This window comes from Luteibacter sp. SVR4-7G (assembly GCF_056755555.1).
Genome location: NZ_JBPGXO010000015.1, coordinates 1 through 87,137 on the forward strand (window position 1 = coordinate 1; position 87,137 = coordinate 87,137).

General features: G+C 67.5%; 75 protein-coding genes, 1 pseudogene and 2 riboswitches. Of the genes and pseudogenes, 38 read left to right on the forward strand and 38 right to left on the reverse strand.

The features are described 5' to 3' along the window. Window positions 1-56: 56 nt before the first annotated feature. The 7 genes from ACR9ZH_RS07665 to ACR9ZH_RS07695 form a co-directional block, all read right to left on the reverse strand. The gene (locus tag ACR9ZH_RS07665) at window positions 57-653 is read right to left on the reverse strand and encodes a hypothetical protein (protein WP_481290165.1); all 597 of its coding nucleotides are present in this window, start codon (window positions 651-653) and stop codon (window positions 57-59) included. A gap of 130 nt (window positions 654-783) precedes the next feature. Continuing rightward, entirely contained in the window at window positions 784-1,611 is an 828-nt protein-coding gene (gene queF / locus ACR9ZH_RS07670; RefSeq protein WP_481290166.1) for an NADPH-dependent 7-cyano-7-deazaguanine reductase QueF, read from the reverse strand. 55 nt (window positions 1,612-1,666) lie between these two features. After that, the gene (locus tag ACR9ZH_RS07675) at window positions 1,667-2,659 is read right to left on the reverse strand and encodes an aldo/keto reductase (protein ID WP_481290167.1); all 993 of its coding nucleotides are present in this window, start codon (window positions 2,657-2,659) and stop codon (window positions 1,667-1,669) included. Beyond that, window positions 2,656-3,105 carry a MerR family transcriptional regulator gene (locus tag ACR9ZH_RS07680; protein WP_481290168.1) on the reverse strand — a complete coding sequence of 150 codons (450 nt, stop codon included), beginning with the start codon at window positions 3,103-3,105 and terminating at the stop codon, window positions 2,656-2,658. Before ACR9ZH_RS07680 ends, ACR9ZH_RS07675 begins: the two co-directional genes overlap by 4 nt. A gap of 94 nt (window positions 3,106-3,199) precedes the next feature. After that, on the reverse strand, window positions 3,200-3,604 hold the full coding sequence (locus tag ACR9ZH_RS07685; RefSeq protein WP_481290169.1) for an acyl-CoA thioesterase: 405 nt from the start codon (window positions 3,602-3,604) through the stop codon (window positions 3,200-3,202). 19 nt (window positions 3,605-3,623) lie between these two features. Beyond that, complete coding sequence (locus ACR9ZH_RS07690) at window positions 3,624-4,652, reverse strand: ribonucleotide-diphosphate reductase subunit beta (protein ID WP_481290170.1); 1,029 nt, start codon at window positions 4,650-4,652, stop codon at window positions 3,624-3,626. A 109-nt stretch (window positions 4,653-4,761) separates the two neighbouring features. Then, window positions 4,762-7,269 carry a ribonucleoside-diphosphate reductase subunit alpha gene (locus tag ACR9ZH_RS07695; RefSeq protein ID WP_481290171.1) on the reverse strand — a complete coding sequence of 836 codons (2,508 nt, stop codon included), beginning with the start codon at window positions 7,267-7,269 and terminating at the stop codon, window positions 4,762-4,764. Between the two features lie 154 nt (window positions 7,270-7,423). Next, a riboswitch (cobalamin riboswitch) is annotated at window positions 7,424-7,634 on the reverse strand. A 124-nt stretch (window positions 7,635-7,758) separates the two neighbouring features. Between ACR9ZH_RS07695 and ACR9ZH_RS07700 the strand changes: the two genes are divergently transcribed. Next, entirely contained in the window at window positions 7,759-9,348 is a 1,590-nt protein-coding gene (locus ACR9ZH_RS07700) for a response regulator (RefSeq protein WP_481290172.1), read from the forward strand. Between the two features lie 11 nt (window positions 9,349-9,359). Here the strand turns inward: ACR9ZH_RS07700 and ACR9ZH_RS07705 are convergent, their stop codons facing one another. Both ACR9ZH_RS07705 and ACR9ZH_RS07710 read right to left on the reverse strand, forming a co-directional pair. Continuing rightward, window positions 9,360-10,268 (reverse strand): SDR family oxidoreductase, encoded by a 909-nt coding sequence (locus ACR9ZH_RS07705; protein WP_481290173.1) that lies wholly within the window; start codon window positions 10,266-10,268, stop codon window positions 9,360-9,362. Window positions 10,269-10,349: 81 nt separating this feature from the next. Then, window positions 10,350-10,787 (reverse strand): DUF2501 domain-containing protein, encoded by a 438-nt coding sequence (locus ACR9ZH_RS07710; RefSeq protein ID WP_481290174.1) that lies wholly within the window; start codon window positions 10,785-10,787, stop codon window positions 10,350-10,352. Between the two features lie 97 nt (window positions 10,788-10,884). On the opposite strand from ACR9ZH_RS07710, the gene ACR9ZH_RS07715 reads away from it, so the two are divergent. From ACR9ZH_RS07715 to ACR9ZH_RS07725, 3 genes are all read left to right on the forward strand, one after another. Then, window positions 10,885-13,455: a family 78 glycoside hydrolase catalytic domain gene (locus ACR9ZH_RS07715; RefSeq protein WP_481290175.1), complete on the forward strand. Its 2,571-nt coding sequence runs from the start codon at window positions 10,885-10,887 to the stop codon at window positions 13,453-13,455. 58 nt (window positions 13,456-13,513) lie between these two features. Further along, on the forward strand, window positions 13,514-15,187 hold the full coding sequence (locus ACR9ZH_RS07720; protein ID WP_481290176.1) for a methyl-accepting chemotaxis protein: 1,674 nt from the start codon (window positions 13,514-13,516) through the stop codon (window positions 15,185-15,187). A 120-nt stretch (window positions 15,188-15,307) separates the two neighbouring features. Further along, a complete protein-coding gene (locus ACR9ZH_RS07725) occupies window positions 15,308-17,671 on the forward strand; it encodes a glucose/quinate/shikimate family membrane-bound PQQ-dependent dehydrogenase (RefSeq protein WP_481290177.1) in 2,364 nt (787 codons plus the stop codon). Between the two features lie 3 nt (window positions 17,672-17,674). Here the strand turns inward: ACR9ZH_RS07725 and ACR9ZH_RS07730 are convergent, their stop codons facing one another. Both ACR9ZH_RS07730 and ACR9ZH_RS07735 read right to left on the reverse strand, forming a co-directional pair. Next, window positions 17,675-18,883 (reverse strand): MFS transporter, encoded by a 1,209-nt coding sequence (locus tag ACR9ZH_RS07730; protein WP_481290178.1) that lies wholly within the window; start codon window positions 18,881-18,883, stop codon window positions 17,675-17,677. Between the two features lie 66 nt (window positions 18,884-18,949). Then, window positions 18,950-19,444, reverse strand: a complete 495-nt coding sequence (locus tag ACR9ZH_RS07735; RefSeq protein WP_481290179.1) for a gluconokinase — start codon at window positions 19,442-19,444, stop codon at window positions 18,950-18,952. A 62-nt stretch (window positions 19,445-19,506) separates the two neighbouring features. Between ACR9ZH_RS07735 and ltaE the strand changes: the two genes are divergently transcribed. After that, window positions 19,507-20,520, forward strand: coding sequence for a low-specificity L-threonine aldolase (gene ltaE / locus ACR9ZH_RS07740; protein ID WP_481290180.1), 1,014 nt, complete (start codon window positions 19,507-19,509; stop codon window positions 20,518-20,520). Between the two features lie 104 nt (window positions 20,521-20,624). Here ltaE and ACR9ZH_RS07745 read toward each other — a convergent pair whose 3' ends face one another. The 4 genes from ACR9ZH_RS07745 to ACR9ZH_RS07760 all read right to left on the reverse strand — a co-directional run bounded on the left by ACR9ZH_RS07745 (window position 20,625) and on the right by ACR9ZH_RS07760 (window position 23,745). Further along, window positions 20,625-21,407 carry an N-acetylmuramoyl-L-alanine amidase gene (locus ACR9ZH_RS07745; RefSeq protein ID WP_481290181.1) on the reverse strand — a complete coding sequence of 261 codons (783 nt, stop codon included), beginning with the start codon at window positions 21,405-21,407 and terminating at the stop codon, window positions 20,625-20,627. Next, window positions 21,404-21,847 (reverse strand): hypothetical protein, encoded by a 444-nt coding sequence (locus ACR9ZH_RS07750; RefSeq protein WP_481290182.1) that lies wholly within the window; start codon window positions 21,845-21,847, stop codon window positions 21,404-21,406. Before ACR9ZH_RS07750 ends, ACR9ZH_RS07745 begins: the two co-directional genes overlap by 4 nt. 90 nt (window positions 21,848-21,937) lie before the next feature. Continuing rightward, entirely contained in the window at window positions 21,938-23,050 is a 1,113-nt protein-coding gene (gene zapE, locus ACR9ZH_RS07755; RefSeq protein WP_481290183.1) for a cell division protein ZapE, read from the reverse strand. Next, complete coding sequence (locus tag ACR9ZH_RS07760) at window positions 23,047-23,745, reverse strand: alpha/beta hydrolase (protein ID WP_481290184.1); 699 nt, start codon at window positions 23,743-23,745, stop codon at window positions 23,047-23,049. The genes zapE and ACR9ZH_RS07760 overlap by 4 nt, the downstream gene beginning before the upstream one ends. A gap of 48 nt (window positions 23,746-23,793) precedes the next feature. On the opposite strand from ACR9ZH_RS07760, the gene ACR9ZH_RS07765 reads away from it, so the two are divergent. After that, entirely contained in the window at window positions 23,794-24,378 is a 585-nt protein-coding gene (locus ACR9ZH_RS07765; protein ID WP_481290185.1) for an acyl carrier protein phosphodiesterase, read from the forward strand. 165 nt (window positions 24,379-24,543) lie between these two features. Here ACR9ZH_RS07765 and ACR9ZH_RS07770 read toward each other — a convergent pair whose 3' ends face one another. Further along, window positions 24,544-25,041 carry a c-type cytochrome gene (locus ACR9ZH_RS07770; RefSeq protein WP_481290234.1) on the reverse strand — a complete coding sequence of 166 codons (498 nt, stop codon included), beginning with the start codon at window positions 25,039-25,041 and terminating at the stop codon, window positions 24,544-24,546. A gap of 361 nt (window positions 25,042-25,402) precedes the next feature. Between ACR9ZH_RS07770 and ACR9ZH_RS07775 the strand changes: the two genes are divergently transcribed. The 4 genes from ACR9ZH_RS07775 to ACR9ZH_RS07790 all read left to right on the forward strand — a co-directional run bounded on the left by ACR9ZH_RS07775 (window position 25,403) and on the right by ACR9ZH_RS07790 (window position 35,688). Next, window positions 25,403-26,653 (forward strand): efflux RND transporter periplasmic adaptor subunit, encoded by a 1,251-nt coding sequence (locus tag ACR9ZH_RS07775; RefSeq protein ID WP_481290186.1) that lies wholly within the window; start codon window positions 25,403-25,405, stop codon window positions 26,651-26,653. Window positions 26,654-26,722: 69 nt separating this feature from the next. Then, window positions 26,723-29,965, forward strand: a complete 3,243-nt coding sequence (locus tag ACR9ZH_RS07780; RefSeq protein ID WP_481290187.1) for an efflux RND transporter permease subunit — start codon at window positions 26,723-26,725, stop codon at window positions 29,963-29,965. A gap of 134 nt (window positions 29,966-30,099) precedes the next feature. Next, on the forward strand, window positions 30,100-33,225 hold the full coding sequence (locus ACR9ZH_RS07785; protein WP_481290188.1) for an efflux RND transporter permease subunit: 3,126 nt from the start codon (window positions 30,100-30,102) through the stop codon (window positions 33,223-33,225). A gap of 225 nt (window positions 33,226-33,450) precedes the next feature. Continuing rightward, window positions 33,451-35,688, forward strand: coding sequence for an NADP-dependent isocitrate dehydrogenase (locus ACR9ZH_RS07790; protein WP_481290189.1), 2,238 nt, complete (start codon window positions 33,451-33,453; stop codon window positions 35,686-35,688). A gap of 96 nt (window positions 35,689-35,784) precedes the next feature. On the opposite strand, the gene ACR9ZH_RS07795 is transcribed toward ACR9ZH_RS07790, so the two are convergent. Together ACR9ZH_RS07795 and ACR9ZH_RS07800 are read right to left on the reverse strand one after the other, a co-directional pair. Beyond that, entirely contained in the window at window positions 35,785-36,732 is a 948-nt protein-coding gene (locus ACR9ZH_RS07795; RefSeq protein ID WP_481290190.1) for an aldo/keto reductase, read from the reverse strand. A gap of 63 nt (window positions 36,733-36,795) precedes the next feature. Beyond that, window positions 36,796-36,984, reverse strand: a complete 189-nt coding sequence (locus tag ACR9ZH_RS07800) for a hypothetical protein (protein WP_481290191.1) — start codon at window positions 36,982-36,984, stop codon at window positions 36,796-36,798. 117 nt (window positions 36,985-37,101) lie between these two features. On the opposite strand from ACR9ZH_RS07800, the gene ACR9ZH_RS07805 reads away from it, so the two are divergent. From ACR9ZH_RS07805 to ACR9ZH_RS07885, 17 genes and pseudogenes are all read left to right on the forward strand, one after another. After that, window positions 37,102-38,043, forward strand: a complete 942-nt coding sequence (locus tag ACR9ZH_RS07805) for a LysR substrate-binding domain-containing protein (protein ID WP_481290192.1) — start codon at window positions 37,102-37,104, stop codon at window positions 38,041-38,043. 256 nt (window positions 38,044-38,299) lie between these two features. Then, the gene (locus ACR9ZH_RS07810) at window positions 38,300-38,479 is read left to right on the forward strand and encodes a hypothetical protein (protein WP_481290193.1); all 180 of its coding nucleotides are present in this window, start codon (window positions 38,300-38,302) and stop codon (window positions 38,477-38,479) included. A gap of 151 nt (window positions 38,480-38,630) precedes the next feature. Next, complete coding sequence (gene mgtA / locus ACR9ZH_RS07815) at window positions 38,631-41,258, forward strand: magnesium-translocating P-type ATPase (protein ID WP_481290194.1); 2,628 nt, start codon at window positions 38,631-38,633, stop codon at window positions 41,256-41,258. A gap of 155 nt (window positions 41,259-41,413) precedes the next feature. Beyond that, window positions 41,414-41,908, forward strand: coding sequence for a hypothetical protein (locus ACR9ZH_RS07820; protein ID WP_481290195.1), 495 nt, complete (start codon window positions 41,414-41,416; stop codon window positions 41,906-41,908). 101 nt (window positions 41,909-42,009) lie between these two features. Beyond that, a complete protein-coding gene (locus ACR9ZH_RS07825; protein ID WP_481290196.1) occupies window positions 42,010-42,510 on the forward strand; it encodes a hypothetical protein in 501 nt (166 codons plus the stop codon). A gap of 228 nt (window positions 42,511-42,738) precedes the next feature. Beyond that, window positions 42,739-43,839, forward strand: a pseudogene (locus tag ACR9ZH_RS07830) (acyltransferase family protein); the annotation flags it as partial. Then, a riboswitch (cobalamin riboswitch) is annotated at window positions 43,839-44,066 on the forward strand. It overlaps the preceding pseudogene by 1 nt. A gap of 119 nt (window positions 44,067-44,185) precedes the next feature. Next, window positions 44,186-46,063, forward strand: a complete 1,878-nt coding sequence (gene btuB, locus ACR9ZH_RS07835; RefSeq protein WP_481290197.1) for a TonB-dependent vitamin B12 receptor — start codon at window positions 44,186-44,188, stop codon at window positions 46,061-46,063. Window positions 46,064-46,085: 22 nt separating this feature from the next. Next, window positions 46,086-46,667, forward strand: a complete 582-nt coding sequence (locus ACR9ZH_RS07840) for a hypothetical protein (protein WP_481290198.1) — start codon at window positions 46,086-46,088, stop codon at window positions 46,665-46,667. 23 nt (window positions 46,668-46,690) lie between these two features. After that, complete coding sequence (gene cobO / locus ACR9ZH_RS07845; RefSeq protein WP_481290235.1) at window positions 46,691-47,293, forward strand: cob(I)yrinic acid a,c-diamide adenosyltransferase; 603 nt, start codon at window positions 46,691-46,693, stop codon at window positions 47,291-47,293. Beyond that, a complete protein-coding gene (locus tag ACR9ZH_RS07850) occupies window positions 47,290-48,585 on the forward strand; it encodes a cobyrinic acid a,c-diamide synthase CobB (RefSeq protein WP_481290199.1) in 1,296 nt (431 codons plus the stop codon). The genes cobO and ACR9ZH_RS07850 overlap by 4 nt, the downstream gene beginning before the upstream one ends. Further along, window positions 48,582-49,490 carry an adenosylcobinamide-phosphate synthase CbiB gene (cbiB, locus tag ACR9ZH_RS07855; RefSeq protein ID WP_481290200.1) on the forward strand — a complete coding sequence of 303 codons (909 nt, stop codon included), beginning with the start codon at window positions 48,582-48,584 and terminating at the stop codon, window positions 49,488-49,490. Before ACR9ZH_RS07850 ends, cbiB begins: the two co-directional genes overlap by 4 nt. Beyond that, window positions 49,483-50,547: a threonine-phosphate decarboxylase gene (locus ACR9ZH_RS07860; protein WP_481290201.1), complete on the forward strand. Its 1,065-nt coding sequence runs from the start codon at window positions 49,483-49,485 to the stop codon at window positions 50,545-50,547. The genes cbiB and ACR9ZH_RS07860 overlap by 8 nt, the downstream gene beginning before the upstream one ends. Next, a complete protein-coding gene (locus tag ACR9ZH_RS07865; RefSeq protein WP_481290202.1) occupies window positions 50,544-52,010 on the forward strand; it encodes a cobyric acid synthase in 1,467 nt (488 codons plus the stop codon). Before ACR9ZH_RS07860 ends, ACR9ZH_RS07865 begins: the two co-directional genes overlap by 4 nt. Continuing rightward, window positions 52,004-52,525: a bifunctional adenosylcobinamide kinase/adenosylcobinamide-phosphate guanylyltransferase gene (gene cobU / locus ACR9ZH_RS07870; protein ID WP_481290203.1), complete on the forward strand. Its 522-nt coding sequence runs from the start codon at window positions 52,004-52,006 to the stop codon at window positions 52,523-52,525. The genes ACR9ZH_RS07865 and cobU overlap by 7 nt, the downstream gene beginning before the upstream one ends. Next, the gene (gene cobT / locus ACR9ZH_RS07875; RefSeq protein ID WP_481290204.1) at window positions 52,522-53,565 is read left to right on the forward strand and encodes a nicotinate-nucleotide--dimethylbenzimidazole phosphoribosyltransferase; all 1,044 of its coding nucleotides are present in this window, start codon (window positions 52,522-52,524) and stop codon (window positions 53,563-53,565) included. The genes cobU and cobT overlap by 4 nt, the downstream gene beginning before the upstream one ends. Then, window positions 53,562-54,140: a histidine phosphatase family protein gene (locus ACR9ZH_RS07880; RefSeq protein WP_481290205.1), complete on the forward strand. Its 579-nt coding sequence runs from the start codon at window positions 53,562-53,564 to the stop codon at window positions 54,138-54,140. The genes cobT and ACR9ZH_RS07880 overlap by 4 nt, the downstream gene beginning before the upstream one ends. Further along, on the forward strand, window positions 54,137-54,856 hold the full coding sequence (locus tag ACR9ZH_RS07885) for an adenosylcobinamide-GDP ribazoletransferase (RefSeq protein ID WP_481290236.1): 720 nt from the start codon (window positions 54,137-54,139) through the stop codon (window positions 54,854-54,856). Before ACR9ZH_RS07880 ends, ACR9ZH_RS07885 begins: the two co-directional genes overlap by 4 nt. A 40-nt stretch (window positions 54,857-54,896) precedes the next feature. Here ACR9ZH_RS07885 and ACR9ZH_RS07890 read toward each other — a convergent pair whose 3' ends face one another. The 6 genes from ACR9ZH_RS07890 to ACR9ZH_RS07915 form a co-directional block, all read right to left on the reverse strand. Then, entirely contained in the window at window positions 54,897-55,865 is a 969-nt protein-coding gene (locus ACR9ZH_RS07890; RefSeq protein ID WP_481290206.1) for a GlxA family transcriptional regulator, read from the reverse strand. A 30-nt stretch (window positions 55,866-55,895) separates the two neighbouring features. Further along, on the reverse strand, window positions 55,896-57,344 hold the full coding sequence (locus tag ACR9ZH_RS07895; protein WP_481290207.1) for an FAD-binding oxidoreductase: 1,449 nt from the start codon (window positions 57,342-57,344) through the stop codon (window positions 55,896-55,898). A 179-nt stretch (window positions 57,345-57,523) separates the two neighbouring features. Further along, window positions 57,524-58,432: a Grx4 family monothiol glutaredoxin gene (gene grxD / locus ACR9ZH_RS07900; protein ID WP_481290208.1), complete on the reverse strand. Its 909-nt coding sequence runs from the start codon at window positions 58,430-58,432 to the stop codon at window positions 57,524-57,526. A gap of 71 nt (window positions 58,433-58,503) precedes the next feature. After that, window positions 58,504-59,376, reverse strand: a complete 873-nt coding sequence (locus ACR9ZH_RS07905) for a UDP-2,3-diacylglucosamine diphosphatase (RefSeq protein ID WP_481290209.1) — start codon at window positions 59,374-59,376, stop codon at window positions 58,504-58,506. Window positions 59,377-59,576: 200 nt separating this feature from the next. Further along, window positions 59,577-60,194 (reverse strand): SGNH/GDSL hydrolase family protein, encoded by a 618-nt coding sequence (locus tag ACR9ZH_RS07910; RefSeq protein ID WP_481290210.1) that lies wholly within the window; start codon window positions 60,192-60,194, stop codon window positions 59,577-59,579. Between the two features lie 4 nt (window positions 60,195-60,198). Continuing rightward, on the reverse strand, window positions 60,199-61,485 hold the full coding sequence (locus tag ACR9ZH_RS07915) for an aminotransferase class I/II-fold pyridoxal phosphate-dependent enzyme (RefSeq protein WP_481290211.1): 1,287 nt from the start codon (window positions 61,483-61,485) through the stop codon (window positions 60,199-60,201). Window positions 61,486-61,537: 52 nt separating this feature from the next. Here ACR9ZH_RS07915 and rsgA point away from each other — a divergent pair, with 52 nt between their 5' ends. The 7 genes from rsgA (at window position 61,538) to ACR9ZH_RS07950 (ending at window position 69,160) form a co-directional block, all read left to right on the forward strand. Next, window positions 61,538-62,593, forward strand: coding sequence for a ribosome small subunit-dependent GTPase A (gene rsgA / locus ACR9ZH_RS07920; RefSeq protein WP_481290212.1), 1,056 nt, complete (start codon window positions 61,538-61,540; stop codon window positions 62,591-62,593). Window positions 62,594-62,689: 96 nt separating this feature from the next. Continuing rightward, window positions 62,690-65,002 carry an autotransporter outer membrane beta-barrel domain-containing protein gene (locus ACR9ZH_RS07925; RefSeq protein WP_481290213.1) on the forward strand — a complete coding sequence of 771 codons (2,313 nt, stop codon included), beginning with the start codon at window positions 62,690-62,692 and terminating at the stop codon, window positions 65,000-65,002. A 103-nt stretch (window positions 65,003-65,105) separates the two neighbouring features. Further along, the gene (locus tag ACR9ZH_RS07930; protein ID WP_481290214.1) at window positions 65,106-65,507 is read left to right on the forward strand and encodes a hypothetical protein; all 402 of its coding nucleotides are present in this window, start codon (window positions 65,106-65,108) and stop codon (window positions 65,505-65,507) included. Then, a complete protein-coding gene (locus tag ACR9ZH_RS07935) occupies window positions 65,504-65,704 on the forward strand; it encodes a helix-turn-helix transcriptional regulator (RefSeq protein ID WP_481290215.1) in 201 nt (66 codons plus the stop codon). The genes ACR9ZH_RS07930 and ACR9ZH_RS07935 overlap by 4 nt, the downstream gene beginning before the upstream one ends. Continuing rightward, a complete protein-coding gene (locus ACR9ZH_RS07940) occupies window positions 65,701-67,257 on the forward strand; it encodes an alpha/beta hydrolase (RefSeq protein ID WP_481290216.1) in 1,557 nt (518 codons plus the stop codon). Before ACR9ZH_RS07935 ends, ACR9ZH_RS07940 begins: the two co-directional genes overlap by 4 nt. Continuing rightward, complete coding sequence (locus ACR9ZH_RS07945) at window positions 67,254-67,988, forward strand: ABC transporter ATP-binding protein (RefSeq protein WP_481290217.1); 735 nt, start codon at window positions 67,254-67,256, stop codon at window positions 67,986-67,988. Before ACR9ZH_RS07940 ends, ACR9ZH_RS07945 begins: the two co-directional genes overlap by 4 nt. Next, entirely contained in the window at window positions 67,985-69,160 is a 1,176-nt protein-coding gene (locus ACR9ZH_RS07950) for an ABC transporter permease (protein WP_481290218.1), read from the forward strand. The genes ACR9ZH_RS07945 and ACR9ZH_RS07950 overlap by 4 nt, the downstream gene beginning before the upstream one ends. 111 nt (window positions 69,161-69,271) lie before the next feature. On the opposite strand, the gene ACR9ZH_RS07955 is transcribed toward ACR9ZH_RS07950, so the two are convergent. Further along, window positions 69,272-71,377 (reverse strand): TonB-dependent receptor family protein, encoded by a 2,106-nt coding sequence (locus ACR9ZH_RS07955; RefSeq protein ID WP_481290237.1) that lies wholly within the window; start codon window positions 71,375-71,377, stop codon window positions 69,272-69,274. Window positions 71,378-71,497: 120 nt separating this feature from the next. Here ACR9ZH_RS07955 and ACR9ZH_RS07960 point away from each other — a divergent pair, with 120 nt between their 5' ends. After that, a complete protein-coding gene (locus tag ACR9ZH_RS07960) occupies window positions 71,498-72,352 on the forward strand; it encodes a class I SAM-dependent methyltransferase (protein WP_481290219.1) in 855 nt (284 codons plus the stop codon). Between the two features lies 1 nt (window position 72,353). Then, window positions 72,354-72,893, forward strand: coding sequence for a pseudouridine synthase (locus tag ACR9ZH_RS07965; RefSeq protein ID WP_481290220.1), 540 nt, complete (start codon window positions 72,354-72,356; stop codon window positions 72,891-72,893). A 140-nt stretch (window positions 72,894-73,033) separates the two neighbouring features. Here ACR9ZH_RS07965 and dgoD read toward each other — a convergent pair whose 3' ends face one another. Genes dgoD through ACR9ZH_RS08005 form a run of 8 tightly spaced genes read right to left on the reverse strand, consistent with a single transcriptional unit; the run spans window position 73,034 to window position 81,041 of the window. Beyond that, complete coding sequence (gene dgoD / locus ACR9ZH_RS07970; RefSeq protein ID WP_481290221.1) at window positions 73,034-74,185, reverse strand: galactonate dehydratase; 1,152 nt, start codon at window positions 74,183-74,185, stop codon at window positions 73,034-73,036. Window positions 74,186-74,187: 2 nt separating this feature from the next. Further along, window positions 74,188-74,799, reverse strand: coding sequence for a 2-dehydro-3-deoxy-6-phosphogalactonate aldolase (locus ACR9ZH_RS07975; protein ID WP_481290222.1), 612 nt, complete (start codon window positions 74,797-74,799; stop codon window positions 74,188-74,190). A 5-nt stretch (window positions 74,800-74,804) separates the two neighbouring features. Then, complete coding sequence (locus ACR9ZH_RS07980) at window positions 74,805-75,608, reverse strand: SDR family oxidoreductase (protein ID WP_481290223.1); 804 nt, start codon at window positions 75,606-75,608, stop codon at window positions 74,805-74,807. Beyond that, on the reverse strand, window positions 75,605-76,498 hold the full coding sequence (locus ACR9ZH_RS07985; RefSeq protein WP_481290224.1) for an SMP-30/gluconolactonase/LRE family protein: 894 nt from the start codon (window positions 76,496-76,498) through the stop codon (window positions 75,605-75,607). Before ACR9ZH_RS07985 ends, ACR9ZH_RS07980 begins: the two co-directional genes overlap by 4 nt. After that, complete coding sequence (araH, locus tag ACR9ZH_RS07990; RefSeq protein ID WP_481290225.1) at window positions 76,498-77,499, reverse strand: L-arabinose ABC transporter permease AraH; 1,002 nt, start codon at window positions 77,497-77,499, stop codon at window positions 76,498-76,500. The genes ACR9ZH_RS07985 and araH overlap by 1 nt, the downstream gene beginning before the upstream one ends. 3 nt (window positions 77,500-77,502) lie before the next feature. Further along, window positions 77,503-79,029 (reverse strand): L-arabinose ABC transporter ATP-binding protein AraG, encoded by a 1,527-nt coding sequence (gene araG / locus ACR9ZH_RS07995; protein ID WP_481290226.1) that lies wholly within the window; start codon window positions 79,027-79,029, stop codon window positions 77,503-77,505. A 2-nt stretch (window positions 79,030-79,031) separates the two neighbouring features. Next, the gene (locus tag ACR9ZH_RS08000) at window positions 79,032-80,015 is read right to left on the reverse strand and encodes an arabinose ABC transporter substrate-binding protein (protein WP_481290227.1); all 984 of its coding nucleotides are present in this window, start codon (window positions 80,013-80,015) and stop codon (window positions 79,032-79,034) included. Between the two features lie 27 nt (window positions 80,016-80,042). Continuing rightward, window positions 80,043-81,041 carry a 2-dehydro-3-deoxygalactonokinase gene (locus ACR9ZH_RS08005; RefSeq protein ID WP_481290228.1) on the reverse strand — a complete coding sequence of 333 codons (999 nt, stop codon included), beginning with the start codon at window positions 81,039-81,041 and terminating at the stop codon, window positions 80,043-80,045. 104 nt (window positions 81,042-81,145) lie between these two features. Between ACR9ZH_RS08005 and ACR9ZH_RS08010 the strand changes: the two genes are divergently transcribed. Beyond that, window positions 81,146-82,021, forward strand: coding sequence for a LysR substrate-binding domain-containing protein (locus ACR9ZH_RS08010; protein WP_481290229.1), 876 nt, complete (start codon window positions 81,146-81,148; stop codon window positions 82,019-82,021). A 151-nt stretch (window positions 82,022-82,172) separates the two neighbouring features. Here ACR9ZH_RS08010 and ACR9ZH_RS08015 read toward each other — a convergent pair whose 3' ends face one another. From ACR9ZH_RS08015 to rpsU, 5 genes are all read right to left on the reverse strand, one after another. Then, window positions 82,173-82,787, reverse strand: coding sequence for a DedA family protein (locus ACR9ZH_RS08015; RefSeq protein ID WP_481290230.1), 615 nt, complete (start codon window positions 82,785-82,787; stop codon window positions 82,173-82,175). A gap of 91 nt (window positions 82,788-82,878) precedes the next feature. After that, window positions 82,879-84,621 (reverse strand): DNA primase, encoded by a 1,743-nt coding sequence (gene dnaG, locus ACR9ZH_RS08020; protein WP_481290231.1) that lies wholly within the window; start codon window positions 84,619-84,621, stop codon window positions 82,879-82,881. Window positions 84,622-84,672: 51 nt separating this feature from the next. Beyond that, window positions 84,673-84,846, reverse strand: coding sequence for a DUF1328 domain-containing protein (locus ACR9ZH_RS08025; RefSeq protein WP_481290232.1), 174 nt, complete (start codon window positions 84,844-84,846; stop codon window positions 84,673-84,675). A gap of 350 nt (window positions 84,847-85,196) precedes the next feature. Further along, window positions 85,197-85,640: a GatB/YqeY domain-containing protein gene (locus ACR9ZH_RS08030; RefSeq protein WP_481290233.1), complete on the reverse strand. Its 444-nt coding sequence runs from the start codon at window positions 85,638-85,640 to the stop codon at window positions 85,197-85,199. A gap of 132 nt (window positions 85,641-85,772) precedes the next feature. Beyond that, entirely contained in the window at window positions 85,773-85,988 is a 216-nt protein-coding gene (gene rpsU / locus ACR9ZH_RS08035) for a 30S ribosomal protein S21 (protein WP_029213735.1), read from the reverse strand. 83 nt (window positions 85,989-86,071) lie between these two features. On the opposite strand from rpsU, the gene tsaD reads away from it, so the two are divergent. Further along, the gene (gene tsaD / locus ACR9ZH_RS08040) at window positions 86,072-87,094 is read left to right on the forward strand and encodes a tRNA (adenosine(37)-N6)-threonylcarbamoyltransferase complex transferase subunit TsaD (protein WP_481290238.1); all 1,023 of its coding nucleotides are present in this window, start codon (window positions 86,072-86,074) and stop codon (window positions 87,092-87,094) included. Window positions 87,095-87,137: the final 43 nt, after the last annotated feature.

Consider the following 87,137-nt stretch of genomic DNA (forward strand, 5'->3'; position numbering starts at 1 on the left):
AGATGTGTATAAGAGACAGCTTTCGTCGCGCCCTTTTTCTCGACCGATGGAGGGTCTTACTTTTTCTTGACCTCGAACGCCTCGTTACCCACGGCCTGGCCGTTGAGCGAGACGGTGAGCTTGTACTTGCCTTCCGGCCACTCGTTGGGGTTCTGGATCTTGAACGTGGTGACGGCCGGACCGTCGGTGCTGATCGACTGGCTGATGTCGCTGACCGTCGTGGTCGTCTCGCCGTCCTGGTAGGTCCACTTCGCGTTCAGCGTGGCGCCGGCGGTGGTGCCTTCGGTGGCGACGGAGGCGTAGATGGTCTTGTCGGTCGGGGCGAAGGTCGTCTTTTCCTTCGCTACCTTCTTGTCGCTGCCGACGGCGTTGCCGAGCGTGACCGAACCGACCTTCAGCGTGTCGGCGGCGGGAGCGGCCGGGGCCGGTGCGGGGGCGGCAGCAGGCTGGGCGGCCGGCGCCGGAGTGCTGGCGGCGGTGGTCGCGGCGGCCGGGGCCGTTGCCGACGGTGCCGGAGCAGGCGTCGCCGGGGCCGTGGACGCGGCGGCAGGGGCGGTGTTCTGCTGCTCTTCCTTCTTGCCGCAGGCGGTGAGGACCAGCAGGCCGGCGAGAGTGGCCGTGCAGAGAGCGGACGAGCGGAAGGAAAGCTTCATGTTCTGGATTCCGGAATGGCTTGTCGGGTTCTAACGAGGCAAGTGAGGAGCGATCCCCTCGGCTGCCGCAGGGTACAGGCTACACAACTAAAGGCAAGACCAATGAAGAATGCATGAACGCACCAGGGCGTCATTGGCGGGCGCCACGGGGATTCCCCGGTACGGCGGCCGGGTCGGTGCTGCGGAACGGGTTGATGTCGAGGCCGCCCCGGCGCGTGTAACGCGCGTACACGGAAAACTCGTCCGGTACGCAGCGCACGCGGAGGTCCATGAAGATCCGCTCCACGCACTGTTCGTGGAATTCCGTGTGGTTACGGAAGGAGACCAGGTAGCGGAGCAGGCCCGCGCGGTCGATCGGCGCGCCGGTATAGGCGATCTGGACGCTGGCCCAGTCGGGCTGGCCTGTCACCGGGCAATTCGAGCGCAGCAGGTGGGATACCAGCACTTCGCGCACATGGCCGTCGTGGGTGCCGAGGAACTCCGGGCGCGGCGGACCGTAGCTGTCGAAGTCCAGGTCTTGCGCATCGAGGAGGATGCCCTCGGGCTCGCCCAGGGGCGTGCCGCCGAGCTCGTCGGGGGAACGGAGGGTGACCGTCACGGGACCGCCTGCGGCAGTGGACAGGTCCTGCACCAGCGTATCGCGTACGACCGTGGCGTCGGCGAGCCGCTCCTGGGCAAAGCCATTCAGGTACAGCTTGAACGACTTGGATTCCACGATGTTCGGCGTCGTGGCCGGGAAGCGGAATTCCGCCACCGCCACCACGGGCTTGCCGCGCGCGTCCAGCCAGGACAGCTCATAGCCGTTCCAGATGTCCACGCCATGGAACGGCAGATCGGTGTCGGAGACACCGATCTCGTCCCGCTTGCCCTGGCGCGGAATGGGAAAGAGCAGTCCGGGGTCGTAGCGGTCGGCGTAGACGGTGGACTTGCCCAGCGGCGAGTGTTCGGGGGACGACATGGCGGTTTGCTGCTGCGAACAAACCGCCATTATAAGCCCTTACGCCGTCAAGGACTTACGCGTTGATGGAACCCATCATGTTGGAGGCATAACGGTCGCCTGCCGCCGCATCCGGGGGGAACACGGCATCGATCTCGGCCACTTCGGAGGCGCTCAGCTTCACGTCGACCGCGCCCGCGTTCTCCTCGAGGTACCTGACCCGTTTCGTGCCTGGGATCGGGACGATGTCGTCGCCCTTAGCAATGACCCAGGCGAGGGCCAGCTGGCCGGGGGTGCAACCCTTGTCGGCGGCGAACTTCTTCACCTTCTCGACGATGGCCAGGTTCTTCGCGAAATTCTCGCCGGTGAAGCGCGGGTTGTGGCGGCGGTAGTCGTCTTCGGCGAAGTCTTCCGGTTTCGCGATCGCGCCGGTAAGGAAACCGCGGCCCAGCGGGCTGTAGGCGACCAGGCCGATACCGTTTTCACGGCAGGCGGCCAGCGTGCCCGTCGTCTCCGGGTCGCGCGTCCACAGCGAGTACTCGCTCTGCAGGGCGGTGATCTGATGGACCTTCGCCGCCTTGCGGATCGATTCGGCCGAGGCCTCGGACAGGCCGAGGTGACGCACCTTGCCTTCCTCCACCAGGCGCGACATCGCGCCGACGGTCTCCTCGATCGGCACCGTGCGGTCCACGCGGTGCTGGTAGTACAGGTCGATGTAGTCCGTCTTCAGGCGGCGCAGGCTGCCTTCCACCGACTGGCGCACGTATTCGGGACGGCCGTTGATGCCGCGCTTCATCGGATCGTTCGGGTCGCGGACGATACCGAACTTGGTCGCCAGGAACACCTTGTCGCGACGGCCCGCCAGGGTGCGGCCGAGGAGTTCCTCGTTGGTGTGCGGGCCGTAGGCGTCGGAGGTATCCCAGAAGGTGATGCCCAGCGCGAGGGCCCGTTCCAGCGTGGCGATCGATTCCTTCTCGTCGCTGGCGCCATAGAATTCGCTCATGCCCATGCAGCCGAGGCCGAGGATGGAAACCTCCGGGCCTTGCTTGCCGAGTTTACGGGTGATCATGCGTGTCTCCTTCGATGCGAGGGGGCTTTCGCCGGTGCCGCCTCGACGGGCGGCTCGGCGGGGGAGGGGATGGGTTCTTCCGGATAGATCGAGCGATAGAGGGCGATCTTCTCGTCCAGGCGCGCGATCGTCTCGGTCAGGTCGGTGAGCTGGTCGCGCAGCTTCGCCGCATGCCTGGCGAGCAGGTCGCCGCGCTGGCGGATGCTTTCCGGGGTCTCGCCGAGGCGGCGCAGGCGCACGTATTCCTGGATGTCGCGCATGGACATCCCGGTGCCGCGGAGCTTGAGGACGAAGTGGATGAAGCGCATCTCGGCTTCGCCGTAGGCGCGCTGGCCGCCCCGCCGCGGCACCGGCTCGATCAGGCCGATCTGCTCGTAGTAACGCAGTGTGTAGGGGGTGAGGCCGGTCGCCAGGGCGGCCTCGGCAATGGTCATGGACTCGGGCATACGAAAAGCGTACGCCTTCGAGTGCGCTCTAAGTCAAGGTGGGGAAGGGGTGGGCACGTTCATGCGCCCCACTTCCCGTCCCCCCACCTCTCTTTCAGGATGCTGCATCGACCGGGGTGGGTTTCAGGTCGTTGTCCAGCGCGATCATCGTGAAGGTGCCGCGCGTGCAGAGCTCGCGGGCGCCGGTCAGGAGTTCCTCGGTGAACATGGCGACGTCGACCTTCATCGAGGTGCGGCCCACCGAGACCACGGTGGCGACCAGTTCCACCATCTGGCCCTTGCGCACCGGGACGTGGAAATCGACCTGTTCCGAGCGCGCCGTGACCACCACCTTGCGCGAATAGCGCGAGGCGGCGAGGAAGGCGGCCTTGTCCATCCATGCCAGCGCCTGGCCGCCGAACAGCGTGCCCAGGTGGTTGGTGTGGTCCGGGAAGACGATCTCGAGGACACGGGCCTCGGTCGGGCGGGCGATGGGGAGCATGGCGGCGTCTTCGGTCATGATGCGCGGCATTCTATCGCTAGAACGCCTGGTCGAAGGCGACTTCGCCCTGAACGCCCACCTGGTAGGACGAGACGCGGCGCTCGAAGAAGTTGGTCAGTTCCTGCACGTCTTGCAGATCCATGAAGTCGAACGGGTTCTTCGCGCCGTACTTCTTCGGCATGTCGAGCTGGACCAGGCGCTGGTCGGCGCAGTATTCGAGGTACTGGCGCATGTCGGCTACCGAAAGCCCCGCGACGCCACCGGAAAGCACATCCTGGGCGAACTGCGTTTCGCAGGCGATGGCTTCCTCCAGCATCGCTTCCACCTGCATGCGCATGTCGTCGTCGAACAGGTCCGGCTCCTGCTCGCGTACCGTGCGGACCACCTCGAAGGCGAAGGCCATGTGGCCGGACTCGTCGCGGAACACCCAGTTGGTGCCGGAAGCCAGGCCGTGCAACAGGCCGCGCGAGCGCAGGTAGTACACGTAGGCGAATGCGGCGAAGAAGAACAGGCCTTCGATGCACGCGGCGAAGCAGATCAGGTTGAGCAGGAACTGGCGGCGGTGCTCGCGCGTTTCGAGGCGGTCGAGACCCTGGATCGAGTCGATCCACTTGAAGCAAAACTCGCCCTTCTGCCGGATCGACGGGATGCTCTCGATGGCGGCGAAAGCCTTGTTGCGCTCCGCCGGCTCGGGAATGTAGGTGTCGAGCAGGGTGAGGTAGAACTGCACGTGCAGCGCCTCCTCGTACAGCTGCCGCGACAGGAACATGCGCGCCTCGGGCGAGTTCACGTGCTGGTAAAGGTTCAGCACGAGGTTGTTCGACACGATCGTGTCGCCCGTGGCGAAGAACGCCACGAGCCGATGGATCAGGTGCCGGTCAGCATCCGACATCTTCGACTTCAGGTCGGTGACGTCGAGCGAGAAATCCACTTCCTCCACCGTCCAGGTGTTGCGGATGGCGGCGCGGTACATCTCGTAGAACTGCGGGTATTTCATCGGCCGCAGGGTCAGTTCGAAACCTGGGTCGAGGATGTGGGTGTCGCGGGTGATGGGGGAAGCGGACATCGTGGCCTCTCGGTTGGTCTGTAGGAGCCCGCCCTGCGCGCGACGCCTTTCGCGAAGCGCCGCAGGGTCTGTGGTACATCGCGAAGAGATGTCGCGCGCAGGCGCGCGCCTACTGGCAGGCTTCGCAGTACTCGGGATTTTCCAGCGAGCAGAACACGGCGGCTTCCGCCTGCTCCTGGGCAACGACAGGTGCCGGCGCGGCGGCCGACGAGCTCACCGTGGTCTTGGCGATGCGTGTGGCCGGGCGCGAGCGCAGGTAATACGTCGTCTTGATGCCCGACTTCCATGCGTACATGTACATGGAGGAGAGCTGACCGATGTTCGGGTTTTCCATGAACAGGTTGAGCGACTGGCTCTGGTCGATGTATGCGCCGCGCGCGGCGGCGAGGTCGATCAAGGCCTTCTGCGGCAGTTCCCAGGTGGTGCGGTACACCGAGCGCAGTTCGGCGGGAATGGCGGCAATGCCCTGCACCGAGCCCTCGGCCAGCTTGATCTGGTCGCGGATTTCCGCGGTCCACAGGCCCAGCGTTTTCAGTTCCTCGACGAGGTAGCGGTTCACCACGAGGAAGTCCCCCGAGAGCGTCTCGCGCTTGAACAGGTTCGACACCTGCGGCTCGATACACTCGTAGCAGCCGGCGATGGAGGCGATCGTCGCCGTGGGTGCGATGGCGATCAGCAGCGAGTTGCGCAGCCCCTTCGCCTTGATCTTGTCGCGCAGGTCGGCCCAGCGGGTGTCCTTTCCGTTAGGCGTGGCAGCGAGCCAGTAGTCGAACTGCAGTTCGCCGTTCGCGGCGCGGGTCTCCTCGAAGCCCGGATGCGCGCCGTCACGTTCGGCGATCTCGTTGGACATCGACAGCGCGTGGAAGTAGATCTCCTCGGCGATGCGCGTGGAGAGCACGCGGGCCTCGTCCGAATCGAACGGCAGGCGCAGCTTGAAGAAGACGTCCTGCAGGCCCATCACGCCCAGCCCGACAGGGCGCCACTTCATGTTCGCCGTCTTCGCCGTGGCGATGGGATAGAAATTGAGATCGATCACGCGGTTGAGCTGGCGCACCGCGGTGCGCACCGTCGAAGCCAGTTTGTCGTAGTCGAATTGCCCGTCCACCACATGGCGGGCGAGGTTGATCGAGCCGAGGTTGCATACCGCGGTCTCGTTCTCGCTGGTGACCTCGAGGATCTCGGTGCACAGGTTCGAGAGGTGGATGACGTTCTGCGGCAGCGCCGTCTGGTTGCTGGTGGCGTTGGAGCGGTCCTTGAAGGTCATCCAGCCGTTGCCGGTCTGTGCGAGCGAACGCAGCATGCGCGCATAGAGTTCGCGTGCCTTGATCGTCTTCGCGGCCAGGCCGTCGGCTTCGGCCTTCTCGTAGGCGGCGTCGAACGCGGCGCCCCAGGTGTCGACGAAATGCGGCACGATCTTCGGATCGAACAGCGACCAGTCGCCGTCGGACTCCACGCGGCGCATGAACAGGTCCGGCACCCAGTTGGCGAGATTGAGGTTGTGCGTGCGGCGCGCGTCGTCGCCGGTGTTCTCGCGCAGCTCGAGGAATTCCTCGATATCGGCGTGCCACGACTCCAGGTACACGCAGGCCGCGCCCTTGCGCTTGCCGCCCTGGTTCACCGCGGCGACCGACGCGTCGAGCGTCTTCAGCCAGGGCACCAGGCCGTTGGAGTGCCCGTTGGTGCCCTTGATGAGCGAGCCGCGCGAACGGATGCGCGAGTAGGCCAGGCCGATGCCGCCGGCGAACTTCGACAGCTGGGCCACGTCGCCGTACTTGGCGTAGATCGACTCCAGCGCGTCCTGCGGCGAGTCGAGCAGGAAGCAGGAGGACAACTGCTCGTGTGCCGTGCCGGCGTTGAACAGCGTCGGCGAGCTGGCCAGGTATTCCAGCGACGAGAGCATGCGGTACAGCTCCAGCGTCTCGGCCACGTCGTTGCCGCCGAGGGCGCAGGCGATGCGCATGAAGAAGTACTGCGGCGTCTCGATCACGAAGCGCTTCATCGGGTGGCGCAGCAGGTAACGGTCGTAGACCGTGCGCAGGCCGAAATACTCGAAGCGGCGCGAGGCGGCCAGGTCGATCGCGTCGTTGAGCTTGCGGGCATTCACCTGCACGAAGTCGCGCAGGCGCTCGTTGAGGATGCCGAGGTCGAAGCCCGTGGCGATCGATTGCGAGAAGGAATGGATGTCCTGGCCGGACACTTCCTTGTCGATGAAGGCGGCGAGCAGGCGCGCGGCGAGTTGGCCGTATTCCGGTTCCTCGGCGGTCAGCGCCGCGGCCGTGCGGATGGAGAGCTGGTCGAGCTCCTGCGTGGAAGCGCCGTCGTACAGGCCACCGATGGTCTTCAGCGCCACGCGCATCGGATCGACGGCATAGAGGCCATCGGCGCTGCGCGTGACCGCGCGCACGATCTTGTTCACGTCGACCGTTTCCTGGCCGCCGTTGCGCTTGGTCACGCGCATCTGTCCCGGATTGTGCGGGGGCGTGAGGGCGAAGGCGGGCGGTGCGTCGTTGCGGTAGCCCGCGGCGGGTGCTTTGTCGGTGCTGCTGGCGGAGGTGGAAGTGGCGGCGGCCTCGGCCGTCTCGGTGCGCTCGCGCGCGGCGGAATCCATCGTGGTCATCGTGTGGCGTGCCCCAGGGCCAGGTTCAAACTCCCGTTCCCTCGGACGGGGCTCGAAGCGGCGGCGACACGGGACAGGCCGGGACGGAGCGCGCGGAAGCGGCTCCGGTCCGCGACGTGCTTCCCCGCGGAAGCCGTCACTGCAATCGGCACCGATCAGGCACCGACTGCTGGCAGGTCTTCGGACTCGTGGACAGGGGCCGGAGGGCCTTGCCTACCCGTCGCTTCCCAGCCGCGGAGGGCCAGTGCATTGAACGGGATCGTTTCCACTTACCGCTGCGGGGCAGTTCCGGATTCGCACCGGATTCCCTATTAAGTCCGACGGGCAGTCGCGCCTCTCCGGACACCAGCACGACACACGATATAGGTCGCAAGGAGGCCGGTCAACACTATATGTAGTGACCTGAACGGCGTGAAAGACCTCTACACCAAGTCCACGCGGTTACGAGGATAGAATCGGCGCCCACCAGACCCACCTACCCAAAGGCCAATGCTGCCACCATCCAACGAGGAACCCGCCGCGCTCACCCAGGACCAGCTGCGCCAAGCGCAGAAGATGGATGCCATCGGCAAGCTCACGGGTGGAGTCGCTCACGATTTCAACAACTTGCTGCAAGTCATCAGCGGCAACCTGCAATTGCTCGCGTCCGACGTGGCCGGCAATCCGCGCGCCGAACGGCGCCTCGCCAACGCGATGGCCGGCGTCACCCGCGGCACCAAGCTCGCGGCGCAGCTGCTGGCCTTCGGCCGCCGCCAGCCGCTCGCGCCCAAGGTCGTGAACATCGGGCGCTTCGTCCGCGACATGGACGACCTCCTGCGCCGTACGCTGGGCGAAGAAATCGAGGTGGAAACGGTGGTGGCCGGCGGGCTGTGGAACACGCTGGTCGACCCGGGCAACGTCGAGAACGCCCTGCTGAACCTGGCCATCAACGCCCGCGACGCGATGGAAGGCCGGGGCCGGCTGACGATCGAAGCGGGCAACGCCCTCCTCGATACCACCTACGCCTCCGCGCACGGCGACCTGCGGCCGGGCCAGTACGTGATGATCGCCGTGACCGATACCGGCAGCGGTATCTCCCCCGACATCATCGACCAGGTCTTCGAGCCGTTCTTCACCACCAAGCCGGAAGGTCAGGGTACCGGCCTGGGCTTGTCGATGGTGTACGGCTTCGTGAAGCAGTCCGGCGGTCACGTGAAGCTCTACAGCGAGCCGGGGCACGGCACCACGGTGAAGATCTACCTGCCTCGTTCGACGCAGAGCGAGGATCGCGTGGTCGATCTCGAGGAAGAAGAGCTTCGCGGCGGCGACGAGACGATCCTCGTGGTGGAGGACGATGATGCCGTGCGCGATACCGTGGTGGCCATGCTTGGCGATCTCGGTTACCGCGTGCTGAAGGCGCGCGATGCGGAAAGCGCGTTGTCGATCATCGAAAGCGGCATGCCCATCGACCTGCTGTTCACCGACGTGGTGATGCCAGGCCGGCTGCGCAGCCCCGAACTGGCGCGCAAGGCCGTGGAGCGGCAACCCGGTATCGCGGTGCTGTTCACCTCGGGCTATACCGAGAACGCGATCGTCCATGGCGGCCGCCTGGACGAGGGCGTCGAGCTGCTGAGCAAGCCGTACTCGCGCGACCAGCTCGCCCGCCGCGTGCGCCAGCTCCTCGCGGAGCGCGCCCGCAAGGTCGCCGCTCCCGCCGCGGCCCCGGCTCCGGCAGCGCAACCGCCAAGGCCGCTGCGCGTGCTCGTCGTGGAGGACGATGCGCTCATCCGCATGTCGATCAGCGAGATGCTGGAAAGCCGCGGCCACATCGCCTTCGAAGCCGGCGACGGCAACGAGGCTCTGCGCGTGCATGCCGCGCAGCCCATCGATGTCCTGCTCGCCGACGTAGGTCTGCCCGGGATGAACGGCGTGGAGGTCGCGGCGAAACTGCGCGAGATTCAGCCGGACCTCCCGGTGCTCTACGCCACCGGCGACCACACCGCGAACGGCGTGCAGCGCGACGGGCGCACGGCGATCATCGTGAAGCCTTACGGTGTGGTCGACCTGATGGAAGCCATCGGCCGCGTCGCGCGGGGCTAGGGCAATACGGGCTAGGGCAACATGTGCCCGCCCGTGACGCCGTACGTCTCGCCGGTGATGAAACTCGCCTCCTGGCTGGCCAGGAGCACGTACACCGGCGCGCATTCCACCGGCTGGCCCGGGCGCCCCAGCGGCACGTTCTTGCCGAATTCCACCACCTTGTCCTGCGGCTGGCCGCCACTGGGCTGTAGCGGGGTCCAGACGGGACCGGGCGCCACCGCGTTCACGCGGATGCCTTTCTCCGCGGCCTGCTTCGCCAGCGATTTCGTGAACGCCACGATGGCGGCCTTGGTCGGCGCGTAGTCGAGGAGGATGTCGGAGGGCTCGTACGCCTGGATCGAAGCGGTATTGATGATCGCCGCGCCGGGCGGCATGTGCCGCATCGCCTCCTTGGTGAGCCAGAAGAGCGCGAAGACGTTCGTACGGAACGTGGCCTCGAACGCTTCGCTGTCGAGTTCCTCGATGGATTTGGCGAATTGCTGGCGCCCGGCCACGTTGGCGAGCAAGTCGAGTCCGCCCAGCTCCTTCACCGCCTTCGTCACCAGGTCTTTGCAGAACGCCTCGTCCTTCAGGTCGCCGGGAATGCCCACGATCTTGCAGCCTTCATCGGTGAGGAGGGCGATGACTTCGTCGGCGTCCTTCTGCTCCGACGGCAGGTAGTTGATGACCACGTCGGCGCCTTCGCGTGCGAAGGCGATCGCCGCGGCGCGGCCGATGCCGGAGTCGCCGCCGGTCACCAGTGCTTTGCGGCCCTGCAGGCGGCCATTGCCGCGATAGCTGGTCTCACCATGGTCCGGCTTCGGCACCATTTCCCTGGCGAGGCCAGGGGCGGGCTGCGGCTGCTTCGCGAATTCCGGCCGAGGGTACTGCGTGCGCGGGTCGCGCATGGCGTACGGGTCTTTGCTTGCGGCGTTGGCCATGGGGAAGGTCCTCGTTGCGGGAGAGAGTGGCCTTCCTGTTTACGGAGCGGGGCGTCCATGTCCCGTCCACGCTATGTCACGTCAGTGGCCCATGCCGATCATCTTCTGGCCCTGCTTGAGCACCGCGTCACACGCCTTGCGGGTCAGTTGCGCCTTCAGGTCGCCGGCCCCGCCGTCCTCTCCTGCGGGACCCGCGCCGGAGATATCGAGGGTCTTGCCGTTGCCGGATTTCAGCAGGCCCCGTGCACCATCGAGATATCCCTTGTCCTGCGTGGCGACCGTCCTCGACTTGGCGCCCGTGCTGCCGAGCAACTGGTCCTTGATGCCGGCCACGTTGCCGCCGCTCAGGTAGTTGTTGGCCATGCAGTACTGCAGGATGCCGGCGGCATTGCTCGCCGTGCCGGAGGTGAGCGAGCTGCCGCCACCCATGAGGCCCTTCAGGCTGTCGAGCTGCACGGCGGAGACGGGCGTGGCGGTCACGGCCGTGGCGAGGGCGATACCGGCGATCAAGGTCTTCATGACAGGCTCCGGGTTTCAGGGTGGGAGAGGGATAACGCCTGCGGCGTTATCCGGATGTAAGGGCGGGGCTGGCCTCCGCGTTATGCTCGGTTTCGTCATGCCCGAAGCAAAGGCCGTTCCATTGTACCCACGCCGTCTTCTCGCCTGCGCACTGCTGTGCGCCGTCCCGTTCGCCCATGCGGCCGTCACTGTCGACTCGCTGCGCGTCGAGCGCAGCGAAGAATCCATGTACGTCGACGTGGCGAAGCCCCGGTTTTCCTGGGTCGTCCATAGCGATACCAATGGCACCGTCCAGACCGGATACCGCATCGTCGTATCCCTGCATGATGCTGCCGTATGGGACAGCGGACCGGTCGACAGCGCCCGCTCCTTCGATATCGCGTACGGCGGTCCGCCACTGGTTCCCGGCCAGCGCTACGACTGGCGCGTGGAGGTACGCACTCCGGACGGCGCTGCCGGATCCTCGTCGCGCTTCGACACCGCGCTGGACCATGCCGGCTGGCGCCACGCGCGGTGGATAGGCAAGGGCGACGACACGCTCCCTGCACCGCTGTTGCGCAAGTCGTTCCGCGTCGACGGCAAGATCGCGCACGCCATGCTCTATGTCGCCGCCGGCGGCTACGCCGATCTTTCCATCGACGGCAAGCCGGTCAGCGATGCGGTGCTGGCGCCTGGCTTCACCGATTACGACAAGCGGGTGGAAGTCGTCGCGACCGAGGTGACGCTCGCACCCGGCGGCCACGAGCTCGGCGCGGAACTCGGGCGCGGCTTCTATGGCCTTACGAACCGGAACGTGTGGCATTGGGAAAGCGCGCCATGGCATGGCAGGCCACGGATGCGCGCCCTGCTGCACATCGAGTACGCGGACGGACGCACGCAGGATGTAATCAGCGACGCAAGCTGGCAGGTGGCGGAAGGGCCGACGCGGCGCGACGACCTGTACGCTGGCGAGACCTACGACGCTCGCCTTGCCACGCAGCTCGAGTGGAAGCCGGCAACCGAACTCCCGGCCCCCCGCGGCCGGTTGGTGGCGCAGACCGAGCAACCGATCCGCATCGTGGAGACGCTTGCCGCCGCGGCAGTGACCGAGCCGCGGCCAGGCACGTATGTATTCGCGTTCCCGCGCGTGATCGCCGGCTGGGCCGAATTCGACGTGGCGGGACCGGCCGGAACCACGATCGTTGCGCACTACGGGGAGAAGCTGCTCCCCGACGGCACGGTCGATGCCCGCGACGAGCATCACTATTTCAAGGATGGCTTCCAGACCGATTCGTTCACGCTTGCGGGCGCCCGGCTGCATTGGCATCCGCGTTTCTCGTACAAGGGATTCCGCTACGTGCAGGTGGATGGCTGGCCGGGCGGCAAGCCCGCGCTCGATGCCGTGCATGCGCAAGTGGTCCATACCGACGTGGCGGTGACCGGCCGCTTCGACAGCTCGAACGCACTGTTGAACTGGATTCACCGCGCCACGGTCGACACCATGCTCAACAACCTTTATGGGATCCCCACCGACACGCCGATGTACGAGAAGAACGGCTGGACGGGCGACGGCATGCTCGGCGCGGACATGTTCCTGCGCAACTTCGACGCCGGCCGCCTCTTAGCCAAATGGCTGCGCGACATCGCCGATACGCGCAACGACGAAGGCGCGCCCTTGCTGATTGCACCGAATCCCGGCTGGGGCAAGGTTCGGGCACCCACCTGGCATTCGGCCTACGTGTTCATCCCCTGGTCGTTGTGGATGGCCACCGGCGACCGGCAGCCGATCGAGGAGCATATCGCCGGCATCGACCGTTACGTCGCGATGGAAGACGCGCGTTCACCCGGCGGTATCGCCGATACCGAGCTCGGCGACTGGGTGAGTCCCGAAACCGATCCCGGTGGCGAGAACGCACCCGAAGACAAGCGCGTCGCGGCAACCGCGTATCTCTACGGCATGCAGCGGCGGACGGCCGACATGTTGCGGCTGGTAGGGAACGACGCGCGTGCGGCATGGTTCGACCAGCGTGCCAACGTCGTGCGGGACGCGTTCAACACGCGCTTCCTCGACCGCGCGAACGCACGGTACCGGGGCGAAGGCGACAAGGGCTACCGGCAGGCACACAACCTCCTGGCGCTGTCCTTCGGCCTGGTGCCGGACGATCTCGCAGGCAAGGTGGCAGCCGGCATCGCCGCCGATGCGAAGGCACGCGGCGATCACCTCGACACCGGCGCCCTGGCGACGAAAATCATTCTTCCCGTGCTCACCGCCAGCGGTCATGCCGGTGAGGCCTGGGCCATCGCCACGCAGACGACTTTTCCCAGTTGGGGCTTCTGGCGCGCCAATGGCGCCACGAGCCTGTGGGAGCATTGGAAGCTGGCTTCGCGGTCGCGCGGCCACTACTTCCTCGGCACCATCGACGACTGGCTCTACGGGGACGTCGCGGGTCTGCGCCCGCTGGAAGCCGGCTGGCGGCGCTTCGAGGTCCGGCCCATGCTCACGGCCTTCCTGGACCGCGCCTCGGCGACGGTGACGACGCCCTATGGGGAGGCCTCGGTGAGTTGGCGAAAGGTCGCGGGAAAAGTAGAAGCGACCGTCGTGGTGCCGGTGGGAAGCGAAGCGGTGGTACGCCTTCCAGGCGCGCCGGACCAGGTCGTGACCTCCGGCCGGCACCGTCTCTCCTCGTAAAGTCTTGCTGTTTTCTGCCGTTACAGCCATCACGGGGGCAATACTGAGGGTGATGGCGATGTCGGCGGTGCTGAACTGGTTCGGCCGCACGCGGCTGAATACGCGCGTGTGGATGGTGATGACGGTCGTCGTGCTGGGCCTCCTGGCCCAGACGGTGATGTCGGGTGTGGAAAGCCGGCGCGTGCAGATGCGCCGGCTGGAAGATACGCTCGCGCAGCATGTCGCGGCGGCCGCTGCGATCGCGGAGTCCTTCCGCCTGCGTGCCGAGAAGGGCGAGATGAGCGTCGACAAGGCCAGGGCCGAGGCGCTCCAGGACATCGAGGCGATGCGCTGGGCCGAAGGCTCCGGCTATGTGTTCGCCTTCGATTCGTCGTTGAGGATGCGCATGCATCCGCTGCGCCATGCCGACATCGGCAAGGACATCCGCGACGACGTCGACGGCAAGGGTTTCCATCATTACGAGGCGATGCTGGCCGCCGACGGCAAACAAGGCCATGGCATGACGCGCTACACGCAGATCATGCCCAAGACGAAGGAACTGAGGGACAAGATCAGCTACTCCACCTGGTACAAGCCCTGGGATCTCCATTTCGTATCCGGCGCGTACTTCGAGGACATCGATGCCAACTTCGAGGCGCAGCTGAAGAGCGATCTCCTGAAGTCGGGGCTCATCGCGCTGCTTGCGTTGTTCATCGTGTGGTTCTCCATGAGCAGCATCCGCGCGACGGTCGGCGGCGAACCGCGGGACGCCGTGGTCATCGCGGGCCGCATCGCCGGCGGCGACCTTCGTGCCGACGGCTCCGCGGCTTACACGCCGGAAAGCCTGCTTGGCGCGCTGGAACGCATGCGCGGCACGCTGGCCTCCATCGTGGCCGAGGTACAGCAGGGCGCGCACGTGGTTTCCACCACGTCGGGCGAGATCGCCCGGGGCAATGACGACCTCTCCCATCGTACGCAGGAGCAGGCCTCGAGCCTCGAAGAAACCGCCGCGTCGATGGAAGAGATGACCGCCACCGTCCGCCAGAACGCCGACAACGCCCTGGCGGCGGACCGGCTGTCGCGCCACGCGCGCGGCGAGGCGGAGAAGGGTGGATCGGTCGTCGCCCAGGCCATGGGCGCCATGCAGCAGATCGGCGATTCGAGCCGCCGCATCGGCGACATCGTCGGCCTCATCGACGACATCGCTTTCCAGACCAACCTGCTGGCGCTGAATGCGGCAGTGGAAGCGGCCCGTGCCGGCGAGCAGGGCCGCGGTTTCGCCGTCGTGGCGGCCGAAGTGCGCCGCCTGGCACAGTCCAGCGCCGCGGCCTCGCGCGAGATCAAGGGCCTCATCGCCGAAAGCAGCGAACGCGTCGAGGCGGGGACCGCGCTGGTGGAGCAATCGTCGCTCGCCTTGCGCGACATCGTCGACAGCGTGAAGAAGGTGACCGACATCGTCGCGGAGATCGCCGCGGCCAGTGCCGAGCAATCGTCGGGCGTCGACCAGGTGAACCTCGCGATCGCGCAGATCGACCAGGTGACGCAGGAGAACGCGGCGCTGGTGGAAGAAGCCGCCGCCGCGGCGAAATCGATGCAGGACCAGGCGAAGTCGCTGCGCGAGCAGGTGGCGTTCTTCACCGTCGACGACGATGGGAAGGCGCAGGAAGTTGCGGATCGCGCGGCGCACGACCTGAAGTTCGGTCACCGGACCGCTGCGACGACCGCCGCGCCTGCCTGGGCCGAATTTGCCTGACACGCGCAGGTATCGACCGTGACTTCACGGCGGTCTGGACACTCTAGGTGAGCACGGGAAGACCCGTAGCTCACCTGGGAGTCCATCGTGGGGCGTGTGAGGCGACATCATCCGGCGACGTTGTTCACTGCGTTCCTGTTCACGCTCGTCGGTGCCGCGACCTTGCTCGGTGGCATCAAGCTCGTCGGCCTCGATGGCTCCGCCTATTACCTCGTCGCCGGTGCGATCACCGTCGTGGTGGCCGCGCTTCTGCTGTTCCGCATGCGCGCGGCGGTTCCGCTCTACGGCCTGCTCCTGATCGGAACGGCGGCGTGGTCGGTATGGGAAGTCGGCCTCGACTGGTGGCAACTCCTGCCGCGCCTCGACCTGTGGTTCGCGCTCGGCCTTTGGCTGGCGCTGCCCTGGCCGCGGCGAGGGCTCCATCGCGACCGCATCTACGAGACCTCGCGCCGTACCGGAGGCGCTTTCCTGCTTGCCTCGCTCTTCGTCGTCGCGCTCGTCGGCCTCGCGGGTGCGCTGCACCCCGAGCGCGACCTGCCAGGCGAACTGCCGATGGGGGCGCTCGCGAACCCCCAGGGCGATCATGCGTGGCGTCCCGATGGCGACTGGACGGACTATGGCGGCTCCTCCTATGGGCAGCGCTATTCGCCGCTGAAGCAGATCACGCCCGATAACGTCGGCCGGCTGCAGGTCGCGTGGACGTTCCGGACGGGCGACCTGCCGGGGCCCGACGATCCCACCGAAACGACAGCGGAAAACACGCCGCTGAAGATCGGCGACACGCTCTACCTCTGCACCCCGCACAGCAAGGTCATCGCGGTGGACGCGGCTACGGGCCAGAAGCGCTGGGAGTTCGACCCGAAGATCCAGAGCCCCGTAGGTTTCAAGCACTGGGAGCACATGACCTGCCGCGGCGTGTCCTACCACGACGATGCAAGGTACGCGTCCGCGGCCGCTCCGGCTTCCACCCCTGCCGTATGTCCGCGCCGGTTGTTCCTGCCGACGGCCGATGCGCGCCTGATCGCCATCGATGCGGATTCCGGCCGGCCCTGCGGCGACTTCGGCAACGGCGGCACGGTCGACCTGCGCGCGAACCTCGGCCCCTTCACGCCGGGTGGCTACTACGCCACGTCACCGCCGGCGGTCACGAAAGACCTGGTGATCATCAGCGGCCACGTCACCGACAACGAATCGACGAACGAACCGTCGGGCGTGGTCCGCGCGTTCGACGTGCACGACGGCCACCTCGTGTGGAACTGGGATCCCGGCAATCCCGATGCGACGGAACCCATCGCGCCGGGAGCGTTCTACACGCGCAACTCGCCGAACGTATGGTCGGTCTTCAGCGTCGACGAGGATCTGGGCCTCGTCTACCTGCCGATGGGCAACGAGACGCCCGATCAGTTCGCCGGGCAGCGCAAGCCCATGTCCGAAAAGTACGGTGCCGGGATCGTGGCGCTGGACGTGGCGACCGGCAAGGTGAAGTGGAACTACCAGTTCACCCATCACGATCTGTGGGACATGGACATCGGCGGCCAGCCGACGCTCATGGATCTGCAGACGGCGGAGGGGATGAAGCCTGCGCTGCTCGCGTCGACCAAGCAGGGCAGCGTCTATGTGCTCGACCGCCGCGACGGCACGCCGATCGTCCCCATCCGCGAAGTGCCGCGCCCGCAGGGTGCGGTGCCGGGCGACCATACCGCGCCGACCCAGCCGCTCTCCGACCTCAATTTCGCGCCTCCAGACCTCCACGAGAAGGACATGTGGGGAACGACGCCGCTCGACCAGCTGTGGTGCCGCGTGCGTTTCCGCTCCCTGCGCTACGACGGCATGTTTACGCCGCCGTCGGAGCAGGGTTCGCTTGTGTTTCCGGGCAATTTCGGCGTATTCGACTGGGGCGGCGTCTCGGTCGATCCCGCGCGCCAGCTCATGCTGATCAATCCCAGCTACATGGCTTTCCAGTCGCGGCTGATCCCGCAGGCGAAGCTAGAGAAGATGGAACTGAGTCCGGCGAAGAGCGAAATGGAAGGCGTGAAGAAAGCGGCGGGCATACCCTATGCCATCGAGCTCTCGGCCTTCCTTTCGCCGCTGGGTATTCCCTGCCAGGCACCGCCGTGGGGCTATGTGGCAGGCGTCGACCTGCGCAGCATGAAGATGATGTGGCGGCACAAGAACGGCACCATCGTCGACAGCGCGCCGCTGCCGATTCCGATGCCTCTGGGTGTGCCGAGCATGGGCGGCATGGTGACGACGGCGGGTGGCGTCACCTTCCTGTCGGGCACGCTCGACTACTACATCCGCGGCTACGACGTGCGTACGGGCCGCAGGCTGTGGCAGGCGCGCCTGCCCGCGGGCGGCCAGGCCACGCCGATGAGCTATGCCGACAGGACCGGGCGCCAGTACATCCTGGTGACGGCCGGCGGCCATGGCTCCCTGGGGACGAAGCAGGGCGATTGGGTGATCGCCTACGCGCTGCCCAAATAACCCTCAGGCTGTCTTCTTGGGGTCCGGAAGCAGCGCCGCCAGCAACCCGATCGCCGGCAGGAATGCGCAGATCGAATACACCGACTCGATGCCGATGTGGTCGGCCAGTTCGCCGAGCACCGCGGCGCCGAGGCCGCCCATGCCGAACGAGAAGCCGAAGAACAGGCCGGAGATCATCCCGACCTTCCCCGGTACCAGTTCCTGCGCGAACACCACGATCGCCGGGAAAGCGGAAGCCAGGATCAGCCCGATGGCGATCGCCAGCGGCGCCGTCCATAACAGGTTGGCGTGCGGCAGCAGCAAGGTGAACGGAAGCGCGCCGAGGATCGAGAACCAGATGACATGCTTGCGGCCGAAGCGATCGCCCAGCGGTCCACCGAGGATCGTGCCGACCGCCACGGCGCCGAGGAACGCGAACAGGTAGTACTGCGCGCTTTCCACCGATACGCCGAAGCGATGGATCAGGTAGAAGGTGAAGTAGCTCGTCAGGCTCGCGAGGTACACGTACTTCGAGAAGATCAGCGCGAGCAGCACGGCGATGCCACGCCGCGCTTCCGCACTGGCCGGCACGGCGTCGTGCTGCGTGCCGCCGCCCGTTTTCAGGCGCGGCAGGCCGTGATGTCGATACCACTGGCTGACGTTCCACAGCACCGCGCAGGAAAGCAGCGCGAGCAGGGCGAAGAAGGCCAGGCTCGACTGGCCCCAGCGCACGACGACGAGCGCCGCGGCCAGCGGCCCGAGTGCCTGGCCGGCGTTGCCGCCCACCTGGAACAACGACTGCGCGAGGCCGTGTCGCCCGCCGGACGCCATGCGCGCGACGCGCGACGATTCCGGATGGAACACCGACGAGCCCATGCCGAGCAGGGCCGCGCCGACGAGCAGGATCGGATACGCGTGCGCCTTCGAGAGGACCAGCAGGCCCGCGAGCGAGAACAGCGTCCCCGCGGGCAGCGCGAGCGGCGTCGGGCGCCGGTCCGCGTACAGCCCCACGAGCGGCTGCAGGATCGACGCCGTGATCTGGTAGGTGAGGGTGATGAGGCCGATCTGGCCGAAGTCGAGCTGGAAGTCCGTTTTCAATCCCGGATAGATCGCCGGTAGCAGCGACTGCATCATGTCGTTGAGCAGGTGGCAGAAGCTGATCGCGAAGATCACGCCGAAGACGGTCGTGTCCGCGCGACGGCCGTCCAGCGCCGCGTCGACGGGGGCTTGCATGGGGCATTCCTGGGGCTTGGGGAGCCAATATGAGAACACGCGACGGACGACGAGGCCACTGCCTCCCTATCCGGTGCACTCAGCGCGGATGATGCATTCCACGATGTCGGCCGGCGGCGGCCCGATGTCGACGCGGAGGGCCTCGTCCCCGGCGGGCTCCTCCAGCGCCGCCAGCTGGCTGTCGAGCAGCCCCGGGTCGAAGAAGTGTCCGCCGCGCCCGCCCAGCCGCTCGGCCAGCAGGTCACGAGGACCGCGCAGGTACACGAAACGCACGTCGTCGTGGCCGGATCGCAGGAAATCGCGGTACCGCCGCTTCAAGGCGGAACAGGCGAGTACCAGCGATTCGCCGGCTGCGCGGCGCCGATCCATCTCGGCCACGATGGCAGCGAGCCAGGGCCAGCGGTCGGCATCGTCGAGCGGCACGCCGCGGGCCATCTTGTCGCGGTTGGCTTGCGGATGCAGGCTGTCGCCGTCCACGAAGGGCTGGCCCAGCCGCGTGGCCAGCGCCTCGCCGATTGTGCTCTTGCCGCTGCCGGAGACGCCCATGACGATGGTGATCATGCGCTGCAGCTTGCCGCGAAGCAGGCCACTGAACCATGAACGGCATCGTTTACCATTAGCCCATGGACATCATCGACCTGCGCAGCGACACCGTCACCCGGCCCACCGACGCCATGCGCGAGGCGATGCTCCGCGCACCCGTGGGCGACGACGTATACGGCGAGGATCCCACCGTCAACACCTTGCAGGAACGCCTGGCCGCCGACCTCGGTTTCGGCGCGGCGCTGTTCGTGCCGACCGGCACGCAGAGCAACCTGCTTGCGCTCATGAGCCATTGCGAGCGCGGCGACGAATACATCGTGGGCGCGGATGCGCATACCTATCGCTTCGAAGGCGGCGGCGCCGCGGTGCTGGGCTCGATCCAGCCGCAGCCGATTCCGCAGGACGCCGATGGCACGCTGCCGCTGGACAAGGTCGAGGCATCGATCAAGCCGGTTGATCCGCATTTCGCCCGCACGCGCCTCCTGGCGCTCGAGAACACCTGGCATGGCCGGCCGCTGCCGTTCGACTACCTGGCCACGGCGCGCGAAGTCGCGACCCGCCGCGGCCTCGGCTTCCACCTCGACGGCGCGCGCCTGTACAACGCGGCCATCGCCTATGGCCGCACGGCTCGCGACGTGGCCGCACCGTTCGACAGCGTGTCGGTGTGCCTGTCCAAGGGGCTGGGCGCCCCGGTCGGTTCGGTGTTGCTGGGCGATGCCGCGCTGATCGAGCGTGCGCGGCGGTGGCGCAAGGTGGCCGGTGGCGGCTGGCGGCAGGCCGGCATGCTCGCCGCCGCGGCCATGTACGCGCTGGACCATCACGTGGAACGGCTGGCCGACGATCACGCGCGCGCCGCGCGCCTCGCGGACGGTCTGCGCAAGGTCGACGGCCTCGAGGTGAAGGGCTGCCACACGAACATGGTGTTCGTGGACGTGCCGGCGGCGCGCCTGAAGGATCTCGCCACGCATATGACGGCGCACGGCGTGAAGCTCAGCATCGGTTACCTGCCGTCGATCCGCATGGTGACCCATCTGGACATCGACGATGCGGCGATCGAGCGGACGATCGCTGCCTTTGCATCGTTTTCCTATTGATGTAGGAGCGCGCCCTGCGCGCGACATGTTTTGAGGCCGTGACTCGGAGCTGACGCGCCAGCTTAGGGACAGGCGCGAAAAGATGTCGCGCGCAGGGCGCGCTCCTACGGGCGCGGGGCCATGAGCTTGCGTTGCAGCGAGTAGAGGATGGCGGCATCCGTCGTGTCGAGCGGGGCGTCGCCCTCCATCGCGCGGTAGTGGCGGTGGAACGCGGCGATGGCCGTGCGCGGGTTGGAAACGTTGTACCCGACGAGCCGCATGGCCGCGAGGCTGTCGAAGCCCGGCGGCGCGGGAATCAGCACGGCATCGGGCCACAGGCCGAACCCGTAACTCGCCAGCGTGGCCCATGGGAACAGGGCGCTGGGGTCGTCCTTGCGGCCCGGTGCGATGTCGCCATGCCCGACCACTGCCTCGCGTGGAATGCCAAGACGCGACGTGAGGTCCGCGAGCAGCTTCACCAGCGACTGGATCTGCGGCTGGGTGAAGGGCGAATGCCCGTCGTTGTCGATCTCGATGCCGATGGACGACGAATTGAGGTCGGTCATCCCGGCCCAGCTCGAGGCACCGGCGTGCCAGGCGCGATCGCCGTCGTCCACCAGCTGGTCGATACGGCCATCGGCTTCCACCAGGTAGTGGGCGCTGACCTGGCCCTCGCTGTTGCGCGTGCTGAGTACGCGCAGCGATTCCTGCGCGTTGCCGATCGAAGTGTGGTGCAGCACGATGATCTGGGCCTTGCGCGCGTTGTAGTTCGGCGAAGGCGTCCAGTGGGCCAGGGGACTGCGCTGAGGCGGAACGCGCGGCGCGGTGGCGCAGCCGGCGAGCGCGGCCAACGCCGTCGCGGCCGCCACGACGCAAAGCCCGCGCAGGGTGACGGCGCGCCCCGTCATTCGACGCGAAAGTCGCTGCTGGTGATGACCCAGGCGATCTCGTCGCCCACGTCGCCCGTATCGTTGAGCGAGGCCACCACGATCTGCAGATCGACGCAGTCGTGGCCCTCCGAGAGCCACTCGGTCTTTTCCAGGGCCATGCCGCTGCCGTTCAGCGCAAGGCGCAGGGATTCGAGGTCGGTGGCCAGCAGCTCGATGCCTTCGTGGACCAGATGGCCGCCGAGGACCTCGATGTCGCACAGCTTGTCATCGAGGAAACGGAGGCGAAGCCATTCCGAACCGTCGCGGCCGAGGTACTCGTCCTCGTCGTCCCACATGGAATCCCCATTTGGCTTCGCCCAGCCGAGCGCCTGGCGCAGCCTGGCGCGTGGCATCCCGAAGAAGATGTCGGTGTCGTCGCGACGAATGCCTCGACCGGGGACCAGCTCGCATTGTTCCATGGCGTACCTCGTCAGATGGCGCGGGAGACGTGTCCCTAAAGCATGACGGTAGAAGGATGCGACGGAACAGCCGGTTCCGTCCACGTCACTTCAGCGTTTATGGTCACGGCCCAGGTAGTCCTCGCTCTGCATTTCAATGAGACGCGATTCGGTGCGGCCGAACTCCGCCCGGAGCTTCTTGCCGTCGTACAGCTCGGTGATCGGGGCGGCTGCCGACAATACCAGTTTCACGTGCCGGTCGTAGAACTCGTCGACCAGGAGGACGAAACGCTTGGCCTCGTTCTCGGTGTAGATGGTGAACTGCGGCACGTTGGAAATGACCACCATCGGATACGCCTTCGCCAGTTCGATGTAGTCGGCGACGGCGCGCGGGCCTTCGCACAACGCGGCGAAGTCGAACCATACGATGTTGTCCGCGCGCTTGCGCACCGGTACGTCGCGACCCTGCAGGTGGATCGTGCCGTCTTCGACGATCGTGCCCTGGGCCTGTCCGGTAAAGATCCGGGAGAGCGAACGCTCGGCTTCCAGGCCCGGCGGCACGAGGTACACGGGCGCCTGGCTCAGTGCGCGCAGGCGCCAGTCGTGCGGCGAGACCATCTCGTGGACGACGCAATGTTTCTCGATGGCGGCAATGGCCGGCAGGAAGCGGGCCCGCTGCAGTCCATCCTTGTACAGGCCGCCGGGCGGCGTGTTCGACGTGGTGACGAGGCTGACGCCGCGGGCGAAGAGGCCTTCGAGCAGGCCGGCGAGGATCATGGCGTCCCCGATGTCGGAGACGAGGAACTCGTCCAGGCACAGCACGCGGCATTTCGCGGCGAGGCGCTCGGCCACGTCGTCGAGCGGATTCTGCCGGTCGCCGAGTTCGCGCAGCATCGCGTGCACTTCCAGCATGAAGCGATGGAAGTGCCGGCGCAGGGCGAGGCCCGGCGACAGGCTCGACACGAACAGGTCCATGAGAAAGGTCTTGCCACGGCCCACGCTGCCCCAGAGATAGAGGCCGGGCACGGTCTTGCGCTGCTCGTTGCCGAGCATGGTGCGCAGCCGGGCGAACAAGCCGCCGTTGCCGGGCTCCGCCGTGCACAGCGCGGCATGCAGCCGGTCGAACTCGGCGATCACCGGCAACTGGGCCGGATCGGATTCCCAGCGGTGGCCAGCGATGCCGTCCCGGTAACGTTCGCCGGGACTCGCTTCCGTGCAGCTCATACGTTGCGCGGTCCCGGCAGCCAGTCCTTCACGGCGTTCTTGATCACGCCGCGCAGATCCATGAGCCGGCGATGGAAGAAATGGCTCGTGTCTTCCATCCTCACCAGGTGCGGGCGGTTCGCTTCGGGAAGGCCTTCCACCCAGTCGTAGACCGCCTGCGGTTCCACGATCTCGTCCGCATCGCCCATCACCACGAGCCAGGGGCAGGAGGGCAGTTCCACCTGCGAGAAGTCCCAGCCGCGGCCTGCGGCGGGCGGCGCAATGCTCACCAGCGCATTGGCGCCGAGCTTCACGGCGTTGCGCAGGGTCACGTAGCTGCCAAAGGAGAAGCCGGCCAGCCACAGCGCGGCGCCGGGGCGCGTCTTGCGCACCCAGGCGACCACCGCCGCGAGGTCCTCGCTCTCGCCCTGGCCGCTGTCGAAGGCGCCCTCGGACCGGCCGACGCCGCGGAAGTTGAAGATGACGGTGTCCAGGCCCGACTCGCGCAGCGAGCGCTCGATCATGGTCACCACCTTGTTATGCATGCTGCCGCCGTCGGTGGACAGCGGATGGCAGACCACGGCCACGCCATGGCGTGCGACATCGGCCGGAGCGGGCTTGGCCTCGCATTCCAGCTTGCCCGCGGGACCGGCGAGCGCGAAGCTCATGTTCTCGGCCGGAAACTGTTCCGGCGCTGCAGGTAGAAGATCGCTCATGTCCGCCATGATACCCGCTGACCGCTTCCCTCGCGGCGAGGCCACGCGATGAACGTGCTGGCGCACGCCCTCCTCGCGGGTGGCGACATGGCGCTTCGCCTCGGCGGGGCGATGGGCGATTTCGTCCATGGGACGCCGGACGAGGCGCTGCCGAAACGGGTGCGCGACGGCATCTACCTCCATCGTGCCATCGACACGTTCACGGACAGCCATCCCGAGGTGAGGGCGGCCCGCGAGCGCATGCCCGCGCCGTTCCGGCGCTATGCGGGCATCCTGCTGGATGTCTGGTTCGACCACCTCCTCGCACGCGACTTCGCGGCATGGAGCGACATGCCGCTCGGAGCGTTCTCGGAGGGTCTGCGCATGGAGCTGCATGCCGCGGAAGCGATGCTGCCCGAGGGGCTCAAGCGATTCCTTTCCTATATGGATCGCCACGACCTGCCGGCGGGCTATGCCAGGATCGAACGCGTGGAGGGCGCCCTTGCGGGCATCTCGCAGCGCTTGTCCCGGGCCAATCCCGTCGCCGACAGCGTGCCGGTCCTGCAGTCGCAGGCCACGGAACTCGAAAGAACTTTCGCCCGGTTCTTCCCCGATCTCCGGGCGTTCGCCGCCGCCCGCGCCGCGACCTTGTAGGAGCGCGCCTGCGCGCGACGGTTTTTCGCGAGGAGCGACAGGCCGTGTAGCTCAAGGCCCCAAAAGCTGTCGCGCGCAGGCGCGCTCCTACAAAGGAGGGCCCGGACGCGGCCAGCAAAAAGGCCGCGATCGCTCGCGGCCTTCCTTTGGGACATGACCGGCGGCTTACTTCGCCTGGTCGGCCATCCACTTCACCGTGTTGCTGACCTGCTCGTCGGTGAGGGCCGGGTTGCCGCCCTTCGCCGGCATGTGGTTGCCGTCCGGACCCGTGTAGCCCTCGATGGCGTGCTTGGTGAGGGTGGCCAGGCCTTCGGCGATACGCGAGGCCCAGGCGCCCTTGTCGCCGAGCTTCGGGGCCCCCGCCACGCCTGCGGTATGGCAGCTATGGCAGAGGTTGTCGTAGATGGTCTTGCCGTCGGTGCTGCCGCCGTAGGCGACCTGCGAGGCGGCGGCCTTGGCGGCGGCTTCCTGGGCGGCCAGCATCGCGGCGCGGCCCGTGTCGCCGGCATAAACGCCGCCGACGGGGGCGATCCGGGCCGCCGTGCGCTTGGCTACCGCCGGATCCTGTTCCTTCGGAATGTTGCTGTAGATGGCATAGGCGATGACCATCAGGACGAGGGCCAGGACACTCAGGCCGGCGGTCAGCCATGAGAACTGACGCATGAAGTTCTGGTCGGACTTGCTCGGAGAACCGCTCACGCATTGACTCCACTGATTTTGGGTGTGCCGTCCCCCTCCCCGGGATCCGGCGTGCCTGCCGGCCGCTACGCGGCGTCGAACCCAGCGAGTATAACGGAACCTCCGCGCGAGTCAGCGGTCTCGATTCCGCCGTCTGTAGGGGAGGGGCCGGGGGACATGTCGTCAGTCATGCCATACCCCTGTCAACCGGCATTGTTCAACTTCGTTCCCGTACACCTATATTGGCGCCGTCTATCATTGAGCCTTTGGGGGTATAAACCCCTGTGGCGCAGGGCGCATCGGACGGGATCGTAAGGCCGTCCGGCTATTCATCTGGGAGTGTTGCATGTCGCGTTTTTGGAAGATCGCGCTGGCGGTCATCGTGGTTCTGGTGATAGCGGGCATTTTTGTCGTCCCCCGCCTTGGCCACCATGCTGGCGACGCCAATGCACAGGGCAAGCCGAATGGGGAGGGCCAGGGCGACCAGCCGCCGGTGCCCGTGACCGTCGTTCCGGTCGCGTCGCAGGACGTGCCCGTCTACCTCACTGCCACCGGCACCGCCCAGGCGCGCAACTCCGTGGTCGTGCGCCCGCAGGTGGGCGGCCAGCTGATGAAGCTGAACTTCCAGGAAGGCCAGGAAGTGAAGAAGGGCGACGTGATCGCCGAGATCGATCCGCGCACGATCCAGTCGCAGTACGACCAGGCCATCGCGAAGCTGCGTCAGGACCAGGCCGCCGCCGCCACGGCGAAGAACAACCTGGAGCGTTCGCAGAACCTGGTCAGCAAGGGCGGCCAGCAGTACGTGTCCAAGCAGGACCTGGACAACCTGAAGAACACGCTCGACCAGGCCAACGCCACGGTGGTCGCCGACCAGGCCTCGATCCGCGCCTCGCAGGTGCAGCTCGGCTTCACCAAGGTGCTCGCGCCGATCGACGGCCTTGCCGGCATCCGCGCCGTGGACGTGGGCAATATCGTCTCCACGACGGACACGATCGTGACCCTCACCGAGGTCCACCCGATCTACGTGTCGTTCAACCTGCCCGAGAAGAACCTCGACCTGGTCCGCCAGTCCATGCGCGCAGACCCCGCCACGCCGCTGGAAGTGGATGCCCTCGATCGCGTCGACGCGCACGTGGTGGCCACCGGCAAGCTGGACGTCATCGACAACACCATCGACACCACCACGGGCACGTTCCGCCTGCGCGCGCTGTTCGACAATGAGAAGACCGAACTCTGGCCGGGCCAGTTCGTCAATGCGCAGGTCAAGGTCCGCACGGTGAAGGGCGGTCTCGTCGTGCCTGCGCAGGCGGTGCAACGCGGTCCCGACGGCGATTACGTCTACCTCGTGCAGGGCGACAACACGGTCAAGATGCAGCCCGTTGAAACCGCCAGCGAAGTGGGCGACAGCCATGTGCTGCTGAGCAAGGGCGTGAAGCTAGGCGAGAAGGTGGTCACCGAAGGCCAGTTCCGCCTGAAGCCGGGCTCGAAGGTGCAGCCGCTGGCCCCGGGCCAGGTGCCTGCCGCGCCCACGGCAGAGGAATTGCAGAAGGCGACCGCGAAGAAGGGCCGCCAGGGCGGCGGACGCCGCGGCGGCTGATAGCGCGCGGCGCGCCCGCCACGGGCGCGCCGCCCACGGACCGCAAGGTCCAGACACCAGGATCACAACGTGGGTTTTTCGACACTCTTCATCCGCCGGCCGATCGCCACGTCACTGCTCATGGTGGCGGTGCTGCTGCTTGGCATCCTCGGCTACCGCCAGTTGCCGGTGTCGGCGCTGCCGGAGATCGACGCCCCGAGCCTCGTCGTCACCACACAGTATCCCGGGGCCAGCGCCACCACGATGGCCGCGCTGGTCACCACCCCGCTGGAGCGCAATTTCGGCCAGATCTCCGGCCTCAACATGATGAGTTCCGACTCGTCGGCCGGCCTGTCGACGATCATCCTGCAGTTCAACATGGACCGCGACATCGACATCGCGGCGCAGGACGTGCAGGCCGCGATCAACCAGGCGCGCGGCACGCTGCCGAACAACCTGCCGTATCCGCCGGTATACAACCGCGTGAATCCGGCCGATGCGCCGATCATGACGCTGATGCTCACCTCGGACACCCGTCCGCTGCGCGACGTCAACAACTATGCCGATTCGATCCTGGCGCAGAAGCTCGCGCAGGTGCAGGGCGTGGGCCTGGTCTCGATCGCCGGCAACGTGCGTCCGGCCGTGCGCATCCAGGTGAATCCGGCGCAGCTGGCCAACCTCGGCCTCACGATGGAGGACGTGCGCAGCTCGCTCACGCAGGCCAACGTCAACGCGCCCAAGGGCACGCTCAACGGCAAGACCCAGTCCTACAGCATCGGCACCAACGACCAGCTGGTCGACGCCGCCGAGTACAAGGGCACCATCATCAGCTACAAGAACGGTGCGCCCGTGCGCCTGTCCGACGTGGCGAACGTGGTCGACGGCGTGGAGAACGACCAGCTCGCCGCCTGGGCGAACGGCAAGCCGGCCGTGCTGCTCGACATCCGTCGCCAGCCCGGCGCGAACATCGTGCAGACGGTGCAGCAGATCCGCCAGACCATCCCCGACCTGCAGAAGGTGCTGCCGGCCGACGTGCACCTGAAGGTGTTCTCCGACCGCACCATCACCATCCGCGCGTCGGTGGAAGACGTGCAGTTCACCCTGATCCTCACGATCTGCCTCGTGGTGGCGGTGATCTTCGTCTTCCTGCGCCGCCTGTGGGCCACGGTGATCCCCTCGGTGGCCGTGCCGCTGTCGCTGATGGGCACCTTCGGCGTCATGGCCTTCGCAGGGATGTCGCTGGACAATCTCTCGCTGATGGCGCTCGCGGTCGCGACAGGCTTCGTGGTCGACGACGCGATCGTGATGATCGAGAACATCGTCCGCTACATCGAGCAGGGCCAGGACGCGAAAACCGCGGCCGAGGTCGGCGCGAAGGAAATCGGCTTCACGGTGCTGTCGCTGACCGTCTCGCTGATCGCCGTGTTCCTGCCGTTGCTGCTGATGCCCGGGGTCACCGGCCGCCTGTTCCACGAGTTCGCCTGGGTGCTGACGATCGCGGTGGCGATCTCGATGCTGGTATCGCTGACGCTCACGCCGATGATGTGCGCGTACCTGCTGAAGGCCGACCAGCTTCCCGATGCCGACGACGCGCACGAGCATGCCGCCGCGGCGGGCAAGCACACGACGTGGTCGCGCATCGTCGAAGGATACGGCCGCAGCCTGGACTGGGTGCTCGACCATCGTCCGCTGACCATGCTGGTGGCGGCGCTCAGCGTCGCGCTCACGGTGTTCCTGTATATCGTGATCCCGAAGGGCCTGCTCCCCGAGCAGGACACCGGCCTCATCACCGCCGTGGTGCAGGCCGACCAGAACGTCGCCTTCCCGCAGATGGAGCAGCGCACCAAGGCCGTGGCCGACGCGCTCGCGAAGGATCCCGCCGTGGCTGGCGTGGCCGCGTTCATCGGCGCCGGCTCGATCAATCCCACGCTCAACCAGGGCCAGATCTCGCTGGTGCTGAAGGATCGCGGCGACCGTGACGGTCTCGACGAGGTGCTGCCGCGCCTGCAGAAGGCGGTGGCGAACATCGCGGGCGTGGCCTTGTACCTGAAGCCAGTGCAGGACGTGACGCTGGACAGCCAGGTCTCGGCTACCGAATACCAGTATTCGATGTCGGACGTGAATTCGAGCGAGCTTTCCGGCTACGCGCAGCAGATGACTTCGGCGTTGCGCAAGCGGCCCGAACTGGCCGACGTGGACAATAACCTCGCCGACAAGGGCAACGCGCTGAAGCTCACCATCGACCGCGACAGTGCCAGCCGCCTCGGCGTGCCGGTGCAGACGATCGACGACACGCTGTACGACGCGTATGGCCAGCGCCAGATCTCCACCATCTTCACCCAGCTCAACCAGTACCGCGTGGTGCTGGAGGTGTCGCCGGAATACCGCAACAGCACGGACCTGCTGAACAAGCTCACCGTGCGTGGCAACGGCAACGGCGCGCTCACCGGCTCCAACGCCACCAGCTTCGGCCAGCTCGCATCGAGCAACTCGGCCACGCCCGCGGGCATCGGCAACACCGGCAACGTGGGCTTCCAGGTCGGCGCCGGCGGCACGATTCCGCTTGCCGCACTGGCCAGCGCGCAGGTCACCAGCGCGCCGCTGGTGGTGAGCCACCTGCAACAGCTGCCCTCCGTGACGATCTCCTTCAACCTCGCGCCCGGCTATTCGCTTTCCAGCGCGGTGGACGCCATCCACGAGGTGGAGAAGGAGCTGAACTTCCCGCCGCAGGTGCGCGGGCAGTTCATCGGCAAGGCCGCCGAATTCTCGTCGTCCGTGGGCGACGAGGTGCTGCTGCTCCTCGCGTCGATCATCGTGATCTACATCGTGCTGGGCGTGCTCTACGAGAGCTACATCCACCCGCTGACGATCATCTCCACGCTGCCGCCGGCCGGCGTGGGCGCGTTGCTGGCGCTGCTCCTCTGCGGCATGAGCCTGTCGGTGGACGGCATCGTGGGCATCGTGCTGCTGATCGGCATCGTGAAGAAGAACGCGATCATGATGATCGACTTCGCCATCGAGGCGAAGCGCACCGGTATGAACGCTGCCGACGCGATCCGGCGCGCCTGCCTGCTGCGCTTCCGCCCGATCATGATGACCACGGCGGCGGCGTTGCTCGGCGCCTTGCCGCTGGCGCTGGGCAATGGCATCGGCTCGGAGCTGCGCAAGCCCCTGGGTGTCTCGATCGTCGGTGGCCTCCTGCTCTCGCAGCTGGTGACGCTCTACACGACGCCGGTGATCTACCTGTACATGGAGCGGTTCTCCGACTGGCTCGCCGAGCGCAAGCGACGGCGCGCCCTGGCGCACGGCGCCGAACCCCAAGCCGCGGGCTGATGACGCCCACCGGGGGGACGCTGGAACGACCCCATTCGCCGGACGGTTCGCCGCCCGGCGAAACCTTTTTGCGGCTGGCGCGTTAGGGACCGGATGCCCAGCACTCCCATGCTCCCCATAAGCCTTCCCGTGCAATGAATATCTCCGGCCCGTTCATCCGTCGCCCCATCGGCACGTCGCTACTGGCGATCGGCATCTTCGCGGTCGGCATCATCTGCTACGCCCTGCTCGGCGTGGCCGCGCTACCCAACATCCAGTTTCCGGCGATCTTCGTCCAGGCTTCGCAGTCCGGGGCGGACGCGAGCACGATGGCCTCCACCGTGGCCGCGCCGCTGGAACGCCACCTCGGTCAGGTCCCGGGCGTGGAGTCGATGCGCTCGAACAGCTCCGAGGGCAGCACCTTCGTGCTCCTGTTCTTCCAGAACGGCGTGAACATCGATTCGGCCGCGCGCGACGTGCAGGCGGCGATCAACGCGGCCCAGCCCGACCTTCCCAGCGGCCTGCTGAACCAGCCTTCGTATACCAAGGCCAATCCGAACGACGATCCGATCATCGTGCTGGCGCTCACCTCGGACACGGTGGCGGCTACCGACCTCTACAACGTGGCGGATTCGGTACTGGCCCAGCGCCTGCGCCAGCAGGAAGGCATCGCCACGGTCGACATCGCCGGCAGCGCCACGCCCGCCATCCGCGTCGACGTGAACCTGCGCGCGCTGAACGCCATGGGTCTCTCGCCCGACCAGCTGCGCAATGCGCTCACGGCGGCCAACGTCACCTCGCCGCAGGGTTTCCTCAGCGACGGCCACACAACCATGGCCGTGACCGCGACCGATTCGCTGCACAAGGCGGACGAATTCGCGAATCTCATCATCGGCGTGAAGGACGGCGTGCCGATCCGCCTGTCCAACATCGCCAAGGTCTACGACGGCCAGCAGGACGCCTACCAGGCGGCCTGGTTCAACGGCAAGCCCGGCATCCTGATGTACGTCTACAAGAAGGCGGATGCCAACGTCATCGAGACGGTGGACCGGGTGAAGAACCTGATGCCGCAGATGCGGACCTGGCTGCCCGCCGGCGTGCAGCTGAATTCGTTCTTCGACGGCACGCCCACCATCCGAGCCTCGCTGCACGAGGTGCAGGCCACCCTGCTGATCAGCCTCGCCATGGTCATCATGACGATGGCGCTGTTCCTGCGCCGCCTGGCGCCCACGCTGATCGCGGGCTGTGCCGTGCCGCTCTCGCTGGCCGGCGCGTTCATCGCGATGTACGCCTTCGGCTATACGCTCAACAACCTCACGCTGCTGGCGCTGGTCATCGCCATCGGCTTCGTCGTCGACGATGCCATCGTGGTCATCGAGAACGTCATCCGCCACATGGACGAGGGCATTCCGCGTTTCGAGGCGGCTCTGCTCGGCGCCCGCGAGATCGGCTTCACCATCGTCTCGATCACCGGCTCGCTGATCGCGGTGTTCATTCCCCTGCTGCTGGCGCCCGGCGTCATCGGCATGTTCTTCAAGGAATTCACCGTCACCCTGGTCTCGGCCATCGTCGTCTCGGCGCTGGTGTCGCTGACCCTCACCCCATCGCTGTGCGCCCACTTCCTCACCGCGCACAAGGACGACAAGCCGGAGTCCCGCCTGGGCCGCGCGCTGGAGCGCGGGCACGCGCGCCTGCTCGGCATGTACCGCCGCGCGCTCGACTGGACCCTGCGCCATGCCCTGCTGATGGCGCTTACGCCGCTGGTCCTCGTCGGCGTGACCATCGTCCTCTTCGGCATGGTGAAGGGCGGCTTCTTCCCGCCCCAGGACACTGGCCTGATCGGCGCCCGCGCGACCTCGAGCTCCACCGTGTCGTTCGGCGAAATGAAGACGCGCCAGGCCCGCCTGACCGAGATGCTGCTGGAAGACCCCGCCGTGAAGGCGGTTGGTTCGCGCCTCGGCACCAGTCGTACGGGCTCCACCGGCTCCTTCAACATCGAGTTGAAGACGATGGCCGAGGGTCGCAAGGAAAGCACCTTCGACGTGCTGGACAGGCTGTCGACGAAGGCGAACAAATACCCCGACCTCAACCTGCGCCTGCGCCCGATCCAGGACCTGCCCACCGGCGGGGGCGGCGGCAGCTCGCAGGGTGGCCAGTATTCGGTGTCGCTGAAGGGCGACGACGTCGCCGAGTTGCAGGAGTGGATACCGAGGCTGGTCGACGCGCTCAAGAAGAACCCGATGCTCAAGGATGTCGGCAGCGACATCGACGCCGCGGGCTTGCGCCAGAACATGGTGATCGACCGCGATACGGCGGCACGCCTCGGCGTGGGCATCGGCGACATCGATGGCGCGTTGTACAACGCCTTCGGCCAGCGCGCGGTATCCACCATCTATTCCGACATCAACCAGTACCGCGTCATCGTGAACGCCTTGCCGCAGATGGCGGCGACGCCCGAGTCGCTCAACCAGATCTACGTTCGCTCGAGCTCCGGGGCCATGGTGCCCATCTCCGCGGTGACGCGGCAGGAGCCTGGCCTCGCGCCCACCCAGATCGTGCACGAGGACCAGTACACGAGCATGAGCGTGAGCTTCAACCTCGCTCCCAACGTGAGCATGGGCGAGGCGATGGAGATCATCCAGAAGACGGTGGACGGCATGCGCATGCCCGGCGACATCCGCCTCGATACGGCAAGCAGCTTCGGCCGCTTCCAGCAGGCGCAGAGCAACATGCCGCTGCTGATCCTCGCCGCGATCGTCGTCGTCTACCTCCTGATGGGCATGCTCTACGAGAGCCTCATCCATCCGGTGACGATCATCTCCACCCTGCCGGCGGCGGGCGTGGGCGCGCTGGCCGCACTGGTCATCACCGATACCGAACTCTCGGTGGTCGCGATGATCGCGCTGGTGCTGCTCATCGGCATCGTGAAGAAGAACGCGATCATGATGATCGACTTCGCCCTGGTCGCCCAGCGCGAGCATGCGCTGAGCTACAAGGAGGCGATCCGCGAGGCCTGCCTGGTCCGCTTCCGTCCGATCATGATGACGACGATGGTCGCCATCCTCGCCGCGACGCCGTTGGCGATCGGCCTGGGGGAGGGTGCGGAACTGCGCCGTCCACTCGGCATCGCGATGATCGGCGGCCTGGTGATCTCGCAGAGCCTCACCCTGCTGTCGACCCCGGCGCTGTACGTGATCTTCGCCTGCCTGTCGGAGCGGTGGAAGGCGCGCAAGGCGCGGCGGAGGGAACGCCGCCAGGCCGCTCTGGCGAGGGCCCAGTAGCCCCGGCTGCGCCGGACCTGTAGGAGCGCGCCTGCGCGCGACATCCTTTGGGGCCGTGAGCAACAGGCCCTGCCGCTCTTCGCGAAAAACTGTCGCGCGCAGGCGCGCTCCTACCATCGGCGGCTGGTCGGTCCGGGAATAACAGCCATGCCCTCGGGGTCGCTTCCCCCCTTGCCGCCAATCGGGCCACAATGGAGAGGTTTTCCTCCCACGGATCGCCGACCCATGTCCAGCTCGCCCAAGATCATCTACACGCTCACCGACGAAGCGCCGTTTCTCGCCACCGCCTCCTTCCTGCCGATCGTCGAGGCCTTCGCCGGCACCGCGGGCGTGGCCGTCGAAACGCGCGATATCTCGCTGGCCGGCCGCATCCTGGCGCAGTTCCCGGACCGTCTCACCGATACGCAGAAGATCGGCGACCACCTCGCCGAGCTGGGCGAGCTGGCCACCACGCCGGACGCGAACATCATCAAGCTGCCCAACATCAGCGCCTCGGTGCCGCAGATGAAAGCCGCCATCCGCGAGCTCCAGGCGCAGGGCTACAAGCTGCCGGACTACGTGGATGCGCCCTCGACCGATGAGGAAAAGGACACCAACGCCCGCTACGGCAAGGCCATGGGCAGCGCGGTGAACCCGGTGCTGCGCGAAGGCAACTCCGACCGCCGCGCGCCGCTCTCGGTGAAGAACTACGCCCGCAAGCACCCCCACCGCATGGGCAAGTGGTCGTCCGATTCGAAGTCGCACGTCGCGCACATGGACGGCGGCGATTTCTACGGCAGCGAGAAGTCGGCCACGATGGACAAGGCCGGCGCACTGCGCATCGAATTCGCCGGAAAGGACGGTGCCACCAGGGTCCTGAAGGAAAAGGTGGCGGTGAAGGCGGACGAGATCGTCGACGCCGCCGTGATGAGCCGCAAGGCCCTCGCCAGCTTCATCGACAACCAGATCGCCGATGCCCAGGCCAAGGGCGTGCTGTTCTCCCTGCACCTCAAGGCCACTATGATGAAGGTGTCCGATCCGATCATGTTCGGCATCGTCGTGCGCGAGTTCTACAAGGACGTGCTGGCAAAGCACGCTGAGGTGCTGAAGCAGGTGGGCTTCGATGCCAACAACGGCATCGGCGACCTGTACGCGCGCCTCGACAAGCTCGATGCAGGCAAGCGCGCCGAGATCGAAGCCGACCTGAAGGCCGAGTACACGCAGCGTCCGGCCCTGGCCATGGTGAATTCCGACAAGGGCATCACGAACCTGCACGTGCCCAGCGACGTGATCATCGACGCGTCGATGCCGGCGATGATCCGCGACTCCGGCGGCATGTGGAATGCCGACGGCAAGCTGCAGGACGTCAAGGCCGTGATCCCCGACCGCTCCTACGCCGGTGTATACCAGGCAGTGATCGAAGACTGCATCGCCCACGGCGCGTTCGATCCGGCCACCATGGGCAGCGTGCCCAACGTCGGCCTGATGGCGCAGAAGGCCGAGGAGTACGGCTCGCACGACAAGACATTCCAGATTCCTGCCGATGGCACCGTGCGTGTCGTTGCCGAAGACGGTGTCGTCGTGTTCGAGCACGCGGTGGAGCAGGGCGACATCTGGCGCATGTGCCAGACCAAGGACGCGCCGATCCAGGACTGGGTGAAGCTCGCCGTGCAGCGCGCGCGCCTGTCGTCGACGCCGGCGGTGTTCTGGCTGGACAGGAACCGCGCGCACGACGCCCAGGTCATCGCCAAGGTCGAGCGTTATCTAAAAGACCATGGCACCGCGGGACTGGACATCCGCGTCCTCTCACCGGTGGAAGCGACGAAGTTCTCGCTCGAACGCATCCGCAAGGGCGAGGACACCATCTCGGTCACCGGCAACGTGCTGCGCGACTACCTCACCGACCTGTTCCCGATCATGGAGCTGGGTACCTCGGCGAAGATGCTCTCCATCGTGCCGCTCATGGCCGGCGGTGGCCTGTTCGAGACCGGTGCCGGCGGATCGGCGCCGAAGCACGTGCAGCAGTTCGTCGAGGAAGGCTACCTGCGTTGGGATTCCCTGGGTGAGTTCCTCGCCCTGGCGGCGTCGCTCGAACACCTGGCGGAGCGTTACGACAATCGCCACGCGCGGGTGCTGGCGAAGACGCTGGACCAGGCGAACGGCCGCTTCCTCGACAGCAACAAGTCGCCGGCACGCAAGGTCGGTGAGATCGACAATCGCGGCAGCCACTTCTACCTCGCCCTGTACTGGGCGCAGGCGCTCGCCGCACAGGACGACGATGCCGAGCTGAAGGCGAAGTTCTCCGGCGTGGCGAAGGCGCTGGAAGAGAACGAGGCGAAGATCAACGCCGAACTCATCGGCGCGCAGGGCAAGCCGCAGGACATCGGCGGCTACTACCACCCCGACATGCAGCGTGTCAGCGCCGCCATGCGCCCGAGCCCCACGCTGAACGCCGCGATCGACGGACTGCGCGCGGCGCGCTGATCAGGTGTAGGAGCGTGCTTGCGCGCGACGCCTTTGGGGCCGTGGGCGGTAGGGCTTGCGGCTCCTCGCGAAAAACTGTCGCGCGCAAGCGCGCTCCTACAGGGTGCTGGCGGCTTTGAGGGTCGCCAGTTCTTCCGCGGTGAGTAGGAGCGACGTCGATTTCGCCAGCTCGTCCAGCTGTTCCAGCGAGGTCGCGCTGGCGATCGCCGCCGTTATGGCCGGTTGCGCCATGACCCATGCCAGCGCCACCTGCGCGGGCGTGGCGCGATGCGCCTCGGCCACCTCGTCGAGGGCGTGGAGCACGCGGTATCCGCGCTCGCCCAGGTACGACTTCACGCGCCCGCCGCGGGCCGTGCTCTTCGCGAGGTCTGCCTCGCTACGGTACTTGCCGCTGAGGAACCCGCTGGCGAGGGAGTAGTAGCTGATCACGCCTACCTGCTCTTCCACGCAGAGCGGTTGCAGCTCAGTCTCGAATCCCTCGCGGTCCATGAGGTTGTATTCGGGCTGCAACGATTCGTAACGCGCGAGCGCCTTCGAGGCGCTGGTGGTCAGCGCGTCGGCGAGGCGGGTGGCGGCATAGTTCGAGGCCCCGATGACGCGCACCTTGCCCGCGGTCACGAGGTCGTCGAAGGCACGCAGGGTTTCCTCGAGCGGCACCTTGGGATCGTCTTCATGGGACTGGTACAGGTCGATGTGATCGGTGCGCAGCCGGCGCAGCGAATCTTCCACCGCTTCGCGGATATTGGTGGGCGACAACCCCGGATAGCGGGCCCACTTGCCGACCTTGGTGGCGATCACCACGCGGTCGCGCTTGCCGCTCCGGGCCAGCCAGTTGCCGATGATCGTCTCCGACTCGCCCCCTTCGTTGCCGGGCACCCAGGCTTCATAGACATCGGCCGTGTCGATCAGGTTGAAGCCATGGTCCACGAAGGCGTCGAGGAGGTCGAACGAACGCGGCTCGTCGACGCTCCAGCCAAACACGTTGCCCCCGAAGGCGAGCGGAGCCACCTGCAGGGGCGAACGGCCGAGTTGGCGAAGCTTCATGCGTCATCTCCTGAGTGCGGAAACACCCATGATGACGCAGCCCAGGTTGAGGCGGTGTGTCCGTCAGCAGGTGACGCAGGCCGGGCGGAGCGGGGTGCGCGTCGGCGAGGTGTCGCAGCAGGCCTGGGCGGGCGCTTCGGCGCGGCGGGCGCCGGCGCCGGCGTCCTGGTCGCCACGGCCCAGGCGGAGTACGAGTTCGCGATCTACGATATGGCCGTGCATGAAGGCCAACCCGGTGAAAATCGGTGCCATGACAACCTCCAGCGAGAGCGTCGCGATGTCTTGCGACTACAGGGAAACTAAAGTGTGCCGGTTCCGCAGGGGGTCAAAAAGCGATATGTTTGCAACCCGGTCTTGAGGATTTTTCACATGTCCCGCCTGCCGCTCGGTCAGCTTCAAGGATTCGTCCTGGTCGCAAGGACGGGTAAGCTTTCGCGTGCGGCCGAACAGCTGAACCTCACCGTGAGCGCGCTGAGCCACCAGATCCGCAACCTGGAGGAGCGCCTCGGCCGCTCCCTGTTCGACCGCGGCCCGCGCGGCGTCACTCTGACCGCAGACGGGGCCAACCTCCTGGAGGCCATCGGCCATCACTACGAAGGCATCGAGCATGCCCTCGGCCGTTATGAGCGACGCCACCAGGACGCGGTGACGGTGAGCGTGCTCCCTTCGGTGGCGTCGAGCTGGCTCGTGCCCCGGCTGCCGCGGCTGGTCGGGAAGCATCCGGAGCTGGAACTCAGCCTCCACTCGTCCGTATCGGTGATCGACTTCGACCGCGAGCCCACCGTCGACGTGGCCTTCCGTTACGGCCTCGGCTCCTGGCCACGCACGAAGGCGGAGCGTCTGTTCGACGAATACATCGTGCCGATCGCCAGCCCTTCGCTGGTCCGCCGCATGGGCGGACTGCCAGGGGCTTCGCTCGCGGGCTGGCCGCTGCTGGGCGATCCATCGGGCCGCTGGAACGACTGGGCGGAAGCCTTCGGCATGCCCTTGCCCTCGCGTTACGTAGCGCGCTTCGACAACACCGAGCACCTGCAGCGCGCCGTACTGGAAGGCATGGGCGTGGCCCTCGGCCGCCTGGTCATGGCGCGTTCGCTCATCGAATGCGGGGCGCTCACCGTGCTTTGCGAGGAACGCCTGCGCGTCACCGAGGCGTATTACCTCGTCTACCCAAAGCGCTCCGAAGCGCACAGCGGCGTTTCCCGGTTCCGCGAATGGCTGCTGGCCGAGGCGAAGGAATACGAGGAAAGCCTCGGCGACGGCACCCGGCTCGGCGCGCGGCGGTACCTCCCCGAAACGATCGGACGCTCTTGACCGATCCTCGCTGCGGCGCGACAATTCCCCGGCTACCATGCGGCGTCTCGCGTGGCGGCACCTTCCTTACCTTACCCAGGCATATGGACGTCTACCCTAGTCGACGCGCCGGCTCCCGCAAGCATCGGGTTCCGGCGCCGGAAAAACTCATCGCCCGCGGTGACCGTACCCGGTCGGCCGGCGCTTTCCTCCGCTAGGGAAAGTCCGGCTCTCCTCGTCCGGAAGCCGTGAGCTTCCGTTATTCGAGGATTGAGCCATGAACCTCCAGCTCGACAAGACCGGCCCGCGCATGTTCGGCCGCCGTCTCGCGTTCGCACTCGCCCGCCGCCGCGCCACCGGCCCCGTGGCCGCCAAGCGCACCATCACGGTGCCGCGTTCGCTCGATGCCGCCGACAGGCCGGCGAAACCTGCGGATGGCAAACTCCCGCGGCCATGAACTGCGACATAGACACGACGGCGCGGCCTACGCCGCTCACCGCTCATCCTTCTAGCAACACCGAACGTCGGCTCCGCGCCGGCGCGATCACCCTCGGCTGACGCCGACGGCCGCTCGCGTCTTCCGGACCCGTCCGGAAAGGCAGCGAGCCATGAAGATCCACACCTCCCAGGCGGCCGCAGTCGCCAAGACCAATGCAGGCATCGTCGCGGACGCCTACCGCCCTGCGGAGGAACTGCTGCGCGCGCTCGATGCGCGCCCCGACGGACTCGACGAGGCCGCCATCGCCGAACGGCTGGACCGCGACGGCGTGAACGAGGTGGGCCATGAGAAGCCGCCGCACTGGTCCATGCAGCTGCTGCATGCGTTCCGCAGCCCGTTCATCATCGTGCTGCTGGTGCTCGCGGCCGTGCAGCTGCTCACCGAGCCGGACGACTACACGGGACCCATCATCATCGCCGTGATGGTCGGCATCAGCGTCGTGCTGTCGTTCACGCAGGAATTCCGGTCCTCGCGCGCCGCCCAGTCGCTGAAGGCGATGGTGCGCAATACGGCGACGGTCACGCGGCGTGCCGACGACGGCCATGCGGAGCGCATCGAGGTTCCGGTCGAGGAGCTGGTGGCGGGCGACATCGTGCACCTCGGCGCCGGCGACATGGTGCCGGCCGACCTGCGCCTGCTCGCCGCGAAGGACCTGTTCATCAGCCAGGCCATCCTCACCGGCGAATCGATCCCGGTGGAAAAGGCGGCACCGAACGGCACGACGGCGGCCGACCCTTCGGCGGGTCCGCTCGACCTGCCGACGGTCTGCTACATGGGCACCAACGTGGTGTCCGGCACCGCCACGGCCGTGGTGCTGGCCACCGGGCCGCGCACCTATCTCGGCTCGCTCGCCCGCACCCTTTCCGGCGAGCGTGTGCAGACCAGCTTCGACCGCGGCATTTCCTCGGTGAGCTGGCTGCTGATCCGCTTCATGGCGGTGATGGTGCCGATCGTGTTCGTGATCAACGGCTTCGACAAGCACGACTGGCTGGAAGCCTTCATGTTCGGCCTGTCGGTGGCGGTGGGCCTCACGCCCGAGATGCTGCCGCTGATCGTCACCGCCAACCTCGGCAAGGGCGCCATCGCCATGTCGAAGCGCAAAGTCGTGGTGAAGCGCCTCAACGCCATCCAGAACTTCGGCGCCATGGACGTGCTGTGCACGGACAAAACCGGCACGCTCACCCTGGACCGGATCGTGCTGGAGCGTCACGTCGACCTGGCCGGCGACGATTCCGACGAGGCGCTTGAGTACGGCTATCTCAACAGCCGCTTCCAGACCGGCCTGCGCAACCTGATGGACAAGGCGGTACTCGCGCATCGCGACCTCGAGCCGGCTGCGGGCCGCTTCCGCATCGTCGACGAGATCCCGTTCGACTTCCAGCGCCGGCGCATGTCGGTGGTGGTGACGGACGGGGAGGGCGAGCAGTTGCTGGTCTGCAAGGGGGCCGTGGAGGAGATGCTGGCGATCTGCACGCAGGCGCGCACCGGCGACGTCGTCGAGCCCATGACCGAGGAGAAGCGCCTGGCCATCCGTGCCATGACCCGTCGCCTCAACGAGGATGGCCTGCGCGTGCTGATCGTGGCGATCCGCCGCGACCCGTCCAGCGACCGTGCCTATGGCGTCGCGGACGAGTCCGGGCTCACGGCCGTCGGCTGCCTCGCCTTCCTCGACCCGCCGAAGGATTCCGCGGCGACGGCCATCCGCGCGCTGCACCACCATGGCGTGGCGGTGAAGGTGGTCACGGGCGACAACGAGGCGGTGACGCGGAAGATCTGCGCCGAGGTGGGCCTCGACGTGGAAGCCTCGGCGTTGGGCCGCGACATCGAGCAGCTCGACGACGCGGCCCTGGACGCGATGGTCGGCCGGACCACGGTGTTCGCGAAGATGTCGCCGGTGCAGAAGGCGCGCGTCGTGAAGTCGCTGCAACGGCTGAGCCACACCGTGGGCTTCCTCGGTGACGGCATCAATGACGCGCCGGCGCTGCGCGATGCCGACGTAGGCATCTCGGTCGACACCGCCACCGACATCGCCAAGGAATCGGCGGACATCATCCTGCTGGAAAAGAACCTGATGGTGCTCGAGGAGGGTGTGATCGAAGGCAGGGTCACCTTCGGCAACATCATGAAGTACATCAAGATGACGGCCAGCTCGAACTTCGGCAACGTCTTCAGCGTGCTGGTGGCAAGTGCGTTCCTGCCGTTCCTGCCCATGCTTCCCCTGCAGATCCTGGTGCAGAACCTGCTGTACGACCTGTCGCAGCTCTCGATCCCCTTCGACCGCATGGACGAGGAATACCTGCGCCAGCCGCGCAAGTGGGACGCCGGCGACATCGGCCGTTTCATGGTGTGGATCGGCCCGGTGAGCTCGGTGTTCGACGTCACTACCTTCTGGCTGATGTGGCACTACTTCGGCGCGAACGACGTGGCGCACCAGTCGCTGTTCCAGTCCGGCTGGTTCATCGAGGGCCTGCTGTCGCAGACGCTGGTGGTGCACATGATCCGTACGCGGCGCGTCCCGTTCCTGCGCAGCGTGGCCTCGGCACCGGTGCTCGCGCTCACCGGCGCGATCATGATCGTGGGCATGCTCATCCCCTATTCGGGACTTGGCGCGCGCATCGGCATGCAGCCGCTGCCGGGCATCTATTTCGCCTGGCTGGCATTGACGCTGGTGAGCTATTGCGTGCTGACCCAGGTGGTGAAGACGATCTACATCCGGCGCTACGGACGCTGGTTGTGAATCACGGTGTGACGCCGCTGCCCTCGGCGGGCAGCGGCGCTAGCGCGTTCCTACCTCGGGCTGCGTGAACGTGCTACGGGAGACCGTGGGCGGCATGGGATATCCCGTTCCTTGTGGGAGGCGTCTGATGTGCGCTCCCATCAAGGAGACCAACGATGCTTCGAAACACCATCGCCGCCGGCCTGTTCTTCGTTTCTCCTGCGCTGTTCGGGCAGCCGGTGTCCGCGTCGGCACCATCCCCTGCACGTTACGTCGATGCCAACGACTGGCCCACAAAGGAAGCCGGCGTGGACGACTTCGGCCTGATCGAATACGCGCTCAACCTGAGCTTTGAACGCCTTTGCGGCGACACCTTCTGCGAAGGCGAGTATCCGAACCTTCGTCCCCTGCAGCTGAGCTGCTCGGTGGATACTGCCAAGGGCACGGTAAGGCAGTGCCTGTGGATGTTCTCCGGCAGCAAGACCGTGGTGGATCCGAAATCCGGTGCGCTCCGGCCGTCCTACCGCGTCTACGAGTGCAAGCTGCCGCTCGCCCGGGACACGCCGGTGCAAGCGCTCTACGAAACCCTGCATGGCGGGGAGCTTCTGCACGTGAAGCTTCCGATGACCAACCGCATCATCTACAACCGCCTGCGCGACTGCCTCCGGTGAAACGGAAATTATCCCTACGCGAGTGCGTGGGCTGGCATGGACAGACGCGCGTTAGCGGGGAGCGTCTTATACGTCCTCCCTTCACCAATGGAGACACCACGATGCTTCGAAAAGCCCTCGCCGCCGCCTTCCTCGTCCTCCCTGCGGCCGTCTTCGCCCAGGCCGCCGTAACCCCTCCCGCGCCGGCGGCGCCCGGCCGTTACGTCGATGCCATCCACTGGCCCGTCAACGACGCAGGCATGGATCGATTTTTCGCTGCCGAGGCCAAGCTCGTCGCCGGCTTCGAAAGCGTCTGCGGCGACACGTTCTGCGAAGGAGAGTTCGCCAACCTCCGCCCGATGGCGTTGCGCTGTTCGGTCGATACCACCAAGGGAACGCTGAAGCAGTGCCTGTGGTCGTTCGCCGGTACCAGTTCCATCGTGAACAGGAAGACCGGTGCCGTCTCGACGGTGGCCAAGGCCTTCAAGTGCAAGCTCATGCTGGCCAAGGACACCCCGGTCGATGCGTTCTACGAAGTGATGGACGGGGAGGACCCGCTGAACGCAAAGCTTCCGGCAACGCGGCATTCCATCTACGAGGGCCTCTCCAACTGCCTTTACTAAGCTAGCCGCCGTTTCACCGCACCGTTCGGCCGTCCTGCCGCAATCCTCTTGGCGGCAGGGCGGCTTGGCTGGTCTGCTCGATACATCGATGCCTTGCGGGCGGCGCTGCATCGAAGTGCCGCGTGCACCTTAGAGCGAGCCGGCATTGCCCGCAAACGGCCATGAGCCGCACCCGCGCATGTCTTTCCGCCGGCTCAGTATCCCGTGACCTACCGGGGGAGAGAATCGATGCACCGGACGCCAGGGCTGGACACGCTGCGCGCCATCGCGATCGTCTGGGTCATGTTGTTCCACAGCGTCTACGTGGGCGGCCTGGGCGACGGCTTCGGGGGGTTGGAACGCTCCGGCTGGATGGGTGTCGACCTGTTCTTCGTGCTCAGCGGGTACCTGATCGGTTCGCAGGTGCTGAAATCGCTGCACGCTACCGGCCGCCTCGACTTCGCCGACTTCTACCGGCGCCGCGCCGTGCGCATCCTTCCGGCGTTCCTCGCGGTGCTGGCCGTGTACGCGCTGCTGCCGGGGTGGCGCGAAACACCGGGCATGCAGCCGTTGTGGCAGTTCCCCACCTTCACGTTCAACCTGCTGTTCGACGCGAGCGACAATTACGCGTTCTCCCATGTGTGGTCGCTGTGCGTCGAGGAGCACTTCTACCTCGTGTTCCCGTTCCTGGCCTTCGCGCTCACGCGCCGGCCCGCGGCGTGGAAGTTCGTCGCCGTCTGCGTCGTCGTGGTCCTTGGCGGCATCCTCCTTCGCGCGTGGTTGTGGAGGCATATGCTCGCACCCGTGAGGGAAGCGGGTGGAAACGCGGGGCTCGCGTACCTGCGTTATCTCTACTATCCGACGTGGTCGCGCCTGGACGGGCTCGTTGCGGGCGTGGCGCTTGCCGTGTGCCGGATATACCGGCCGGCGGCGATGGCACGGATACAGGCGCGGGCGGGGGCGGTACTGGCCATCGGGCTGGTCCTGATCGTGCTGTCGCTGGTCTTGTTCGATGGGGCCCGCACGGCTTTCTGGCCCTGCGTGATCGGCTACCCGCTGCTTTCGCTCGCCATGGCCGCGTTCGTCGCCGCGGCGAGCGGCTCCACATGGCTGGCCCGTCTCGAAATTCCTTGCGCCGGGTGGCTGGCCCGCATGTCCTACAGCCTCTACCTGAGCCATAAGCTGGTGTTCGCCCTGATGGAAAGATGTCTGGACGGCCAGCTGGCGGATTACCGTTACCTGCGCTTCGGTCTCTTCGCGGCCGCCACGCTCGCCGCCGGCGCGTTCCTGCACTACGCGGTGGAACGTCCCTTCCTGCGCTGGCGTGACCGCCGTGCCTCCGCTTCGGCTACACTGTCGCCGCCCAAGGTGATCCAAGGCGTAAGCGCCGCGGATTGAAACGGGAATCCGGTGACGCGCGCGGTCTCCATGCCGCCGCCATTCCGGAGCTGCCCCCGCAACGGTAGGCGAGCAAGAGGTCGGCATCGAGCCACTGTGCCCCTGGCATGGGAAGGCGCCGTCCGGCAGGACATCCTGCGCTCGCGAGCCCGGAGACCGGCCTCGAGGTACACCGGACAGGCGGAGGGCCATGTCGTGGGTGGCCGTCGAACAAAGCCGCCGGCAATCCCGCATTCCCTCCTCCCGTCCCTCGCCGTTCATACCGCGCGGGTTGGCGCGGGCAGCAGGGAGTCACCACGTGTCGTTTCGTTCCTCCATCCTCGCGGTCGCCATCGCGACGGTCTTCCTCGCGCCCGCCGTATCGCGCGCCGACGAGGCTTCCACCGACCTCGACAAGGTCGTGGTCACCGCGAGCCGTACCGAGCAGTCGCTGAACCAGGTCCTGGCCGCCACCACGGTGCTCGACCGCGCCGAGATCGAGCGCCTGCAACCGCGCTCGCTGGCCGACCTGCTGGGCAGTACGCCGGGCGTCTCCTTCGCCAACAACGGCGGGCCGGGCAAGGCCACCTCGGTCTTCATGCGCGGCACCGAAGCCGACCACGTCCTGGTGCTGGTGGACGGCGTGAAGGTGGGTTCGGTGACGTCCGGCACCGCCGCCTTCCAGGACATCCCGGTCGACCAGATCGAGCGCATCGAAATCGTGCGCGGCCCCTATTCGAGCCTGTACGGCTCCGACGCGCTCGGTGGCGTCATCCAGATCTTCACCCGGCATCCCGAGGGTGCCTTCGTACCGGAGTTCTCCGTGGGCGTGGGCAGCTACGACACCTTGCGCGGCTCCGCCGGGTTCGCCGGCCGCGGCACGCAGGGCTGGTATTCGGTGCAGGCCAGCCACGACCAGACCGACGGCATCAATGCCTGCCGCGGCAAGCCGAGCCCCGGCGGTGGCGGCTGCTTCACCTATGAGCCGGACAAGGACGGTTACCGCAACAACGCGCTGTCGCTGAAGGGCGGCTGGCGCTTCGACGAACAATGGGACGCCGACGCGAGCGCCACGCGCACGGAAGGCCGCAACCACTACGACGGCACCAGCAGCAACTTCGCCGAGTCGGCCACCCAGGTGCTCGGCGGCCGCGTCCGTTACAAGCCGGCGGAGGACGTGGTGGTCACGGCCAACCTGGGCCGTAGCGAAGACCTCTCCACCGATTACGAAAACGGTGTCTACGCCGATACCTTCAACACGCATCGCGACCTCGCCTCCGTGCAGGCGGACCTCGGCCGCGTTTCCGCCGGCACGGGCCTCACCACGCTGGGCTTCGATTGGCAGCGCGACCGCGTCGTCGGCAATACCGATTACCTCGTCGATGCACGCCGCAACCATGCGGTGTTCGCCCAGTGGCAGGGCGAGTTCGGCGACAGTTCCGTGCAGGGCAGCCTGCGCCGCGACGAGAACAGCCAGTTCGGCGGCAAGACGACCGGCAGTCTCCAGTATGGCTATGCGCTGACGAAGACGCTGCGCGTGACCGGCAGCTACGGCACGGCGTTCAAGGCACCCACCTTCAACGACCTCTACTACCCCGACTACGGCAACCCCGACCTCGGTCCCGAAACCTCGCGGAACTGGGAACTTGGCTTGCGCGGCACGCCGGGCTGGGGCAACTGGTCGCTCAATGCGTTCCAGAACAAGATCGACAACCTGATCGTGTTCGACTCCAGCCTCAGTGGCCCGTTGTTCCCCTTCGGCGGCGCGAACAATATCGCCCGCTCGCGCATTCGCGGCGCGGAGCTGGCGGCCGACACGACCCTCGGCGAATGGCGCCTCTCGGGCAACGCGACCTGGCTGCAACCGGAAGACCTCAGCGACGGTCCCACCCATGGCAACCTCCTGCCGCGCCGCGCGCGCCGCAGCGCGCACCTCGACGTCGACCGCAGCTTCGGCGCACTCAGCATCGGCGCGGGCGTGTCGGGCTACAGCTACCGCTACGACGACACGGCCAACGCCAACCGCCTGGGCGGCTATGCGCTCACCGACCTGCGCGCGGCCTATGCCTTCGCCGACGCGTGGAAGGTCGAGCTGTCGGCGAACAACGTGTTCGACCGCCGCTACGAGACCGCCCGCTACTTCAATCAACCCGGCCGCAACTGGCTGCTCACGCTGCGCTACCAGCCGCGTTCCTGATCCGCCCCCTGGAGATTCCGCGATGAAACCTCTGTCACACCCGATGTTCGCCGCCGTCGCCGCCCTGTTCGCGCTGCTCATGATCGGCACGCGCTTCAACCACTTCGGCGACGTCCTGCACCTGCCCGACGCCTCGATGGCTCTGTTCTTCCTCGGCGGCATCTACCTGCGCAAGCACCTGGCCTTCCTCGGCCTGGTCATCCTGTCCGTGCTGGTGGACTGGTATTCGGTGAGTTATGCGGGAGTGAGCGACTTCTGCATCACCGTGGCCTATGCGTTCCTGCCGCTGGCCTACGCCGTGCTGTGGTACGCGGGACGCCTGCTGGCACCGCGCTACGACGGTTCACTGGGCTCGCACGCGCTGGTCTTCGCGGGCCTCCTGGTTTCCGCAACCCTGTCTTATGCGGTATCGAACGGCGCGTTCTACTGGCTCGGCGGACGCTATGCGGAACCGAACATGGCCCAGTACGTGCACCGTTTCGCCCAGTGGGCTCCGCTGTTCGTGCGTGCCGCCGCGGGTTACGTGCTGGCTGCGCAAGTCGTGCAGGCGCTGGTGTTCCGCTTCGCGCCGGGCGCCGGCACCGCCGGGACCGCGCGCGCATGAGCGACGCCACACCCTGGCGGGACATGGACGAGGAGGCCCGTCATCGCGACCGCATGCGCCGGAAGAAGGAGCTGATCGACCGGCGCATTGCCAAGGCCACGATCGATCGCGGCGTGCTGGTGGTGAATACTGGTAACGGGAAGGGCAAGAGTTCCTCCGGCTTCGGTATGCTGGCGCGGTCGCTCGGCCACGGTTTCCGCTGCGGCGTGGTGCAGTTCATCAAGGGCAGTTTCTCCACCGGCGAAGAGGCGTTTTTCCGCATGTTCGAGGACGGCCCGCTCGACTACCGCGTGATGGGCGAGGGCTATACCTGGGAAACCCAGGACAAGGCTCGCGACATCGCCGCGGCGATGGCCGCGTGGGAAGAGGCGGAGCGGATGCTGCGCGACCCGGCTTACGATTTCATCCTGCTGGACGAGCTCAACATCGCCCTGGTGAAAGGCTACATACCGCTCGACCGCGTGCTGCAGGCCTTCGCCGCCCGGCCCGAACGCCAGCACGTGGTCGTGACCGGCCGCGGCGCGCCGGACGAACTCGTCGCGGCCGCCGACACGGTCACCGAGATGCGTGTCGTGAAGCACGCCTACCAGGCAGGCATCCGTGCGCAGAAGGGTGTGGAACTGTGAGCCGTGATTGTCCCGCGTTGCTGGTTTCCGCGCCGGCCTCGGGGCAGGGCAAGACCAGCGTCACCGCGGCGCTGGCGCGGGCCCATGCGCGGCAGGGACGGCGCGTGCGCGTGTTCAAGACCGGGCCCGACTTCCTCGACCCGATGATCCTCGAGCGCGCCAGCGGCGCGCCCGTCTACCAGCTCGATCCGTGGATGGGTGGCGAGGACGACGTGCGCGCACGCCTGTACGAGGCCGCCGGCGAGGCGGACCTGATCCTCGTCGAAGGCGTCATGGGTCTGTTCGACGGCTCGCCGTCCAGCGCGGATCTCTCTATCGCTCATGGTCTGCCGGTGATGGCGGTGATCGATGGCAGTGCCATGGCGCAGACCTTCGGCGCGCTGGCGCACGGCCTGGCGCACTACCGTCCCGGCCTGCTGCTGCGGGGAGTGCTCGCCAACCGGGTCGGCAGCGCTTATCACGCCGGCCTGCTGCGCGACAGCCTTCCTCCGGGCGTCGGATGGTTCGGCGCTTTGCCGCGCGACCCGGCGATGATGCTGCCGGAACGGCACCTCGGTCTCGTCGCGGCGAGCGAACTGGCCGATCTCGACGCGCGATTGGACGCGCTGGCCGATGCGTGGCTGGCGCAGGGCGTCACGGCGCTTCCGCCGCCGGTCTCCTTCGATGCCCCACAAAGGCTGTGGGAAGCACGCGTCCGACATCTCGAGGGCGTGCGCATCGCCGTCGCCCACGACGCCGCGTTTGCCTTCATCTATCCGGCGAACCTCGACGTGCTTCGCGACGCCGGCGCGGAACTCGCGTTCTTCTCTCCCGTCGCCGGCGATCCGCTGCCATCCTGCGACGCGGTGTGGCTGCCCGGTGGCTATCCTGAACTGCATCTCGACGCACTGGCCGCCCATGCACAGCTGCGGCGCGACCTGCGCGCGCACGTCGACGCCGGCCGCCCGCTGCTCGCCGAGTGCGGCGGGCTGCTCTATGCGCTGGACCGGCTGACCGACCGCGATGGCCGCGAGGGCGTGATGGCGGGCCTGTTGCCAGGCAGCGCGGCGCTCCAGCCCCGGCTCGCGGCGATCGGCATGCAGGAAGTGCAGCTGCCCGAAGGAACGCTGCGCGGTCATTCGTTCCATTACGCGCAAGCGAGCGTGGGTGCCGGGCCATTGGCCGTCGCAAGCAATCCGCACGGCGGCCCCACCGCGGAAAGCGTCTATCGCCAGGGCCGGATGACGGCGAGCTTCGTGCACTTCTACTTCCCCTCGAATCCCGATGCCGCTGCGGGCCTGTTCCTGCCATGACGACGGCGCTGGCGATGCTGGCTGCGCTGCTGCTGGACGCGATCCTCGGCGAGCCGCGGCGTTTCCATCCGCTGGTGGGCTTCGGCCGCTTCGCGGGTGCCCTGGAAAGACGTCTGCATGCCGACTCGCGGCTGGCCGGGGTGGGCGCGTGGTGCCTTGCCGTGCTCGTCCCCGTCGGCTTGTTTTGCGCGTTGCGTGCGGCACTCCCGCTCGCGCTGCGTTTCAGCGTGGACGTCCTGGTGGCGTACCTCGCGCTGGGCCGGCGCAGCCTGGGCGAACATGCAAGACCGGTCGCGCAGGCCCTGCTCCACGGCGATATCGACAGGGCACGCGGCGCCGTCGGTCGCATGGTGAGCCGCGATACGCAGGTGCTGGACGCAACGCAGGTTGCCGCGGCAGCGACGGAATCCGTCCTGGAGAACGGACACGACGCGGTGTTCGGCGCGCTGTTCTGGTTAGCGTTGCTCGGCGCGCCGGGCGTGCTCCTGTTCCGCCTGGCGAATACGCTGGATGCGATGTGGGGCTACCGCACGCCACATTACGAACGCTTCGGCTGGGCCGCGGCGCGGGCGGACGATGTGCTCGGTTACGTTCCGGCGCGGCTCACGGCAGTGACGTATGCGGTCGTCGGCCATTACAAGGCCGCCATCCGTTGCTGGCGCATGCAGGCACCGGCGTGGGACAGCCCCAACGCCGGACCGGTGATGGCCGCCGGCGCCGGCGCGCTCGGCGTGCGTCTCGGTGGCGCGGCGCCATATCACGGCCGCTGGGAGGCGCGCCCGGAGCTTGGCGCCGGCGATCCCCCGGATGCGCATGCGATCGTTCGCGCGCTGGGCCTGGTGGATCGTGGCGTCGTCGCCTGGCTGGCCGTCGCGGTCCTCGGCGGAGCGGCGGCACATGCTTGAGCACGGCGGGCGGCTCGGCCGCGCGGCACGCGACCATGGCATTCCGCGCGAGGCGTGGCTGGACCTGTCGACGGGCATCAGTCCCCGTGCATGGCCCGTGCCGTCCATTCCGCCCGAGGCATGGCATCGCTTGCCGGAAGACGACGACGGCCTGCTGGAGGCAGCGCGTGCTTACTACGGTACGCAGTACCTCCTGCCCGTCGCGGGTTCGCAAGCCGCCATCGCCGCGCTGCCGAGACTTCGTCCGCCGTGCCGCGTCGCGGTGGTTGAGCCCGGGTACGCCGAACATGCGCATGCATGGCGGCAGGCGGGGCATGAGGTCGCGACCTTGCCGATGGACGAATTGCTGTCGCGGGCCGACGAGTTCGACGTCGTGGTGCTGATCCGGCCGAACAACCCGACCGGCCAATGCAGTGACGTGGAACGCCTGCTGTCGCGCCCTGTAGGAGCGCGCCCTGCGCGCGACAGCTTTTCGCGAGGAGCGACAGGGCCTGTTCTTCATGGCCCCAAAAACTGTCGCGCGCAAGGCGCGCTCCTACAGGAGCAACGCTGGCTGGTGGTGGATGAAGCATTCATCGATGCCCAGCCGGAGCGCAGCCTCGTTCCCTATGCGGGCGAAGGCCTCATCGTCCTCCGCTCCGTCGGCAAGTTTTTCGGCCTCGCCGGAGCGCGCGCGGGGTTCGTCGCCGCATGGCCGGGCTTGCTGGAAGCGCTGGCCGAGATGCTCGGGCCATGGACGCTGACGGGCCCGACCCGGCATGTCGTGACCCGCGCGCTTTCCGATGCGGCCTGGCACGCACCGGCGCGTACGTGGCTACGCGAGGCGTCTTCCCGGCTGGCGGCCCTCATGGCGCGGCACGGCCTGTCGCCTTCCGGAGGCTGCGAGTTCTTCCAGTACGTGGAACGGCCCGACGCGCAGGCGCTGCATCGTGCGCTGGCGGAACGCGCCATCCTCGTGCGCCATTTCGACCGGCCGCAGGCCCTGCGCTTCGGCCTGCCGGGCAGCGAAGAAGGTTTCGCGCGCCTCGACCGCGCCCTCGCCGAGGTGCTCGCATGAGCGCACGCGTCGTCATGGTGCAGGGCTGCACCTCGGATGCGGGCAAGAGCACGGTGGTGGCCGCGCTGTGCCGCTGGCTGTACCGCCGCGGCGTTGCCGTCGCGCCGTTCAAGCCGCAGAACATGGCACTGAATTCCGCGGTGACGATCGACGGCGGCGAGATCGGTCGCGCCCAGGCCGTGCAGGCGCAGGCGGCGGGGGTGCCTGCGCACACCGATTTCAATCCCGTGCTGTTGAAGCCCAACAGCGACACGGGTGCCCAGGTGATCGTGCATGGCCGTCCGGTCGGAAACATGGATGCGGTCGGCTATCACGCATACAAGCGCGTGGCCATGGACGCCGTGCTCGCCTCGCATGCACGACTGGCCGCGGCGTATGCCGCGGTGGTCGTCGAAGGCGCGGGCAGCCCGGCCGAGATCAACCTGCGCGATCGGGACATCGCCAACATGGGTTACGCGGAGGCCGTCGATTGCCCGGTGATCCTGGTGGCGGATATCGACCGTGGTGGGGTCTTCGCCCATCTCGTGGGTACGCTCGCGCTGCTGTCGGAAAGCGAGCGTGCGCGCGTCGCCGGTTTCGTCATCAACCGTTTCCGCGGCGACATCGCGTTGCTGCAACCGGGCCTTGACTGGCTGGAGCGGCATACCGGAAAGCCCGTACTCGGCGTCTTGCCTTACCTGCACGGACTGGTGCTCGAAGCTGAGGATGCGTTGCCCGCGACGGGCGAAGCGAAGCCCCGCGCGCGCCTGCGCGTCGCGGTCCCGGCGTTACCTCGGATCAGCAACCACACCGACCTGGACGCGTTGCGCCTGCATCCCGAGGTGGAATGCCGCCTCGTCGGACCAGGAGAAACCTTCCCGGCCTGCGATCTCGTGCTGCTCCCCGGCTCGAAGTCCACGCGCGCCGATCTTGCCTGGCTACGCGCCCAAGGCTGGGACGCGGCGATCCTGCGCCATGTCCGTTATGGCGGAAAAGTGATCGGCATCTGCGGCGGCATGCAGATGCTCGGCCGCGCCGTGCACGATCCCGACGGAATCGAAGGTCCCGCCGGGTGGAGCGACGGCCTGGGTCTGCTCGACCTGGAAACCACGCTTGCGCCCACGAAGCAACTGCGCAACGTGCACGGCCGGCTCGCGGCCGGCGGTGCGCCCGTGGCGGGTTACGAGATTCATTGCGGCGTGAGCGTGGGCCCGGACCTGGCACGGCCAGCCGTCCTGCTGGCGGATGGGCGCATCGATGGCGCCCGCTCCGACGACGGCCGCGTCTTCGGCACCTATCTTCACGGCGTGTTCGACCGGCCGGAGGCGCTTGCCGCCCTGCTGGACGAAGCGGGGCTTTCCGGAGCGGCGCCATTGGACATCCACGCCTTGCGCGAAGCGACCCTCGACCGCCTCGCCGATACCGTGGACGGGCACATGCAAACCGCTGCGCTCGCATCGCTCTTCGGACTGCCTCCATGCTGACCCTCATCCTCGGCGGTGCACGCTCGGGCAAGAGCGCCCTGGCCGAACGCCTCGCCATCGACAGTGGCCGCGAGGTCGTCTACGTCGCCACCGCGCAGGCACTCGACGGCGAGATGGCCGGGCGCATCGCCCACCACCGCGCGCAGCGGCCCGCGGAATGGCTCGTCGTGGAGGAACCGCTCGCGCTTGCCGACACGCTTCGCCGGCACGCGAGCGCAGGTCGCTTCGTCCTGGTGGATTGCCTCACCCTGTGGTTGTCCAACCTGCTCGGCATGGACGGAGACGCGCGCTTCGACGGGGAACGCGTGGCACTGCTCGACATCGTCGCGTCGCTTCCCGGCGAGATCGTCTTCGTCAGCAACGAGGTAGGCCTCGGGATCACGCCGCTCGGCGAGCTCACGCGCCGCTTCGTCGATGAAGCGGGGCGTCTCCACCAGGCGCTCGCGCAGCGTTGCGACCGTGTCGTCTTCGTCGCTGCCGGCCTGCCTCTTCTCCTCAAAGGAACGCTTCCATGAACGACTGGCTCGCGGCGCCTTGCCGCGTACCGGACCAGGCTGCCACCGACGCCGCGGCGGCACGACAGGACACGCTCACGAAGCCGCCGGGCTCACTGGGCAGGCTCGAAGCGATCGCCATCCAGCTGGCCGGCCTCCAGGCGACGCCACGACCGCGGGCCGAGCGCGCGCGCATAGCCGTGTTCGCCGCCGATCACGGCGTGGCGGCCGAAGGCATCTCCGCGTTCCCGCAAGCCGTGACCGGCGAGATGTTGCGCAACTTCGCGCATGGCGGCGCGGCCATCGCCGTGCTCGCGCGCGAGCTTCGCGCCACGCTGGAGGTGGTGAATCTCGGCACCGTGAACGATCCGGGCGAGATTGCCGGTGTGCGTCGCCATGTGATCGCCGCCTCTACCGCGAACATGTGCGTGCAGGCCGCGATGACCGATGCGCAACTCGACGCGGCGCTGGCCGCCGGCGTGGCGAGCGTCGGCGGTGCGATCGCCGCAGGCACGGACATCTACATCGGCGGCGAAATGGGCATCGGGAATACCACCGCCGCGAGCGCCCTGGCCTGCGCGCTGCTCGGCGATGCGCCGGAAGCGCTCGCAGGCAGGGGTACCGGCCTGGATGACGACGGCGTGGCGCTCAAGGTGCAAGTCATCGCGCGCGCTCTGCGGATGCATCGGGATGCCGTCACCCCTCGCGAGCGCCTGCGCCGGCTCGGCGGCTTCGAGATCGGCGCGCTCACCGGTGCTTTCGTCGCGGCGGCACAGCGCGGCCTGCCCGTGCTGGTGGACGGCTTCATCGCCAGCGTGGCGGCACTGGCCGCCGTGGCCCTGCGCCCCGACGTGCGGCCGTGGCTGCTCTTCGCGCATCGGTCGCGGGAACGCGGTCATGCGCGGGTGCTCGCTGCCATGGATGCCGAGCCGCTGCTCGACCTGCACCTGCGCCTCGGCGAGGCCAGTGGCGCGGCAGTGGCCTTGCCTCTGCTGCGGCTCGCCTGCGCCCTGCATGGCTCCATGGCGACCTTCGCGGAGGCGGGAGTGTCGCAGGCATGAGCATCGACCTGCTTCGTCACGGCGATACGGGCCAGCGCAGTTACCGCGGCCAACTCGACGATCCGCTTTCCGGGCTCGGCTGGCGTCAGCTGCGCGACGCGGTGGAGGGAAGGGCATGGGATTGCGTGGTGTCGTCGTCGCTCTCGCGTTGCGCCGCGTTCGCCACCGAGCTGTCGGCACGGCGAGGGCTGCCGTTGCGCATCGATGCGCGTCTCGCCGAATACCACTTCGGCGACTGGCAGGGCGTGCCGATCGAGACCATCGCCGATACCGACGGCGACGCACTCGGGCGCTTCTGGAAAGACCCGGTCGCGTGTCCACCGCCAGGCGCGGAACCCTTCGCGGCATTCCGCGAACGGCTCTCGCAGGCGCTCGACGACATCGCCTCCGAAGCGGAGGGCGCTCGTGTCCTCGTCGTGACGCATGGTGGCGCGATACGCCTGCTGCGTTGCCTCGCCGAAGGCCGTGGATTCGGCGACATGGCGGCCATCGACGTGCCGCATGCCTCCCTGCATGCCATCGCCTGGCCTCCGGACTCGCGTCCGGAAAGGTCTTCGCTCGCACGGAACGGCTGATGCGCGCCCTGGCAGTCGCCTTTGCCTTCCTCACCCGCCTGCCGGTACCGCGCGTCGGCATGCTGCCCGGTACGCAAGCGGCATCGCTGAAGTGGTATCCGCTGGTGGGGCTCGTGCTCGGCGCGCTGCTCGCCGGTGCGATGACAGTGCTGCTTCGGGTGTTTCCGGTCCGCCCCGTCGGCGCCATGGTGCTCGTCGCCTGGGTGGCGTTGACCGGTGCGCTGCACCTCGACGGCCTGGGCGACAGCGCGGATGCCTGGATCGGTGGGCTCGGCAGTCGCGAACGCACGCTGGCGATCATGAAAGACCCGCGCAGCGGCCCCGCCGGCGTCGTCGCGCTAGTGCTCCTGCTGTTGCTGAAGTTCTCGGCGCTCGCCACGCTCGGCAACCCGTGGCTCCTGCTGCTGCCGCCGTTGCTCGGCCGCAGCGCGATCGTGGCGTGGTTCCTGACGACGCCTTACGTGCGACCCGGCGGCCTGGGCGATCCGCTGCGCGGCGCGCCGGCGACCGGTTGCCGCATCGCGCTCGCACTGGCCGTGATGGTCTCGCTCTGCTTTGGCAAGGCAGGTTTGCTCGTGCTGGTGACAGCCTTCGTCACGGGCTGGTCGTGGCGCCGTGCGGTGGTGCATCGCCTGGGCGGATTCACCGGCGATACGGCGGGTGCCCTGGTCGAACTCGTGGAGACCACGACCCTCGTCGCCTTGCTGTTGTTGTAGAAGCGCGCTTGCGCGCCGCTCCGCTTGAGCTCAAGTGTTCTTACGGTTCGGCCCGCCGGAAACTGGCGCGATATTGGGCCGGCGTCACACCCATACGCGCGTGGAAGACGATCCTCATCCGGTCCGCCGATCCGAACCCGCATTCGGCAGCGACGGCCTTCAGCGGCCGGTCGCTTCCTTCCAGCAACCGGCGCGCCGCATCGACACGCGCGCGCTCGATGAATTCGCGCGGTGTAGTCCCGGTCGCCTGCACGAAATGCCGGGCGAGGTTCCGGGGGCTCATGCCGACGACAGCCGCAAGCGACTCCACGGTATGGCAGCGTCCAAGGTTGGCCATGACGTAGTCCTGCACCCGTGCGATGGGCGATTCCTGATCCGCAGGTGCTGTGAGATAAGGACTGAACTGCGATTGCCCACCCTGGCGCTGGGCAACCACGACCAGCTGCCTGGCGACCTTGAGCGCCGTTTCGGCGCCATGCCGCTGCCCGACAAGCGCCAGGCCAAGATCTATCCCCGCAGTCACACCAGCCGCGGTGATCAGACGTCCATCCCGGATATAGATCGCATCCGCTTCGACTTTCGCTTTTGGGAACCGGGCCGCCAATGCCTGTGCATCCTGCCAGTGGGTCGTGACGCGCCGGTCGTCCAGGAGGCCGGCGTAGCCGAGGACAAACGCGCCGGTGCAGATCGATCCATAGATGCCCGAGCGCCACGGCAGCTGCTTGACCCATTCGACCAGGGACGGTTCGGGCTCCGCTTCCGGCGTCGCGGCGCCGGCAATCAGAACGATGTCGAAGCGGGCAGCCGCCTCCTCCAATGTCAGGTCGGCCAGCATGCGAATGCCACTGGACGCGCGCAACGGATAGCGGTGCGCGGCGACCAGCACGGTTTCATAGCGGTCGGCCCTGTCGAGGAACGTGTTCGCCTCGGCGAACACGTCCATGGGTCCCGCGACGTCGAGGGCCTGAACGCCCTCTTGTATGACGATCGCAATTTCTTGTACCGGCACCGCTTACCGCCTCTCCAGCCAAGCCATCCATTATGCGGGCGACGCCACCTCGGTCTTGACTGGAACAACGTTATGGTTGAGCCGGAACATGTTGGTGGGATCGTAGGTGTGCTTGATGGACGCCAGCCGCGCATACCGGGCCGCGCCGTAAATCGCCGCTGCGTCGCCCGCCTCATCCGGTGCGAGGTTGTTCGCGTACCGCCGGTCGCCCTGCCAGGGCTGCATGCCGTCGAGCAGACCGGCGACCGACTGCTTGAGCTGCTGCTCCTGCGACAGCGGACCGGCCGCGACGCCGAGCAGGCTGTACGGCAAGCCGCGGGTAGCCACGGCGTTGGGCACGGCCGGCTCGCGGTCCCACGCTCCGCCCAGCGCCCGCAACTCGGCGATCGTCAGGTCGGTTTCTGCGTCGGGGCCGACGAGCTCGACCAGCTTGTCCTGCGCCTCCGAGGGAAAGGCGCGGAGCATGATGCCCCGCTCGTAATAAGGCACGGGGTCGGTAGGCTCGTTATGGATCGACGCGACTTCCGTGTACGGCATGTCCCGCAGCGTATCCAGGACGGCCGGCGCTATCGCGCGCAGCGGCTCCACCATCCGCTCGCCGTCCGCGGTCGTGCCGTTATAGGCGATCCGCAGCGACACCAGGAACTTCCCGCGCAGGAGCTCGGGCACTTCCGGCATCGACGGCATCCGCAACACGGCGATCGACGTGACCATGGTTTCCGGGGTGCCAGGATGCCAGGCGGCCCAGGCTCGCAACACGTCGCGCGTCCGCTCACCGGGAAAGTAGATGGCGCCGCCGTAAAGCCGGGACACCGGGAACAGGTCGAATTCAAGCGCAGTGACCACGCCGAAGTTGCCCTTGCCGCCACGCAACGCCCAGAACAGGTCGGGTTCGGATTCCGCGTCGACATGCCGCAGTCTGCCGTCCGCGGTTACCACCTCGAGCGAGCGCACATGGTCGGCGGCGTAGCCTTGGGAGCGGCCGAGGGTGGGGCTGAGACCCCCGCCCAGGGTGTAGCCGGAGACGCCCACGGTGGGGTTCGATCCGCTGAGCGGGGCCAGCCCGGACTCGGCCGCCTTCGCGATGACCTCCGACCACAGCACTCCGGCTCCGACCCGGGCCGTGCGCCTGCCGGCGTCGATCGTTATGTCGTTCATTCGATGGGTCGCGATCATGACGGCGCCGCTTGCGGAACCGACGACCTGGTGGCCGGTGGTCTTCACCAGGACTGGCCGCCGTTGCCGCGCCGCGAAGGTGACGGCTGCCTGGACATCGGCCGCGCTCTCCGGCGCCACGATCAGTGCGGGCACCAGCGCGTGATTCAGATTGAAGACGACGCGTTCGTCGTCGTATCCCGCATCGCCCGGGAGCAGGACCGAACCCGCCACCATGGCGGCGAGGGGCGCCGCCTCCTCGGGCGATACCGGCGGCAGGGATGAATCGTGCAAAGCGGCGAAGGGTGACGATGGATGGCGCATGGATCGTTGCTCCCGGGCGAGATAGGACGACTTGTCCTGATGTCGCAACAGGATCCCGCACCGGACGACGCACGCGGTCCTGCGAATCAGGACAGTCGTACGTCGTTCTCGTCACTCACCAGCGGATCGATCGAGCAGATCTTCAGGAAGCGCGCAAGGCGCGCTCCTGCACGCGCGTCTTAACCGCCGACTTCGCGCATCCACGCGTCCATGCCACCTTCGACATTGAACAGCTGCGTGAACCCGTGCGCCGCGAAGCGCTCCGCGGCTGCGCGGCTGGAGACGCCGACGTTGCAGATGAAGGCGATCGGCGTGTCCTTGGGCAACTGGGCCAGGCCTTCGTAACCTTCGTTCTCGAGGATGCGCGCGCCGTCGATCGGCGCGACGAGCGCGCGGTTGTGCGCGGGGCGGGTATCGACCAGCACCACGTCGCCGGCATCGAGCTTCGCCTTCAGTTCCTGCACGCCGATGGAGCCGATGTCGACGGCACCCGGGAACTTGAGGCTGAGGCCTTCGCCCTGCACCGTGGACACCCAGTCGATCACGATGCCCTTGGCACGCGCCGCGCTGCCCGGGTCGAAGTGCACTTCGATGCCGCTGGCGACGGTGACGATGTCGTGGTCGCCGGCCGGAGCGAGCTGGAAGCCGGCGCTGTGGTCGGGACCGATTTCCAGGTGCAGAGCCATGCCCTGCGCGTTGGCCATGCCGCCGCGGATGGCCTCGGCGGCCTTCTCGGTGATGGTGATCTCGGGGGGCGTACGATCCGGTGCCGGGGCGCCGAACAAGGTGTAAAGCTCACCGCTGGTGTACATCTGGCGGATGATGTCCGAGCCGCCGATCAGCTCGCCCTTCACGTAGAGCTGCGGAATGGTCGGCCACTGGCCGTATTCCTTGATGCCCTCGCGGATTTCCGGGTCTTCCAGCACGTTCACCGTGTGGTAGGTCGGAACTACGTCGTTCAGGGTGTTGATCGCCGCGGCGGAGAAACCGCACATCGGCTGCTGGCGCGTCCCCTTCATGAACAGCACGACGTCGTGCTGGCCGAGGAGGGATTCGATGCGCTCGCGGGTGGGTATATCGAGGGCCATGGGGTCACCGCGGGGAGGAAAGGGAGCCATTTTACCGGCATCCCTCGCACATGGGCCCATTCCCTGCGGATTCAACCTGCCACGGGGACCTCGACGCCGCGCAGCCCCGACAGGTCGGCCCGGCAGTCCGCCAGCGGGGCGAAGCCCAGCACGGCCTCCGGCGAGGGCAGCACGGTTTCGCGGCTGGCGCGCCCCAGCGGCGTGATCCGGTCGGTCCAGTGGATGAGCTCCATGGCGCCCGTGAAGTCTTCGACCAGGGCCGTGCAGTGTTCCACCCAGTCGCCGTCGTTCAGGTAGAGAACGCCTTCCATGGGCCGCACGTGGCCGAAATGAATGTGGCCGCAGATATGCCCGTCGAGCCCGCGCTCGCTGGCGTCGCGCGCCACGCGCCGCTCGTAGTCGCGGATATAGGCGAGGGCGGCTCCGAGGTGCGACTTCAGGATGATCGACAGCGGCAGGTAGGGCAGTTCCAGGCGCGTGCGCACGGCATGCACGCGGCGATTGGCCCAGCAGATGAAGCGGTGCAGGGTGTCGCCGAGCCAGGCAATCCAGCGCCGGCCGACATGCTCCGGATCGAATTCGTCGCCGTGGCTCACCCGGTAGCGGCGCCCATCGGCACCTTCGTGGATGGCGTCCAGTTCCACGCGGATGCCCGCGATGCTGGAGCCCACCAGGCCGCGCATCTGGAAGTCGTGGTTGCCGGGAATGTAGACGACTTCGACGCCGCGGGCGGCGATCGAAACCAGTTCCGCGAGCACGGCGGTATGGTCCGCATGCCACCAATGGCGCTTCGCCAGGGCTTCCAGGTCGACGATGTCGCCGACGAGGTAGAGCCGCTCGCAGTCGAGGCTGCGAAGGAAGTCGAGCAGGTATGCAGCCTTGCAATCGGGCGTGCCGAGGTGCACGTCGGAGATGAAGGCGCTGCGGCAGGTGAGCTTCGCCATGGCATCGGTTCCCGGGTTGTCCCGGGTAGCCAGTCTCGGGCCGGGAGGTAACCGGGCCATGGCGGGGGTATTGCAAAGTTATTGCGGTCCGGAACCCCGGCCCGTTGTTGTAGGAGCGCGCCTGCGCGCGACATGTTTTGAGGCCGTGAGTAACAGGGCCTGCTGCTCTTCGCGAAAAGATGTCGCGCGCAGGCGCGCTCCTACAGGTCGGGGCGGGGGGCCAGAGCGGCCTCGGCTTCGGGGAGGATGACGTCCACCCAGGTTGCATACTGCGCCGCCGAGGGATGCAGGCCGTCGTCCACCAGCATGCCGGGCTTTGCGCCGGCCTCTCGCGAGGCCGGCGTCACGTCCACCCAGCGCGCGTGCACCCGCAGGGTTTCGTCGCGGGCGATGGCATTGAAGGTGTCGATGGCCCGCGCAATCGCGGCGCGGTCGCGTCCTTCGGCGAAGGCGGTCACGCCCCAGTCCGGGATGGAGACGACCACCACGCGGCGGGCATCGCCGGCCAGGCCGGCGGCGCGCCGGAGCAGGGCGAGGAATTGTTCGCGGTACTCGGCGGCAGGCCGTTCGCGGTACTGGTTGTTCACGCCGATCAGCAGCGTGACCAGTCCGTAGCCGGGACCCAGCGCGGCGGCATCCATCGCCGACGAGAGTTCGTCCGTGGTCCAGCCGGTAGTGGCGACGATGCGCGGCGCGTCCACGAGGATGCCGCGTTCGCGCAGGCGCGTGGCGAGCTGCACCGGCCAGCGGCCTTCCTCCGCGACGCCTTCGCCGATGGTGTATGAGTCGCCCAGGGCGAGGAACGCCGTTGCAGCCATGCGCTCAGGCCACCGCGCTGGCGGCCGGCATCGCTTCCGCGGCCATGCGGCCGAGGACCCGGTCGATGCGGGCGAACACCTCGGTCAACTGCGCGGGCTCGGGCAGCAGGGTGAGGCGCAGGTGGCGGCTCGCCGACAGGTTGAAGCTGGTGCCGGGAACGAGGAGCACGTTTTCCTCCTCCAGCAGGCGCAGCGCGAAGGCAGTGTCGTCGAAGGACGCGATGGCATCCGCGCGCACCTGCGGGAACGCGTAGATGGCGCCGCCCGGCGCCACCACGTCGAGGAACGGGCTGGCCGCCACGCCTTCGAGGACGATGCGGCGGGCCTCGTGCAGGCGTCCGCCCGGCGAAGTGAGCTCGCCGATCGTGGGCTTGTCGAGCAGCGCCGGGCGCACGGCCCATTGCGCGGTGACGTTGGCGCACAGGCGCAGCGCGGCGAGCAGCTGCAGCGCGTCGCGGTACTCGGCCGTGCGGCGGGGATCGCCGGAAAGGCTCATCCAGCCCACGCGGTAGCCGCAGGCACGATGCACTTTCGACAGGCCGCCGAAGCTCACGCAGGGATGGTCGCCCGCGATGGCGGCAAGAGGCTGGAACGGCACGCCGTCGTACACGATCTCATCGTAGATCTCATCGCAGAGCAGGAGCAGGCCGTGCCGCCGTGCGACGTCCACGATGCGTTCCAGCAAGGCCCGGGGATAGACCGCACCGGTGGGATTGTTCGGATTGATGAGCACGAGCGCGCGCGTGCGCGGCGACACCAGGGCGTCGATCTCGTCCGGATCGGGCAGGTGGCCGTTCGCGGCGAGGCAGCGGTAGTAACGCGGGCTGCCGTCGTTGAGGATGGTGGCGGCGCTCCACAGCGGATAGTCCGGACTGGGAAGCAGCACCTCGTCGCCCGGCTGGAGCAGCGCGCGCAGTGAAATGTCGATGAGTTCGCTGACGCCGTTGCCGATGAACACGCGCTCCATGTCCACGCCGACGGCGCCACGGCCCCGCTGCTGGGCGACGATGGCTTCGCGGGCCTCTTCCAGGCCCTGTTCGTGACCGTAAGCCTCGCTGTCGGCCAGGTGCGCGCCGATGGCCTCGCGCAGGTGCGGCGGGGTCGTGAACCCGTAGCGCCCGGGATTGCCGATATTGAGCTTGATGATCGGCTGGCCGGCCGCTTCCATGTCGCGCGCGCGGCGGGTGAGGGCGCCGCGGATTTCGTAACGCACTTCCGCCAGGTGCGCGCTGGGCTTGATGGGTGACACGTGCTGCGTCCAATGGCTGCGCCGGGCGTTTCCGGCGGTCATGTCTCGATCCTAGCAGCGTCCTACGGAGCCCGCGAGCGGGCATAATCGCGCCATGACCGACACCCCGGACCTGGCGCGCCTGCGCCATATCGGCTGGCGCGACGCTGCCTTGCCTGACGATCCACGCCGCCTCGCGCGGGTGGTGGCGCAGCATCGCGCGGGTTACGAAGTGCACGACGGCTCGTCCGCGTTCAACGCCCAGCCCGCCGGACCCTTCCTCAAGCGCGGCCTGGACCCGTCCCTGCGTCCCGCGGTGGGCGACTTCGTATTCCTCGACCATGCCAGCCACCCGGTGATCGAAACGGTGCTTCCGCGCCGCTCCGTGCTCACCCGCGCCGCGGCGGGAGAGCGCTACGAGCGCCAGATCATCGCGACGAACATCGACTACGTGCTGGTGCTCACCGGGCTGGACGGCGACTTCAATCCCTCGCGCATCGAGCGGTACCTCACCCTCGTCGAAGGTTCCGGCGCACGCCCGGTCGTGCTGCTGGGCAAGGCCGACACCGGCGTGGACGTCGAGAGCGCGATCGCCGGGCTGGTTTCCCGGCTGCCCGCGGACGCGGCGGTGCACGCGATCAATGCGAAGGACCCGGCCACGGTCGACCTCCTGGCGCCTTATCTCGGTCCCGGCATGAGCGCGGTGCTGGTCGGCTCCTCCGGGGCCGGCAAGTCCACGCTGACGAACACGTTGCTGGGCGAAGAGCGCATGGCTACCGGTGCGGTGCGCACCCACGACAGCCGCGGCCGGCACACCACCACCCATCGCGCGCTGCTGAGCCTGCCGTCCGGCGGATGCCTGATCGACACGCCGGGCATGCGCGAACTCAAGCTCACCGGCGAGGAGAATCTCGACCTCTTCGCCGATATCGAGGTACTGGCCGCCCAATGCCGTTTCGCGGATTGCAGCCACGGCAACGAGCCGGGCTGTGCGATCCAGGCCGCGCTCGCCTCCGGTGAACTTTCGCCGCAGCGCTGGCGCAATTACCTCAAGCTGCACGACGAGCGTGAAGAACAGGCGGCGACGCTCGAGGCCCGCCTGAAGAAGAAGTCCGGCCCGAAGACGGGCGCCAGGCCGCGCCGTGGCGACTGGTCCCGCGACGACGACTGATCCCGCGGCCTGACGCCGCTCGCGCCGCCGCCCGACATACGCGGCTGTGAATCGTGATTAACGTGCCTTGCTCCTGTCGCAGAGCGAGGACTGGCCATGGTCACCAAGACGTACGGACGCAGCGCGCTGGCGCTCGGGCTTGCCGCTGTACTCGCCGCGCCATCGCAGGCGAAGCCCGAGCCCGCAAGGCTTGTCGTCGAGCAAGGCATGGCGGAGGTGCTCGAATCGGGCGAGATCCTGCAGGCCGCGGGTCCGGGCACGATAGCTGCGCGCGTCGATCCGCGAGGCACGCTTGACGCGGAAGACGCGAGTTTCAGCAACGAGGGTGACGGTACGCGCAGCGCGCGTGCCTACGGTGTCTTCGTCGCCAGTGGCGCTGGCCTTTCGCTCGCCGATAGCCGCGTCGCAGTGAAAGGGGCCTGGGGCGTCGGCATCCAGGCCCAGGACGGGGCGGAGCTCGCGCTGAGCGGAACACAGGTAGCCACGGAGGGCGAGGCGGGCATCGGTATGGTCGTGCAGCGCAGGGGACAGGTATCGCTCGCCGGCACGCGCGTGGAGTCTCTTGGAGCCCATGCCATTGCTCTGCTTGCGACCGGTACCTCCAGCATTACAGTCACGCACAGCAAGGTGCTCGCGGGAGGTGGCGGCGCCACCGCGCTCGCCATCGACAGCGGCGATGTGCACCTGCGCGACAGCACCCTGCAATCGCCCCAGGGCTATGCCATCTCGACGCGTTTCCGCCACGAGAGCTCCGCGCGCGTGCTTCTGGAGAATTCCGGAGTGCGCGGGCGGATCGAAAGCGGCGGACCCGGATTGTGGCTCCAGGCTAGCGGAAGCCATATCGACGGCGACGCCGTGCGGGCAGGGCAGGGCGATCTGGCCATGCATCTTGCCGGCGGTACCTGGCGAGGTCGCGCCGACCGCCTGACGGCGCTGTCGCTGACCCATGCCGCATGGACGCCGACGGGCGACAGCGATGTAAGCGATGTCCGGCTCGAGCCGGGCGGCCGTATCGACTTCGACCGTTCACAAGCGGGGTTCCGCACGCTTCGTGCCGGCAGCTGGCATGCGGACGCCGATGCCGCAGGCGTCTCTCTGGGCACGCGCTTCGACGAAGGCGGCCCATTGCGGGCACAGGCGACGGATCGTCTGCTCGTTCATCGCGATGCCGCCGGGCGTACCGCGCTGCACGTCACCAACGTCGGCGGCGACGGCGGTTCCACGGCCGGACGCGATGGAACGAACGGTCCTGGGGACGGTATCAGCGTCGTGCAGGTCGGTGGCGCTGCGAGTGCCGAATCCTTCCGCCTCGCCGGCGACTATGTGGCAGTAGGCCCGTGGCAATACCGGTTATCGGCTTACGAACCAGGCCGCAGCGATCCTTCACAGCGACTGGTCGAAGGCGAAGGTGAGGATTTCTGGGACTTCCGCCTGCAGAGCGTGCGTGCAAGCGATGCGGTACCGCGCGCCGCCCTCGTGCCGCAGGTGCCAGCCTATCTCGTGCTCGCCCATGCCTTGTTCGGCTACGGCCGGTCGGCAATGGATGCCCTGCGGCCCGTCGGGTCCGGTTCTCCGCGGGAACCGGCATTGCGCGTGCGCACCTTCGGCGGCGACGTCCGGTATCGCAGCAGTCTCGCCCAGCCGTCGTACCGAATTGACTACGCGCGACGCGATCGCGGCCTGCAGGTCGCGGGCGACATGATCGTCCAGGCCATCGGCGAAACGACACTGCGTACCGGCGTGGCCATCGCCGTGGGCCGTTCGCGTGTGTCGCCACGTGCCGCCGACGGACAAAGCGACGCGCGCGCGGATGGGCGTGGCCTGGCCTGGCATGCGGTGCTGACGACGGAAAGCGGATGGGAACTGGCGTCCTCCTATGCCTTCACGCATTACCGAATCGACGTGCATACGCCGGCGCGTGGCGAAGTGCTTCCGCGTCTTCGCGCGAATGCGAACGAAGCGTCGATCGACACTACGTTCCGCTGGCGGCCGTCGCCACGGCTGCTCATGGAACCGGGTGCCTCGATCCTGTGGCAGCGACTCCGCTTCAGCAGTGCGCGCGACCGGGATGGGATCGATCTGGGGGCGGGTTCGCCGCGACGGGTGACGACGCGCGTGGGCGCCCGCGCCTCGCTGCTGTTCCAACCCGCGAGGAAAACGCTCATGGCCTGGTCGCCGTATCTGGACCTTCGCTACGCCATCGCACGCGACAGCGGCTCGTCGCTATGGGCATCGGGCGAGCGGCTGCCTGCCGGCCGCGCCGGCCGTTCCCTCGAGCTCGCCGCCGGAGCGGCGTTCGACCTCGGCAGGCATTGGCATGCGTCGGCCGATGCCACGGCGCGCCTGCGCAGGGGCCGCGGCGGCGAATCCGGCCGCACGCTGCGGTTGGGCGCGGCACGGACCTTCTAGGTGTGAGCTTGTAAAGGACGCTTGACACGGCGGCGGAGAGCCTGCAGGATGGTGTCAAGCGTGCTTGACACCATCCGTCAGCACGCATTGCCCAGGGGTGGCCATGCGCGCCGTACACAAGCGTTACTTGCGTGAATTTTTTCCGGCGATGCTCGCTTACGTGCTGCTGGTCTTCCTGTCGGTGCACTGGCTCAAGACGCTCGAGGGCGGCTTGCCACGCACGAGCGTCACCCTGTTGCCCGTGCTGCCGATCGCCTTTGTCATCCGCGCGATGGTGCGGGTAATCCGCGACCAGGACGAATTCGAGCGGCGCATCGACCTGGAAGCCATCGCCATCGGTGGCGCGATCGGCGGTTTCGGCTTCTTTACGTACGGCATGCTGCTCAACGCGAAGGTGATCCCGCCCACGACGGCCGAGTCCGTCGCGATATGGGTCCTGCCGGTGCTGCTCGGGTGCTTCGGCGTCGTGAAGTGCGCCGTCCGGCTGTACTACCGCGCACGATGAACAACCGCGTCCGCGAACTGCGTACCTTGCTGGGCTGGTCCCAGGCCGACCTGGGCGAAAAGCTCGACGTTTCCCGGCAGACGGTGAACGCGATCGAGACGGGCAAATACGATCCCAGCCTGCCGCTCGCCTTCAAGATCGCGAAGCTGTTCGAACTGCCCATCGAAGCCATCTTCAGTCCCGGGGGACAGGAATGAAACGAGCACCACGCATAGTCGTCGCCGTTGCCATCGTCGCCGCCGTCCTGGCCGGAAGGCATTGGACGCGGCACGATGCCGGGGAACCGGCCGGGGCCACACCGCCGGCGGCGACGAAGACGGCGCCGCCCCGTGTATGGAAACTCGGCACGCTGGAACTGAAGCCCTGCGAATTGCCGCAGCCGCATTCGGGGCTGTCCACCGCGGCCTGGTGCGCGCCGTTCCAGGTACCGGAAGACCGCGCTCACCCCGAGGGGAGGAAGATTTCCTTGCGTCTGGCGGTGGTGCGCAGCAGCGCTCAGGTGCCCGCGAGCGACATGGTCGCCTTCATCGCGGGCGGGCCCGGCCAGTCCGCGACGGAAAGCTATCCGGCCATCGCGCCGGCGCTGGCGCCGTTGCTGTCGCAACGCAACCTGCTGCTGCTCGACCAGCGCGGCACGGGCGGGTCGCATCCGCTGAGTTGCCGAGACGACGAACCCGCTGCGCCCGGCGGCATGGAGGACGAAACGGGATTCGACGCCGGCGCGGTGCGCAAGGAGACCCTCGCCTGCCTCGACCGGCTCTCGAAGGATGCCGACGTGCGCTTCTATACGACCACCGATGCCGTGGCCGATCTCGAAGACGTGCGCCGCGCCCTCGGCTCGCCGAAGTTCGACCTGTTCGGCGTCTCGTACGGCACGCGCGTGGCGCAGCAGTACGCGATGCGCCATCCCGACGGCTTGCGCACGCTGATCCTGGACGGCATCGCCCCGAACAGCCTCGTGCTTGGCGAGGACTTCGCGATGAACCTCGACGCCGCTCTCAAGGCGCAATTCGCCCGCTGCCATGCCGACGAGGCCTGCCGTACGCGCTACAGCGATCCCTACCAGACGCTCTACCAGTTGCGTGACGCGCTGCGTGCCAATCCGCACAAGGTAAGTTTCCGCGACCCGCAGAACTACGCCTCGGTGCAGCGCGTGCTCAGCGAATACTCGCTGGCCACGGTGGTGCGGATGTTCGCCTACTCGCCGGAAACCGCGGCGCTGCTGCCCCTGTCGATCGATGCCGCGGCGCATGGCGACGTCGGCCCGCTGCTTGGCCAGGCCAAGCTGCTCACCGGCGACCTGGGCGACACCATGGACGGCGGCATGCAGTACTCGGTGATCTGCAGCGAGGATGCCGGCCTGCTGCGTCCGCGACCGGAGGACAAGGACACCATTCTGGGCGATACGATGATCCAGGCCTTCGGCGCGGCTTGCTCGGTGTGGCCGCATGGCACGCGCCCGGCGGACTTCCGCCAGCCGCTGAAGAGCGACGTGCCCGCACTGCTGATGTCGGGCGAGTTCGATCCGGTCACGCCGCCCCGTTACGGCGAGGAAGTGCTGAAGGGCCTCCCCAATGGCCGCCACCTCGTCCTGAAGGGGCAGGGGCACAACGTGGTGGCGCGCGGCTGCATGCCGCGCCTGCTGGACCGGTTCATCGACAAGGCCGATGCGAAGGGGCTCGATGCGAGCTGCCTGGAGCGCCTCTCGCCCTTGCCTGTCTTCATCGGATTCAACGGAGCGACCCCATGATCGAGGTGAAGGATCTGCACAAGGCCTTCGGCGACGTGCACGCCGTCAACGGCGTGAGCTTCACCGCGCGGGACGGCGAGATCACCGGCCTGCTCGGCCCCAACGGCGCGGGCAAGACCACCACGCTGCGCATGCTCTACACCCTGATGACGCCGGATGCGGGGCAGGTGCTCGTCGATGGCGTGGATGCGGCAACCGATCCGCTGGCGGTGCGTCGCCAGCTGGGTGTGCTGCCCGATGCGCGCGGCCTGTACAAGCGGCTGACCGCCGCGGAGAACATCGATTACTTCGGGCGGCTGCAGGGCGTGCCGGAGGACCTCCTGCGCGAGCGCCGCGAGCTCCTCATCGATGCGCTGGAGATGCGCGACATCGCCGGCCGGCGCACGGAAGGTTTCTCGCAGGGCCAGCGGGTGAAGACGGCAATCGCCCGCGCGCTCGTGCACGACCCGCGCAACGTGCTGCTCGACGAACCGACCAACGGGCTCGACGTGATGGCCACCCGCGCGATGCGCCACTTCATGCGCCGGCTGAAGGACGAAGGGCGCTGCGTGCTGTTCTCCAGCCACATCATGCAGGAGGTGGCGGCACTCTGCGACCGCATCGTGGTGATCGCGCATGGCCGCGTGGTCGCAGACGAGACGCCCGCGGCTCTCCTTGCCCAGACGGGCCAGGCCAGCCTCGAGGACGCCTTCGTGAGCATCATCGGCACCGACGAGGGACTCGCCGCATGAAAGCGTTCAGCACCGTTTACTGGAAGGAAGTGCGCGAGAACCTTCGCGACCGCCGCACCCTCGTCAACGCACTGGTGACAGGACCGCTGCTGGGACCGGTGATGTTCATCATGCTGATGAACATCATGATCAATCAGCAGCTGGAGAAGTCGGACCGGCCGCTGTCCGTGCCGGTCATCGGAGCGGAACTCGCGCCGAACCTCGTGGGCGCACTGAAGAGCGCGGGCATCGATGCTGCGCCAGCGCTGGCCGACCCTGAAACGGCAGTGCGCGAGCAACGCGCCGACGTGGTCGTGCGCATCTCGCCCGAATACGCGAAGGCCTGGAGCAGGGGCCAAGCCGTGCAGGTGGAGCTGATCTACGACTCGTCGCGTCGCGATGCGTCCACGCCGGTGATGCGCGTGCGCAACCTCGTCGAGGGCTACGGGAAACGCGAGGGCGCGATGCGCCTCATCGCGCGCGGCCTGTCGCCGACCACCGCGTGGCCGGTGCAGGTGGCCGAGCGCGACCAGGCCAGCTCGCAGTCGCGTTCCGCGCTGATGTTCTCGTTCCTGCCGTATTTCTTCGTGCTCACCGTATTCCTCGGCGGCATGTATCTCGCCATCGACCTCACCGCCGGCGAGCGGGAAAGGCAGTCGCTCGAGCCGCTGTTCGTGAATCCCGTGCCGCGCTGGAAGATCCTCGCCGGCAAGCTGGCCGCGATCTGCACCTTCTCCATCGTCAGCCTGCTGCTCAGCGTGGCCGCCTTCGCCACCGCGCCCTGGTTCATCCCCACCGACAAGCTGGGCATCGCGTTGGACCTCGGCCTGCGTTTCGGCGCGCAGGTGGTGCTGCTGATGCTGCCGCTGATCCTCCTTCTCGCCGCGCTGCAGTCGCTGGTGTCCGCCTTCGCGAAGAGCTATCGCGAGGCGCAGACCTACCTGTCGGTCCTCATGATCATCCCGATCCTGCCAAGTGCGTTGCTGTCGGTGATTCCGGTGCGCGCCGAGCCGTGGATGTACGCGGTGCCCTTGCTCGGGCAGAACCTCGGCATCGTGCAGTTGCTGCGTGGCGACGGCGTGCCCGCGTGGCAGATGGGTCTCTGCCTCGCCGGCGGATTCGCGGCGGCGCTACTGGCGGTGTGGGCGACGGCGTGGATGTACCGCGCGGAACGCCTGGCCATTTCCGGCTGACCCGACCGCGTGGATGTAGGAGCGCGCCTGCGCGCGACAGCTTTTCGCGAGACGCAACAGGCCGTGTTGCTCACGGCCTCAAAAGATGTCGCGCGCAGGCGCGCTCCTACATCAGCGCCATCTGACGTCGACGCCTACGAGGAACGAACGGCCGGGCGCCGGCTCGTAATACCGCCCGTTGCCGTCGTTCACGATCACCGAGCCGATCACGTGGCGGTCGGCGAGGTTGTCCACTCGCGCGAAGGTGTTCACCCGCCACGGACCTTCGTCGAACACGTAGCCGCCGGACAGGCCGAAGAGCGCATAGCCGGGTGCGGATTCGGTACCGAGGTCGTTGACCGAGGTGGCGCCCATGGCACTCATGTCCAGCCCGGCCTGCCAGCCGCTCGAAGCGCCGTAGTTCAGTGCGGCGTACCCGACGGAACGCGGCACGCCGGGAATGCGGGTGCCGGCCTGTACCGGCGTATCCGGCGCTGGGCACCCGGCGGCGACGCAGGTGAGGAAGGGCGTGCGAAAACTCGCCTGCAAGTGCGTATACGAGGCGACGAAGCGCAGGTTCCGCGCCAGCTCGTCCTTGAACGATGCCTCCACGCCCTGGCGGCGTGAGCGCGCGATGTTCTGGTAGGTGGTGCGCCCGCCCAGGTTCGTCGCCACGGCGAGCTCGTCGTCGCTGTCGGCGCGGAACACCGCGAGGCCGGCTTCCATCCCTTCGGACGGGCGCAGCTTCAGGCCAAGCTCCGCGTTGTGCGAATGCGAAGGCTTCAGGTCGAAGGCAAGGCCGGGGCCACGGTCCGCGCGATAACCAAGTTCGGAGAACGTGGGTGTCTCGAAGCCGCGCCCCCAGTTCGCGTACACGTGCATCCAGGGGGCCGCGCGCCAGAGCACGCCGAACACCGGCGTGGTCGCGGAATACTTCACCGTGCCGCTGTCGTCGGGATTGCCCGGCGCGACGTAACGGTCGCTGGAACGGAAGCGCACTTCGCTATGCCGCGCGCCACCCATCACCGTCCAATCGTCCGCGACGCGCCAGGTGGCCTGGGCGTACTGGTCGAAGTCGAACACGCGGTCGATCTCGTCACGCCGCTTCGCGCCGCGCACGCCAAGGGTATCGCCCACGAAGTTCTCGTAGCCCTGGCGATGCTGCTCCTGGTTGTCGTAAGCGAGGCCGGCAGCCAGTTCGAACGGCTTCCCCGCGAGCGTGTCGCGCCACGTCCAGCGCGCGTCGCCGCCGCCGTATTCGTTGTCCAGGTCCACCACGCCGCCGGAGTTGCCCGGCTGCGAGACCTGGGTGGCAACCGGAATGGACAGGTATTGCGTTACCCCGCGCTGGCCGTAATAACCCATCACGCGGAGGCTGTTGGCATCGTCGATGCGCTGATCGTAGATCAGGCCGGCTTGCTGCTGGTCGGCCGACTTGCGCGTATTGAACGTTTCCGCGGCGGTCGCCACCTGGCGCGGGTTGGCCTGGTACTGCTGGCGGGTGAGGCCCAGCGGGTCCTGCGCGTCGGGCACGTCGAGCGTGTTCACCACCAGGGTCAGCTTCGCGTCGTCGTCGATCTTCCAGCCGATTTTCGCGTTGCCCGATTCGCGCCGCGCGGCGCTATGGTCGCGATAGCCGCTGGTGCGGAAGTGGGTGAAGTCGATGTTGTAGTCCACGGGGCCATCCACGCCCCGCGCGTTTACCGAACTGCGGAAGTTGCCGTTGCTGCCCCCGGCCACGCCGAAGCGGAGTTCGGCGGGATCGGTGCCGTCGGCGGTGAACAGTTGCACCACGCCGCCCGACGCGTTGCCGTAGAGCGCGGAGAACGGCCCGCGCAGGACTTCCACGCGGTCGGCCGAGTCGAGGTTGAAGTGCGAAACCTGGCCCTGGCCGTCCGGCATGCTGGCCGGGATCCCGTCGGTGTAAAGCCTCACGCCGCGGATGCCGAAGGTGGACCGCGCGCCGAAGCCGCGGATCGATACCTGGGCGTCCTGCGCATAGTTCTGCCGGTCGCGCGCGACGATGCCGGGAATCGCCTGCACCCGTTCCGAAAGGTTCACGTCCAGCGATCCGTCCGGAGGCGTGGCCGTCACGTCGATCGCGGCGGGAATGTCGTACGGGGTCTGCGCGGTGCGCGTGGCGGTCACGACGACAGGCGCGAGCTGGGTGTCCTGCGCCGCGGCGACGCCGCATAGCGCAAGGAAGATGCCGCCCGCCAGAGGACGGAGGTGGGGCAGGGACATGTATGGGTTCCCGGGGGAGGTGGGCTGCCGATGATGCTTAAAGAAGTGTATGCGTTATCTCAATAACGCATGCTAGCCTTCCCGCCCATCCCCTCGAGAGGTAGCGGTGCCGCCATGAAGAAGTTCACGCAGAAGTTCATCATCGCCAACCTGGTCGGACTCGCTGCCTCCTTCGGGGCGCAGGCGTTCCAGGCCGACCAGCCGGCCCAGGCCACGCCACCGGCCAGCGCCGGGCAGGTGGCTTCGGCCCAGCTGAAGGCGGCGGTCGACGGCAGTTGGCGTTCGGAGAAGAACAAGGCGCGCGACCCGTATCGTCACCCGGAGCAGACCCTCGCCTTCTTCGGTATCCGCCCGGACATGACCGTGATCGAGATCTGGCCCTCGGGCGGCTGGTTCACGGAAATTCTTGCGCCCTTCCTCAATGCCAACGGCCAGTACATCGGTGCGGTACCTCCCGGCTCGAAGAGCAAGGTGGCGCTGGAGAACAAGTTCAAGTTCGACCAGGCGCACTACGGCAAGGCCCGCTTCGTCGAGTTCGACGACAAGACTCCGAACCTGGGTCCCGATGGCTCGGCCGACATGGTCCTGACCTTCCGCAACGTGCATAACTGGGCGGCCGACGGCAATGCGGAAGCCATGTTCAAGGCGTTCTACAAGGTGCTCAAGCCGGGTGGCGTGCTCGGCGTGGAAGACCACCGCGCCGCCAAGGGCAAGAAGCTCGACGAGGTCGTGAACACCGGCTACCTGCCGACCGACTACGTGATCAAGCTGGCGACCGACGCGGGCTTCAAGCTCGACGGCCAGAGCGAGGTCAACGCCAACCCGAAGGACAACCACGACCATCCGAAGGGTGTCTGGACCTTGCCGCCGACCTATGAACTGGGCGAGCAGGACAAGGCGAAGTACGCGGCGATCGGCGAGTCGGACCGCATGACGCTGCGCTTCGTGAAACCCAAAACCGCCAAGTAAGGTGCTGCTGGCGCTGAACAAGCCGATGGGCGTGCTCTGCCAGTTCACCGACGAAGCCGGCCGGCGCACGCTGGCCGACTTCGTCAAGCAGAAGGGGGTTTATGCGGCGGGCCGGCTGGATCAGGACAGCGAGGGACTGTTGCTGCTGACCGACGACGGAAAGCTGCAGCATCGCCTCGCGGATCCGAAGCACAAGCAGCCGAAGACCTATGTGGTGCAGGTCGAGGGCGTTCCTTCCGAGGAAGCCCTCGAGCGCCTGCGCCGCGGCGTGCTGCTCAAGGATGGACCGACGCTGCCGGCCGCAGCCGAAGCGATCGACGAACCCGGCTGGCTATGGCCACGCGACCCGCCTGTGCGCTTTCGCAAGACGGTGCCGGATGCGTGGTTGCGGATCGTGCTGCGCGAAGGGCGTAACAGGCAGGTGCGGCGGATGACTGCCGCGGTAGGGCTGCCCACGCTGCGGTTGATTCGTGAGGCCGTCGGCGCTTACCGGCTTGATGGGCTCGGGCCGGGCGAAGTGCGCGTCATCGACGCCGGATAACTGCGATATGTAGGAGCGCGCCTCGCGCGCGACAGCTTTTCGCCACTGTCTAGGGGTTTGCGCGCCAGCTCCAAGGCACGGCTTCAAAAGATGTCGCGCGCAAGGCGCGCTCCTACGCGCGCGCAAGCGCTCCTACAGGATCACCACTCGGCGACGGAGCCGTCCGGGTGCCGCCACAGGGGATTCCGCCAGTCGACGGGTTCGCGGCTGCGTTCGATGACGAGCTCCTCGTTCACCTCGATACCGAGCCCCGGCCCGGTGAAGGGCTTCGCATAGCCCCCATCGTCCAGCGCGAGCGCGTCCTTGTTGAGCAGGTAATCCAGGACCTCGCCGCCGCGGTTGTAGTGGATGCCCATGCTCTGTTCCTGCAGCGTGGCGTTCCAGCTGACGAAGTCCACGTGCAGGCACGAGGCCAGCGCGATGGGACCCAGCGGGCAGTGCGGCGCGAAGGCCACGTCGTAGGCCTCGGCCATCGCCGCGATGCGCACGCATTCGGTGATGCCGCCGGCGTGGGACAGGTCGGGCTGGATGATCGAGATGCCGCCGCGTTCCAGCACGTGCTTGAACTCGAAGCGCGAGAACATGCGCTCACCGGCAGCCAGCGGAATGGCCGTCTGCGCGGCGATGCGCGGATAGTATTCCGCCTGTTCCGCCAGCACCGGTTCCTCGATGAACAGCGGCCGGAACGGTTCCAGCTCCTTCACCAGCACCTTCGCCATGGGCGCGGACACGCGCCCGTGGAAATCCAGGCCGAACTCGATGGTGTTGCCGAAGGCTTCGCGGATCTCCGCGACGCGCGCCACGGCCTCGTCCACCGCCTTGCTCGAGCCGATCATGCCCATCTCCTCACACCCGTTCATCTTGAACGTGTCGAAGCCATGCGCGAGGCGCTCGCGGATCTGCGCGATGATGTCGGCCGGCCGGTCGCCGCCGACCCAGCAATAGGTTTTCATGCGGTCGCGAACGCGGCCGCCGAGCAGCTCGAACACGGGCGCGCCGAGGACCTTGCCCTTGATGTCCCACAACGCCTGGTCGATGCCGGCGATGGCGCTCATGAACACGGCGCCGCCGCGGTAGAAGCCGCCGCGGTACATCGTCTGCCAGAGGTCGTTGATGCGCGAGGGGTCCTTGCCGATCACGTACTCGGACAGTTCGTGCACCGCGGCCTCCACGGTGCGCGCGCGCCCTTCGATCACGGGCTCGCCCCAGCCGACGACGCCTTCGTCGGTTTCCATCTTGAGGAACATCCAGCGTGGCGGGACGCGGTAGGTGGTGATGCGCGTGATCTTCATGCTTATACCGAGCGATAGGCTTTGACGAAGGCCTGCGCGCGCTCTCTCGTGCGCGACACGGGCTGACCCGCTTTATACAGGTCGCCGCCCAGTCCCGCACCGATGCAGCCCGCATCGAGGAACTGGCCGATGTTCTCCGGGGTGACGCCGCCGACCGCCAGCAAGGGGATATCGGGCGGCAGGACGGCGCGGATGGCCTTCACGTAACCAGGCCCCCATTGCGAGGCCGGGAACAGCTTCAGCGACTGTGCCCCGGCCGCGAGGGCGGTGAATGCCTCCGTCGGCGTGGTGAAGCCGATCGAGGTGTACATGCCCCGGGCGCGGCCGTGGCGGATCACCGCCGGATCGGTGTTCGGCGTCACCAGCAGGTGGCCGCCGAGGTCGGCGACGGCATCCACGGCATCGGGGGATAGGACGGTGCCCGCGCCGACCAGGGCGCGGTCGCCCGCGGCTTCGAGCGCGAGCGGGATGCTGCGCTGCCAGTCGGGCGAGTTCAGAGGCACCTCGATGGCGTCGAAGCCCGCCTCGAGCAGCGCCTCGACGTGGGCGACGACCTCGTCCGGGGTGATGCCGCGGAGGATGGCGATGAGGGGTAGGGCGGTGGGCCAGGCCATGGCGGTCACTCGTGGTAGAGCTGGGAACGGCCGCCGTCGATGCGGATATCGGCGGCGTTGATGTAACGGGCCTCGTCGGAGGCGAGGAAGAGCGCGGTGTACGCGATCTCCTCGGGTTCGCCGATGCGCTTGTTCGGGAGGATCTCCGTCTGCTTGCGGCGCTCCGCCTCGGGGTCCGGTGCGGCGGCGAAGCCGGCCTCGGCGATGGCGGTGAGCACGAGGCCGGGCGAGATCGAATTGACCCGGATGCCGCGCGCGGCGTACTCGATGCCGAGCGCCTTGGTCAGGCCGATCAGGCCGTGCTTGGCCACCGGGTACGGGAAGCAGTGCGGAATGATCTTGTGCCCGTGCACCGAAGCGATGTTGACGATGCTGCCGCGGCCGAGTTCGAGCATGCCGGGCAGGACGGCCTTCGCGCAGTTCCAGGCCCCTTTGAGGTCCACCTCGAAGCAGCGCGTCCATTCCTCGTCGCTCAGCGACAGCGGGTCGTTGAACACGTTGATCCCCGCATTGTTCACCAGCACGTCCGGCGCGCCGAAGCGCTCGGTGGCGGCGGCGACCATGCGCTGGATGGCGTCGGGATGGGTGACGTCGGCCTCGAAGAGCATGGCGTCGGCGGTATCGAGGCTGGCGAGGGTCTCGCGCGCCTGCGCGTTGTCCTCGAGCACGTTGAGCACGATCTTCGCCCCGTGCGCTGCGAACAGGCGGGCGGTGGCGGCGCCGATGCCCTGGGTGGCGCCGGTGACGATGGCCACCTTGCCGGCCAGCCGGGGCAGGGGGGTGGTACGCGGGTCGGGACGCTGGCTCATGCGGTCACTCCGTGGCCGTAGCGGGCTTCCGGCAGGCCGCGGCCGCGAGGCGGCGTGCCGATGAAGATGGCGCCGTTGGCGGGCTCGTCCTGCAGGATTGCCGGGGAAAGGCCGAGGTGCGCCGAGGTGATCACCATGCGGTCGAGTGCCGGGCCGGCGAAGCTCACGCAGCTCGGCTGGCGCGCGGGCAGGTGGATCACGGCATCGAAGCTGCCGTCAGGCGCGTAACGGATCACCCGCGAGCCGCCCCACTGGGTGTTCCAGAGGAAGCCCTCGGCATCGACCGTGGATCCGTCCGGCTCCAGTCCGGGCGGCACCTCGGCGAACACGCGGATACGATCCACCTCGCCGCTCGCGGCGTCGTAATCGCAGGCCATGATCTGCGCCGTGGGCGAATCGGTGAAGTACATCGTGCCGCCGTCCGGGCTGAAGCAGATGCTGTTGGTGATCGCCGCCTTCGGCAGGGCGAGGCGGCCCAGCTTCCCGTCGTGCGTGTAGCGCCAGAACGAGGCGATCTTCTCCGGGCCGCGCTCGTTGAGCGTGCCGAAAATGAAGTTGCCGCCGCGGTCGCAGCGGCCGTCGTTCGCGCGCGTGCCGGTGAGTTCGGGCTCGATGTCGTCGAGGACGTGCAGGGTGCCGTCGCGGGTGTCGTAGCGGGCCAGCTGCTTTTCCAGCGCCAGCAGCAATACGCCCGGCACATGGGTGAGCGCGAAGCAGCACAGGCGCGCCGGCAGTATCGCTTCCGACAAGGCGCCCGTCACCGGGTCGTAGGCGTGCAGGCGCGACGTGGCGATGTCGGTCCAGCGGACCAGGTTGGCCATGTCGTCCCAGATCACGCCCTCGGCATGCGCCTGTCGCTGCGGGGAAATCGGCTGGAAGGTATCGATCATCAGCGGGATTGCCTGCGGTTCTTGAGTTGGTCGACCAGCACCGCGACCAGCAGGATCGCGCCGCGCACGAGGTACTGGTAGAAGGCGTCGATGTTCATGAGGCTCATCGCATTCTGCACGGTGCCCATGATGAGGACACCGATGAGCACCCCGCTGATCGTCGCACGGCCGCCCATCAGCGACACGCCGCCCAGCACGCAGGCCGAGATCACGTTGAGTTCGAAGCCTTCGCCTGCGTTGGGCTGGCCGCTGGTCATGCGCGAGGCGAGGATGATGCCGGCCAGCGCGGCGACCAGCCCCTGGATGAGGAAGATCGCGATGCGTACGCGGTCGACCGCGACGCCGGCGAGGCGGGCCGCGTCGGGGTTGCCGCCGATGGCGAGGGTGTTGCGGCCGTAGATCGTCTTGTTGAGCAGCACGCCGAAGACGACGAAGCAGGCGAGGGTGACCCACACCGGCACCGGCAGGCCGAGCAGCTGCGAACTGCCCAGGGTGAAGAAGGCTTCGCTGGTCACGCCCACCGCCTGGCCGTGCGAGGCGATGAAGGCGAGTCCGCGGACGATCTCCATCGTTGCCAGCGTGGTGATCAGCGCGTTGATCTTGAGCTTGGCGATCACCACGCCGTTGACGAAGCCCACCAGCGCACCGGCCGCGATGGCGGCCGCGATGCCGATGGCGACGCTGCCGGTCGCGTTCGAGACGATGGCGCAGAAGACGCCGGCGAAGGCCACGGTCGAGCCCACGGAAAGGTCGAAGTCGCGCGAGGCCAGGCAGAACATCATGGTGCACGCGACCATGCCGATCTGCGAGACCGAGAGCGCGAGGCCCACCACGTTGTCCCAGGAGAAGAAATACTGCACCGTCATGCTCAGCACGGCGAAGAGCACGATGAAGATGCCGATGAGGCTGTAGTCGTCGACGAGCTGCCACAGTAGGGCGCGGCGGCGGGCCTCGGGCGTCTCGCGAGTCGCGGCGATGGCGGCGGCGTTGGACTCGGTCATGGGTCAGGCATTCCTTGGGAGAGTGATTCCCGCGCTTTCGGGCAGGGCGGCGGCGAGGACGTTTTCCTCGTTGGCCGAGGCGCGGTCGAACTGCGCGGTGATGCGGCCGTGGCACATGGCGACCACGCGGTCGGACACGCCCAGCACCTCGGGAAGTTCGCTGGAGATCATCACCACCGCCACGCCGCGCGCGGCGAGTTCGTAGAGCACGTTGTAAATCTCGTTCTTTGCGCCGACGTCGATGCCGCGCGTGGGTTCGTCCACGATCAGCACGCGCAGGTCCTTTTCGGCCAGCCAGCGCGAGAGCACGGCTTTCTGCTGATTGCCGCCGGAGAGCAGGCGGATTTCCTGGCGCCGGTGCGGCGTGCGGATGCGCAGGCGCTCGATGTAGCTGTCGGCGGTGCGCGCCTCGATGCGGTCGTTCACGAACAGGCCCGCGGTGAGGTGATTTCGCCGCGCGCTGATGTTGATGTTCTCCGACACCGAGCGCACGCCGATGATGCCTTCTTCCTTGCGGTCCTCGGGACAGAACACGAGGCCATGGCGGATCGCGTCGCGGATGTGCGAGGGCTTGATCGGCCGGCCGTCCACGCGCACCTCGCCGGCCGTGCGCCGGTCGGCGCCGTAGACGACGCGCATGATCTCGGAGCGGCCGGCGCCGACGAGGCCGAAGAAGCCGACGATCTCGCCCGCGCGTACGTCGAAGCTCATCGGTACGGGCAGGGAGCGGCCGGTCACGCCTTTTACGGAAAGGCGTACCTCACCGTGCTCGCGCGGCCGGTAACCGAAGATGTCGCTGATCTCGCGGCCAACCATGCGCTGCACCAGCGTGTCGCGCGTGACGCCCTCGAGCGTGTCGAAGTCGGCGACCTTGCGGCCGTCGCGGAAGATGGTCGCCGCGTCGCAGAGTTCGAAGATCTCGTCCATGCGGTGCGAGATGTAGATCATCGCCTTGCCCTGCGCGCGCAGGTCGCGCACGAGGCGGAAGAGCACGTCCGTCTCGCGGTGCGAGAGCGAGCTCGTGGGTTCGTCCAGCGCGAGGATCTTCGCGTCGCGCAGGATGGCCTTCACGATCTCCACCATCTGCCGCTGGCCGATGGAGAGCTGTTTCAGCTTCGCGCGCGGATCGAGGTCGACGCCTAGCGCATCCAGGCGCTCGCGGGTCCAGGCCAGCGCGCGGCGGCGGTCGACGAGGCCGAAACGCGTAGGCAGGCGGCCGAGCAGCAGGTTCTCCATCACCGAGAGCTCCGGCACGTACTGGAGCTCCTGGTGGATCACCGCCACGCCCGCGTCGATGGCGTCGGCCGCCTTGCGGAAGTGCATCACCTGGCCGTCGATGGCCACCTCGCCCTCGTCGGGGATGTATTCCCCGCCGAGGATCTTCATCATCGTGGACTTGCCCGCGCCGTTCTCGCCGAGCAGGCCGTGCACGCTGCCCGCGCGGACCTGGAAGCCGACGTCGCCCAGCGCACGCACGCCGGGAAACGTCTTCCCGATGTGGCGGAACTCCAGGCGCGGGGCGTCGGCCATCGTCAAAGCCCCATTTCCTTGCGGATCTCGTCCGCGTTGCTGCGCGTGATCAGCTTGCCGGTGGTGAGGGTGAGCGCCGGCGGTGCCTTGTCGTTCTTGATCCACTCATACATGTTCACCGAGGTTTCGTAACCGTGGCGCTTCGGGCTGATGAGCACGCTGCCGAAGAAGCCGGTGGCCTGTGCCTTCGAGAATTCGTTGAGGGCGGACTTGCTGCCGCCGATGCCGACGCCGATGACGTTATCGGCGGAGAACCCGCGGCCTTCCGCTGCGCGCACGGCGCCGAGGACCGCCTCGTCGTTGAGGCCGAAGGCAATCCAGTGCTTGTAGTTGGGGTGCTGGGTGATCGCGATGTTCGCGGCGTTGAAGGCGTTTTCGGTATCCGTCTTCGCCTGCGGCGCGTTGACGATGTTGTCCTTCGGGAAACCCGCGGCGGTGAGTGCGGTGACCGCGCCGTCGGTGCGGTCGCGAGCCGTGGGCAGCTGGTCGTAGGAGATGCGCAGCGCGCCGGTCTCTTCGGGCTTCCAGCCGCGCTGCTTCATTTCCGTGGCGATCGCCTCGCCCACCTGTTCGCCGATCTTCGACGCCGAGATGCCCATGTGCGGTACGGCGTCGATGGGATTGCCGGCACCGTCGACCAGGCGATCGTCCACCGTCATCAGCTTCAGGCCGTCGGCCTTCGCCTTGGCGACGATGGAGGGGCCGAGCTTCACGTCCGGCGTGCAGATGATGAAGCCCTGCGCATGCTGCGCCTTCAGGTTGTCGATGGTGGTGAGCACCTGGCCGCCGTCGGGCGCGCCGATCTTCACCAGGGTGAAACCCTTTTCCTTCGCAGCCTGTTCGGCGTATTTCCACTCGTCCTGGAACCAGGGTTCCTCGGGCTGCTTCACCACGAAGCCGATCTTCACCTGGTCGTTCGAGCCCGAAGAGCAGGCGGAAAGGGCCAGGGCGAACGCCGTGAGGCCAAGCGCGATCTTCATCTTCATGTGCTGCTCCTCGTGAAACGCATGGGATTACCCGGCGAGCCCGCGGCGGCGGGCGACGGCGATGGCGCCGTGTCCCGCGAGGTCGCGTTGCTCGTCGTCGCCGAGCACGGTGACCGTGCCGGAAAAGAAATCGTCGCCTTCGACCAGCCGGGCGATCGCCTCGCGCAGTATGGGCTTGCCGCTGATGACGAAGCGCGTTCCCGGACTCATCCGGATCGCGCTGGAATTCTTGAGGGTGAGCAGGTCGGAGCCGAGCACGGCGCCGAGCAGGAAGTTCGCGCGCGCATTGGCGTCGTACACCGCGAACTGGTCGAGGATGCGCACGCTGAAGCAGGCACGCCCCAGGCCGATCTTCTTCGCCGAGGCGGCGCCCGCGAGGAGCATCTCGCCGTCGATGCGCTGGGCGAAACCTTCCTTCAGCGAGCTGGCGAGGATGGTGTCGTGCGAGATCACGTGCAGCAGTTCGCCGGCGAGGGTGGTGACGCAGCCCTCGATGCGCCCATCGGCATCGATGCTCACGAACTTGGAATGCGAACCGGGCAGCACGATCACCGTGGGCTCGTCGAGGCCGAGGCGTTCGAGCAGTGCGAACGACTCCACTTCCTCTCCGCGCATCATGTCCATGGCTTCGCAGTTGTGCAGGCCGATGTGCTCCACGGCATTGCGCACGCCGGGGACGAACCAGATCGGATCGCGCCAGACGTTGGGCAGGTGGCTTTCGCGCATGGCGCCGGCGAGGTCGTCGATGCCGACGGCAGCCGGCACGTGCGGAATCTCGCAGAGGCCCATGTTCGAGGTGATCATGCCGGAGGCCAGGACACGGCCGATCTCGGTTTCGTCCAGCTTCGCCGCGGCGAGTGCCTCGGCGATCGTCTCGCGCACGCCTTCCTCGAGCTTCGCCTTGCTGCCGGTGATCGCGGTATCGCGCACGCCCACCTGCCGTGCGGCCTGGCCGACGACGGTGCCGTCCTGCCAGACGCTGACGCGGGTGTTGGTCGTGCCGGTATCGATGGTGAGGATGTTCATCGAGGATCCGTTCAAGGTCGCCCCGGATTCTTGGCGTGGCCCGCCAAGGCAGGCAAACTAGAATTTCTTCGGGCCTTCCCCAAATTTTTCTTGATGACCTCGCAATGAAGCGCTCGCTACCCCTCAACGCCGTGCGCGTGTTCGAGCTTGCAGCGCAGCATTCGAGCTTCACGAAGGCTGCCGAAGAACTGTCGCTGACTCCGGCCGCGGTCAGTGCGCAAGTCAAATTGCTCGAGTCGTACCTGGGCACGCCGCTGTTTGTGCGAAGCAACAATCGCTTGAAACTCACGGCGGCCGGCGAGAACTATTTCCCGCGCATTCGCGACGCTTTTCGTGCGCTGCAGCAAGCGACGGACCAGATTCTTGGCCAGCGCAGCGCCTCGCTGCGGGTGTCGGTACCCCCGACATTCGGGACGAAGTGGCTCGTACCGAGGCTGTTCCGCTTCTTCGCGAGGCATCCGGACATCGCCGTCGAGGTGGTGACGGACGGTGGCGAGGGCAGTGGCTGGGACCTGTCGGTGGACGACCGGCTGGGCGAAGGCATGGAGCAGTCCATCCTTGCCGTCAGCCGCTATACCCCGGTCTGCTCGCCCGCCGTGGCCGCGCAGCTGCGCGGCCCGGAAGACCTTCCGACACAGATGCTCCTGCACGAACGTCCCGGCCGCCGTGCCGCGCCGGCTATCGGATGGGACCAATGGTTCGAACGAGCGGGGGTGAGCCCCGGCCCCGTATCCCGCGAAATGGGTTTCGGCGACGGCACGATGATGTTGCAGGCGGCCATCGAGGGGCAGGGCGTGGCCCTGGCGCAGGAACTGCTGGTGGCCTACGACCTGGCCGCGGGCCGGCTCGCCGAACCGTTCCGGCTCGAGGTGCCCTTGCAGCACACCTACTACCTGGCCGTGTCGCGCGAAGCGGAGGGGCGGGAGGAGACCGGCTTGTTCAAGACCTGGCTGTTCGCCGAACTGGGCGGCACCCCGTAAGAACGGCAGCGGCGAACTGTGGGAGCCGGCTATGCCGGCGATCCCGCGGCAGCGGGCAAGCTTGCCGCAAGCACCCATCGCCGCTGAAGCGGCTCCCCGCAAAAAAACAGTTGCTCTTACATAGAACTCCGCTTGCTTCGCCGTCCTGCGCTCAACAATCCCGCGCCGTCTTCCGCTTGCGCCACCAGATCACCCCCAGCGCCGCCACGGCCGCGACGATGGCCAGCCACACCCCGGTCTGCCCGCGGCGGATCCACATGGCGAGCCATTCGTGGTTATGCGCGCCGAAGTAGCCGAGGTAGACCCAGATCGGCACGCTGATCGCGGCCGCGAGGCCGTCGAGGAGCAGGAAGCGGAAGAATCCCACGCGGTGGGTGGCGCCGGCGGTGATGAAGACGGCGGTGCGCATGCCCGGAAGGAAGCGGGCCACGAACATCATGCGGTTGCCGTAGCGCTCGAACTTTTCCTGCACCTTGGCGTAGCGCTCGGGCGTGAGCAGCCGCGCCACGAGGCGCCAGCTCATGATCCGCGCACCGAAATGGCGGCCGAGCAGGAACATCGTGGAATCGCCCACCAGCACGCCTGCCATGCCCACGCCGACCATGGTGTGCACGTCGCCGTAGCCGAGGCCGGTGATGATGCCTCCGGCGACCAGGCTGATGTCCTCGGGCAGCGGAATGCCGGCACCGCAAAGCATCAGCGCGAAGAACACGGCGAAATAGCCGTTCCTTCCGAAGAAATCGACGAGGTCGTTGAGCAGGTCCATCAGTGACGCACGTAGCCGGGCTTGGCCGGTCCTTTGGAGGCACGAAGGCGGAATGATCCCATGGATCGCGTTACGAACGCGGTGCGGCGCATCATTCGCCGTCCGCCGGGGCCGGTGCCGCCCGGGCGGCGAGCAGCACCCTCAGCTCGGCCTTCTCGGTATCGTCGAGCACGCCTTCACGGCTGCGGGCGATGAGGTATTCGCGCCGCTGCATGGCCACCTGGCGCTGCATCTGGGCCAGGGCGTCGAGGAACTCCACGCGCTGCATCTCCGCCTCGCCGATCACCTCGGCCTGCATCAGCTTCTGCAGGGAGGCGTACTCCGGCCGGTCGAGAAAATGCTCAACGAGCACGGCGGGGTTGATGCCCGGCCGGGCGCGGGCCACGTCGATCAGTTCCGCCAGCAGGCCCACGCCCGGCCGGTCCAGGCGCAGGAAGGCGTAGGGCGGCTCGACCTCCTCGGCCAGCGACGGCTGGGCCAGGAGCAGGGTGATGGCGCTGCGAACGAGACTGCGCTGCACGTTCGCGGGACGGGCAGGGGGCCTGCGTGCCGGCCCCGGCTCGGCCTCGAGTACCGCCCGCGCCCCGGTGCGGCGCTGCAGCTCCTGCGCCATGAGGTCGCGGAACGCCCCGTCCGGCAGCTTGGCGATGAGCGGCCGGGCGCGCTCGGCCAGGCGGGCCTTGCCGTCGATACGGCTGGTGTCCACGTCGCGGCCGAGCTCCTCGAAGAAGTACTCGGACATCGGCATTGCATTCTTCATGCGCTGCTCGAAGCCCTCCTTGCCTTCCTTGCGCACCAGTGTGTCCGGATCCTCGCCGTCGGGCAGGAACAGGAAGTGCGCCTGGCGACCGTCGCGCATGCGCGGCAGGATCGACTCCAGCGCGCGCCACGCGGCCTGGCGGCCGGCGCGATCGCCGTCGAAGCAGAAGTACACATCGGGTGCGGCGCGGAACAGCACCTCGGCGTGTTCGGGCGTGGTCGCCGTGCCCAGCGTGGCCACGGCGATCGGCAGGCCCGCCTGGTGCAGCGCGATGACGTCCATGTAGCCCTCGACCACCATGATCCGGGTGAGCTGCTGGTGGGCCTGCTTCACCTGCCACAGGGCGAACAGCTCGCGGCCCTTGTGGAAAAGGGGCGTCTCGGGCGAGTTGAGGTATTTCGGGCTCTGTTCGGACGACAGCACGCGCCCGCCGAAGGCGATGACGCGGCCCCGGCGGTCGAGGATGGGAAACATCACCCGCTCGCGGAAGCGGTCGTAACGGCTGCCGCGTTCGTTGCTCGCGACCATGCCGGCTTCGTTGAGGAGCTGGCGCCGGCGGTCGGTGGTGCCGAGGGCTTTCATTACGCCGTCGAATCCGGCCGGCGCCCAGCCGATCCGGAAACGCTTCACGATCTCTTCGTCCAGGCCGCGCCTGTCGATGTACGCCCTGGCCTCGGGGCTGTTCCCCAGTTCCCGCTGGTAGAACGTCGCGGCGTCGTCGAGGAGGGTGTAGAGGTCGCTGCGGTCTTCGCGCGGCTTGTCGTCGCGTGCCCCTTCGTAGGGCACCTTCATGCCGGCGGCCTGCGCCAGTTCCTCGATGGCGTCGGGGAACTCGAGGCGGTCGTAGTCCATGATGAACTTGATGGCGCTGCCGTGCGCGCCGCAGCCGAAGCAGTGGAAGAACTGCTTCTGCGGGCTCACGTAGAAGGAGGGCGAGCGCTCGTTGTGGAACGGGCAGCACGCCGTCCATTCCCGGCCGGCCTTCTTCAACGGCACGCGCCGCTCGATCACGTCGACGATGTCGACGCGGGTCAGCAGCTCATCGATGAAGTTGTCGGGAATTCGGCCACGCATCAGTCCCCTAGGATGCCATGCATCCGCTTCCGTATGGAGCCCGGGAGGCCGTCAGAAGGCCATCCTGAACACGCCGATCACCGCCAGGATGGCGATCACGAACAGGATCAGGAAGATGGCGAAGCAGACCTTGGCGATCGTCGCCGCGATGCCGGAGACGCGGCTGAAGCCCAGCGCGCCGGTAACGAGGGCGATCAGGCCGAAGATGATGGCGTACTTGAGCATGGCAATCCTCCGTGGGGCGCCGGGAGGATGCTGGCTCGGGCGTGGCGGGGTCGTGAAGCGCCGCCGGCGCGGGGTTTCGGGCCTCGACAGATACGCAGGAAATGCTCGTTGTAGGAGCGCGCCTGCGCGCGACGGCTTTTCGCGCCGGTTTCCAGGTTCACGCGCCAGCTTCAAGGCTTGGCCTCAAAATATCAGCGCGTGCGGGGCGCGCTCCTACGGGAGGGGTCGCGGTTTTGTAGGAGCGCGCCTGCGCGCGACGGCTTTTCGCGCCGGTTTCCACGTTCACGCGCCAGCTTCACGTCTTGGCCTCAAAAGATGTCGCGCGCAAGGCGCGCTCCTACAGGGAGGGGTCAGGCCAGCTTGGCCTTCACCTTGCCTGCCACGGCGGCCATGTCGGCGCGGCCGGCGGCCTGCTCCTTCACCAGGGCGACCACCTTGCCCATGTCGCGCGGCGTCGTGGCACCGGCCTCGATGATGGCCGAGTCGATGAGGGCCTCCAACTCCGCCTCGCTGAACTTGGCCGGCAGGTAGCCGTCGATGACGCCCATCTCGTAGCGTTCGACATCGGCCAGGTCGGTGCGGCCGGCCTTGTCGTACTGTTCGATGGAATCACGGCGCTGCTTCTGCATCTTCTCGAGCACGGCCAGGACCTGGGTGTCGTCCAGCTCGATCCGCTCGTCCACCTCGCGCTGCTTGATCTGGGCCTGGACCAGGCGGATGACCGCCAGCCGGTCCTTCTCCCCGCCTTTCATGGCGGCCTTCATGTCTTCGGTGATCTTTGCCTTGAGGCTCATGCTCTTTCTCCGGGACGACGAAAAGCCGGCTTCACCTTTCGGCGAAGCCGGCTCGGGATTTCCGCCTGATCGCGGTGGCTGCGTTAACGCGCCAGCCGCTGTACCATGCCGGCCAGGAGGCCGGATGGTGCATCAGTACATGCGGGTCCGGCGCGTCGTGTCGCGGGACAGACGGCGCAGGTGGCGCTTCACAGCAGCGGCGCGCTTGCGCTTACGCTCCTGGGTCGGCTTTTCGTAAAATTCGCGCTTGCGCGTTTCGGCCAGCACGCCAGCCTTCTCGCACGTACGCTTGAAGCGGCGAAGGGCAAGCTCAAACGGCTCGTTCTCGCGGACTTTAACGCTCGGCATGGAAACTCCACTTGTTTAAACTGACCCGTGAAGCCGGGTGAGCCGTGGATTATAACGTGATCGAGTTGAGAAATTCAAAGCCCGTGCTGGGCGTGGAAACGTCCTGCGACGAGACGGGCGTGGCCCTGCTGCGCTGGGACCCCGAACAGCCCGGCCGCGGCCTGCTGTCCCATGCGCTGTTCAGCCAGATCGCCCTGCATGCCGAGTACGGCGGCGTAGTGCCCGAGCTGGCCAGCCGCGACCATGTCCGCAAGCTGCTGCCCCTGGTCCGGGAGGCCTTGAAGGCGGCCGGCATGACCCCGGCGGACCTGGGCGGCGTGGCTTATACGGCCGGTCCCGGCCTGGTCGGCGCCTTGCTGGTGGGCGCGTCCGCGGCGCGAGCCATGGCCTGGGCGCTGGGCGTGCCGGCCATCGGCGTGCACCACATGGAAGGCCACCTGCTGGCGCCGCTGCTCGAGGACGATCCCCCGGAGCCGCCCTTCGTGGCGCTGCTGGTGTCGGGTGGACACTCGATGCTGGTGGAGGTCAAGGCCATCGGCCAATACCGGATCCTCGGCGACACCCTGGACGATGCCGCGGGCGAGGCCTTCGACAAGACCGCCAAGCTCATGGGTTTGCCCTATCCGGGGGGCCCCGCGCTGGCGAAGCTGGCCGAGCAGGGCAAGCCGGGGCGCTTCCGCTTCTCCCGGCCAATGGTCGACCGGCCGGGGCTGGATTTCAGCTTTTCCGGGTTGAAGACCCAGGTGCTGCTGGCCTGGCAGGCCTCGGACAAGAGCGAGCAGACCCGGGCCGACATCGCGCGCGGCTTCGAGGAGGCCATCGTCGATACGCTGGCCATCAAATGCCGCCGCGCGCTGGACGTCACGGGCGCGAAGCGGCTGGTCATCGCCGGCGGCGTGGGGGCGAACAAGCGCCTGCGCGAGCAACTGGCGCAGGCGGGTGCGGCCGACGGATTCCGCGTCTACTTCCCGCGGCTGGCGTTCTGCACCGACAACGGCGCGATGATCGCCCTCGCCGGGGCCATCCGCCTGGCGGCAGGCCAGCACCAGGACGAAACCATCCAGGTCTTCCCGCGCTGGAATCTCGAAACCCTGCCGGCGGCCTGAGCCGGCTCGCAGGGTAGGAGCGCGCCTGCGCGCGACATCTTTT

Coding starts and splice junctions, on each gene's coding strand:
- ACR9ZH_RS07665 (WP_481290165.1), bottom strand. CDS start 653: ATGAAGCTTTCCTTCCGCTCGTCCGCTCTCTGCACGGCCACTCTCGCC.
- queF (WP_481290166.1), bottom strand. CDS start 1,611: ATGTCGTCCCCCGAACACTCGCCGCTGGGCAAGTCCACCGTCTACGCC.
- ACR9ZH_RS07675 (WP_481290167.1), bottom strand. CDS start 2,659: ATGATCACCCGTAAACTCGGCAAGCAAGGCCCGGAGGTTTCCATCCTC.
- ACR9ZH_RS07680 (WP_481290168.1), bottom strand. CDS start 3,105: ATGCCCGAGTCCATGACCATTGCCGAGGCCGCCCTGGCGACCGGCCTC.
- ACR9ZH_RS07685 (WP_481290169.1), bottom strand. CDS start 3,604: ATGACCGAAGACGCCGCCATGCTCCCCATCGCCCGCCCGACCGAGGCC.
- ACR9ZH_RS07690 (WP_481290170.1), bottom strand. CDS start 4,652: ATGTCCGCTTCCCCCATCACCCGCGACACCCACATCCTCGACCCAGGT.
- ACR9ZH_RS07695 (WP_481290171.1), bottom strand. CDS start 7,269: ATGACCACGATGGATTCCGCCGCGCGCGAGCGCACCGAGACGGCCGAG.
- ACR9ZH_RS07700 (WP_481290172.1), top strand. CDS start 7,759: ATGCTGCCACCATCCAACGAGGAACCCGCCGCGCTCACCCAGGACCAG.
- ACR9ZH_RS07705 (WP_481290173.1), bottom strand. CDS start 10,268: ATGGCCAACGCCGCAAGCAAAGACCCGTACGCCATGCGCGACCCGCGC.
- ACR9ZH_RS07710 (WP_481290174.1), bottom strand. CDS start 10,787: ATGAAGACCTTGATCGCCGGTATCGCCCTCGCCACGGCCGTGACCGCC.
- ACR9ZH_RS07715 (WP_481290175.1), top strand. CDS start 10,885: ATGCCCGAAGCAAAGGCCGTTCCATTGTACCCACGCCGTCTTCTCGCC.
- ACR9ZH_RS07720 (WP_481290176.1), top strand. CDS start 13,514: ATGTCGGCGGTGCTGAACTGGTTCGGCCGCACGCGGCTGAATACGCGC.
- ACR9ZH_RS07730 (WP_481290178.1), bottom strand. CDS start 18,883: ATGCAAGCCCCCGTCGACGCGGCGCTGGACGGCCGTCGCGCGGACACG.
- ACR9ZH_RS07735 (WP_481290179.1), bottom strand. CDS start 19,444: ATGATCACCATCGTCATGGGCGTCTCCGGCAGCGGCAAGAGCACAATC.
- ltaE (WP_481290180.1), top strand. CDS start 19,507: ATGGACATCATCGACCTGCGCAGCGACACCGTCACCCGGCCCACCGAC.
- ACR9ZH_RS07745 (WP_481290181.1), bottom strand. CDS start 21,407: ATGACGGGGCGCGCCGTCACCCTGCGCGGGCTTTGCGTCGTGGCGGCC.
- ACR9ZH_RS07750 (WP_481290182.1), bottom strand. CDS start 21,847: ATGGAACAATGCGAGCTGGTCCCCGGTCGAGGCATTCGTCGCGACGAC.
- zapE (WP_481290183.1), bottom strand. CDS start 23,050: ATGAGCTGCACGGAAGCGAGTCCCGGCGAACGTTACCGGGACGGCATC.
- ACR9ZH_RS07760 (WP_481290184.1), bottom strand. CDS start 23,745: ATGAGCGATCTTCTACCTGCAGCGCCGGAACAGTTTCCGGCCGAGAAC.
- ACR9ZH_RS07765 (WP_481290185.1), top strand. CDS start 23,794: ATGAACGTGCTGGCGCACGCCCTCCTCGCGGGTGGCGACATGGCGCTT.
- ACR9ZH_RS07770 (WP_481290234.1), bottom strand. CDS start 25,041: ATGCGTCAGTTCTCATGGCTGACCGCCGGCCTGAGTGTCCTGGCCCTC.
- ACR9ZH_RS07775 (WP_481290186.1), top strand. CDS start 25,403: ATGTCGCGTTTTTGGAAGATCGCGCTGGCGGTCATCGTGGTTCTGGTG.
- ACR9ZH_RS07785 (WP_481290188.1), top strand. CDS start 30,100: ATGAATATCTCCGGCCCGTTCATCCGTCGCCCCATCGGCACGTCGCTA.
- ACR9ZH_RS07790 (WP_481290189.1), top strand. CDS start 33,451: ATGTCCAGCTCGCCCAAGATCATCTACACGCTCACCGACGAAGCGCCG.
- ACR9ZH_RS07795 (WP_481290190.1), bottom strand. CDS start 36,732: ATGAAGCTTCGCCAACTCGGCCGTTCGCCCCTGCAGGTGGCTCCGCTC.
- ACR9ZH_RS07800 (WP_481290191.1), bottom strand. CDS start 36,984: ATGGCACCGATTTTCACCGGGTTGGCCTTCATGCACGGCCATATCGTA.
- ACR9ZH_RS07805 (WP_481290192.1), top strand. CDS start 37,102: ATGTCCCGCCTGCCGCTCGGTCAGCTTCAAGGATTCGTCCTGGTCGCA.
- ACR9ZH_RS07810 (WP_481290193.1), top strand. CDS start 38,300: ATGAACCTCCAGCTCGACAAGACCGGCCCGCGCATGTTCGGCCGCCGT.
- mgtA (WP_481290194.1), top strand. CDS start 38,631: ATGAAGATCCACACCTCCCAGGCGGCCGCAGTCGCCAAGACCAATGCA.
- ACR9ZH_RS07820 (WP_481290195.1), top strand. CDS start 41,414: ATGCTTCGAAACACCATCGCCGCCGGCCTGTTCTTCGTTTCTCCTGCG.
- ACR9ZH_RS07825 (WP_481290196.1), top strand. CDS start 42,010: ATGCTTCGAAAAGCCCTCGCCGCCGCCTTCCTCGTCCTCCCTGCGGCC.
- ACR9ZH_RS07840 (WP_481290198.1), top strand. CDS start 46,086: ATGAAACCTCTGTCACACCCGATGTTCGCCGCCGTCGCCGCCCTGTTC.
- cobO (WP_481290235.1), top strand. CDS start 46,691: ATGGACGAGGAGGCCCGTCATCGCGACCGCATGCGCCGGAAGAAGGAG.
- cbiB (WP_481290200.1), top strand. CDS start 48,582: ATGACGACGGCGCTGGCGATGCTGGCTGCGCTGCTGCTGGACGCGATC.
- ACR9ZH_RS07860 (WP_481290201.1), top strand. CDS start 49,483: ATGCTTGAGCACGGCGGGCGGCTCGGCCGCGCGGCACGCGACCATGGC.
- ACR9ZH_RS07865 (WP_481290202.1), top strand. CDS start 50,544: ATGAGCGCACGCGTCGTCATGGTGCAGGGCTGCACCTCGGATGCGGGC.
- cobU (WP_481290203.1), top strand. CDS start 52,004: ATGCTGACCCTCATCCTCGGCGGTGCACGCTCGGGCAAGAGCGCCCTG.
- cobT (WP_481290204.1), top strand. CDS start 52,522: ATGAACGACTGGCTCGCGGCGCCTTGCCGCGTACCGGACCAGGCTGCC.
- ACR9ZH_RS07880 (WP_481290205.1), top strand. CDS start 53,562: ATGAGCATCGACCTGCTTCGTCACGGCGATACGGGCCAGCGCAGTTAC.
- ACR9ZH_RS07895 (WP_481290207.1), bottom strand. CDS start 57,344: ATGCGCCATCCATCGTCACCCTTCGCCGCTTTGCACGATTCATCCCTG.
- grxD (WP_481290208.1), bottom strand. CDS start 58,432: ATGGCCCTCGATATACCCACCCGCGAGCGCATCGAATCCCTCCTCGGC.
- ACR9ZH_RS07905 (WP_481290209.1), bottom strand. CDS start 59,376: ATGGCGAAGCTCACCTGCCGCAGCGCCTTCATCTCCGACGTGCACCTC.
- ACR9ZH_RS07910 (WP_481290210.1), bottom strand. CDS start 60,194: ATGGCTGCAACGGCGTTCCTCGCCCTGGGCGACTCATACACCATCGGC.
- ACR9ZH_RS07915 (WP_481290211.1), bottom strand. CDS start 61,485: ATGACCGCCGGAAACGCCCGGCGCAGCCATTGGACGCAGCACGTGTCA.
- rsgA (WP_481290212.1), top strand. CDS start 61,538: ATGACCGACACCCCGGACCTGGCGCGCCTGCGCCATATCGGCTGGCGC.
- ACR9ZH_RS07925 (WP_481290213.1), top strand. CDS start 62,690: ATGGTCACCAAGACGTACGGACGCAGCGCGCTGGCGCTCGGGCTTGCC.
- ACR9ZH_RS07930 (WP_481290214.1), top strand. CDS start 65,106: ATGCGCGCCGTACACAAGCGTTACTTGCGTGAATTTTTTCCGGCGATG.
- ACR9ZH_RS07935 (WP_481290215.1), top strand. CDS start 65,504: ATGAACAACCGCGTCCGCGAACTGCGTACCTTGCTGGGCTGGTCCCAG.
- ACR9ZH_RS07940 (WP_481290216.1), top strand. CDS start 65,701: ATGAAACGAGCACCACGCATAGTCGTCGCCGTTGCCATCGTCGCCGCC.
- ACR9ZH_RS07945 (WP_481290217.1), top strand. CDS start 67,254: ATGATCGAGGTGAAGGATCTGCACAAGGCCTTCGGCGACGTGCACGCC.
- ACR9ZH_RS07950 (WP_481290218.1), top strand. CDS start 67,985: ATGAAAGCGTTCAGCACCGTTTACTGGAAGGAAGTGCGCGAGAACCTT.
- ACR9ZH_RS07960 (WP_481290219.1), top strand. CDS start 71,498: ATGAAGAAGTTCACGCAGAAGTTCATCATCGCCAACCTGGTCGGACTC.
- dgoD (WP_481290221.1), bottom strand. CDS start 74,185: ATGAAGATCACGCGCATCACCACCTACCGCGTCCCGCCACGCTGGATG.
- ACR9ZH_RS07975 (WP_481290222.1), bottom strand. CDS start 74,799: ATGGCCTGGCCCACCGCCCTACCCCTCATCGCCATCCTCCGCGGCATC.
- ACR9ZH_RS07980 (WP_481290223.1), bottom strand. CDS start 75,608: ATGAGCCAGCGTCCCGACCCGCGTACCACCCCCCTGCCCCGGCTGGCC.
- ACR9ZH_RS07985 (WP_481290224.1), bottom strand. CDS start 76,498: ATGATCGATACCTTCCAGCCGATTTCCCCGCAGCGACAGGCGCATGCC.
- araH (WP_481290225.1), bottom strand. CDS start 77,499: ATGACCGAGTCCAACGCCGCCGCCATCGCCGCGACTCGCGAGACGCCC.
- araG (WP_481290226.1), bottom strand. CDS start 79,029: ATGGCCGACGCCCCGCGCCTGGAGTTCCGCCACATCGGGAAGACGTTT.
- ACR9ZH_RS08000 (WP_481290227.1), bottom strand. CDS start 80,015: ATGAAGATGAAGATCGCGCTTGGCCTCACGGCGTTCGCCCTGGCCCTT.
- ACR9ZH_RS08005 (WP_481290228.1), bottom strand. CDS start 81,041: ATGAACATCCTCACCATCGATACCGGCACGACCAACACCCGCGTCAGC.
- ACR9ZH_RS08010 (WP_481290229.1), top strand. CDS start 81,146: ATGAAGCGCTCGCTACCCCTCAACGCCGTGCGCGTGTTCGAGCTTGCA.
- ACR9ZH_RS08015 (WP_481290230.1), bottom strand. CDS start 82,787: ATGGACCTGCTCAACGACCTCGTCGATTTCTTCGGAAGGAACGGCTAT.
- dnaG (WP_481290231.1), bottom strand. CDS start 84,621: ATGCGTGGCCGAATTCCCGACAACTTCATCGATGAGCTGCTGACCCGC.
- ACR9ZH_RS08025 (WP_481290232.1), bottom strand. CDS start 84,846: ATGCTCAAGTACGCCATCATCTTCGGCCTGATCGCCCTCGTTACCGGC.
- ACR9ZH_RS08030 (WP_481290233.1), bottom strand. CDS start 85,640: ATGAGCCTCAAGGCAAAGATCACCGAAGACATGAAGGCCGCCATGAAA.
- rpsU (WP_029213735.1), bottom strand. CDS start 85,988: ATGCCGAGCGTTAAAGTCCGCGAGAACGAGCCGTTTGAGCTTGCCCTT.